This is a genomic window from Zobellia uliginosa, from assembly GCF_018860745.1.
GTDB classification, from domain to species: Bacteria; Bacteroidota; Bacteroidia; order Flavobacteriales; family Flavobacteriaceae; genus Zobellia; species Zobellia uliginosa_B.
Window position 1 is genome coordinate 862,748 of the sequence record NZ_JAHKPY010000003.1, and the last position, 115,343, is coordinate 978,090.

Genomic DNA, 115,343 nt, shown 5'->3' on the forward strand with positions numbered 1-115,343 from the left:
ATATGAAAATTGGTTACCCAAGAAGTTAGGAAATTTTAGAAGGACCAGCTATGAAATCGGTAAAGAACTGGAGCGTTTGCCAACAACTAACAATATAAATATGATTTTTGAAAAAGGACAGAAAACAATAGAACTTACCATTGTAGATTGTGCTGCTGATAAAAAAACTGCAAACATGTTTACTTTAATGGAGGACATGGCAAGTCGTGATTGGAGGGATAAAACAGAAACAGGGTATAAAAGTGCTGCTAAAATCGATGATACACGTGTAATGACCGAGTTTAACGAAAAGGAGACAAAAACAACTTTAAATTATAATGCCAACGACCGTTTTTTGGTGGGGGCAGAAGCTATAGGTAGCACTCCTGAAGAACTCTGGGAATATTTAAAAACACTACAATTAGAAGTGCTATTGGAAGATTAAACTTAGGTTTACTAATTTTCAGTCCATAACCAACTTAAGGATTCAGCAAAAATTGCGCCGCCATGTTCTCCGTTGTGACCGCCATCACCACCAACGAATTTATAGTCATAGTCTCTAAATTTTAAAGAAGATTGCATTTGTAAATTGCTTAACCACCAATTACCTTCATGATTATTCTGGTCATTGGTGCCGCTTTGTAGAAATACCTTAATGTCTCTTTTGGTTGATTTTCGTACCAAACCTGGATACCGGTGCCCACCCCTTAAATCCACAAAACTACCTACGTGGCTCATCACCTTATGAAAATAATCTGGTCGTTCCCAAGCTGCGGTAAAAGCACATATTCCACCAGATGATTGTCCGGCAATGGCTCTCATTTTCCGGTCTTGCGTTAGGTTATAGTCTTTTTCTATGTGAGGTATAAATTCCTCAATTAAAAATGTGGCATACCGGTTGTCCATAACATCATATTCAAAGCTACGATTTCTGTTTTTATAGGGTTGATCAGGAAAATTAGTATCATAATGCCCAGGATTCAAGAACAGTGCGATAATTACCGGTATTTCTTTAACATTGATAAGTGAATCCAAAATAGTAGGGGTTTTATAATAGCCGTCTTCTTTTACATAGGCATGACCATCTTGAAAAATCATTAATGCCGCGGGTTTTTTAGCATCGTATTGAGCAGGAACATATATATAGTACTCACGATGGTTCTGGTAAAAATCACTTTTCCATTCGTGTTTGGTCACTGTTCCTTTTGGTATTTCTTTCTGACTAAAACTTAGATTTACTACAAAAAGGAAAAAAACTGATACTACTATAGTTTGGTGTAATGGCATTGGATACCTGTTTAAATTTCTATTCTTAAATAAACTTACAAGTTATAATTATTTTTAATCTATAGAAATAGGGGAGATGCGTCCTCTTCAGATAAAAGAACAAAACTAGGTTGCTTTTTATCCTTAAACTGCTAATCCAATTATAATAATAGCATTGAATAATGTTTTTTTTAGATGTGGAAGGTTGTCCATTACCAGGTAAGTCCCATTTTTCATTTCATCTGTTTTTAATAAAATAGCAATAGAGCAATTAACGTATAAAATATTAGCAATCATCATTCTAATAGTGCTAGTTAGTGTTTTTTATGTAAAAATTTGAACCAAGTAGCTATCAACCTTAAATTAGTCGCTATCTTAGGATGTAACGAATTTAATTTTACTAGATGGCACTTAAAGTTTCGATCTCACATAAAACAACCTATAAATATGACCGTAGAATTAATCTTTCACCTCATATTTTTAGGCTAAGACCCGCGCCACACAGTCGTACCCCTATTGAAGCTTATTCAATTAAAATTAAACCTGAAAACCATTTTTTCAATTGGCAACAGGATCCTTTTGGTAATTATTTAGCACGTATTGTATTTCCTGAGAAAACGGATTTCCTATCCGTAGACATTGAGATTATTGCCGATTTAAAAACTATAAATCCTTTTGATTTCTTTGTTGAGGAAGCGGTTGAAAAATATCCTTTTTCCTATTCGGAAGAATTAAAAAAGGAACTTTTGCCTTATCTAGAGATTACGGAGAAAGGTCCGTTATTAAAGGAATGGGTAGATAAAATAGATAAGAAAACCCCTAAGAGAAGTATTGATTTTCTAATTGATCTTAACAGTAGCCTGTACAATCATCTTAATTATACGGTACGTATGGAGCCTGGCGTGCAGTCTTGCGAACAGACCTTAGATAAAAAATTGGGATCATGTAGGGATTTCGCGTGGCTTTTAGTGCAGACCTTAAGACATTTAGGCCTTGCGGCACGTTTTGTATCAGGTTATTTGGTGCAATTAAAATCTGATGAAAAATCATTGGACGGTCCTTCTGGCCCAGAAGAAGATTTCACGGATTTACACGCATGGACGGAAGTATATTTACCTGGTGCAGGTTGGATCGGATTGGATTCCACTTCCGGTCTTTTGGCAGGAGAGGGCCATATTCCATTGGCCTGTACACCTTCTTTTGAAAGTGCCGCACCGGTATCTGGATTGACAGATCCTTGTGAAACGGAATTTATATTCAATAATTCAGTTACCCGAATTTTTGAATCACCAAGGGTAACAAAACCATATACGGAAGACCAGTGGAACGCTATATATGACTTAGGTTTTAAAGTGGAGGAGCAGTTACAAGAAGGAGATGTTAGATTAACAATGGGCGGTGAACCTACTTTTGTTTCCATAGATGACATGGAGTCCAAGGAATGGAACACCGCTGCTGACGGAGAGCATAAAAGAAAATTGGCTAGTGAGCTTTCAGTAAGTTTAAAGAATGCATTTGGTAAAGGTGGCCTGTTGCATCACGCACAAGGAAAATGGTATCCTGGAGAGCCCTTACCACGCTGGTTAATAGGAATACATTGGCGGAAAGATGGTGAAAAAGTATGGAATGACCCTAAACTGTTAGCCTCATTTGCCGAAACTTATAAATTACCCGAGGATATAACCAGCAGCTTTTTAAAGAAGTTATCCAAAAAATTAGGTACTACAGATACAAGTATCATTCCCGCTTATGAAGATGGGTATTATTTCATGCGCGAAGAAGGAAAACTACCGGTTGATGTTGACCCTAAAAAATATTCTAAAAGCGATGAGGGCTTAAGACGCAAGCTTGGCGAGATTTTAGAACAGGGTGTTGATAAGATTATTGGTCATGTGTTACCATTAGCAAACAAAGACTCACAGTGGATTACCAATCCATGGGAGTTCCGTTTAAAATATCTATATCTTATTCCAGGTAATTCACCAATTGGTTTACGATTACCGTTGGGTTCATTACCAGAAGATCCAGAAGTACCTTCTGAACCTACTGCAGAACCAGAAATGTTCGAGACTAAACCAAAACTGAAACCTTATGGTTACCAACTGAAACAACGGACAAAATCAACTTCAAAAAAAGCAAGTTTAGAAAAACAGCCTTATGTGCGTACCGCCATTTGTGCAGAGGTAAGAGAAGGTAAGTTATTTCTTTTTCTACCGCCTTTGGATACTGCAGAAGACTTTTTGGATTTAATTGCCAGTATAGAAGCAACCGCCAAGGAATTGGATGTGCCTGTTATTTTAGAGGGTTACGAACCACCAAGAGACAACCGTTTAGAGGTTCTTAAAGTTACTCCTGATCCAGGGGTTATAGAAGTAAATGTACATCCGGCAAAGAACTGGAAAGAGCTTACGGATAACACCTTATTATTGTATGCCGAAGCTAAAAAATGCAGATTAGGAACAGAAAAGTTCATGCTGGACGGGAAACACACGGGTACAGGTGGCGGAAACCACGTTACTTTAGGTGGTGTTACCCCAGCAGATAGTCCGTTGCTCAGAAACCCTCAGTTGCTTCGTAGTTTACTTACGTTTTGGCAACATCACCCTGGTCTATCCTATTTGTTTTCAGGAGCCTTTATTGGTCCCACAAGTCAAGCGCCACGTGTAGATGAAGCTAGACTAGAAAATTTATACGAACTGGAAATCGCTTTTTCTCAAATCCCAGATGATGAAGAGGTGCCGTTTTGGTTAACGGACAGGCTTTTTAGACACCTGTTGACAGACATTACGGGAAACACCCATAGGGCTGAATTTTGTATCGATAAATTATATTCCCCAGATAGCTCATCAGGTCGTTTAGGCATTTTAGAGCTTCGGGCTTTTGATATGCCGCCGCATGCGCAAATGAGTTTAATGCAAATGTTATTGGTGCGTACGCTTGTTGCTTGGTTCTGGAAAAAACCGTACAAACACAATTTAGTGCGTTGGGGTACTGAGCTACATGATAAATTCTTGTTGGAACATTATGTAAAAGAAGATATTAAGGATATTGTAGAGCAACTGAATGACGCGGGTTATCCGTTTCAATTGGATTGGTTTGATCCTTTCTTTGAGTTTAGATTCCCTCTTTATGGTATGGTTGAAATTAATGCCATGCAAATTGAACTTCGTATGGCCATTGAACCTTGGAACGTACTTGGAGAGGAGATGACAGGAGGAGGAACCTCTAGATATGTTGATTCTTCTTTGGAGAGGGTTCAAATTAAGATAAACAACTTTACGGAAGAGCGTTACGTTTTAACCTGTAATGGTATAAAAATACAATTGAACAGCACCGGTGTAAAAGGAGAATATGTAGCCGGTATCCGTTATAAAGCTTGGGAACCTTGGTCTGCCTTACATCCTACATTGGGCGTAGATACACCTTTGGTTTTTGACGTGGTAGATACTTGGAACAATAAATCCATAGGTGGGTGCACCTATTTTGTGGCTCATCCAGGTGGACTCTCCTATGACAATTATCCCGTAAACAGTTATGAGGCGGAATCCAGAAGAATTAATCGCTTTTGGGATTTTGGTCATACGCAAGGAGAAATTGAACCCAAACAAGTAGTCGCTACAACAAATTTTGTGGGTAGAATGGTAGAACGTAAGGGTGCATCAACTACTTTTGACTATTCAGAGATTCCCGTAAATCCAGAATACCCCCATATTCTTGACTTACGGAAAAAGAAATAAAGCAAATTTTCAATGCCGGTGATTAGTACAACGTGGTTAAATAACTATTTTACAGATTATAAGTACGATGAAATGTTTACTCCTAATATGGATGTTAAACCCCATTGGAAAAAGCTTTTTAGTGGTCTGGGAGATTTAGGAGAAGAGGGGTTAAAGACGCGTCAAAGGGATATTGATTGGCTTTTGGCCGAGAACGGTGTTACCTATAATGTCTACAATGATCCCAAGGGCTTACACAGACCTTGGAACTTAAATGTGGTTCCATTCTTATTACATGAAAGCGAATGGAAAGTTGTAGAAGCCGGGTTAAAACAGCGAGCAGAGTTACTTAATTTAGTACTCAAAGATGTATATGGAGAGCGTAATCTTATAAAAAACGGAATCGTTCCTAGTGAAATAATATATGGCCACCGTGGATTTTTACGTCAGTGTGCCGGAATAGAATATTCAACAGAAAAGTTATTATCTATGTACGCCGCGGATATTTCCCGGGGTACGGATGGTCGTTTGTGGGTAGTAAACGATCGCGCAGAAGCTCCTTCTGGAATGGGGTATGCCTTAGAGAACAGGTCTACAACAAGTAGAATGCTTCCAGAGATGTTTTCTAAAATGAATGTAAAGGGGCTTTCTGGTTTCTTTCAAGAGTTTAATCAAATGCTAGTTGATGCTTCTCCTGAGAATAGAGAGAATCCTAATATTGTTATTCTTACTCCCGGTTCACATAACGAAACTTATTTTGAGCATGCCTATCTTGCCTCGTTCTTGGGCTATCCCCTGGTACAGGGTAACGATTTGGTGGTTCGTGACGGGTTTTTATGGATGAAATCCTTAAAGGGGTTGAAGCAGGTAGATGTTGTTCTTAGAAGAGTAGATGATGCTTATGTAGATCCACTTGAACTTAGGGAAGACTCACATCTTGGCGTTGCCGGTCTGTTGGATGTTGTTCGCAGGAATAATGTAGCTATCATTAACCCTGTGGGGAGTGCGGTTTTGGAAAATCCGGGTTTAATTCCATTTATGCCCGCAGTTGCCGAATATTTTTTGAAAGAGGATTTGATTTTGCCGCAAATAGCTTCTTGGTGGTGTGGTCAGGAAAAGGAACGTAATTATGTTTTAGATAACATTTCCAATCTTGTAATAAAAAGGATAGATCGGACCAATAGGGAAAGTATTCATTTTGGGGAATTTCTGAGTTCGGATGAAATAGAAAAACTAAAAACGGAAATAAACCTAAGACCTTATAGGTTTGTAGCTCAAGAGAAAATTAGTTTTTCCACGGCACCGAATCTCTCAAACGGAAAATTTGAACCTCGGAACTTAGTGGCCAGAACATTTTCCATTGCTACAGAAGATGGGTATTCTGTTATGCCAGGCGGTTTGGTGCGTGTAGCTCCAGACAGGGATACTGTTCGTGTTTCCAATCAAAGAGGAGGTACAAGCAAGGATTTTTGGATATTAGAAGATAGTGCCAGCACAGAAACCAAGGCACAGTACTGGCATCCAAAGCCATCTATTGGTGCTACAGGCTTAAATGATTTACCTAGTTTAACTGCAGAAAACTTGTACTGGGCAGGGCGTTATGTGGGTAGAACCTTAGTTAATGCACGCTTTTTACGAATGGTGCTGAAACAAATGGTTTTAGTAAAGAACAATAGTGAAAAACCGGACAATGAGAAGTTAAGAGTGCTTTTTAATGCCGTTACCCATCTAACCGGAACCTTTCCGGGATTCTCCGCGAAGAACAAAGAAGGGGAATATGCTATGGATGACCCGTATAAAGAGATGTTGTCCGTTATTTTGGACAAGGATAGAGCAGGTAGTTTGGCGCACACTATTAGTATGTTCAGTAATTCATATTACGCTATAAGAAATCTTTGGTCTTCTGATATGTGGCGGGTTTTTGAAAATATTCAGAAAATCTGGAGAAATTTTGAAGCGGATTCTGATCGTTCCATAAACAAAATAATCAAGGTACTTAATCAACTAATAACCCGCTTAATTGCTTTCATGGGGTTAATTGAAGAAAGTATTATGGTACAGCAAGGATTGTTGCTCTATTTCATAGGTTTGCAATTAGAACAGAGTATGTTGACCATTACTAAATGTAGGTCATTATTATCCATAAAATACGACGATCAAGTTGAGTATGAACTTCTGGAATACTTATTGGTGAGTCATGAAAGTTTAAATATTTACAGGCATAGCTATCGTTCTTATATTCAAATAGAACATGTTATTGATTTGATTATGCTTGATTTGGAGTATTCAAGGTCGTTGACCTTTATGTTCAATAGAATTCAAAAGGACATATCAAAATTACCTCATTCTAAGTCCATGCATCATTTAATGGATTATCAGAAGTATATATTAGAAGGGTTTTCCAAATTAAGATTGGCAGATTCAATACATCTTGTAGAGTCCAAATCTGTAGACGATGTGGTACGCAAAGATTTGGATAATTTGTTAGAAGAACTATCCAACCTGCTTTATGAAACATCGCAATCCATATCAAAAACTTATTTTGACCATACTACCAAGCAAAATCAATTAGTTAGACAGTCTTTTCCTATTTAGTTATGATATTCAATGTAACCCATATCACCAAATATGAATATAACGCTCCGGTTAGCTATTGTCATAATATTGCTACCCTAAGGCCCAGGGATTCTGAGGGACAGCGCTTGTTATCTTATAAAATCAATGTTGTTCCTGAGCCTGCGGAAATATCGGAACGTACAGACTTTTTTGGAAATTATTTAACTCGGTTTTCTATTCAGACCCAGCATACCGTATTAAAGGTAATCACCCAAAGTAAGGTAGAACGGGATTATACCAAGCGGCATGAATCTTTTTTCTCTGAAGCATGTAAGAGGGTTACTTTAATTGAAGCCTTAAATGCTTTGAGCAGCAATGATTCTGAAATTATAGAAGCAAAACAGTTTATTCTGGAATCTATTTTTATCCGAAGAACGGATAAAGCTATTAAAGACTACGCAGAATTATCTTTTAAAGGGAACAGATCTGTTTTTGAAGCGGCATATGAATTGATGCAACGAATTTATACCGACTTTGATTTCGTTTCTGGTTTTACCAGTATTTCTACGCCTATAGACGAGGTGATGAAAGAAAAGAAGGGGGTTTGTCAAGATTTTGCCCAGATAGCAATTGCTTGTATAAGGTCTATTGGACTGCCTGCACGTTATATTAGCGGTTATATTGAGACCTTGCCTCCAGAGGGGAAAGAGAAGCTTGTTGGGTCTGATGCCTCTCATGCATGGTTCTCTATTTATATTCCAAGTTTTGGCTGGGTAGATTTTGACCCTACGAATAACCAAATACCTTTAAATCAGCATATTGTTGTGGGTTGGGGTAGAGATTATTACGACGTTCCGCCTCTAAAAGGCGTTGTGTTTGGTAGCGGAAAAAGTAAACTTAAAGTAGCAGTTGATATTGCTGCCGCAGGTTAAATGAGAGATTCACATGTGTTTTTGTTTTTAAATTGATTAATGTATTAAGATGATTTTAATTTTAAAAACAGGTTCAACATTTGAATCCATCAAATCAAAATATGGAGATTTTGAAGATTGGATTATCCGGAAAATGAATTTAGAAGCGGGCGAATATTATATTCATCCTACAGAAGATTTTGAATCAACCCCACCTAATTTTGATTATGAGGGCATTGTTATAACCGGTTCTCATAATATGGTGACCGATATTAGTATAAACAACACAGCAATGGGCAAGTGGCTCTTAGAAGCGCACAGAAGAAGAATATCTATATTGGGCATATGTTACGGGCATCAATTATTGGGTGCTATTATTGGTGGAACAGTGCGTTATAATAGTGAGGGTTCAATTTTGGGGTCAAAGCATACCTATCTTACAGCTGCAGGTGAGAAAGACCAACTGCTAGGGAAATTACCACCAAGTTTAGAGGTGTATAAAGCGCATAAACAAAGTGTTGCTAAACTACCGGAATATGTCCAAGTCTTAGCTTCAGGTGCGTCCGGATTAATAGATGCATTTAGGCTGAACGATTATACTTGGGGTCTTCAGTTTCATCCTGAATTTGACCAAAATATCACTAGGTTATATATAGATGAATTATCTCAAGACTTAAGAAATGAAGGACAGGATTTTCAGAAATTGTACGAAAATGTTACTCATATAGACTACGGGTCGCTAATTTTAAACCGTTTTAAACAGATTGCCAATAACACTATACAAAAGGTGCTTTAAACTTAAAATCAAATCGAAAAATTAAAGCACATATTAAATTATATTCTTCCCTTGCAAGATAAGGATTGGATATCCATACAACCTTTTTTGTCGAGTATTGAATTTCAAGAGGAGCAACAGCTATTGACTCCACCGGACCTATGTAACTTCATTGCCTTTATTGATTCTGGCGCCATAAGGTCTTATCACAGAGATGATAACCTAGTTGAAACAAACCTTTTATTGAGGTCTGAAAATGAGTTTATTACGGATTATGAGAGTTTTGTAAGTCAAGAAGCGGCAACTTTGCATATTCAAGCTATAGAAAAAGGTAAAGCTATTCTTTTAGACAGAAATGGACTTTATAATCTTTATGAAACTTCTTTTTATTGGAATAAATTCGGTAGAATTATTAGCGAACAGATTTTTATAAATAGTAAAAGAAGAACGGAACAATTACTGTTTTTAAATCCAAAGGAGCGGTACCTATCGCTAATGAAAAACCATCCTGAGTATTTTCAGCAATATGCCTTAAAGCACATTGCCAGCTATCTGGGAATAACGCCACAATCGTTAAGTAGAATTAGAAATAAGCTATTGAAGCATTAATTACCCAAAGTTAAGTGATGCTTTACATTCATTTTTAGAAATTGGCCTTAATTAAAAAAAAGCTCATTTTTTAAAATCATACTTATGTTATCTATATTGTTAGCTACGATTCTATTTCTAATTTTTATTTTACTTGGCAGTTTCCATTTTTATTGGTTCTTTGGAGGTGGTTGGGGATTAGAAAAGGTTATACCAACAAATGAAAAGAAACTGAACATTCAAACAATTCCTAAAGTAGCAACTTTAATAGTGGCCATAGTTTTAATATCTTTTGGACTCATGTATGTAAATAAAACTGGTCTCATAAATTTAATTATTCCAGATTGGATAACGGTATACGGATATTGGGCTGTTCCGTTTATCTTCATTTTAAGAGCTATAGGAGATTTTAATTATGTTGGCTTTTTTAGGAGAATAAAGCATACGGAATTTGCAAAAGCAGATGCCCAATTGTTCACCCCATTATGTTTATTTATTGGGGTCATAGGCATAGTTATTCAATTAATGAGTTAAAAGCGGTTATATTCAAAATAAAAGCCGGCTCATAGAGCCGGCTTTTATTTGCTATGCCATTATAAATGTTTACAAGTAAGATTTCAAAACTTCATTTTGAGATTTATTTCTAAGCATCCGTATAGCTTTTTCTCTAATTTGTCTTACCCGTTCTCTGGTGATGTCAAAGAGTTCGCCAATCTCGCTTAAACTAATAGGGGTACGTTCACCAATTCCGTAATATAGTTTAATGATTTCACTCTCTCTATTGGGTAACGTACTTAGTACTTGTTCAATATCCGTTCTTAGGGAGTCCATAATCATATTGGCATCCGGGCTAGTTGCGTCATTTGATGCAATTACATCATACAGACTGGAAGATTCACCTTCTTCAAAAGGTGCATCCATAGACAAATGTTTTCCTGAATTTTTTATGGCAACCTTAACCTGTGCTGCGCTCATATCTAATTCCCTTGCAATCTCAATAGCACTAGGTGGTCTTTGGTAAGATTGTTCCAATGTAGAAAATACTTTATTGATTTTGCTGATTTCACCAATTTTATTCAAAGGTATACGTACCATTCTAGAGTGGTTTGAAATAGCCTGTAGAATAGCTTGGCGTATCCACCATACGGCATAAGAGATAAACTTAAAACCACGTGTTTCGTCAAAACGTTTAGCAGCTTTTACCAATCCAATATTTCCTTCATTTATTAAATCCGAAAGTCGTAAACCACTTCCTTGATACTGTTTTGCTGTAGAAACTACAAAGCGTAAATTGGCGTTTACTAATTTATTAAGGGCAATCTGATCTCCATTACGTATTCTTCGGGTCAATTCTACCTCCTCGTCTGCGGTAATCATATCAATTTTAGATATTTCTTGAAAATACTTTTCTAAGGATTTAGTGTCTCTGTTTGTAATTTGTTTGGTGATCTTAAGTTGCCTCATATATTTATTTTATTTTTAAATTGTATCTATATTATACGATTTTATTTATGATAATCCTAACGATATTTCATTTTCTTTAATTATTTAGCAAAGAAATCTATAACTTCGATTTTTAATTTATACATGAGTTGCTACTTGAAAAAAGGATTGGGAAGAGGAGGGTAGTTTAAAAAAACAAGGTCTACTAATGATTATCATTAAAAATAAAAAGGTTGCCTACGTATAGGCAACCTTTTTAAAATATTTGTAGTTATATAACTTATTTTTCTTCCGAAGAAAGAACATCGGCCATTTCCAGCTCTTCTTTCATCTCTAAATTCACGGGAACCGAATCCTTTAAGGCATTAAATTTTTCCAAACGTGCCATATCGTCTTCTTCACCTGAAAAATAAGGAAAAACGTCCATGATAGGAGATTCGGAAATAGCGGGTATAGTATATTCACCCATCGTATCTTTCATAACACTTACTGTATTATCATATGCCTCCTTTACATCGTTGGCCTGTACCAAAAGATACATATTAGTCTTACGCTCTTTACCACTTTCTTCATCAAAAGCAATCAAAGATACCCGAGATTTAAACCATCTATCGGAATTTTCAAAAGGATGTATTTCTGCGTAATTGGCTACTTTTATATTGGTGATTTTAATTTCCTCGGTATCACTTAAATAAACCGACATTTCTTCGGTAATCCTACTTTCGGCCTCGGTATAAGAAATGGCATCCACCAAAAACGGTTCGGTCTTTACCTTTTGCGTGCCCGATGTTTCATCAAGTTTTCTATATTTTACTTTACATTCATACCACGTTGCACTCATATATTTTGTTTTAAGGGTACCAAATATAGGGGTAAGCAATAGCTCAAAATGCCAAAAAAAGGAATAGATATTCACAATTTAGAATTGAGTTTTATATTGCTTTTAGCATGAGGGAGTTAGCTTTTTAACCGTCATCAATTTGTGAGTGGAAATACGATAATGAAAAGATAAACGTTTTTATAATTCTTAACAGTAAGAGAATGTCAAAGTTTAAATAAAAGAGTATTAACTTTGCCGGATAATTGGTTTGTCAATAAAGATATTATCCAATTGACACGAAGTTATACCATGGAAAAAACAGAATTTTTTGAAAAAAATATCTTCCAGAATCTAAAAAACCTTAATGATGGTTTTGATTCCGATAGCATAAATTATTTCTCTGAGGCACATTTTGAAACGGTCTTAGAACGAATAGAGAAGTTTGGGATTGGTGTTTACGAGATCAAACCAAGAGCTAAAGAAGATTTTTTGGATGTTAAGGTAAATGAAGATTATAGAAAAAAAGCTACAGATGCCAAATGGTACAGAAGAGCGTTTATAGATTTCAAAAAACAACAGGCAGACCTAAAATATTCAGCAACCTATAAAGTTTCTGAAAAATTATTGAACAGACAAAGTTCTGAAGACGGTGCAGAACTTAGTGAAAAATAAATGGAAGTAGAATTTTATGGCATTGTGGCTGAATGGCTAGGCAAGACTCCGCAAGAGTCTTTATAATGGTTCGAATCCATTCGATGCCTCAAGGATTTTTTAATACAAAACAGGAATGTCTTATATCTCCTGTTTTTTTTGGTTTTAGAAGTAGATATAAAATTTATCACAAAAAATATGTTGTAAAATATTTTCTAAGATTCATATGTATTTAATAATCAACAATATCACTTCCACACATTAGTATCAGTTGTAAGGATTTTTTCAACCAGTCTATTTACCTGATAAATGTCATCCTTTTTAAAGATTTATAGCTATATTTTTATTGTATAATCAAAAAGATATATATCAAAATAATTAGTTGATAATAAACTAAAACAGTAGAAATAAGAACAAAGAAGAGAAGCTTAGAACCAATTACTTAAACTAAAAACATAAATAATGAAAGTACTATTCAACACAGACAAAACGATAAGCGGTAGTGAAAAAGGACAACATTATTTCACTTCTATGGTGGAAGAAAGACTACGTAATTATGAAGCGGATATTACCCGAGTAGAAGTACACCTATCCGATGAAAATGGAAAAAAAGAAGGACCTAATGACGTACGTTGTTTGTTGGAAACAAGAATAGGCGGAAGACAGCCTTTGGCAGTTTCATCACAAGCCAATACGGTTGAACACGCTTTATCTACAGCTATAGATAAGCTTTCTGCAACATTAGAAACTACGCTAGGCAAAATGCACAGTCATAAAAAACAGGTTAAAATATAGAAGAAAGACTTTTATTTTTCTAAGTATAGAATAATCCTTTCATTGATTTGAAAGGATTATTTTTTTGATTCTACTTGAAGCGTACTGGAACCAATTTAAATGTACGTTTAAGAATAAAATCAAAAAATCTGTATTTTTAAATAACAGAAGGAACTATTAATATTTTTTTATCGTTAAAATTATATGTAAGTTTTAAGCTACAAAATGACCGGTTGTGCCCATGTAATTTATTTTAGGCTTACATAATAGAATTTAAAAACCAACACGCAGATACTATGAGCAAACTTTCAACGCATAAGGAACCGGATAAGGATACGAATTTAATTCAGTTAGAAAAGGATAGAATCATAGAAAGACAACTGCGTTTTCAAAATCTTTTAATCAATATTTCTACCAAGTACATTAATTCCGATTTATCGGATATTGATACATTAACACGTACGTCATTACAGCAGATTGGTGAATTTGTAGAATCTGACAGAAGCTATATTTTTTCTTATGACTTTGTGAATAATACCACTTCCAACACCTATGAATGGTGCTCTAAGGGAATAGAACCAGAAATAGATAATTTGCAAAATGTCCCTCTTGATTTTATTCCCCAATGGATTAATGCTCATAGAGACGGAAAAGCTTTTTATGTTGAAGATGTAAGTCTTTTACCTGAAGATGGAGAACATGGTTTACGAGCTGTTCTAGAGCCTCAAGGCATTAAAAGTCTTATAACCATACCAAAAATCAAAAATGGTGAATTAATAGGGTTTATAGGTTTTGACTCAGTAAAAAAAATCAACAAGTACGATGACAACGAGAAAGAAATTCTTTTTGTTATTGCTAATATGCTGGTAAATGTAGGACAGAGAAAAGAAAACGAGGAACGGTTAAAAGCGCAGGAAAAGAAAAAAGAAGAACTATTAAAAAGTCTATCGATACAAAACGAAGCTTTAAATGAATATGCCCATGTTGTTTCTCATGATTTAAAGGCTCCGTTAATAAATATTCACACGTTGGTTGGCTGGTTTAGGGACGATCATAAAGAAGCTTTGGGAGAAGAGCAAATGGTTCCTTTGGACCATGTATTGTTCAATGTTGAGAAAATGAATTTCTTGATAAAGGGAATACTAGATTACTCCACAAGTGATAGATTAGAGACTCAAGACGCTCTTTTCGATATTAATAAATTGGTTAAAGAGGTTCTAAAAACCATTTTAATTCCTGATAACATCAAAATAAACATTCAAGAAAATCTGCCTATTTTGTATGGTAATGAATGGAGGTTTAAACAGGTATTTCAAAACTTAATTCAGAATGCGATAACCTATAACGATAAAGATAAAGGGTTGGTAGAAGTTGGCGGTACGGATAAAGGCGAATGGTTCGAGTTCTATGTAAAGGATAATGGAAAGGGTATAAAATCCAATTATTTTGAGCGTATATTTAAAGTTTTTACAAAATTGGAAGTCACCAGTTCTGCCTCGGGTATTGGGCTTTCTATCGTTAAAAAAATCATTACATACTACAAGGGTTCTATTTGGTTAGAAAGTGAGGAAGGTATAGGTTCAACTTTTTATTTTACATTGCCCAAGTCCTAAATTATTCAAGTATTGATTCACTTTATAGCGTCTATTGTTTAAGGTAGAGGGTTAGGAAAACAGGGTTTATTCGTAAATCGTTACTTTTAAGATGTTTTCATTTTAAATTCCCCACTATGTCCAAACTTTTTCTTAAGCTTATTCCAATAGTCTTTCTGCTTTTTAATGTGGGCTGTAGCAAAGATAAAAATGAAAATTCAGCGGTAGAACCCGATGCTATAGAAGATATTGTTAATGACACTACAGTAAACAAGGTCAAACTATTTTGGTTGTACCTACACCATGAAGAAATCCCAGATGCATTAATAAAAACGGAAGCTCCCAGAAGAGATTTGATAGTTATGAATGCTTGGTTTCATGAATATATCAAGAAATTTAAATCGGCTAATCCAGAGATAAAAACATTGGTATATAAAGACCTGACTTCTACGAGGAGTTATGCCGTTGAAGAAGGCCTGGATAACGAATATCTTCCTACGGGAGTGGGTTTCAAATATGCAGATGAGAACCATCCCGAGTGGTTTTTAATAGACGAAAATAATAATAGACTGGAATATACAGGCTATCCAGAACATTGGCAAATGGATGTGGGTAATACGGCATACCAACAGTTATGGGCCAAACAGGTAGTGGATGAACTTGTTGCAAATGAGTGGGACGGCGTATTGATGGATAACGCTATTTATATCTTAGATACTTATCATGAAAATGTTTTTCCTAAAGATTACGAAAGCAATGAAGCGTTTCAACAGGCATATGAATCCATTTTAAGCACTATCTACAAAAGGCTTAAGGTAGATAATAAAATAGGTGTTGCTAATGTAACGGATACTCGTTTACATCCCGGAGTTTGGGAAAGCTATATGCAACATCTAGATGGTGGCCTGGATGAATGGTGGCTCGTGTTCAGTAACGGAAACTACCTTTCCGATTATACAGAGGGCTTCATCCCGCAAATAAGTGAAGTGGTTACTAATGAAGCAGAGCATAAAATTACCCTTGTACAGCCCCATAGTTCCTTATCTGACGAACAAGGTTTTTACTATGCCTTTGCCAGCTATTGGCTTGTTAATGATGGGAACACTTATTTTTCAGAACAAGAAATCACAGATGCTTATAATAAACCCTCGCCATGGCGGGAGGAATATACATGGAACTTTGGTAAAGCCGATGCCCCTTATTTCCAAATTGAAAGTGGGGTCTACAGACGAGATTTTTCGCAGGCAATCGTGTTGGTAAATGCCAACGAAACTGGTACTATCTCTTTAAGTCTTGATTCTATCTACTTGAATGAAAAAGGGGAAGAAGTTACATCCATAACTCTAAAAGGCTTGCATGGCAGTGTTTTGAGAAAGCTTAGCGAAGAATAGGGGCAACATCAAAACGTACGTAGTTAATTTGAAAAATATAGATTTTAAGTGATAGTTGTCATAAAATAAAAAGTTGACCTTTACTATCTTTCAAGCAAAGTCAATCCCTTTATAAAACTGCACATGAACATCAATCGTAAAAAGATAGATAGCCTCATTAAAGAAATGGAAGCTATTTTGCGAAAAATCAGAAAAGAGGAAAAAAAAGCAGCACCTATTTTACGGAAAATAAACTCTCATCATAAAAAGAGTGCCATAAACCTGGTGCATTATCATAAGTTCAGAAGAGCGGATTTTAGGGAAAGTCAAAGAAAATTGGGGAATTTGGGAATGACACGTTTTGCCCGGGCTCAAGGTCATGTAGAAGATAGTTTGGTAAAAGTCTTGTATTTATTATATCGTTTGGCAGATGGTGCTCCCCCCAATTTCAAGAAGGCTAAATTATCAACTAAAAAAAGTAAAGTCCTTTTAAAACGTAATACAAAAGCATTATTTGGACCTCCTTCAAAAGGCCGCAGGGTTCGTATAATGGTTACTATGCCTTCCCATGCAGCATACGATTATAGATTGGTTTACAGTATGATTGAAAATGGTATGAACTGTGCCAGAATAAATTGTGCACATGATACACCTAAAATTTGGAAGGCTATTATTGAAAATATCAAAAAGGCTTCAGAGGAACTTGGTACTTCCGTGAAAATTGCAATGGATTTAGCAGGTCCAAAAATTAGAACCGGTATGGTGAAACCAGGGGGGCGGATAGTAAAGTTTAAACCTGATAAAGATGACGAGGGCAGGGTAATGAAACCAGTACACATAGAATTGGTTTCAAGCACAATAGAAAATATACCTTTAAAGGCGGTACCTATAGATGCAGATTGGTTAGGGCAGCTTTTACCAGATGATATAGTAAGCCTAGTAGACGACAAAAATAAATCAAGAAAACTTAAGGTAGTTAGGTCTTCAGAAAATGGAGTTATTGTAAAGTCCAACAAGCGTATACTTTTTAAAAGCAGTATGGTTTTGGAAAGTAAAAAATTGAATAAAAACGGAACTGTGGGTACTTTGCCGGAAATTCAAAAAGCGGTTAGGCTATACAAAGGCGATGTACTCGTAGTAACCAATGAAAGTATCCTAGGAAGTTCAGCTACGCTAAATGAGCAAGGTAAAATTATTGAAAAAGCTCATATTCCTTGCCAGTTTTCCGGAATATTCAAAAAAGTGCATCAAGGGGATTTGGTTTTGTTCGATGATGGTAAGATCGAAGGAACTATACAATCTGTTACTAAAGATAATTTTGAGGTTCTCATAACTAGAGCGGTAGAAAAAGGTGCTAAATTAAAGGCAGAGAAAGGCATGAATTTTCCCAACACCAATTTGGGAATCAGTGGTCTGACTTTAAAAGATAGGGAAGATTTAAAATTTGTTGCCGAGCATGCGGACATCGTTAATTTTTCTTTTGTGAACTCTAAAAAAGATGTGAGCGAACTACTGGTAGAATTAAAAAAACTAGGTGCCTTTAATAAATTAGGGATTATTTTAAAAATAGAAACCAAATTTGCTTTTTACAACTTAGAGGAGATACTTCAAGAAGCCATGCAGGCAAAGGACGTAGGGGTCATGATTGCTCGTGGCGACCTTGCCGTAGAAGCAGGTTGGCAGGATATTGGTCAAGTTCAACAAGAACTTTTATCTATATGCGGAGCAGCACATATACCGGTAATTTGGGCCACTCAAGTTTTAGAAAATCTAGCAAAAAACGGACTGCCATCCCGATCGGAAATTACAGATGTGGTTACCTCTTTAAAGTCGGAATGTGTAATGGTAAATAAAGGACCGTATATGGAAGATGTGCTTTTACTTCTAAACACCATACTTTCTAATATGGAAGACTTTCAGGAAAAGAACGAAACTATGCTACCTAAAATACGTAGACTTTAAAGTACCTTTTTTTAATCTAAATTGCACGGTCAACAGAAAATAAACAACCCCGTTAAAATTTTAAAGGGGTTGTTTATTATATACTGAAGAAATAATATTTTCTAAAACTATCGGTTTTTATTTGAACGTTTAAACGTGTAGGTGATACCGATATTGATTCCAAATGAGGAATAGGGTACTTTTTGGGATAACTTTTTAGAGTCATCTGTATTTGTGTTGGACAGCTTATCAACATATGTTGTTTTTCTAACATTACCATCGGGCAAGTTGTCCAAGGAGTAGAAATTAGCTACGGCAACCGTTCCATCAGGTAAAAACTCATCGGTATTGAACTCTGAGAGTTCGGAATCTTTTCGTTTTAAACTAATCCCATAATACTCAGCTTCAACAAATAGACTTAAATTTGTGTTTAGGTCATATTTATAACCTAGAGCACCCACAAAACCTAAAGGGAAATGTCCGTGGAAATCTTCTTTATAATTGGTTTCGGAGTATGATCCCTCTGGCAAACCAAAAGCTTGTGCTTCAGCTTCTGAAAAGAGTGCTTTTCTATAAACTACTGCTTCAGTTTTCCCGCCCACTTTTAGTAAGGCGCCAAAACGACCATAGATGTTGTTGGTAAACCTATAAACTACAGAAGCAGAAGCTCCAAATGCACGTGCTCTTGCTACAGCATCTACATCTGTACTTGGCACACTAACTTTAGACACGGTTTGATCGGTTCCATTTAGGTAACCAAATGCCAAATCCGCACCAAAAGACTCATTAAAAAAATAAGTGCCTCGTATTTGAACATTGGTACCCGCACCATAACTACCGTAAGTATTTTCGGTTTCGGATACATTTACTTCTTCCCCTAGTTTCATTGTCGCGCTTCCTATGGCATAGCCGGAACTAACTGACACTTGCAGCTGTCCATAAGATATAGTGCTGATTAGAATAGCTGAACATACTGTGATTAAGTGTTTCATAATGTATAAATTATAATTTTCAAATTGAGTAAAATTTGTAGTTTCCAAAGTAAAACAAAGAATAAAGTAACGGATGGTCATTACCTCATTGCATAACCTCAGTGAGTGCTGTATTATGCCTTTATTACTTTTGTTTTAGATGGTATATCAAAGTTACTTTTTTAAGGAAAATCCCTATGTTCAGTTGTGGGTTTTAACACTGTAGCTGAAATTTATTCTAGATTACAGCGTAAAGGCTAAGAATTGAGCATTTTTAGCGTATGAAATAGGAGGGAAGTGTAATTTATTGGGAATTAAAACAACTTAGATCTTTAATCCATAAATGTTAGAATGCCATGCACTCTATAATGGCCGTGGTTGCATATAAATCAAATTATAAGTGGGTAGGAATAGCATACACCAAATAGTTGAACGCTAATCCGGATAATCTATTCTTTCTTTTCACAAAGCTTAAAATCATTAAAAATTGGGCGCCATATGGTATTAGCTAGCTAGGTACCGAACTAGTAGTAATGTTCATGATCATGGCACTCATTATCGTTACTATACCAAATAGAGCCAATTTTTAATTTGTAATTAGCTTTCTTAAGTTGGTAAAGATATAATCTGCACCTCCATTCTTTCTGCCAAATTATAAGGAAAAAATGTAATTATACTAACTTTGTTGCCTAGTCTTGGCAATTACGGCGTATCTATGAATTTGAGTATGCAAATTTGGGAAATGAAGAGGATAAGGTTTAAAGAAATATTTAGTACAACTATTGGCTATACTATTTTTATATGCCTTTTATTACTCAGTTGCACATCAACAAAAACAATAGAACAGAACACCGTTTTAGGTTTAAATAAGGATACTGTTAGGCTGAATGGTAATAGGCTTCAAAAAACAATTGCTGTAAGGGATTATGGTTTTGATGATCATCAGCATATTAGCCTGAAGTCAATTGCAAAAACATCTATTCCATCCCATACTATAGATTCATTAGTTAAGTTAGATAGTATAAAAGAGAACAAGATTTTCTCGGAAGCTCTTCGTATACCGCAGTTCGTAAACCCGAATATTTTAGACATCAAGAGTCCTGTAGCCGATAAGATTGTAGAAAATTATCTAAATAGTACCAATAAGGAGCCAGGAGGTCATTGCTTATCGGTTAGCAAAGGACGCTTTGAGCAAGCTTATAAAGAAGTTCATGGCCATTTACCATATCAAGATTTGCCGGCACGGATGGCTTCCAAATTTTACACTCCTAAACAAGTATTTAATTTACTTTATGTTTCTGCATCGGATACGGATATCGAATGGAAAAGCCTACCGGAGGAATATAGGGGCAAGGGTAATGCCGGTGCTATTGCTTATGCTGGGATGGGCACATTAGTAGATGCATCGGGAATTTGGAGTGGACGATTAAGGCCAGGTGCACTCATGCAGGTCTGGCGTTATAAAAAAGATTATGAAGAGGTGGTGAGAGGAACTGATGTAAAAAAGCTTGATCCTTACGGCCATTCGTTTATTTTTATCAGCTATGTGCGGGATGATAAAAATGAAATTATAGGACTAAGAATTGCCGATCAAGGTTTTCAAAGTTATAGGCCTATAGTCCCTAGAGATTACGAAGTTTGGTGGGCGGTAAATCTTAATATTTAAAGGGAACTAAAACTATAGGGAAAGTTTAACATTATTTATGTAATTTACTGTTGAATAATACGTTACGAAAACAGAACCTTACTACTAATTTTGGTTAAATTTATGTGGATTTTTTCTTTACTTCTTACTTTTGGTTTTTCTAATAATATGGCACCTGGCCTAAGTGTATTTGAGGTTTCTAATACTATCACAGAAAATAGTTCTGTATTATCCGAAAAGAAAAATTTGGAGGAGAGAATCCTTAATGAATTCATAGTAAATACTGATAGTATCACCGTTTCTTACGCTAACTCAATAATAGATGCAGGCCAGCTTAGATTACGATTAAAAGAAGAACTCCGTTTGGGAACTATTACCTTAGATTATATAAAAACAGCTTTTGCCAATCACTTAGTGGATGATATTATACCGCATTGGTACGGTACACCTTGGAGTTTTGGCGGCCACACAGAGCAGCCTAACCAAGGTAAAATAGCATGTGGCTATTTTGTTTCTACAACGTTGCGCGATATGGGCTTACAAATCAACCGATATAAGTTAGCTCAAAAATCTCCTGTTGATGAGGCTAAAATGATCAGTTGTGGTGCGGTAATCAATAATATAGTAAAGGATACAGCGGAAAAAGCTTTTGTAGAAATAGATAGTTTAACATCAGAAGGCCTTTATTTTATAGGTTTTGATGAGGGCCATGTAGGCTATCTTCTAAAACGTAAGGGAGAGCTGTTTTTAATTCATTCCAATTACCTTGCCCCAGTATCTGTTTGTATGGAAACGCTAAAAGAATCAAGGGTTTTTAAACGTTTTTCCAAATTTCATTTGGTATCCATTTCCCATAACGAAACTTTGCTACAGCGTTGGTTGGATGAAGGAATGGTTTTGTAGAAGACCACTAACTTCTTAAGGTACATATACCTTCTTTAAATTTCTGCGGCTAATCTACAAGCCTGATTTATGGCACGTTTAGCATCTAATTCGGCAGCAACATCCGCACCACCAATTACATGTACTTTCATGCCTTTTGCTTGCAATGGTTCTAAAAGTTCTTTAAACGGTAATTGTCCTGCACAAATGATAATATTATCCACTGCAAGTATTTTTTGCTCGTCATTTTGGGTATAATGCAAACCTTCATCATCTATTTTAGTATACTGCACTTCATTGATAAACTGTACTTTTTTCTTTTTCAATGTTGACCTATGAATCCAACCTGTGGTTTTACCCAGATTACCACCAAACTTACCTTTGCTGCGCTTAAACATAAATATTTCTCTAGGCGAGGGATGTATTTCCGGTTGTATGTTCTCAATACCACTACGAGCTTCTAAAGTCTTATCAATTCCCCATTCTTTAAGCCAAGCATCTATATTTAAGGCCGTACTTTCCCCTTCATGGGCTAAATATTCAGATACATCAAAACCAATTCCGCCTGCACCAATAACTGCAACACGCTTGCCAACCGGTTTTTTAAATTTTAAAACGTCAATATAGTTTAGGACTTTGGGGTGGTCAACACCCTCAATTTTAGGAGTTCTTGGTTTTATTCCGGTCGCTACAATTACTTCATCAAAATTGCCATTTTTCAGGTCTTCTGCAGTAACTCTAGTATTCAATTTTACAGTTACATTATGTAGCTCTAGTTGTTTGTTAAAATAGCGGATAGTTTCGTAAAATTCTTCTTTGCCAGGTATTTGCTTTGCTAGGTTAAATTGGCCGCCTATTTCTTTTTCGCCATCAAAAAGTGTAACACCATGTCCACGTTGTGCGGCTACTGTAGATGCTGCCAATCCTGCCGGTCCTGCACCAACAACGGCAATTCCTTTCTTTGTTTCTGTTGGGTTATAATTAAAAACTGTCTCATGACAAGCTCTTGGGTTTACCAAACAACTAGCCACCTTACGCTGAAAAACATGGTCTAAACATGCTTGGTTACAACCAATACAAGTATTTATTTCATCCGCCTTGTTTGCTTCAGCTTTGTTGACCCACTCTGGATCTGCCAAAAAAGGTCGCGCCATTGAAATCATATCTGCATGACCTTCCGCTAAAACTTGCTCAGCAGTTTCAGGCATATTTATTCTATTAGACGTAACTAACGGAATAGATAATTCTTCTTTCATCTTATTGGTCACCCAAGTAAATGCCGCTCTAGGTACCGATGTTGCAATAGTGGGTATACGGGCTTCATGCCAGCCTACTCCTGTATTTATAATGGTGGCACCCGCTTTTTCTATTTCTTTACCCAAGGCTACCACTTCTTGCCAAGTGCTTCCCTTTTCTACCAAATCTAACATTGATAAGCGATAGATAATAATAAAATCTTGACCAACGGCTTCACGTGTTTGCTTCACTAATTCAATTGGTAAACGCATTCGGTTTTCATAGCTGCCACCATAATTATCGGTACGTTTATTAGTTCTTTCTGCAATAAATTGATTAATTAGATATCCTTCGGAACCCATAATTTCTACGCCATCATAACCCGCTAGTTTTGAAAGTTTAGCAGAGTTTACAAAATCACGTATGGTACGGTTAATACCAGATTTATTGAGCTTAAATGGTTTAAAGGGGGAGATGGGAGATTTTATAGCAGATGGAGCCACAGCAAAAGGATGATAGCCGTACCTCCCGGCATGTAGTATTTGCATACAAATTTTACCACCTTCTTTGTGCACGGCATCAGTAATGACCTTGTGATGTTTCGCATGCTTTTTAGAGCTCATGCGAGCAGAGAAAGGACCTGTCCAACCTTGCACATTGGGCGCTATACCGCCGGTTACGATTAATCCGACTCCGCCTTTTGCCCGTTCGGCATAATATGCGGCAATTTTATCTATACCATTTTTTTCCTCTTCCAGTCCGGTATGCATAGAACCCATTAAAATTCGATTCTTCAAGGTGGTAAAACCTAAATCCAAAGGCTCAAATATATGCTTGTACTTCATCTTATTAATTGTTTATTCAATTTACTATGCATGCATAATAGTTGAAGATACGTTTTTATTTTTTTATACCTAGAAATCCAAGCACTTTTTCTAGCAATAAAAGACTGAGTAATGAAATACGTATTCAATTATATCCTTTTCATTATTTGTGTATAAGCTTCTGGAATTTGTATGGAGATAATTGCTTAGCGCTGTATTTTTTACCGTTATCGCTTTATCAAATTTAACTATTACAGAAGAATTCAATATCGAAATCTTCCCAAGAGCGTATTGAATGCAGTAAACTTTATCAGAAGTTTATGACCGCAAGTTTGCCTGTAGTATGAGCAATTATTTAAATTGTATTTGAAATCACGCGGACATACAATTAAGCTATAAAAACTTTAGAATTTAATATATGCAGATGCCTCAAAAATTCTATTATCTAATTATTTTTTCTTTTTTATCATTTGCTTTTTTATCACCCCCAACACCTATGCAGGAATATACCCTAGAGAAAATTAAATCCAAACACCTCACTAATTTTTATAAACTAAACGATAGTGTATATCGCTCAGAACAACCTTCAAAAAAAGGGATGAGAGAGTTAGAGGCTATGGGCATAAAATCAATCTTAAATTTAAGACGAAGAAAAACGGACGAAAAGAAAATCAAAGGTCTTGACCTACAATTAAAACGTATACCGTTAAAAGCGGCTACGGTAGATTTTGATGATTTATTTACGGTTTTAAATAGTATGCAACAAGCCAAAAAACCGGTTCTCATTCACTGCTGGCATGGTTCTGACCGGACAGGCGTTATCATTGCCGCCCATAGAATGGTTTTTGAAAACTGGAGCAAAGATAAAGCGATTGCTGAATTCATCAGTAAACCATTGGGACATCATAGAATTAGGTTTCATAACTTGGTAACCTTACTTGAAACTCTAGATGTTGAATTGCTCAGGAATAAATTAAAGCAAGAATATATGTCTTCCAAGCAATAGCTTAGCAAATCCTGTGATTGTAATTATTCTAACTGTTACTTGACCCCAAAAGTAGGTATTACGCTAAGCATTGGTAGTAAGCTACCTTTTATACAACAGGTTATTTTGTTTAACGATATATAATAATAGTTAAACATTATGTATCTTTGCGTTAACTAATACCAGATACCTTTAATTTAAATACATAAAACTATGTTTGCAATATTTAAAAAAAAGTCAGAGAAAGATAAATTGCGTATTCAATATGAAAAGCTATTAAAAGAGGCACACTTATTATCTACAACAAATAGAAAAATGAGTGATCAAAAAGCTTATGAAGCCGATGAAATAATGAAAAGAATAGAAAAATTAGTTTAATTAATTTAATTGAGGTTTTAATCCTCTAGCACATATTAATATGACTCTTCTAGGGATGGCCATAATTGTTTCAAGTAGTGCTTTCTTATATTATGGTGTAGAATGCTTGTTCTCTCAAAAACTAAAAGATGAGTTTATTAGATTTGGCTTAAAGCAGCAAAGGATTCTCACAGCCTATCTACAACTTTTCGGTGCGATTGGATTAATAATCGGTTATTTTTTTTCGCCTCTACTAACTTTTTTAGCTGCCGCAGGATTAACCCTTTTAATGCTACTGGGATTTGCTGTTAGAATAAAAATTAAAGACAGTTTACTAGACTCATTACCATCTTTGGTATTGGCATTTGTAAATCTATTTATAGCCGTAGGTTGCTATCAAGAAACTATTGCGTTGTAATTCTATACAAAGGCAATAAACAAGCATAATACTAAAAATAGTGCGGCTGGAAAAGATTTAAATAAAGGATCTTTTATTTTAATGTGCATGGCTATTGATCCTAATAAAAAAGTGGCTAGACCCAAGGCTGCCGGTTGTTTTACTATAGGAAACCAAATAGCAACCAACAGTAATATGGCAAGTGTTACCTTAAAAAATCCAACTATATAGCATACCTGCCTAGACAATCCATAAGCTTCAAATTCCTCTATTATGGTTTTTGCCTTTCCGCCACGCCATTTAGTCGCCGTTTTATTTTGTACCAGCCACACATTTAGAATACTTAAACCAACAATAATTTGAAAAGCGATTATTAGATAATTCATGATTGATATAGATTTGTAAACCAATTGCTTACATTAATTACTATCAAAAATACAAATTTTGTTTACATTTATATAAAATTAGTTAAACAAAAATACAGGGTGAATAAAAAAGATTACAGAATACATATAATTGGTGCCGGAATTAGTGGTTTAATAGCGGCAACCGTACTAGAACAGAAGGGATATTCTCCCGTAATATTTGAAACTACCTACAGAGTAGGCGGTAGAGTCAAAACAGATATCATTAGCGGGTATCAGTTAGATCACGGATTTCAAGTATTGTTGACCGCATATCCTGCCGCTAAGAAATATCTTGATTATGAGGCTTTGGAGTTACAAAATTTCCTGCCAGGGGCCTCCATTTTTAAAAATGGAAAACAAGAGGTAATTGGTGATCCTATGAGAGATGTCTCTCTATTATTTTCTACACTTGCAGCTAACATTGGTACTGTTGCGGATAAATTAAAAATTCTGAAACTTAATATTAACCTAAAGAAAAAAACAATAGCTGAAATTTTTTCGGATAAAGAGCAAAGTACATTTTCTTATTTGAAAGAATTGGATTTCTCTTCTGATATAATAAACGATTTCTTTAAACCTTTTTTTAGCGGGATTTTTCTTGAAGACAAACTAGAAACTTCTAGCAGAATGTTCCAATTTGTCTATAAAATGTTTGGTGAAGGTAATGCCGCATTGCCAAAGGCTGGTATTGAAGAGATTCCCAGACAACTGTTGCGTAAATTAAAAAGTACTACTTTCCATTACGATACTTTTGTTTCTTCTATTCTTGATAGTAAAATAGTGCTTGCCGACGGGCAAGAAATAGAGAGCGATTTCACAATTATCGCCACAGACGCCAGTAACTTGGTTCCAAACTTAAAAACAAAACCCATAGCTTGGCAAAGTTGCGATACCTTATGTTTTGAGACGGAAAAAAGAACAATCAATAAACCCTTAATCGGATTAATCCCTTTTCAAGATACGATTATCAATAATATCTTTTATTACACAAGTTTAAAAACCAAGGTAAGCGCTGGTAAAGAATTACTTTCCGTTACAGTGGTGAACAACCAAGGTTTATCGGGAAAGGCCTTAATAGACCGAGTGCAACAGGAGTTAACTAAATTTTGTGGTATTACTACTAGTACTTTTATTAAACACTACAGCATACCTAAGTCGCTACCAAAACTAAGCGAGCTGCATTATGATATTTCCCCATCAGATACACGTTTAACAAAGAATATCTATTTAGCCGGAGATATACAACTTAACGGCTCTTTGAATGCTGCCATTATAGCTGGTGAAAAAGCCGCTCTTGGCGTTATAGAAAATTTATAGGTTTGCTTTGGTCAGAAGTATCAGGAACGGATAATCAACAAGCTAATATCCAGCAAATAGGAGGGAAGTGTAATACCTTTGGAACAGCGTATTACGCAAATACACCAAAAAGAATTCAACAGTTGCAGTAATTTTGTAATTGACGTATTTCAACTAAATTCAGAATATTACTAGAGAAAATTTAACATTTACCTCAAGACCGAATTACAGATCAAGACCAGTTCATTGACTGTTTAGAAGGCATACCTGATATAGAAAACGAAAAGATCACCGAAGCACAACAAAGCTAAAGGCAGTTAGCTATGGAATATGGCATAGCAAGTATTTACAAAACATGTGACACCATAGAAGGTTTAGAAGATAATCTGTAAAACAAAAAAAAACTACTTAATATTGCACTACTGCTTTATATAAAGCAATAATAAACTAAAAACAAGCTCGTTAGATTAATACGGAGAGTAAGTTTACACTTGTTCAGCTATCCCCTAAATCTTAGAGATGACGTTAAGTTTTAAATTATTTAAGAGGATATTTATTATTCTTTTCATTTGTTCTACTATTTTTTCTGCCTGTAAAAAAGATAATGATTTAGAATTATCTGGAAATACGGAAAAAACTGAAATCCTTCCAAAAGATAATGACGGGTTGGTGGATGATCTTGATCCAAATCCGTTTAATTCTGATAGTGATGGTGATGGTATCCCTGATGGTATGGACGTAGACCCAGATGGTGATGGCACCAATGATAATGGCACGGACACTGATGGAGATGGTATTAATGATGCTTCCGATGCAGATCAAACAGGAGGTACAGATTCCGATTCGGATGGTATAGATGACGCCATTTTAGATCCCACCGATAATGATAATGACGATTTACAAGATGATTTAGATCCTGATTCTAACGATTCTGATACCGATGATGACGGTATTAATGATGGATCGGATGTAGATACAAATGGTGATGGTATTGATGATAATGGTATTGATAGTGATAATGATGGTATTAATGATAATTCAGATGATCAAACAAATTTAGGAGGAATGATTGCTTTTAGGCAAGCTGGCCCTATTGGTGGAGGTTATCCAAATGTGGTTACTTGGGATCCTAATGTGCCAGGTAAAATCTATTATGGATCTGATATTGGAGGGACGGGTAGATCTACTAATTATGGAAAAGATTTTGAGTCGGTAGGTCGTGGTCTTGGTTATGAAGAATCACATCAAAAGATAGCTGCCCTTAATGCTGTAAATGTTAATGGTTCTACCGTAATCGTTGGCGGAACAGGTTTTAAAGGTACAGGTGGCGAGGTTATTTCTTCGTCTAACGGTGGTGATACTTGGCATCATGATTCATCGGAAATTTCTTTTTCTGCCCAGAACAGTAATGCTCCTTTACCTACAGGTAGACCCCGTTCTACCGATCCCAGTTTAATTCAGTGGGTAAGTGGGTCCACTTGGGTTGCCGGCACCTATAAAGATGGCGTATGGATTTCTACAAATGATAGAACCAGCTGGAGCAAAATAGATGTATTTACAGGGGATGTATTTGTACGTGCCATGGCCATGTCGCCCGATGATGCTAACACCGTTTATGTTGGCTTATGGGGAGATGATACTTCTATTCAAAATAAAGGACTTTGGAAAATCAGCAATTTAGATGGAAATCCGTCAGCAAGTAAGGTCAACGGTATTCCAGATGTTGTAGAGTCTATCGTGGTTCTAGGCAATAGAATGTACTTGGCATGTGGTGAATACGGAGTACGAAGATATGTCCCTTCAAACAGTAATTTAAACGATATTACAGGTGACATAGGTACCACTGTAATGTCTACCGCCATACACGGTGTTGCGGGAACCTGGAATACAGATAGAATAGTAGTTGGTACTGCAGAAGGCAATGGCGATGTTTGGATGTCTGATGATAGTGGTACTACTTGGACGAATACCACATCATCCGGTGTTGCTATTAATCCGTGGGGCAGTAGTAATGACCTTATTGTTTTTGATAGTCACCCAAGTTGGGCCATAGGAAAATCGAACTGTGACATTGCTACCATACAAGTTTCTCCTCATGATCCAGATGCCTGGGTGGTATGTGCTACTTCCGCTATTTGGACCACGGTAGATGCCGGTGCAACTTGGAAACCTGCAAACGGTTTTCAAATACTGACCTTTCGTGATGTTGAAATTAGTGCTACAGGTGTTATAGCTGCCGGTAATGTGGATCACGATGTGGTCTTGTCTATTGACGGTGGATCGGAATGGAATGCAGTAGGATTAGGAGGTGTCACAACAGGTCACGGACTCAATTTTTCTCCCAATGGTACTGAATTGGCCTTTGGTGATGGTGAACGTGATAATAATATTGAAGCGGGTAAACTAGCGGTTGTTTCTTCTCCAAATACACCAACTTCGCCTGCACTTAATGAAGTGAACAATCCCGCTGCTCCTAAACGTATCGTGGGCTTGGCATGGATTAACTTACCTGATGGTACTGAACGTTTGGTTACCGCTATCGATAATGGAGGTATTAGAACCGTAGATCGTACCAATGGAATTTGGAGTTCATGGAATACAAGGACTACAGCATTTATGGGAGCACAAGATAATGGTCGTTTACGCTGCTCTGTAGTATCTAACGGGGCATCTACTATTTTTATCTATGATCGTAAAACCGGAGTCTGGCGAAGTACCGATTATGGAGAAAGCTGGACACAAATACTAGCAACACCTGCCGGTGAAGATCAAGGCTATTTGGCTTTTGATAGTGCCAATGATCGGTTGTACGTTTCAACACCTACTCAAGTGTTACGTATAGAAGAAGCTTCTATTTCTAGTGCCAATGCTAATCTAATGGTTCCTACCAATAATCCTGGGGCTATTGCTTTAGATTCCTATGGTCGACTTTTGGTTTTTGCAGAACCTGAAAGTGTAAACAAATCAGACACTGCATTATATAGAAATGAACAACCTGAAACCAATACTAATTCTTGGATCGATATTGCAGACGCTACGGTTAAAAGGGTAGTACCCCCTGTAACCGATATTGATGTTTCTAATGAGTTTATTGTTTTGGTAACGGCAGGTAAAGGAATGTTGGTGTCAGAAAATGATGCCCCAAATCCATAAACTATAACGTAAATTAATTTTGAATCCATCAAAGTCAATTCTCCAGCAATGTTGGTGTTCCTAGCTATTTTATTCAAAAAGACCAATAAGAGGCACATCTTATAGTTCAACTCCTGTACAAGCTTCAAAAATAGTTGATGAAATTCTAAACAATGATCTTATAAAATCGATTTTAGATCTTTAAGTTTGTTTGTTAGATGATGTTTTGTTCAAGAATCATCTAAGTTTTTCAAATGGATTGTGCTGATGTTTCATTTCCTAACATCTTCATGAGATTTCACACAATTCATCCCAATTAAATTACAATTCGGTAATTCTCAATTTAATGTTATCTTAATTCCATATAGGTTTGCATCATCAATCAAACGGACAGCATCGAAACATGGAACATACCAAACCCAAAACCAGTAGGAAAAAACAGATTTTCAGAATCATATTATTTGCCAGTACCTTCATTTCTTTATGGTTTGTACCGTGGGTTTTAGTGAAAGCATGGATATTACCCTTGTCGAATACGGTACAAGAGCAAGTAGATCAAACCTTAGGTTACGGATTTGACGGAGTCATTGTATATGTAGATGAAGCCGGAAAACCTCCTGCGTTCTATGGCGCTGGTTATCATAACACTGAAAATAAAATTCCCGTTAACCCAAAAGCACTTTTCAAAATTGCCAGTATCAGTAAATTATATGATGCCGTAGCAATTACCAAATTAGTCCATGACAACCGTTTATCGCTTGATAAAACTCTTGCGGATTACTTTCCTGAGCTTGTTGGACAAATTGAAAATGCAGAAAAGATTACCGTTAGAATGATGGTACAGCATAGAAGCGGAATCCCTAATTTCACCGATACACCAAACTTCTGGAACGAACCGCCAAAATCTAGTGAAGATGCTCTAGCACTTATTTTGGGTAAGCCTGCTGATTTTGCACCGGATGCTGACTATGCCTATTCTAATACCAATTATCTATTGCTTTCCATGCTTGTAGAAAAGGTAACGGGCAAACCTAATTTTCAGTTTATAAAGGAAAACATACTAGTACCCTTAGAACTTCACAATACTTACGGCTCTATGGATGAAATAGACATGGCTGATTTAATGAGCGGCTATTATATTGGTGTTGATAAGGATATTAAAACGACCGATTACAGCTCTATGATTGCTACTGCTGAAGATGTGGGTATATTTCTAAGGGCTTTAAACGATGGCAGTTTACTTAACGAAAAAGAGATGGAAATATATGCATCCATCTATGAATTTAATCATGGCGGATTGATACCCGGTTACCAAAGTATGGCTGAATATCATAAGGATATTGACGCCGTTGTCGTGCAATTTATGAACACGACCGATTTTGAAGGCTATCAATGGAATTTACTACAAATTACACATAACAGAGTGGTTAAAATATTACGTAAAGCAAAACAACCCTAAAAGCTCGTAACTAACTTAAAATTAAATAATTAATCTTTCAGATATGTAACAATTATAGTACTTCATCGTCTTATAGTCAAATCATCAATCAATCAATATGAAAGTTTTAGTTGTCGGCGCCAGTGGTGCCACAGGTAGTCAATTGGTAGCACAACTTCTTTTGCAACAACACTTCGTAAAAGTAATTGTACGTTCTTCCCATAAGCTCCCTGAATCATGGAAGAACAAGGACAATCTTCAAATTATCACTGCGAGTATTTTAGCATTAAGCAATTCTGAAATGGAAAATATAGTCAAAAATTGCGATGCCGTAGCATCGTGCTTAGGGCACAATTTAACTTGGAAAGGTATCTATGGTCAACCCAGAAAATTGGTTGCCGATGCTACAATACGCCTATGCAATGCCATAAAATCTAATAAATTGGAACGCACTACAAAGTTTGTTCTGATGAATACAACCGGAAATCGTAATGGTGATTTGGACGAACGTATTTCTTTCGCCCAAAAATGTGTCATAGGTCTGCTTCGCCTATTACTTCCGCCTCATGTAGATAATGAAAAGGCGGCAGATTATCTACGTACCCAAATTGGTCAAAACAACAAAGCCATTGAATGGGTAATTGTAAGACCAGACGGATTAATAAATGAAGACTACGTAAGTGAGTATGAAATTTTTCCTTCACCTACACGTAGCGCTATATTCAATGCTGGTAAAGTGAGCCGTATTAATGTTGCTCATTTCATGGCTAGTCTCATTGGTGATAATAACCTTTGGAATAAATGGATAGGGCAGATGCCGGTTATCTATAGTTCATCGCAGGACAATTAAATAGGTATATGGTAAAATGGAAAAAATTATAAAACAGTTAGAAAAACAGCATTCTGGCAAGAAGGTTCTAGCCCTTTTTTTACTCACCAATTTCGTTTATGCGTATATGCTTTTAGTTACCATTCCGGCAACGATGGCCTTCTCGAACGGATTACAATTATTGGATATGATGCCCGCAGGATATGAATTAGAGTATGTAAACACTCTTTTCAACACACTAGGAGATACCGGTCGCCAAACGTATCTCACCAAACAAATTCCTGTAGATATGATGTACCCATTACTCTTTGCTATTTCTTATGCTGCCGTACTGGCTTATTTTCTCAAGAAACTACAAAATCTTAACCCTAAATTCCTTTATCTGTGTCTATTACCCATAATTGCGGGTATAGCGGATTATTTAGAAAATATCGGCATTATCTCCATGCTAAATGCCTACCCAACCGTTACAGAGACTTCTGTACATATCACCAGTATGTTTTCAATTATTAAGAGTAGCTCTACCACTATTTATTTTTTAGTTTTAATAGTCGTCTTGATGATACTTGGTTTTCGTAGGTTGAAATCTAGTAGGTAAAATTTTTAGTATCAACATAACCCAAACAACTAGTAATGGGAGGGAGGCACTATCTATTAAAACCCATATTTAAAGCAAAAAGGCTAAAAAGAATAAAACAGTTGCAGTAATTTTGTATTTCATACACCCCAAATAATACAAAAGCTTGTTAGAGAAAAGAAGACAATTACCCCAAGAACGATTAACAGATGAAGACCATTTCATTTACTGTTTAGAAGGTGTTGATGATATAGAAACTGAACAACTTACCGAAGCACAACAAAGCTTGGAACAGCTCGCCATGAAATATGGCATTGCAAGTATCTACAAAACGTGCGATACCATAGAAGGACTAGAAGATAGTCTAAACGCATTGGTGTTGGATGATCATAATTTTAAGGATTATGAAATCATTTATTTAGTAATGCATGGGGAAGCAAATAGTATCTGCTTAAACGACTACTACTATACATTACAGGAAATTGCCGAAATTTTTGAAGGTCGTTTAAAAGGTAAAATCCTGCATTTTTCAAATGCTAAAGTTCTAGACCTAGACGAAGAAGAAGCTCAATACTTTTTAGATATTACAAACGCCAAAGCAGTTTCTGGCTACGGAAATGCTTTTAACGGTGTAAGCAGTGCAAATCTTGATAAAGCATTCTTTAACTTATTTAAAGAAGATGATGATATGTTCGAGGTCGTAGAAGAGCTGCACCAAAGACATTACAATGTCTGTAAATTGCTAGATTTTAGGCTGTATTATTAAATCTAAAAAATTTTACTTACGACATTTTTTAATGCTCAAGAATCAATAAAAAGTTACAACTTACTTAGAGATGTGGCTGTAAATTTTGATGTTGCGGAAAGCTGTCGCGTGCACCATACATAGGTTTAGAGGAAATCATTAGTGAATCATCACTTTCATTTTATTACCTTAATGGTCTTAATTAGAAGTATTAACAGCCAATAATCTAAACTAAAAATACCATCAACCGCGCAACTACCATACAAGAAGTCCTACATCAATTAGATAGTATCATAGAAGATGCTATTGCAAATAACGACCGCATAGGTTTTTTCGCTTACTTGTATAGAAGGGTTACTGCCCAAATCTTGGAAGAAGTCCAACTTAAAAACTTTGAGGACAATGAGCGCATGGAAAAATTTGATGTGGCATTCGCTAATTATTATTTAGATGCTTACTACGCTTATAAAAACAACACCCCAATAAGTAAATCTTGGGCATTTGCTTTTAAAAATAAAAACGAGCCATTAACCATTCTGCAACATATAATGATGGGAATTAATACGCATATTAATCTTGACTTGGGGTTAGCAGTTAGTGCAGAAATGTATGGAAAGGAGATAGCGGAAATTGAAAATGATTTTAATAAAGTCAACGGTATTCTCGGCAGCATTGTTAATGAAATGCAAGACCGACTTAGCAGAGTGTCTAGCTTATTGTTTTTACTTGATCTAGCCGGTCAAAATACAGATGAACAAATCATAAACTTTAGTTTAGGTAAAGCACGAGAATTATCATGGCATAACGCAAATTTACTTTGGGGTCTCGGTATGAATCACCAAAAGGATGCTATTGATAAAATGGACCTCATAGTCTTAAGCTTGGGAGAATTTATAAAAGCGCCCAAATCTAAAATAATCTCCTACATGCTCAACCTTATTGCTAGACTAGAAGAAAAGAACGTGGGAAAGGTTATTTTGAAATTGAGACAAGAATAAATTTCCTTAAAACTATTGTTTATTTAATTGCTAATCTTGCCAATATGTGAAGTAAGGTTTAAATTTTAAATGAGTGTTGACAATTATGTGAAGATTCAAAGTTGATTACGATTTTATTTGTTGATTTTAAATTTTTTAGGATTAGTAAATTTTAATGATATACAATAACTTCTCGCTATTTTATATAACGTCGGATTATAGAACAATTCCGCTCTATAATGTCTTGTGTCTTGCGTTATGAAACATTACTTTGGTACGGTATAAAAGCAATAAGTCTTTGAGACCTATTGTTTTTTGTGCGGGTTAAGGCGTTGGCGTTATTTTCTTCAATCTTCTTTGTTTTTCTCTTTTACAAACTTTTCTAAAAATGTAATGGAATACGCTTTGCCCAAACGACGATTGGAGCGAAGTGATAATGTGTATGAAGTGGGATTCTGCAATAATCACATATTAAAACCTAACCACAAATAGCAATTTGCTTCTACAATTCTACATCCTCTATACACTTTTTATCATACTGTTCTTCTGCGTGTTTATCAATTACAAAATTACCCCAACCCACAATAGAATTTATAAGAGGAATGAGTGTTTTTCCATATTCGGTCAATGAATATTCAACCTTTAACGGTGGCTTTGTATTATAAGCTTTTCGGCTAATCATGCCATCGTCTTCCATACTTTTTAACTGAATACTTAACGTTCGTTCAGTAACTCCGTCCATTTTTTTTCTTAACTCGTTATATCTTAATGGCCCTTTAATCAAGTGAAATAACATTACCACTTTCCATTTACCGCCAATGATTCCCATGGTTACGCTTGCCGGACAAGGGTATTCCTTATTGTTTATTGTGTACATCTTTTTCCTTAAATATTTCTTAAAAGTTAAACTATCCAATTGGATCGTTATTGCGCAGCTCCTATACAACCCATAATTTTGTATACTATAAAAACTATAGTACAAATATAAAAAAATAATTTAATGAAACTATTAGAAACATATCAACTAGGAAATATCACTCTAAAAAACAGGGTGGTAATGGCACCTATGACAAGGTGCAGAGCCATCAATAATATACCCAACGACCTTATGAAAGAATATTATGCGCAAAGAGCTGGCGCGGGTTTAATCATAGCAGAAGGAATAGCTCCATCGCCAAATGCACTTGGTTATGCAAGAATACCTGGAATATTTAATAAAAATCAAATACAAGGCTGGAAGAAAATAGCAGAAGCGGTTCATGAGCAAGGCTCAAGAATATTTGCGCAGTTCATGCATACGGGTAGAGCATCACATCCTGATAATATGCCTGATGACGCAGTGGTATTAGCACCTTCTGCCGTATACCATAAAGGAACCATGTGGACAGACCAAAATGGTAATCAGCCTTTTCCTTTAGCTAAAGAAATGACCGCTCATGATATTCAAAATACAATTGAAGAATTTGTACAAGCCGCCAAAAATGCAATAACCTCTGGGTTTGATGGTGTAGAAATTCATGCGGGCACGGGATTTCTTATAGATGAGTTTATCAATCCGCATACCAACCTTCGTACTGATGAATACGGCGGCTCTTTGGAAGGAAGAATGAAGTTTGCCTTGGAAGTAACACAAAAAATAGCAAACGCTATCGGTAAAGAAAAGGTAGGAATTAGAATTTCCCCTAATGGCATCTACAATGATATGATACCATTTGAAGGAACAGACGAAGCTTTCCTGTATTTGGCATCGTCACTTAAAGATATGGGAATCGCTTACCTACATATGGTAGATCACGAAGCTATGGGAGCTCCTCATGTTTCATCAACTCTTAAAGAAAAAGTAAAAAATGCATTTGGGGGAACCTATATAGCTAGCGGTGGATTCAATGGTGAAACAGCTGAAGATGCCATAAATAATGAACACGGAGATTTAGTAGCATTTGGCAGACCATTTATTGCTAACCCTGATCTTGTGGAAAGAATCAGAGATGGAAAAGATTTTGCGATTTCTGACCCGCAGACGCATTATTCAGCTACTGAAGTGGGATTTACAGATTATCCAACACTTGAAAAAGTAACGGCTTAAAACAAAAGAATTTTTAAAAAGAAATCATGAAAAAAAACAATGACTTAGGATTATTGATTGTCCGCATTTCGGTAGGACTTTTAATGCTATTACACGGAATAGGTAAAATGCAAAGTATAGATTTTGTGCAGCAAAAACTTCTAGAAGGAGGCTTGCCCAACTTTTTATCTTACGGTGTTTATGTTACCCAAGTTATAGCACCCATACTACTACTTATAGGTTACAGAACCCGTATAGGAGCTGCCCTTTTTATTTTCGGAACACTATTCGCCATGTTTCTAGTACACTCAACAGAGATTTTTACAATGACCCAACATGGTGGTTGGAGTGTGGAGTTATTAGGATTGTACACTTTTGGAGCTGTGGCATTACTATTTACAGGTAGTGGAAAATACGCAGTATCATCTATACATCAATGGGATTAATTAAAATCAAAAAAAATATCTAATGAAAAATTATAGAATTAAAAATAAGGGAATCGTATTATGGCTGACATTTTCGCTGTTTTTATACAATAGCGTACAGGTAGCAGCCCAAGAGATAGCAATTGGCACACTTGAAATTGTAGCCGAAATGGATGTAAACCCAGGGAATGTAGCGGTTTCAAAAGAAGGTCGAGTGTTCTCTACCATACACCCCTTAAGACCATACAAATTTCAATTGGTAGAGATTACCGGTAAAACTAGCTATGTTCCTTTTCCTAATAAGGAGCTACAATCTACAGAAGACACCAAATCAGATTCCAAGTTTGATGCACCTCTAGGTGTGTTATTTGATAACAAAAATCGTCTTTGGGTGGTGGATCTGGGCTTCAAAATAGGGTACACCAGACTCTTCGCTTATGATATTAACACCAAGGAAGAATTAATGCGTTTTGATATTCCTAAAGAGTTAGCGCCAAATGACAGTTTTCTCCAAGATTTTGCCGTTGATGAAATAAACGAATTTGTATACCTGGCAGACCCTGTTAAAGCTGTAATTATAGTAATTGACATCAAGAAAAAGAAATACAGAAAAATTGTAGACGTACCCAGTATGCAATCCGAAGATATCGATATTGTTATAGATGGTAAAGTACAAACCTGGATGGGCAATCCTGCCCGAATTTCTGTAGACCCCATAACGCTTTCGGCAGATAGGGAGACCTTGTATTACGGCCCTATGAATGGTTATTCATGGTATCAATTGCCCACCAAAAATATCAGGGAAGGAGAATCGAATGATGAACTCGTAAAACGTGTTTCCCTCGTTGGCGAAAAACCGTTTTCCGATGGTGCCGCTACAGATGATAATGGCAATCATTATTTTACCAATATTCAGAACTATAGCATAGACATGCTTTCTAAAGATGGGCAGCTTACTACATTAATTAAAGACCCTCTTTTAGATTGGCCGGATAGCATAAGAATACATGGAGATTGGATGTTTATTGCTGCCAATCAGATAAATAAATCACCTGCCTTTACTACAGGTGTAGAATTGTCTACCGCACCTTTTCTAGTGTTAAAATTAAAGTACAGATAACACAAATTACAAACATACAAAGCATCAATAGTTCCACTTTACCTAAAATAAATTTAACAAGTCTTTCTTTTCAAATCATTAAAAGCAGGGCATAACATTAAAAACAGATGAAAAATTTTAGTATCCTATTAATAATCACACTTACAGCACTTTCTTGTTACAGCCAAAAGCGTACAGTTAACCATAGTTCAAATCTCGAAATCGTAAAAAGCACGTATGAAGAAAATAGCAATACACTTCAAAAATATTTAGCGGAAGATGCCACTTGGACGGAAGCCAAAGGATTTCCTTATGGAGGCACCTATACAGGTTATGATGAAGTCGTTACCAATATATTTTCCAAAATAGGAACAGAATGGACCGGCTTTAAATTCAATGTAGAAGATTATGTGGCTAGTGATGATAAGGTCATTGCCTTTGGAACCTATTCGGGAACGTATAAAAAAACGAACAAATCATTTACCGCCCGTGTGTCTCACATATGGAAACTTAAGGACGGAAAAATAATAAATTTTGAACAGATTGTGGATAGCAAACCCGTGGTAGATGCCATGCAATAGTTCTGTGAAACGCTATGCACATATTAATTAATCACAAATATAGATTATGAAAAATATAAAATATAAAAGTATAGGTCTCCTATTATCAATCAGCTTTTCACTGTGCTTCTTTATAGGGTCTAGTCAACAAAACAAATTGGCGAAAGCAGAAAAAGATAAACCAATAGGTACACTAGAAATAGTAGCCGAAATGGATATTAACCCAGGTAACGTGGCGGTTTCAAAAGAAGGCAGGGTGTTTTCCACAATTCACCCTATGAGACCCAATACGACCAAATTGGTGGAGATTACCAGCAAGACCACTTATGTTCCTTTTCCAAGTGAAAAATTACAACCTAAAACAGCGTCTGCATCTGATGATACATTTGATACACCACAAGGGTTAATCTTTGATAATCAAAACCGACTTTGGGTTCTTGATGCAGGTTTCAGTATTGGGCGTACTCGATTATATGCTTTTGATATTGACTCTAAAAAAGAACTCATGCGGTTCAATATTCCTAAGGAATTGGCTCCAAGCAACAGTTTTGTTCAAGATTTAGCGGTCGATGATAAAAACGGATTTGTGTATCTGGCCTGTGTAACTAATCCTGGAATTATTGTGGTGGATATCAATAAAAATGAATTCCGTAAAATTATTGACCTACCCACTATGCAATCTGAAGATGCCGATATGGTCATAGATGGTAAAGTGCAATACCTAAATGGTGAACCTGCCAGAATCGCTTTAGACCCCATTACCATTTCTGCGGATAAAGAAACCTTGTATTATGGTGCTATGAATGGTACAAAATGGTATCAACTACCTACTAAAAACATTCGTAATGGAGCAACTGATGCTGTAATAATTAAACAGATTTCCGTCTTGGCAGACAAGCCATTTTCTGATGGTGCCGATACCGATGAGCATGGTAATCATTATTTTACCAATATTCAAAACTATAGTATTGATGTCCTTTCAAAAGATGGCAAATTAAGTGTCTTAAAAAAAGACCCATTACTAGATTGGCCGGATAGCGTTAGAATACAAGGGAATTGGTTATATATCGCAGCTAGTCAAGTGCATAAAACACCGGCTTTTGCTAATGGCAAGGAGTTGTCAGATGGACTTTTTAGAGTTCTGAAATTAAAATTCAAATAATATGAAGAATATATGCCTAAAATTATCCATACTATTTTCATTGTTTTTCTTAAAAAGCATCGCTATAGTAGCGCAAGAAAAAGCAATAGGAACCCTTGAAGTGGTAGCAGAACTAGAAGTTACCCCAGGAAATGTAGCGGTTTCTAAGGAAGGAAGAATATTTTCTAGTATTCATCCATTTAGACCTAGCAACTATCAATTAGTAGAAATTACGGGTAAGTCAACTTATGTACCTTTTCCTAATGAGCAGGTACAATCCACTTCAGATAACAAATCAGACAATAAATTAGATGCTCCCCTATGTATTATTTTTGATAACAAAAACCGACTTTGGGTGCTTGATGTAGGTCTAAATATTGGGCATACTAGATTATTTGCCTATGATATTGATACCAGAAAAGAAGTGCTTCGTTTTAATATTCCTTTAGAATTTGCACCCAGTACTAGTTTTGTACAAGATTTGGTGGTGGATGAAACAAATGGCTTTGTATACTTAGCCGATGTTAGAAACCCAGGAATTATTGTCATTGATATTCGTAAAAATGAATTTTCAAAAATTATTGATATCCCAAGCATGCAACCGGAAGATATTGACATCATCATAGATAATAAGGTGCACTATAGAAAAGGAAAACCTGTGCGTATTGCTTTAGATGCAATTACTATTTCTGTTGACAGGGACACGCTGTATTATGGTCCAATGAATGGCACCAAATGGTATAAAGTACCCACGAAGCAGATAAGGGAAGGTGCACAAAATGAGGAAATCATAAAACATATTGCTGTGGTAGGCAAAAAACCAATTTGTGATGGTGCTGCTACAGATGAAAACTACAATCATTATTTCACCAATATTCAAAATAATAGCATTGATGTGCTTTCAAAAGACGGGACCTTAAGCACACTTAAAAAGAGTCCTTTTTTCGATTGGCCAGATAGTGTAAGAATCCAGGGAGACTGGCTATATATTGCAACCAATCAGATACACAAGTCACCTGCTTTTGGAGAAGGTATTGAAAGGTCCACGGGACTATTTAGAATATTGAAACTAAAATTTAAATAAAAAAGATGAAAGATTTAAAAGGTAAAAAAGCCATAATTACAGGTGGCAGTAGAGGTTTAGGTAGAGCTACCGCCTTAGCACTGGCTAAAGAAGGAGTAGAAATAGCTATTACGGGTAGAAATAAAGAGACCTTGAAACAGACCGTTGCCGAGTTAGAGGCAATCGGCGTTAAAGCGATGTATTCCGTTTTTGATATAAGTAAGTATGAGGAAGTAAAAAATAGTATTAAGGAAATTTTGAATACCCTTGGTGATGTAGATATTTTAATCAACAATGCTGGTATTGCTACTTTGGGATCCTTTAATGATATGGAGGTTGATGTATGGACACAAATGATTGAAACAAATGTGCTGGGCACCTATTTTGTAACCAAAGAAGTGCTACCGTTTTTATTGAAAAAGAATGAAGGAGATATCATAAATGTTGCATCTACTGCAGGATTAAATGGTAATGCAAACGTATCTGCCTATTCCGCATCAAAATTCGCGGTTATTGGTATGTCAGAATCTTTAATGAAAGAAGTTCGTAAAAACAACATTAGGGTGTGTACACTTACACCTAGTACAATCGTAACGGATATGGCTATAGAAGCTGGTATTGTAGATGAAGAAGACAACGATCAGGTTTTAAAACCAGAAGATTTTGCCGCCCTAATAGTTGCTGGCTTGAAGCTTCCGGGAAGAGCCATGTTGGTCAATGCATCTTTATGGTCTACAAATCCTTAAATCAATTAAAAAAATGGTAATTATTAAAACACATATATGAAAGTAAATGCATATGCAGTTTCTGAGCCCAAGGGAAAATTAAAGCCTTACACCTATGAATTAGGTACGTTAGGCTCAGAGGAGGTAGATATAAAAGTGTCCTATTGTGGGGTTTGTCATTCAGATTTAAGTATGATGAACAATGAATGGGGAATGACGCAATATCCCCTTGTGCCAGGGCATGAAATTATTGGTGAAGTAGTAGCGGCAGGTAATGCTGTAAAAAATATTAAAGTTGGAGATAAAGTCGGTTTAGGGTGGCTATCTGCCTCCTGCATGAGTTGCCAACAGTGTATGGAAGGTTCACATCATTTATGTAAAAATTCCCAATCTACCATAGTAGGAAGACATGGAGGTTTTGCAGATTATGTTCGTGGTCATTGGTCATGGGCAATTCCTCTTCCCCAAGCAATAGATTTAAGTAAAGCCGGACCTTTGTTATGTGGTGGCATTACCGTATTCAACCCCATTATACTTGCAGATGTGAAACCTACGGATACGGTAGGTGTCATTGGAATAGGAGGTTTGGGACATATGGCTATTAAATTCTTAAAACACTGGGGCTGCGAGGTTATCGCATTTAGTTCAAACCCTGCTAAAAAAGAAGAGATTTTAGCTATGGGTGCCACCAAAGTGATTAACTCCAGAGACCCTAAGGAATTAGAAACTATTGCAGGAAGTCTAAATTTCATTCTAAACACCACCAATGTAAGTTTAGATTGGAATTCTTACCTAACAACTCTAGCTCCTAAAGGTAGATTGCATACTGTTGGTGCAGTATTGGAACCCATGGCTATTCCAGCATTTGGCTTAATTGGAGGAGAAAAAACAGTAGGAGGGAGCCCTATAGGAAGTCCGGCTCTAACCAAAACAATGTTAGAGTTTTGTGTACGACATACTATCTACCCAACGGTAGAGGAGTTTCCTATGGAAAAAGTTAATGAAGCAATAGAACATCTAGAAAAAGGAAATGCACGATTTAGAATCGTCTTAAAAAATTAGACGAAATTAACTTTAGTGTATAAATCTAATTAGCGCAAGTATAAAGGAAAGAATCTAGTAGACTTTATCGGAACATTTGTGTCAACCATAATTCATTTTTACGCCTAAATTAAGTTCAAATAAAATATAATAATAGAAGCATGATAAAACCGAGACAAAAAGCACCCGAGTTAGCAATTAAATTAGTGAATGATACCACGTGGGAATTGAGTGATCAATCACCTGAAAATTTTACCATGATATTGTTTTACAGGGGTAAACATTGCCCTGTATGTAAAATGCAGTTAGAAGAGCTACAGAAAAAGTTAGATAAGTTTATACAACGTGGCATTTCTGTAATAGCCATTAGTACAGACACTGAAGAAGTTGCCAAAGCCACGTATGGCGAATGGGACATTTCAGATATTCCATTGGGTTATGGTTTACCTATAGAAGAAGCCAGAGAATGGGGTTTATTCATTTCTGAAGGTATTAACAACGAGCCTAAACATTTTACCGAACCTGGATTGTTTTTGTTAACTCCAGAACAAACAGTTTATTGGGAATCTATACAGTCTATGCCATTTGGCAGACCTAGTTTTAACGATGTTTTAGGTGGTATCGACTATATCTTAAAAGCAGATTATCCTGCTAGAGGAGAAGCATAGTTTTCTTAATTAAATAGCTGACAAAATTAAAAGGTTGATGAAACTCATGTTTACATCAACTTTTTAGTTTATAACAAATAGCGATTTAAAATTATGGGCAGTTTGTTACTGTAAGAAAGTGTTTTAAAACATTTCAGTAATCTGTCGATATGAACCTAAAGGCGTCATATCTGATATTATATCAAATGCAAGCATGCGCCTTTTTACAGGATGATCAAATTGTTCTATAATGTTCCGCGTTATGTAACTTGAGCTTTGGTTACGGCAGAAAAATATAGATAAGAATCTTTCTTTTTTGAGCGGGTTGGTGCGCGGGCAAAGTTGTTACAATCTTCCTTGATTTTTTTCTTTCTAAAAACTTTCTTCTTAAAAGGTAATGGAACACTTATTATACGAGCCGACGGTAGGAGGGGAGTGTAATGTGTGTGGAATGAAAATGTATTTTTAATGACTGTGTAAAGTAAATTTATGCTCTTTAACTGGTTGTCTAGTTAATATAATATGCAACAATAAATAACATTTTAAATAAAGAAAAGTATTTTTGCTTTATGGAAGACAAGTTTCAATTATTAAAACAACATTTTGAAGAAATCGTTTCTTTAACTGATGAGGAGTGGAACTTTGTACAATCGCACTTTGAATTTAAGAGTCTTAAAAAACACCAATTTTTAATACAAGTAGGGCAACCTGTAGACTTTGAATATTGGATTATCAAAGGCTTGGTAAAAGCGTATTCCATAGACGAAAAAGGCAAAGAACACATTCTTCAATTTGCTATGGAAAACTATTGGGTGAGCGACCATTGTGCTTTTCAACATCAAGAACCTGGTACTATTTTTGTAGATTGTCTTGAAGATTCTGAGTTTTTTTGTTTGTCTTTAGAGAACAGGGAAAAAATTTGTTTTGAAGTCCCTGCCGTTGCTAATTTTTTCAGAATTAAATCGAACCACGGTTACATCAATCTTCAACAAAGAATCTTGTCTTTACTTACAATGACCGCAGAAAGTAGGTATGAGTACCTATTAAATAAGCTTCCAACATTAATACAACGCGTTCCTAAAAAATTAATCGCTTCCTATTTAGGCGTATCCAGAGAGACTTTAAGTCGTTTTAATAGCTAAAAGTGACCTAAATCACTTTTCCATATTGATATACATCACAAAAAATCCGTGATGTATGTCCTCGCACACCCCTTTGTTTTCATAGAATTTTGTATCGAACAATTAAATACAATGTACTATGAAAACTACAAGAACACTTTTTCTATTATTTACAGTAATTGCCATAGGTTTTAACGCCTATGCGCAAGAAGACAAAAGACCGTTAATGGGTAACTCCTACGGTATTATCAATATTAATGAATACGTAACGCTACTTCCCAAAAGTCATAATGGTATCATCAAAGACATCAGATTAATAGACCGTGAACACGCAGGTGTTAGAATTTTTAGGCTGTATGACGAAGTACCTATGCATTACCACGCAAAATCTGATGCCTACCTCTACATTTTAAATGGCAAAGCAGAATTTTATGTAGCCGATAAAGGTCCTGTTGTTGCAGGAAAAGGCGACTTACTTTTTTGGGGCAAAGGTACATCGCACGGTAACGGAAAAATTTTAGAAGGTCCGTTAGACGTTCTCGTTTTTGATGCCATTGCCAGAGACCCAAGCGATGTTATCTGGGTAGCCCCATCAACCCAAAAGAAATTTTTAGGCAACTAATTAAATCATATTCAATTTTAAAAACAATAACGATGAAAACAGTAACAATTATAAAAACAGTCTTGTTCGCATTTGTAATGAATTTTACACTATTAGCACAAGCACAATTAGAAACTATAGCAACATTTCCAGAATCTAGACCAGGGAATATAACAGTGTCTAACGATGGAAGAATATTTGTAACAATGAGTGCCTTAAGCGCTTCAAAATATATGGTAAAAGAAATTTTACCTAATGGAGAAGCTATTCCTTTTGGAGATAAAGAGTGGATTGTAAAACCAGAAAACGGAAGTATAAAAGGTATCAATTCAACCATCGGAATTCAAGCAGATGCTAATGGAATCCTTTGGGTTTTGGATATGGGTAACATCAAACAAAATCAGGCTCCCAAATTGGTTGGATTTGATTTGGTTACCGGTAACGTCACAAAGGTTTTTCCTATTCCAAATACGGTATTGTCATCAAAACCTTTTTTACAAGATTTTGTAATCGATGTAAAAAACAACACTGCTGTAATTGCAGATATGACCGATGCTTTAAATCCGCCAATTGCGCCAGCTTTTGTAGTGATAAACTTAGAAACAGGTTATATAAGACGAGTTATGGAAGGGAATGCTTCATTTTTGTCTGCTGATGAACCAGTGAAAATTCACGGTAGATTAGTATCCCACAAAAGAAAAGACGGTACTACCATTCAGCCAAGATATCCTTTAAATCCAATTTCCATAGATGACGAAAACAAGTATATCTACTATGGTGCAATGGGAAACACCAAAATTTACCGTATTCCGTCTGCTGTATTAGCGGATGAAAGTAAGCAAGATAGCGACCTTAATAAGTACATCGAGTTTTATGCCAACAAACCAAAATCTGACGGATTTAAAGTGGGTGCAAACGGTAAAGTGTATGTCACCGATGTTGAAAATTCAGCTATTGTAGAAAGTACGCCAGCTGGAATGAAAACCATTGCGCAATCCAAAAAAGACCTGTCTTGGCCAGATGGTGTTGCCATACACGGTAACTACTTATATATCGTAGCAAATCAACTTCACAACCTTCCTTTATTAAATGAAGGAAAAGATGCTAGTAAACCGCCTTACTTGGTTCTAAAAATGAAGATTCAAGATTAAATAAAATTAAAAATAAAGTGATGTATGCGCATTATTAAATGTGATGTACATCACTTTAAAATGGTGATGTACATCCTCGCACACCCCTAGCTTTAATCGGAAATTTGTATAAGAAATTTAAAAACATATTAAAATGAAAACAATAGTAAATACATTAAAAACAATTGCCTTAGCAGCTACACTTTTTACTGCTTTAACTACAAACGCACAACAAGTACCAACGTCACCTTATGGAGCAGACGATGAAATTGGCGCACTAAACCTTTTGAATGAAGAAACAGTTTTAGATGCGGTAAAATTGGTTAAAAAAGGAAAAGTATACCGCTTAGGAATGGTGGTAAATGCTCAAACTGCAGCTTTCCGTCACAGATACTTTCACATTGAAACGTTACAACCAGAAACTGCTGCTGCAGGTTCTAACAAATTCACTTACGTAGATGACCAATTAATTGGTTGGACAGGTGTTGGGTCTCAAATAAACGGATTAGCACATTACGGTAGAGACAATGTGCATTATAACGGACATAAAGTTGAAGATTTTTTAACTGTTTCTGGTGTAAAAAAATTAGGTCTAGAAAAATTACCTCCAATTGTAACTAGAGGTGTTGTATTGAATATGCGCTCATATTACAATCAAGATATTGTAAAAGAAGGCACTGTTTTTACAGTAGAAGACATTGAAAAAGTAGCCAAGAAACAAGGCATTGAAATCCGTAAAGGCGATGTGGTATTGTTCTATACGGGATGGACAAAACTAATGGGTAAAGATGATAAACGCTATTTAGCTGGCGGACCTGGAATTGGTACGGAAGCTGCGCATTATCTAGGTAAAAAAGGAATTGTAGCAGCAGGTGCAGACAACTGGTCTTTTGAAGCAGTACCACACGAAAACAGCGCGCTTTCTTTCCCTGTAAATCAAATGATGGCAACCGAATACGGTGTGCAAGTATTAGAAAATATTCTTGTAGATGAATTGGTTGAGGATAAAGCCTGGGAATTCCTTTTTGTATTAGGTCACCCTTTATATGAAGGCTCTACGCAAGTACAAATAAACCCTGTTGCCATTAAATAACAATAACAAAAAACAATTAGAAATTATGGAAACATCAACAATACATAGAGATACTACGGTAGCCAAAAAGAAGAGTCTACCAGCAGCATTATGGGCATTGACCATAAGTGCATTTGCCATAGGAACAACGGAATTTGTAATTGTAGGTTTATTATCTACCGTTGCAAACGACCTAGGCACATCATTAACATCAGCCGGATTATTAGTAAGTCTGTACGCCATTGGTGTTGCCATTGGTGCACCCATTTTAACTGCCTTAACTGGTAAAATTCCAAGAAAACAATTACTAATGGGAATTATGTTGCTTTTCATCATTGGTAACGGATTAGCAGCTATTTCACCAAGTTTTGAGTTATTGTTATTATCTAGAGTGGTAACAGGTTTCGCACACGGTGTATTTTTTTCTATCGGGTCTACCATTGCAGCTAGTTTGGTGCCAAAAGATAAGCGAGCAACAGCTATTTCTATAATGTTTGCAGGTCTTACTGTGGCTATTGTAACTGGTGTTCCTTTAGGAACATACATTGGTCAGAATTTTGGATGGAGAGCTACTTTTATTGGTGTTGCTTTATTAGGATTAGTAGGTACAATAGCTAGTTTGGCTTTGGTTCCTAAAAACATCAAACAATCGGCTCCATTACGACTTATAGACCAATTAAAAGTGATTAAAAATCCGTCTATTTTATTGGTATTAGCCATTACCGCATTTGGTTATGGTGGTACGTTTGTCACTTTTACGTACTTAACTCCGCTGTTAGAAGAAGTAACTGGTTTCTCTTCAAATATGACTAGTGTATTCCTTTTAATTTATGGTATTGCCATCGCAATTGGGAATATCATAGGTGGTAAAGTCTCTAACAACAAACCAGGAAAAGCATTATTAGTAATGTTTGCTTTACAAGCCATAGTATTGTTTGTGTTATACTTCACTGCTTCTAGTCAGATTTTTGCCATCGTAACCTTGTTTTTTATGGGAATATTAGCGTTTTCAAACGTACCTGCATTGCAATTATACGTGGTGAAGATGGCTGAAAAATATTTACCAGGAACCGAAGATGTAGCATCTGCCTTAAACATTGCAGCTTTTAACGTTGGTATTGCTATTGGCGCTTATGTAGGCGGAATGGTTGTAGAATCGAGCTTGGGTATTGAAGCGACTCCTTGGGTAGGTGGTATTCTAGTGATTGTGGGATTCTTGTTAACCTTAGTTTTATTCAAAAAAGAAAAAATTTAAATAATGACTGCATTAAAATTTAGAAACAACGACGAAATGCCAATTTTAGGTTTAGGAACGTTTCGTTCTGAACCAAATGAAGTGTACAATGCTGTACTTTCGGCTATTAAAATGGGATATAGACATATAGATTGCGCTGCAGCTTACGGAAACGAAAAAGAAGTTGGTAACGCCATTGCCGATGCTATACAACAAGGTTTGGTTACTAGAGAAGATTTATGGGTGACTTCCAAATTATGGAATGCTTCCCACGGTGAAGAGAATGTGATTCCTGCACTGAACCAGACTTTAGAAGATTTACAACTAGAGTATCTAGACCTGTATCTTATCCATTGGCCTGTCGCTCTTAAAAAAGGAACAGAAATGCCAGAAAAAGCATCTGATTTTATTCCGCTTTCAGAAGTACCATTAACCAATACTTGGAAAGGGATGGAAGCTGCTTTAGAGCAAGGACTTGCAAAACATATTGGCGTGAGCAATTTCAATGAAAATCAGTTGAAAGAAATACTAGCGAATGCAGTGCATCAACCAGAGATGAATCAGGTAGAAATGCATCCGTTTTTACAGCAAGAAGCATTACAATCATTCTGCGTAAAAAACGATATTCTGCTAACTGCATACGCACCTTTAGGTTCGCTTGTAGATGAAAATAGCACACTACGTTTGTTAGAAAATGATACGATAAAAAACATTGCCAAAGCAAGACGTATGTCGCCTGCGCAAGTAGCATTGGCATGTACTATGCAACGAGGCATTGCGGTCATTCCTAAATCTATAAATGAAGCGAGATTGCTTCAGAATTTAGAGACGTTAAACCATACGCTTACAGAAGAAGATATGACGTTACTGAAGGATTTAGATAAGGGATACCGCTTTATAGATGGTAAATTTTGGGAAGTTGACAACGGACCATACACTGCAGATAGTATCTGGAATAACTAATCTTGAAAATCATCAGGTGTCCTGAGAGATACCTGATGATTTCAAAAACAAATAACACTATGAATCCATTTGATAAATTATACAAACCAGGTAAAATGACACTTGGTATAGAGTTTCCTTTAGATAACGATTGGTCAACCGAAGGAAATCGCAAACGTTTGGAAGACAATAGACCTTTTGGAGTTCCAGACATTTCAAACCATTTAGCATTGGCACAACAAATTGACGAAGCTGGATTCGCAGCTTTATGGATGCGAGATGTTCCTGTATATGACCCTAATTTTGGGGATGGTGCACAATTGTTCGATACGCTTCCATATTTGGGCTATTTAGCTGCAGCTACCAAAAACATTTTGTTGGGTACAGCTGCCATAGTATTGCCATTACAACAACCTATAAAATTAGCGAAAGCTGCTGCCACCATAGAAAATTTAAGTGATGGCAGACTATTGTTAGGCTTAGGTTTGGGAGACAGACCTGTGGAGTTTCCAATGTATAATATCGACTATAAAAAAAGACCTGAAATCTTTAGACAAAATCTTGATATCATTAAAGAAGCTTGGAAAACAAATAGCAATTTAAAATCTAAATACGATTTTTTAACCAGTGGTATTGAAGTCTATCCTAAACCGAAAAATGACATTCCGCTTGTAGTCGCTGGTCATTCCGGACAAAGTATCAATTGGATTGCAAAAAACGCACAAGCTTGGTTTAATTACCCAAGACCTGTTGCCGAAACTTTGGAGAACCGAAAATACTGGTGTAATGCATTGTATGATGAAGACCAAGCAGCAAAACCTTATATCTCTGCTATACATTTAAACTTAGATCCAAATGATAATGCTGCTTTCAAACCACAGCGTTTTGGAGGTACGGTAGGCATCAACCATCTTACCGAATACTTAAAGTCTTATGAAAATGTAGGAGTCAACCATATGGCTATCAACCTAAGAAAGTCTGAAACTCCCGTAAGTGAGGCTATTGCAAAAATTGAGGAAGTAGTATTACCGGAGTTTTAGTCTGTATTAATATATTACTAAATAATATTTAAGTTATTTTAAATGACCGTCTACATTTATGCGAAAGGGGGTAGCCAAATCAATAATACTAAACGAATAGCTTTTACGTTAGAAAAACATACAAAATAATCACCAGAATGAATTTGAAAACCTTAATACTATCATCTCTTTTAATTTTATTTATTACCGGATGTGGTAAAAATGACGCGGAAAGCATCACTCCAACACAAATTGAAAAAGAGCCAGAAGCTACTATACCTGTGATAAATAACCTTTCTAAAGAATACCTATTCACAGGTGATGAATTAATTATTATTGGAGACAATTTCAATCAAACCGACTTTCAAACAAAAGTCTTTGTCAATGATACTGTGATTGAACCGAGTTCCCTGTCAAGTACAGAAATAAAACTTATTCTAGAAACTGAAAAGACGGGGCCATCTCAAATAGCTGTGGAGGTGGATGGAAAACTAAGCGAAGTCGCCTATTTTTATGCACTTAAAAAAGGTTGGAACCAACTAACACTTGACGGCAATGTAGAGTTAAAAAAAGCTATTGTACTAGATAATGATGATGATATTTACGTTTTAGGTGACCTTCTTTCTGGCGCTAGCTCTTGGTCTAATAGACTATTTAAAATTTCACCATCAGCTGAGAGTTTTATTTCTACCCAAGTAGCTAATGTAATGAATGGTAGTATAAGCAATTTTGAAATTGATAGTATAACAGGAAATGCAGCTGTGACCAATGGATATAATCTTCAACTATTTAAGAATAAATTCGAAACGGAAAAAAATAAATATTTGGCAGCAGCTCTCGAGGACCCCGGAAGTGGTCAAGGTATGAACATAATAATTGATGAAAATCAAGTATTCTATTCCAATAATATGTTTACTTATGGATATTCTTCTGATTTTGGCGGTACCTACGAAAAAAAATATACGGATTGGCTATTAAGACCGGAAGGAGCTGGGGGAGCAAAATATTATGGCTCAATAAGATCTATTAAAAAAGCACCGTCTGATGGTAAAATTTATGGTACCGGAGTATATCGCAAAGGTTGGAAGTATGGTGAACCAGATACAAATTTAATAATGCGGTCTGATGATTATCAAAACTGGGAAGTAATAGATTCTGTGACAGTTAATTCTGAAAGAACCCTTTATCAGGGTAAATTTTTTGACACTGATTTGATTCTTACAATTGATGCTGAAGGCAATTTATTGCGCAGTTCAGATCTTGCAAAAACATGGTCAACCGTATATCCAAATATTAAACGGTTTTACATGCGAACTCAGGATGAGTGGTATGCAATATCTACAGAAAACAAGGTGATTTCGACCATAGATGCAGGACAGACATGGACTACTGAACTGGAATTTGAAGAAACAGATGTAATTAGTTATATCAATTTTTCACAAACTAAAATAGTGGTATCAGGCTACGGTTTTCTATTTATTAAATATGAGTAAGTCCTAAATTATAGGATTCTCAGAAGGTTAAGGGATATTTTACATAATACTACATTATAGCTATCAAATGGACTCCTCTCATAAAATACCAATGATAACATTTGTACTATAATGTCTTGCGTTATGAAACTTTGCTTTGGTAAAAGCGAAGTTATTTACTCCAATCTTCTTTTATTTTTTTCTTTCTAAAAACTTTCTTTTCAAAAGGTAATGGAACACTTATTATGTGAGCCGACGACAGGAGGGGAGTGTAATGTGTGTGGAATAGTATTATTAGGTTAAAAGTTTCAATAACAATAGTACTTATTCAATAATGATAGAATTAAATGTCAATTTCATAGATTTAGAGTAATGAATGGCATATATTTTGATTGTAAATCATTAAATATCAGCAATTAATAAGAGTTTGTATAATTAACTTTTAAGGATATTTAACAAGAAAATAGTGGAGATTGCATATATTTGTATAATAACCCTTTTAATAAAGCGTTTTATAAAGAAGTTTTGAAAGCAACAAAAGACATAACAAAGATTTTTCCAAAACATTTGTTTTGGGACATGGATTATTCTAAATTATCTATTAAAAGAGATAAGGATATTATAATTCCAAGAGCTTTATATGCTACTACTAAAGATACTTTTATAAAAGATATTGCTACATTAGAAAGTTTATATTCCAAACAAGAGATACTTTCTTGTTTGAAGAATACTAAAGAACGTATTAGTAATAAAATGTGTGTTATGGTAGCAGAAGAATACAATGTAACGCCATTCTACCGTTACGCTGTATGAGTGCAGTTTCTAAAGAACTCCTAACTACAATCCAAGAACTATTAAGTTTACCAAGTCTATCTAAGTTTGCTTTAGGTGGTGGTACAAATCTAGCTTATCGCTATAATCACAGGAAGTCGATTGATATTGATTTATTTAGTAATGAGATAATTGGAAAAGAGGGTTATTCTAATGTCGAAAAAGAGATTTGTGATTTTTATGGTGATTCTTTAATGCAACTAAATTATCCTTGTGAAGAAAATAACCAATATATTTTTCTTAGATGTTTTATTATAAAAGGGAAAGAAACTATTAAAGTAGAAATACTTCAAAACATGAAAACAATGTATGACATCGAGATTGTAGATGATATACGTTTTATTTCTAAAAAGGATATAGGTTTATTCAAATTAGTTAGTGCTTCAAGTCGTTCTGCTAAAAAAGATATTTATGATTTAGATTATATAACTGAGGAGATTGATATTATAATACTTTATGAAGAATTACGAGAAAAACAATCCAAATTTAATAAAGAAGAAGATAAAAGTATTTTTGATTTAGATGGTGATACATCTCCAATAGACAATCCATCGCTTTTACTAAGTTTTGATAACACAAATAATAAGTTAAAATCATCGAGACCGATACACTCGGATAATACTATAGACATAGTCAAAGACAGTAAAGGCTGGGCTTTGGCAAGAATAGAATGGCGAACTAAGATGAGAAAACTATACAAGCACTTGGAAATCGATTTTCCTGGACCAAAAAGCATATCTGTGAAATAATATCGAATACGAGAAATTTGAATAAATCTAAAAGGTTAGCTTTTTTTTGGCGCTGGCCAAGCGTTGGCAAATTGTGTTTTAAAATGAACGCCATTTAGCGTTTATTTTAAAAAAGCAATCGAGCGGTTGGCTGTGCGGCAATTTTACATAACGACAAATTATGGAACAAATGAAAATATGCGTCGCAGACACCGCTTAAAAGAAGTTGATGACCCTGTTGTAGATTTTAATCAATTCTCAGAGCGTCAGGGATATTTTACATAATATCATTATAGCTAACAAACGGGAATTCCCCTATAAGATACAATATGTTGGTTTTGTTCTATAATGTTCTGCGTTATGTAACTTTGCTTTGGTAAAGCAAAGTATTTTACTCTTCACTTCCTTTAAATTTTTCTTCTAAAAGCTCTTTTCTGAAAAGGTAATGGAACACTTATTATGCGAGCCGACGCTAGGAGGGGAGCGTAATATGTGTGGAATGGTATTTTACTACAATTATTTAATTTATTACACTTTTCCGTAATTAAGTATTTGTTAAAATTCACTAATTTTATACCTCCCTCCCTTTATGGATTAAGCATTCATGAATACACATTTACCAATATTATTTAATAATCTGTGGCATTCTTTATTGAAAACAAAAAAGACTTTAAATTAGAAGTTGACAAAGGTGAAATTGGATTTAGACAGTGCCAACTAGGAGCGGTTTGGGCGGTCAAAAGCCATTACACTAAAAGTAATAAACCTGCCTTAATAAGTATGCCTACAGGTTCGGGCAAGACAGCATTAATGATTGCAATTTGTTTTGAGCTTAAAATTAAGAAGGTATTAATAATCACTCCTTCAGTGGTAATAAGAAAACAAATTTCAGATGTCTTTAGTGATTTGGAAATATTGAGAACAATAAAAGCTTATAGAGGCGAAAATAATCCAAGAGTAAATAATCACATAGGATACTTAAAAAATGAAACAGCATGGGAAGATGCAACAGAACCCTATGATGTGATTGTTTCCACTCCGCATAGCTGCTCCTCGGAAATGAAAGAAAATATTGCACCACCTAAGGGTCTTTTTGACTTAGTAATTATAGACGAAGCACATCATACGCCTGCTAAGATTTATAGTAGCGTTTTTAAGGATTATCCTGATTCGAAAATAATTTTATTGACCGCTACGCCATTCAGAAGAGACCGAAAAAGAATTCAAGGTCATTTAATATATCATTATCCTATGGCAGAGGCATTAAAGGACAAAATATATAGACCTGTAAGCTTTATAAATGTTGATACTAAAAGTGGAGAAAGTAAAGAAAAAGATAACCTTTTAGCTGATGCAGCTATAGAAAAATTGAGAGCTGAACAAGTTAATAATCCAAATGCTCAATTGTTAATCAAAACTAAAAGAATTAATTCTGCAGAAGAATTAAAAAAAATATATGAAGACAAAGGTATAACAGTTGGTTTGATTCATAGTGGAAATAGTGCATATCTGAATGAAGACTGCTTAAGTAAATGTAAAAAAGGAGAACTCGAAAGTTTAATTGCTGTTGGTATGATTGGGGAAGGGCTAGATATACCAACCTTAAAAATAAGTGTTCTACACGATATACCAAGAACATTGCCAACCACTATACAGTTCATAGGTCGAATTTCTAGAATACATAATGAACAAATTGGAAATGCCACATTAATTGCGGATAGAAACTATGTCAAGGGAGAAGTAAAGAAGTTGTATTATTTTGACAGGTCTTGGGATTTATTAATACCTGAACTGGTAGAAAAAATTGTTTCGAATTCGCCATTGTTTCCAGATTTAGAAACTAGCGAATTAAACCCATTTGGAATAAACCCAAATGATATTAAGCCATTTTTCAGCACAAAAATATTTAAGACGAAAGTTGGATTTGAGTTTTTAAAAGGGTTTCATAATAGGATGCCTTCGGGAGTTGAATTAGCCTTTACTCATCAAGAAAATATTAATTCTCCATTAATTTTAATAACAAAACATAAGAAAACATTGTCTTGGGGTAAAGAATTGGCACTTTTTCAAGATGATTATGATTTACATGTTTTGTATTTAATTGATGATTTTTTATTTGAAAGTACGACCTCTGATTTCATTTTGAATCAAATTAAATCAAAATTGTTTGATACAAAAAAATATGAGGTAGTTCCTGCATCTTATATAAGAAATGGGTTAAATGATTATTCAATTGGACAGTATTTTATGGTTGGGATGTCTAATATTTATGGAAATGGGGCATCTAACCCTTCATACAAGATGTTAATGGGTCTCGAGGTGGAATCTGCTATAAATCATTCAGATGGGGCTGTATTTTCATTTGGACATGCATTATCAAGAATCGATGAAGATGAGACAAGAGGGATTGCTATTAAAAATGGTCGAATTTGGGCTATTAAAAGAAAGACTATTAAAGAATTTTCTTTATGGTGCAATCATATACATTCATTAATTAAACTTGGTAATAACGAGTCTGAAATTCCCAGAATGGCCAGGTTGGCAAAATTTAAGACCGTTGAAAAATTTGAAGACAATCCTATTTCTGTTTTTTTTGAAAATGTAATTTTCCAAATTGAAATTGTAAAAATCACAAAAGGGGATAAAGTCTATGAAGGTTTTATTCCTGAAATTCATTTTGATAGCTTATCCGCTAATAATAAAAGAATTGATTGTACAATTAGTGTTGAAGAGGATCAAATAGCAAAAGCTTTTTTTGACTTTGAAGGTGAAAAAAAATGGATTATTGTATCAGAAAATGATATAAATATTTTTATGGACATTCAATTCAAGGATCCATTAAATATGAATTTTGAAGTCTTTATCAATGAATTTCCGCCTCTAATAATATATCAAAATACAAAGACACAAAAAGGTACAACATTATTTGAGCCAAAAATAGAACAGCAAAAATTTGATGCCGAGCTTTTTAAGGCAATAGAAGGTGGGTGGGATGAAACTGACGTTAAGAAGGAATCTAAGGAGCCTGAAGAAGATGGTAAAATTTATAATGTACAACAAAAGACAATTAGCGTAATTAAAAATAGTGACGATTATTCGGATGAAGAGGATATTATTGTTGTAGATGACGGCGCAGGGGAAATTGCAGATGTAATTTGGTTTTCATTTAAAAGAAAAACGGTTAATTTCTTCCATTGTAAATTTTCTAGTACTGACAATCCAGGGGCAGATATGAGAAATATTACAGAACTTTTTCAACAGGCTATGAGAAATTTTATTTGGATAAGAGCTAGTTCTATAATCAAACAATTGCTCTATAGAGTGACAAATACAGAGAATTCTAAAATTTTAGATGAAAAACAAGATGAGCTCAATAACTTACATGATGAATTCATCGCAACAGATTGGAATTTTAAGGTTTTTTTAGTTCAACCTGGGCTTTCAAAATCTGCTGTATTTAAAGACAATATGACCAATGTAGAAAAATTACTTTTAATAATACGAGATAGACTAAATAGCTCTGGAAGTGAGCTTGAAATTTGGGCTTCTGAATGACATTTTTTTTCTGGCCTAAGAAAACTTTGGCTAAAACAATAGGGGAGAGGAGCGTTAAGAATTTTAGGGGGCTAGTTACGATAATTGTTGACCGCCATATTATTTCATTTACCTTAAAGCGGTCTTAAGAGTTACAATGGATCCTAAAATTTAGCGACCGAGCCGTACATTGTTTCCAAAATTATCTGTAAGCCTTGATTTTTTTATTTCTTTTTTTATCAAGAAAAAAAGAAAAACAAATCAGTTTATTATCTTTAATAGGTTAATAATCAAATACTTCAATTTGGAAACACATCCTTCATCTACTTCAAGAAAAAAAAAGGAACCTTCAGCCCTAATTATGAAAGGAGGAGGGATTAAAGGTCTTGCTTATGTCGGAGCCTTGGAAGAGCTTACGAAACATTACGATTTTTATTGGTTTGCAGGTACCTCTGCTGGAGCTGTCTCGGCCATTTTGCTAGGTTCAGGGTTTGAAATTGAAGAACTAAAAACGATATTGATGAATAAAGAATTCAGCGATTTTAAAGATGCTGGATTTTTCAAAAAAATCTATAATTTATTAACTAAACAAGGACTATATGAAGCCGAAACATTTAATACGTGGTTAACAAATGAATTGTCTACTAAACTCAAATCAGCCGTTGCAGTTAAATTGGAAGATTTACCAAAGAGGGTAACTGTTTATGCTAGTCGTAGAGAGAAAAGAGCATTAGTGTACGATTCGAATGATACTGACACAAAATCCACTCGTGCTGTTTATGCTGCAAGATGTAGCATGTCAATCCCATTATTTTTCACGCCCCAAAAGCAAGAAGGGCTTAATGTATTTGATGGTGGTGCTCAAAATAATTATCCTGTTAAAATCTTATTAGAACATAATCCTGGAACAAAGTTCATAGGACTATACTTAGGTTCAGAGCATTATGAGCATCCCAAAAAGACTTCTTTAATTAAAGAAATGCTTTCAATATGGACTGAAGCGATGGATTATGAAGCTTTGACAGAATTCAAAGATGAAACAATAATAATTGATACTAGACCTATATCCACACTTAAATTTAATCTAAAAAAAAATGAAAAAGAGTTTTTGTTGGAAATTGGAAGATTGGCCGCATTGAAATTCCTTGTTAGGAAAAATAAAATTACTAATAGAGGTTTGAATTTAGTTCAAAAGGAAAAAGAACTACAAAAACAAAAGGCAATTTTGGTGAAAGAAGCGCAAAGGAATAAGAATGTTAATAGAGCCAAAAAAATTACAATCGCGGCATTGGTGATTTTAGCTTTTGTATTAATAAACAAATTTTATTTACCAAGTAAAGAAAAAGTAATTGTTGGTGAATCATTTTCTACCACTGTTCTTGTACACGGTAAAAACGGTAAAGATGATAGAATTTTAAAAAATCAGGGTAAAGTTGTTATTGATTTTGGGAACACCAGAGAAGAAGAACCTATCAATGAAAAGGGTGAAGCTACATTCAAAGAAATACCTGCAAAATTCATGGGTGAGAATGTTCTTTTAAGCGTTACCCACCCTCAACCATACTTGCCAATAAAACGGGATTCTTCTTATATTCTTGAAAGAAATAAATCTATTTATCTAGAAGTTGAACTGAAAGGGCTGGATAAAATATTTGGTAGAGTTATAGATTATCATACCGAACAACCTTTGGAAAACGTAGTTGTTAGTGTACGCGACACGAAGACAGTTACGAATGAAATAGGGTGGTTCGAATTAAAAATTCCATCGGTAAGTCAGGACAAGTTTGTGAAGGTTAGTTTTATAAAAAGCGGTTATATGTTTATCACGCAAGATAGTATTGCTCCGCACACCAAAAAGGAAATCGGTGTTAGTTTAAAGAGAATAAATTAATGAATAGATTAGGTATAATTCTTTGTCTTATTTTCTTTACGAACTTTTTGTTCAGTCAAACGGATATTCATCTTCCTGGAGTAGTGGTTGAACAGAATAGTAAATTTAAAACAGGTAAAATATTATATCTTCCCAATGTTTCAATAAAGGCTAGCGGAGCTATTCCTACTTTAAGTGACTTAGAGGGTAGTTTCGATTTGTTGTTTACAGATAAGCCTCTTGGTAATTCTACCCGATTATATGTTGCAAAAAATGGTTTTGAGATAGTAAATGATAGAGAAATTGAAAGTGCTGCTGTAATTGGAAGAAAAAAACCTTTAAAAATTGTTTTGTGTAAGACAGGACAACTTTATGAAAATCAAATTGCCTACTATAAAATTTTTAAAGAAACAGTTTTAAAAGAACATCAAAACTCTTTAGACATATTAGAAAAAGAGGGGTATGCGAGTACTAGGTTAATAAAGAAATTAAAAGTAGAATATAACAAAAAAATACTCTCCTTGAAATCGGCAAAACGATTATTAGAAGATAATCTAGAAATAGCACTTCAAAGAGCTCAAACACTTTCTGAGCAGTTTACAGTAATAAATCTTGATGACCAAAATACTGTATATCAGAGAGCCTTTGAGAATTTTCTAAGTGGTAATATTGATGATGCACTGAAAATTTTAGACAGTGTTAATTTAGAAGAACGACTAAAAATAAATACAAAAGAAGAAAAAAAGGAAAATGAACTAATTCAAGAACTTAGCGAAAGTGTCTTAAAAAGAAACGAACAAAAAAGACAAGATATAGAACAATGTATTTTTAAAGCCCGTTTACACTCTTTAAATTCTGATTTCCTGCTTGCAAAGAAAATGTATTTGGTAGCCCTGAAATATGATAAGGAAAATATGGTGCTTCGATACGAATATTCTAAATTAATAGCTAATCAAAACGATTTTAAAGAAGCTAAGGAAAGCTATGAAATTATTGTAAAAGAGTACTCGAACCTTGCTGTGAAGTCTAACAAAAATGACTATTATCCTTTATTGGCGCTAACACATAATGCGCTTGGATTATTATTTAAAGATTCTAAGAATTATACTAAGTCAAAAGAAAATTTTAAAAAAGCTTTAGAAATTAGTATGTTTTTATTTCAAGAAAAACCTTCAATTTACTTGGAAAGAATAGCCATAAACTTAGGTAATTTAGGAATGATTGAGTCCCTTTTAAAAGATATTAAAAGCGCAAAAAAATATTATTATGAATCATTAGAAAAATACAGATTATTAAGAGAAAATAATAATATCTATGACAGTGATGGTTATGCCCATGTTCTCTCAAACCTAGGTCTTGATTTGCATGATGAGGGAGAAGAAGAATTAGCAAAAGAATATTTGAAAAAAGCTGAGAAAATTTTCAAAGAGAATGTTAAAAGTGAAACCGTAGAGGACATTTATAATTTAGCTGGTTGTTATCTTAATCTAGGCTTTCTATATAGCACAAGCGAAAACTCAGATATAGCCACAAAATACTTTGAAAACTCCATTCAATTATTTGAAAGATTAGTATCGTTAAATCCTGAAAGGTTTAAACCTAGATTAGCATTCGCCTGTTTAGAATATGGCAAATTCCTTTTTTTTTACTCAAAAAAAATAAAGGAGTCAAAAAAAACTTTTGAAAGAACTATAGGTTTATATAATGAACTTGATTTAGTTAATAAATCCATCTATTCAGAAGAAATGTATTGGTCGTATTTCTATTTAGCAAATTCACTAGAATATTCGGACTACAAACTAGCTCGAGAAACTTATCATTTAGCTATAGATGTTTGCTCTAATTTCAAGGTCAGAACTGAAGATAAATTGTTCTTACAGGCGCAAATATACGAAAGGCTTTCTTTCATTTCCGGAGGAATTGAGGATATTGAGCGTATAAATTATTCTGAAAAAGCATTAGACCTTTATTTACAATTAATCACATATCAATTACCTTATGGTTCACGAAATTCATACCTAAGCAGGGTATTTAATGTTGCTATTGATTTAGCAAATTTTTATCATCAAGGGCAAATATTTGAAAATAATGGAGGTGAGAAGTCTGATTTAGATTTCAAAAAAGCCTCTGAAAGGTTGAAAAAGCGGATTTACAATAACCAAAATGTTGTTGAAGAGCTTATTCCCGACAAACAAAATAAAGAACTATTAACTCTATTAAATGAAATCGAAAAGTTCTAGAAGCTTGCATTAAGTGGACGAAAAGCAAAACATTTAAAAGGGTTTAATAGGTTAAGGGCTAAAACACAAATCTAGCCACATATTTCTCTTTATTATGTCAAATAGAAATCAAAGGAAGGTTTCTAGGAACGCGGAAGGTAGCAAGTGCTCAGAAATTTTATTTTACTCACAAGATTATTTAATTGCTGAATTTAAAGGTGTTCGTGAATCTCCTAAAAAGTCGATTTCAAAATTTTGAGCTGTTGCGGCAAGCTACCGAGAATCTCCTGAAAAATTTACGGGCAGATAGTTTCTCATAAATCGCATATTTAAAAAGAATCTAAAAGTTTTGCTTTTTTTGGCGTTGGCAAGCTATGGCAAATTGTGTTTAAATTTAAAATGCGTTTTTCAGCATTTTATAATTTAAAAAGCAATCGAGCGCTTGGTAGCGGCTATTTTACATAACGGCAAATTATGGAACAAATGAAAATATGCGTCGCAGACACCGCTTAAAAAAGTTTCCTGACCCTGTTGTTCGTTTTAATCAATTCTCAGAGCATCAGGGATATTTTACATAATATCATTATAGCTACTTGGATTAAACTTTGTTGGAATTATGCCTGCGCACTAGCTTTCTTGATTAGTACTTCAGCCACTGGCTAAACTACTAATGCAAAATGTTCTATAATGTACCGCGTTATGTAACTTGAGCTTTGGTTAAAAGCGAAGTTATTTTCTTCAATTTCCTTTTATTTTTTTCTTTCTAGAAACTTTCTCTTCAAAAGGTAATGGAATACTTATTATGTGAGCCGACTTCAGGAGGGGAGCGTAATGTGTGTGGAATGGAAATTATCTAAAAAAGTCCTAGGAAACCGCTAGTTAAATTATAACTTTAGAATCTATTCAAGATATAAAACAATGCTCAATCAAAATATAAAAAATAAAATTCAATCGTTGTGGGACAGACTGTGGGCAGGTGGTTTGTCAAACCCGATTTCGGCAATCGAACAAATTTCATATTTGCTTTTCATGAAAAGACTAGAGTCTTTCAACCCACAATCACCAAAGGAATATTGGTGGAGTTTTTATCATGAATTTGAAGATGAAGAGTTAGCCCTACATCTAAAGAATAAGGTTTTTGAATATATAAAAAATGATTTAGCAGAAGAGGGAGAGCCTTTCGCCAAAGCATTAGCAGATGCTTCATTTTATTTTAATAAAGACAAAGCAAGTTTGCTAAAAGATGCTATCATTCATATTGATGGAATATATGAAGAAATAGACGCTGAAATAAAAAACAAAAATCAGCATTTTCAAGATATACAAGGGGATGTTTATGAATATCTATTAAAACACACCAATGAAGCTGGCAAAAACGGACAATTCCGTACTCCCAGACATATTATCAATATGATGACTGAGATTTTAAAGCCCGATATTGATGGGAAGATATGTGATATAGCTTGTGGTTCAGGAGGATTTTTAGTTGGGGCTTATCAATATATTATAACAAAATACTCAAAAGAAATAACCAAGGATGATGACGGTTTATTTAAAGGCACAGATGCAAAAAAATTGTCTAAATCAAAGAAGGACAAACTTAAAGAGGATATATTTTATGGTTATGATGTAGACCAGACTATGGTTAGAATAGGTGTTATGAATATGATGATGCACGGAATCACGAAACCTAATATTGAGAATGTAGATTCTTTATCAATAAGATATGAAGAAGTAGAAGCTAAACGATTGGATCTACTATTAGACAAAAAAGATAATAAAACAATAACCAACCCGAAGTTACAAGGTCAATATAAATACATTCTAGCGAATCCACCTTTTACGGGTAAAATTAATAGCGTTGGTGTAAGCGAAAATATTGATAGAGTCTATCCTCCTAAATATGATAAGAACAAAAAAAGAATAAAACAAACTGTCCAGTCAGAACTCTTGTTTATTGATAGAATTATATATATGTTGGAAGTTGGAGGCAAAGCCGCGGTTATTGTTCCAGAAGGTGTTTTATTCAATTCGGGCGGTGCTTACAAAAAAACTCGAGAAATTTTGATGACCGACTGCGATTTAGAAGGAGTAATATCGCTACCAAGCGGGGTCTTCGAGCCATATACAGCGGTAAAAACTTCAATCCTAATTATTAAGAAGAGAAAATTTAAGAATGGATTTGACAAACCCCAGGCTATAAAAGTATGGTTTTATGGTATGGAATCCGACGGTTATTCGTTAGATAAGAATAGAAAAAGGCTAAAAAATGAACCTCTTCCTCTAGTAATTGATAGATGGAATAATAAAGAAAAACTTGAACAACACAATACAAAATTAGATTATTTTAATATCCCATATGAGGAAATAAAAGCAAATGGATTTGAATTAAATTTTAATCTATATAAAGAGTTTGTTTATAAAGCTCCAAAATTTAAATCAACTGAAATTATAATCAAAGAGCTTCATAAGCTTGAAAATGAAATTTCTAAAGGATTATCAGAATTAGTCTAATGATGAAGGTTAAACTTAAAAAATTAATAGAATCTACTATCTCTGGGGAATGGGGTGTTGAAGACACAACTGGAGATGGCGTAAATATAATAAGGGGTACGAACTTTGGAAGAGCAGGAAGAATAAATTACTCAAATCTTACAAAAAGGTTAATTCTCAAAAAAGACAAAGAAGGTAATTTCACAATAGACCATGACAAATTAGACTCTAAAAAATTATTAAACGAAGATATTATTATTGAAAAATCAGGAGGTGGGCCAAATACACCAGTCGGCAGGGTTGTATATTTTGAGGAGAAAGAAGATGGTGTCTTTTTAACGAATAACTTTACAACTCTTGTTAGAGCCAATAAAAAACTAGTTAATCCTAAATTCTTATTTTATCAATTTTCATATTTATATCTCATAGGTAAGGTTAAAAAATATCAAAATAAAACAGTTGGACTTTACAACCTTAAAATTAATAAATACTTAAATGAGGAAGTAACTTTACCTGAAGTAACAGAGCAATCAAAAGTTGTTGTGCAATTAAATAGAATTCAACATCTAATAGATTATAGAATTCAATCAATTGATTTATTAAATAGATATTTGGAGTCGTTATTTTTTGAGATGTTTGGAGACCCAGTCTTAAATGAAAAAAAATGGAATAAGGTAAAATTGAATGAAATAGGCGAAATCATAACTGGAAATACACCACCTAAAAAAAAACCTGAATATTACTCAAATAATGAGAAAGGAATTGATTGGATTAAAAGTGATAATATAAAAATCAATAATTTTTATAATACCAAAGCAAAAGAGAGACTCACGACAAAAGGAGAAACCGTTGGTAGGACAGTTCCAAAAAACTCCACTCTTATTATTTCTATTTCTGGTAGTAAAAATAGACTAGGCGATTGTTGTATGACAATTGACAAGGTTGCTTTCAATCAACAAATAAATGCATTTGTTCCATTAAAGAATAGTATATATCATTACTTTCTACTAAAAAATTCCAAGCATTCAATTCAAAATTTAGCTACAAATGCCTTAAAAAAACTAGTTTCCAAAACTACTTTAGAAAAAATGACCATAATTGATACGGATGATGAACTACAAATCAAATTTGAAGAGATTTTCTCATTTGTACAAACCCAAAAGAATAGATATCAAAAATCATTAGAACTGTTAGAAACTTTATTTCATTCTTTATTACATAAAACCTTCAGTAATGATTCAAAAATTGATGAAGATAAAATATTTGAAGATTTATTAAGAGGTTTTACCAACGAACAATTAAAAGAGAATGACAGACTCATATATATGATTAATTGGTTGAACAAGAATCAGTTTTCAAGTTTAGAAAATTATAATGTTGCAATAAAAAAGTTGTTCGATTTACTGGAACAAGGGGAAATCAAGCAATATTTGAGTAAAAACACTAAAATTAAAATCAAAAAGAGTTAATGAAATTATTAAGTCTTAAAATTAATGACTCCTTTAGTAGTCTTTTCGATGGTTTCGAATTAAATTTTCGAAATAATTTTGAGAATGTTGATTCCGAAGATTGGTCGCAATTTCATCCTTTTTGTTTTGTAGGACTGAATGGTAGTGGGAAATCCAATGTGCTTGAAGCATTAGCTAATATATTTTATCATATAGAAGGTTGTGTCAATGTAAATCAACCTGACAACTTCAAAGAATTTTTTTCAGTTAAAGAATCTTCACCAAATGCCTATGAATTAAAGTATTACATAACTCCCAAAACAGTTGATATTTATAGTATTGAAAAAATGGTTAAGGTTTCTATTTATAAACAAATTAATCAGGCACCCACAATGGAAATTGCTGAATATCCTTTTGATGGTGCTAGCTCTACTCAGATAATACCAATAATTGCAGATAAGGAAAAAAAAATCCCAGCTGGGGCAAAAATTTATCTACCTGATTTAATAATCGGATATTCTTCTGGGGAAAATGAAGTTCTCAGCATTCCATTCTTAAAAACGCGTCTTTTACACTTTGATGAATATGTAGAGGACTTAAAAAGAAATATTAAATATAACGAGCCGGAAAGTAATCTACTTTATATTGATTATGAGATGAGTCAGGCTGTTTTACTTTCCAATTTCATTTTTCAAGATGCAGATGTTTTAGAACCGCTTGACACAGAACTAGGTATTAAGGAAATAAAAAGATTCAGAATGAATCTAAATCATCATTTGATAGGGGAGCATCAAATACTAGCTCAATACAATGACAAAATTTCGGCTTTTAAAAATTGTGCTACTACTTATTTTGAAGATGAGGAAAACTTAACATTGGATTTTTGGATTACGGAAGTTTCAAAAAAGGCTTTCAAAAAAAACTTTAAGTCTATAATAGACCTATTTCAAGCTTTTCAAATATTATATACTTTAAATTATCGATCTGTAAATAATGATATTAAGTCAGAAGTTTATCAATCTAAAGGCTATTATACAGATGGAAAAATGGCAACTCCATCTCCACGCGAAAAGGTTTTCTATTTTTTAGATTTTTACATTGAAAAACAAATCAATGATAAAGGTGAAATCAAAAAATTATTACTCAAAAATTTATCAGATGGAGAACAACAATTTCTTCATACAATTGGAATTTGCCTAATGCTAAAAGGTAAAAGTGCTCTTTTATTATTGGACGAGCCAGAGACACATTTTAATCCTGATTGGAGATCTAAATTTATAAGTACACTTAAAACAAGTTTAGAAAAAAGTGGTAGTAATAATTTAAGAAGAGATATTTTGATAACCTCTCATTCTCCTTTTATTATATCTGATTGTTATCCAAATAAAGTAATAATTTTTGAAAGGGATAAAGAACCTAAAAAGGCAGAAGAATTACCAATTAATACTTATGGAACTTCGGTAAATCTATTAACTACAAGGATTTTTGGCAAGAAAGAAACTATTGGTAAATTCTCACTTGATAAGATTGATAAATTTAGAAAAGAATTTTATTCAGGTGGAAATCCGGATGAGATTAAAGCTAGACTAAATGAAGAGCTTGGAGATTCAATAGAAAAATTAATTTTTATAAAAGAAATGTTCTCAAAGCAATAGAAAATAATGGTTAGACCTTTCTTATATAAAAATCACGAAATTCATAAAGCTCAATCTTTTGTTAATTATGTATTTATGGAGGTGATTTTAAAGGCTCCAAAACTAGCCGATTCAATATTCTCATCAAATTTAGTTCTGGATAAGTATAAAAATTTGATAGATGGAGTAAATGTAAATTACATTAAAAATCCTTTAATTGAAATTTATTCAATTTGCAAAAAACTTGATAAGTCCTCTATAAAAACTTTAAAAAAAGCAGTTATAAATAATAATAGAATTAGAGAGCTTTGCAAAGGAGAAGTTGAACCTGTTTTGTATTCTGAAATTGAAATAATTGATAATACTCTTGCTCAACAAATAAAATATTTCTGTGATAACCTTTATGATGAAAGCATAAAGAAAGCTGCTTTTTATAATCAATTTGACAGCATCGATAATTACTATAATTTTCTTGTTGGTAAATCAGTTACTTGTAGATCATGTGGTAGGTCAACGGTATTAACAAAGTTTAATTCGCATAGGAGTGGTTTAGACCATTATTTACCAAGAAAGCACTATCCTTTTTCAGCAATTAATTTTAAAAACCTAATACCAATATGCGATATCTGTAATGAAAGTTATAAAAATCAAAAAGATCCCTTAATAATAGTTTTAAATAAAGGTAAATCCAATGAGCAAAAAATAAAAACTAAAGCATATTATCCTTTCAGCCGCTTTACTTTAGAAATAGTTATCAAATTAAACTTTCTAAAAAATTATGACTCTAATATCTGTCCTGAGGATATGGAAGTTTCATTTGAATGTGTAAATCATCAAGAAGAAGTTGATAATTGGGATAGATTATTTGGTATTGAAGAAAATTATAAAGCTGAATTCTGTTCGGATGAAATGTATAGCTATTACGAGGAAGTTCTAATGGCGACATCACGGGGTCTTGACTATCTAGATTTATTAAAACATCAAGAAAAATGGGCAGACAAAAGATTTCTTAAAATCCCTTTTCTTACTACGCTAAGTGCTTAATTTACATTAAAAAGGGTTTATACGGACCTAAGAGAATTTTGGTAAAACAATAGGCGAGGGGTGCGGCCATATTCTAGAGGGCTCACAATACGGTTTGTTGACCAATATAATGTTAAAGGCGGTTCAAAGGGGTCTTAAGAGTTGGACTGCTTTCTAGAATATAGCAACTGAGCCGTATATTGTTTCCGAAATTATCTGTCAGCCTTGATTTTTTTGTTTCTTTTTTTATCAAGAAAAAAAGAAAAGAACTCCTCTAGTATCAGCCTTTTAAGAAATAAAGGTTGAAGATAAAAGATGAATTCTAATAAATATTTGGATTTAAGTACAATATTACGTACATTTACACGTACATAGACTAATATAATGTCAAGGTTAAAACAAAAGCTAGCATCTAGCAGTTAAAACAATAAGGCAAAGGACATGGAAACAACGAATTATACAGAATTAAGGAAACAACTCAAGCACAAGCTAGATATAGTTTCCGAGGACAAGGAGACCGTTCTTATTCATCGGTCAGGACAAGAAGATGTTGTTATGATTTCTCTGTCGGAGTATAACAGTTGGATGGAAACCGAATATCTCCTTTCAACCGATGCCAACAAGGAAAGTTTAACTCGTTCATTGTCTGAAGCTGAGAATGGGAAGGTCGTTAAGAAAACGACTAAGAACTTATGGAAATAGTTTTAACGAGGGAAGCTGAAAAAGATTTAAAATACTGGAAAGAAACCAGTAATAGGGCTATTCAAAAAAGGATAACAAAGCTTTTGGAATCCGTTGTGGCAACCCCGTTTAGTGGGATAGGGAAACCAGAGGCCTTAAAACACAACCTATCTGGTTGCTACAGTAGGCGAATAAATATCGAACATCGCTTGGTATACAAGGTTGAGAAAGATAAAATAGTGGTCATTTCATTAAGATTTCACTATTAGATTTGAAGGCCACAGATGGAAACACAAAACAATAGGTTTTAAATTTCTATTTGACATAATGTTAGAAGCACCTAAAGAAAAACTTCAAACAAGACGAGAGGTTAGCAAGGGCTAAGAAATTTATTTTTCTTAAATTTTTAGCTGTTGCGGCAAGCTGACGAGACTGCTGTAGAAAAAAATCTTGCACACATTCCTCGAATACAAGAATTTTGAATATATCTAAAAGGCTAGCTTTTAAATGGCGTTGGCTATGCGGCTGGAGATTGTGTTTAAAATAAATTGCTAGAGCAATTTGATTTTAAAAAGCAATGAGCGCATAGGCAGCGGCTATTTTACATAACGGCAAATTATGGTACAAATGAAAATATGCGTCGCAGACACCGCTTAAAAAAGTTTGATGACCCTGTTGTGAGTTTTAATCAATTCTCAGAGGTTCAGGGATATTTTACATAATATAGAATTATAGCTTACAAACGTGAATTCCCCTATAATCTAGAATGTGTTCTTTTTGTACTATAATTTATATTATGTAAAATAGAATATTTAAGATCCCCTCTATTTAGATATAATTTCTTATCGGTCTGTTTCATTAGAATCACCCACAGCACAATTAAATAACTTCTGACCGATTTAAGAGAAACAAAAAAACCGCTCATTGCTGAACGGTTTCAATTTTCAAACTTTTAGTGATTTTTAGAACAGGCCTTTTGCCTTGTCCAGTAAACTACCAGCATCTCCGCCAACTAATCCGCTAAGGCTTTCTAAGTTAAAAGCAGAATCGCCCGCTTCTTTAGACAAAAACTTTTCTTTAAGACTGTCCACTAAATCTGGAGCTACATTACTTGCTTCAGTTTGAGCTTCTGCAGAACTCATACCTTTGCTTTCCAATATTTCGGCTAGCTTACCTTTTAAATTTTGAACAAGCCCACTGTCTTCAGTAGCATTTCCGTCATTAGAAAATAAACTGGTTACAGCACTTAAATCACCGGAGCTTACTTTTTCCAAAAGCCCGTCCATAAGTGATGATGCGCCTTCTTGAGCGGCTCCACTGGTTGCTTCTGCGTTTAAAGAGTTACCCCCCATTTTTTCTTGTAATTTCTGAATGGCTAATTCTTTTAGTTGATCTAACATAGTATTTAGTATTTATAGTTAATAATGGTGTTTCTTAGTTGTGAACCAGGGGTACTATTTCATATATTTTCCTGATTAGGCTCAAAAAAAAGCCCTTCATTGCTGAAGGGCGTTATCATTGATTTATTCTATAACTCTTACGTCTACTGCGTTTAGTCCTTTTTTACCTTGGGTTAGTTCGAATTCTACTTCATCGCCTTCGCGAATCTCATCTACTAATCCTGAAATGTGAACGAAATGTTCTTCGTTTGAACCTTCTTCTGTAATAAAACCGTAGCCTTTACTGTCATTGAAGAATTTTACTGTTCCTGTACTCATAATGTAATTGTAATTTTAATAATTACTTGAATAGTTGCAATTATAATGCCAGAAGTAGATAAGTTCTCTAATTTTAAAACCTCAAATATACGCTGGTTGAAATGAAATACTTTATACCTTTGAAATATAGCTATTTACATCGCTAACAAAATCATGGAACCTTTTTAAATAATCTAATGACAGTTTAAAACAGCTTTCCGCTGGGTCGGATTTTGTTCTTAATATTAAGCTTATCCTCTTGTTTTTTTCTAGTAATTGTTGAGCTACCGCTTTCAATTTGCCTAAATATACAAATTGCTGGTAGGTTTTAGGCTCGTAGCTATAAGAATTCAATTTAATGTACAGCTGTGTCAAATCCGTTAGGTTGCGTTCCAGTCTTTGTAGCTGTATTTCGCTTGTAAGAAATTTGTTTTCCTCCCTTACTACTGTTGTAACTAATGTAAGTTCCATAATAACCTATGCCTGCAGTGTTCTTTGATTTTCGGCGGCAAAGATACGCTACAGGCATAAAGTTAGATACTATAGTAAGTAGATTTAACCTAAGATTTACATTAGGCGTTTATTAAGGTTGACTACATCGTTGGAGATTGCCGTGCGGTACAAATATTTAGATACTCTTCTACCCCATCGTTCAATCTTCTGAACTCATTAAGGTGCCTTTTTGCGCGCTCTAAATGCGTGTGGACGGTTTTACGCGTGTCTTTTAACGAAGAAATAATTTCGCTATTAGAATGGCTCAAAGAGTCCATTTTACTACGTAAGGATTCTATTCTTTCATAAAGTGAATAGGTTTTAGGTTCAAAACGGTACGAATTGAGCTTCGTTCGCATTTGGACCAAATCTTTTTGATTTCGTTGAAGTCTTACAACAATGGCATTCTTGTCGGTTTCTTCTAAAGTTGATGAGTGGAGTTGAGTTGTTGTCATACGTACAGGATTTAGGGTTGTTGAGATACTCTAAGTTATATAAAAAATCTTACAAATATGCGCTTAACACTCATATAATCAGACTTTAACATTAAATTGATGATGTTTGCTATACTATGTCACAAGGGGTTTAGAGCAATTTTATACACAAGTTATTAACAGCTAATGACCTGATTGTAAATACCTAACGTAGGAATTTTCTTAAAAATTTATTTTGTTTTGATTCTAATCAACTGAAAATAAACTTTTTATAATTTCAGGGGGGCTTGATGAGATTCCAACGAAATTGGACTAGATAAATTGAAAAAAATAGGTGAAAGTGTTAATTTAATCGTCAAACGGCATGTTAGATATAATAATATCGCAAAAAAATACCCTCAAAAAAGCAAAATGCTCAATGAGGGTACTTTTAGTTTAGGTGGTCTGTTTATTATTCCTCGTCCTGGAATTCTATTTCCGCCATCGTTCTAGATAAGCGGTTAGAGAAAGGCTCTGTTATTAAATCTTCTAGTAAACGTTGTCTTTTTCTTTCTGAAATATCTAATGTATCCAATATTTCTCTTCTCCTTTTAATTTCGGCCAAATGCTCTTCTCTTAATTTGGTCCTATTTTCAAAAGTGGATATCTCTTCGGAATCAAAACGTTCCATTACCGTATACTTGGTAACTTCGGTTTGTTTTTCTTTAATTTCCTGAGCGGATAATCCGCATGTACCTACAAAAATGCAAGCAGCGATCATAAAAAGGGGGTTTTTCATAACTACTTCATATTAGTTCTGTTGCAAAGATACTACTTTAACAAAAGTGGTATCAATTTACATATCAGATTGCTATTAGAACGATAAATCCGTACCGATTATCGGCACTTTAAAAAAACTTATCTTTATAAAGATACAATTAGATCTTTATGAAATCAACTATTGCTTTATTTATAACTGTTATATTCTCCTGTGTTTCAACCTATGCCCAAGAAGAATCTACGATTACATCTGCCGAAATTACTTTCAATTTTGAATCAAAAGATGTAAATGGTAGTATTGCCGGATTCAATTCCGAATCAAAAATTAACCTTAATAATATAACGCAATCCAAATTTAAAGGTTCCGTATCCGCTGAAACACTTAAGACGGGTAACTTCCTTAGGGATTGGCATTTAAAGGGTAACAAGTATTTTAACGTAGATAAGTACCCAAAAATTGCCTTCGAAAGTACACAGGTTGTTGAAGGTAAAGATGGTTTCACTGTTATTGGAACGCTTACTTTAAAGGGCGTTTCCAAAACTATGTCCATTGATTTCATGAAAAAAGAATCTACCTTGGTAGGTGCCGCTACCCTATTTTCTTCTGATTTTGGCATTACTATTAAAGATGAAAAGGCTGACAATGAGGTGAGTATCACCATGACTCTAAAGCTCTCCCCATAAAAAGATTACATGCTCTAACCTTCTATTGAGCTGTTACATCTTGTGATTACAATGCTATACTAACGATTCAAATGAATCAAATCCTTTTGTAAATGCGTCTGAATCAACTCTAAAAATGGAGTATCTTTGCTGCCGTAAAATCGACTAATTATGTGGGTCTGGGTACTTTTTATTGCGCTGATTATTGTTTTTTTGGCTTTGGATTTAGGAGTGTTCAACAAAGATGAACATGTCATAAAAAGTAAGGAAGCTGCCATTTGGACCGGCATTTGGGTTACCGTGGCCCTATCTTTTAGTGGTGTTATTTATTGGCTTTTTTCCCAAGGCCTTGTAGAAAACCCAACAGGCCTGACACCTAACAACGCAGTACTCAAATATATTACAGGGTACCTTATAGAACTATCGCTTAGTATAGATAACGTTTTTGTCATTGCAGTTATATTCTCCGCTTTTAAGATTCCGGCACTTTACCAGCACCGAGTTTTATTTTGGGGTATTCTAGGTGCTATTGTTTTTCGTGGATTAATGATTTTCTTCGGCGTAGCGTTAATTACCAAGTTTGAGTGGATAATCTATGTCTTTGGTGTTTTTCTGCTCTGGACCGCTTTTAAAATGCTAAAAGGCGAGGACGAAGACTTTAATCCAAAAGACTCTTGGGTGTTTAAACAGATAAGAAAGGTTTATCCTATAACATCCAACATGCATGGTCATGATTTTTTTATAAAGAGACAGGGGCTTAACGCGGCCACTCCCCTCTTTGTGGCTCTGGTAATCATAGAACTTACGGACGTTTTATTTGCTTTGGACAGTATTCCTGCAATTCTTGCCATTACGGCAGACCCTTTTATTGTATTTAGCTCTAATATTCTGGCTATTTTAGGGTTGCGTTCAATGTACTTTCTTATCTCTAGAATGTTGCAGAAATTCCGCTTTATCAATTATAGCCTTGTAATTATATTGGCCTTTGTAGGGCTTAAAATGTTATTCTCGCATCAAGTGGAACTACCGGAATGGTTATCCCTTGTAGTAATATCATTGGCCTTGATTTCCGGTATTGCAGCCTCTTTGTTGATTCCTGAGAAAGAAACAAAAGAAAATTCAAATCAAGAAGACTAATTTTTTAATGCTGTGCAGGTGATGAAAAGCTTGTATCAATGAAAGCTGCCATTTGATAATAGTTTAAACTTTAAGAACGGTATAGCATGGTAAGTTAGTAGTTTAGCTTTTTTGTTTTATTTAGACTCAAGTTTGGCGTCTATAATGGCTAATGCATCCTTCACCGTTTGCATTTTATCCATATCCGCGTTCTCTAGCATGATGTCAAATTCATCTTCTACATCTAGGATGATGTCTACTAAATTTGCGGAATTAATATTAAGTTCACTTATAAAATTACTATCCTGTGTTATAGCATCAACAGAAACATCTTCGGGTAAGTATACCTTTATAATATCCTTTAACTTGTTGTACTTAGTCTCTTTATTCATAGTTCTTTAAGTCGATTATTTTCTGGTCGGCTAGAGCGAATCAATCTTTATACCGTTTAAAAATAGCACAAGCATTTACATCCCCAAAACCAAAGCTTGCTTTTGCAATGATTTCAGGTTGATGTGATATGGTTTTTTGTGGTATTCGCTCATCATTTATAATTTTTGTGATTTCCGGGTCAAGGTCTTCACAATTTATATTTCCAAACACCTGTAATTCTTTAAATTGAAGTACCGCAGCCACACATTCTATACTTCCCGCAGCGGACAAACAATGCCCAAAAAGACTTTTAAACGAATTGATATAGGGAAAATCGATTCCAGAGCGCTTCAGGGCAGTACTCCAGTTTCTAATTTCCAGCGCATCCTTTGCCGTGGCCGTTAAATGTCCGTTTATGACATCAATAGCATCATTGTCAATACCTGAATTTTGGACTGCCTGTGAAATACAGCGTTGTACCGCCTCACTATTTGGGGCGGTCATTGTACCTTCTCCACGTTGACCCCCGCTATTGATGGCCCCCCCCAAGACTTCCGCATATATACGAGCTCCACGTGCCATGGCACTTTGTAAGGATTCCAAAACCAAGGCCCCTGCCCCACTTCCCGGAACAAAACCTGAAGCAGATGCACTCATTGGTCTACTGGCCACTTCAGGATTATCATTATAATATCTAGGAAGAATGCGCATGGCATCAAAACCGGCCCAAACGTATGGTCCGCTATCGCTGCAACTACCAACAAGCATTCGTTCTGCATTTCCGTAAGCAATGCGTTCATAACCCATTAAAACCCCTTCCGTACCTGTGGTACAAGCAGAAGAATTAGTTGTAACCTGATTACCACATCCAAGAATGCCACCTAAATAAGCGCTAACCCCACTGGCCATAGTTTGAATAACCGTTGTACTTCCCAAGCGACGGACCTTCTTTTCATCCACTAAATGAATAGCCTCATGAAATTTATCTACTCCCAAAGTTCCAGAGCCAAAGAGAATGCCACTATCCCAATCCGGCTTATCCTTTTCTGCAATTGGTAATTGGGCATCTTTCCAAGCATCTATTCCTGCCATGACGCCATACATGATTCCGGTAGCAGAAAGCCCCCGCAGTTGTAAAGGTGTAAAATACCGGGCCAAAAGTTCATCTGTCAATTCAGGTTTTCCGGCAATCTGACAAACAAATTCAAGCGCTTTCAATTCGGACTGAAAACGAACGCCGCTTTTGCCGCTTTTCATGGCCAAGGTGAATGCATCAAGGCCAATTGCATTAGGTGCACAAACACCCATTCCTGTTATAACCACACGCCTACGCATTCGCATTTGTTTTAAACATCCCCGATATCTCTCCTTTACAAACCAATCCTCCAGCTGAATTATGCATTTTAACCTTACATTTCAATTTATTGAACCTAAAATAGACTTTCTCGGAGCTAACCGTCACCTTTTCATTCGGTTTTACTGGAAGCAAGAACTCCATATGCGTACTACTCATGCCAATCTGCATACCCTTTGATGTAAAATTTGCTGTTTCACCTAACAATTGCATACCCAAACACACCACGCCAATCTGCGCACAGCATTCAGTCAAAAGTACCCCTGGCGTTACAGGCAAGTCTTTAAAATGCCCTTTATAGAATGTAGCATCTTCCTTAAATAAATACGTACCTACTACCCCATCCGCATTGATTTCCTGTATTTCATCAACGAACAAAAATGGCTCATCGTAAGGTAATGCATCTATAATATCTGATTTCGTCATTCTTTTAAGCTATAACATGTTACTATTTAGAAAATCACCTAATACAATAAACACAAAGCATTGTAAGAGAAAATCCGAAGGCAAAGTCCTTATAAAACAACCCACAAAATCAGATTCATTCCCCATCCATTCTCTGAGCATAGCCTTTTCCAGTGTCCATCTGGAGCACAGCCCTTTTCCAGCACTCTACCTGAGAGCAGCCCTTTTCCGTACCCTTCCTGAGTGCAGAATTTTCCAGAACCCTCCCTGAGCGCATCATTTTCCAGAACCCTCCCTGAGCGCAGCATTTGCCAGAACCCTCCATGAGCGCAGTCGAAGGGAGGGTTAGCGCAAGCTCTCCCCGCCATCCACTTTAACAATGGTACCGGTAATCCACTTAGCCTCCTCCATACTCAATACATAAACGGCATTGGCCACATCTTCGGGTATGGTCAACCGATTATTTGGATTTCGTTCTAAAGCCCTTTGCTTTAGAACAGCACTATTGGGTATCATTGTAAATGCTTTGGTCTCGGTAGTCCCTGCTTGAATACAATTCGCTTTCAAACCTTTTGAAGCATATTCCAAGGCAATACTACGTGTTAATGCTTCCAAAGTAGCTTTGGCTGCCGATACAGCTGCATAGCCCTTCCATGCCTTATTGCTACCTTCACTAGTAAATGCTACTATACGACTATCATTTACAAATAAGTCCGCTTCGAACAATTCTTTTGTCCAATCGTAAAGGCTTAAAGCCATGGCGTTTAGAGTTATTTTTATGTCGTTTTGGTTTAAGGTGTTTTCTTTTTCCGAAACCATAGGTTTTAAACTTCCTTTAGCGATACTATGCACCAACATTTTGATTTTACCGGAATTGGATAAAGTCGATTTCAATCTATCGACCGTATCTTTTCTTTTGCTGGGATTTGTTGCATCAATATTATAGTTGACCAGCTTAACCCCTTTGGAAGTAATCTCTTTAAAATGGGAATTGATAGCTTCCAAATCAACCCTTCTATCTCTATGGACGATAGCAATATGATATCCGTGATGGGCCATTTTTTTAGCAGTGGCCAATCCTAGTCCGCTACTTCCACCAAGAATAAGTATCCATTGATTTTTCATATATCTTCACTCTTGTTAATCCCGTTTACCATTCCAACAATACCCGCTGAGCAGAGAAACCAGGGCCAAAACTTAAAATAAGTCCTTGTTCGCCCTCTTTTATATCTTTTTCTAAAAAGCGCTCCAAAACATATAGCACTGTTGCGCTGCTCATATTCCCGTATTGGCGTAATACTTCGCGCGTATCATCTATATTCTTACCCATTTTTCCAAAAAGGGCTTCAACTGTCTGAACTATTTTCTTGCCACCAGGATGAAAAATCAAGTGGTTTACGGACTCAATGGAAGTCCCATATTTTTCTAAAAACGGATGTACGATATCCGGAAAATGTTCAGCTATCGTTTCGGGCACGGTAATATCCAATATCATCTTAAGCCCGTGGTTAGTTAAATCAAAACCCATCATATGGGTAGCATCAGTAAAGTGATACATTTCACCACCCACAACCTTGGGGCCTACTGCATTTTCCTCAGAGGATAAGAGTACGCAAGCGGCGCCATCACCAAAAATAGCGGCACTTACCATATTGGCCATAGAAAAATCATGCAACTGAAACGTAGCCGTAGGGCTTTCAACCGCAATAACGGCAGCACGCTTTCCTGGATTTGATCTTAAGAAATTATGTGCATAGATCAAACCGGATACACCTGCCGCACAGCCCATTTCAGTAACCGGAAGCCGAACTACATCTTGCCGTAACCCCAAGTCATTTATCAAAAAAGCATCTAAAGAAGGAATCATGATGCCGGTGCAGCTTACCGTAATAATATAATCTAAAGAATCTGCCTGCCAATTGGTCTGATTTAAGGCTTTTTCTAAAACCTTTTTTCCTAGCTTTTTAACCTCACGTACATAAATCGTATTCTTATCCTGAAATGAAGTAGCAATAAAAACCTCTTCGGGTTTCATAATGCTATAGCGTTTATCTACAGCAGCACCTTCAAAAATCTTTATAACCTTGCGCCGGTAACGGTCTTCTTGGCCAGAGAGCCATAGATTTACAAACGGCAAAATTTCTTCGGTTGGTTTACAGTAGTCGGGCAATTGCTTGACCGTTTTCACTATTCTAACTTCATTCATATATTTAAATCGGTCGTTTTTGTTGGGCAACCCATACATATCTAAAGGCCCATTTCCAGGCAATATTATGTTCCATCTCCGGAATTTTTTCTGAAAAGCTTTTCAGTTCTTCCTTTTTAAATCCGCTTTGTATGGATGTAAGACCGTCCTTTTTAGCAATATCGGTCCGCATAAAAATAGCACTAAAGACTTTAAAAAGTTGGTAAGCCAGTGGACTTCTATGCAAATCGTTAATAATAAACCCGATACGGCTCAATTTTGAAAACTGCTTCAAGAACTGCGGAATCTGTTCATTATTAAAATGGTGCACGGTAAGGGTACACAGTAAAATATCGCATGGCAATTCATCTGGTTGCAATTCTAAGATATCTTGTTTTATATAACGGATTTCAGGAAAATCAGAAGATTCTTCACGCGCAATAGCCAAGCTTTTTTCATTTAGATCCACTCCAGTACATTCAAATAAAATAGAATGCTTTCTTGCCCACAAAACTATAGATCTAAGCATACTTCCATTACCACAACCCATATCTAAAATCGTATATGATTTTTGATTCAGCCCTTTAATTAGTTCATGTATAGCCTGTATTGTAAGATTATTTCCGTTCAAGAAACGGTTTGCACTATCAATATCAAATAAAATTTGTTTGAGGTGTGATTTATTGAGCGATAAATCATCCATTAGCTCGGTATCGGCACATCGTTTGTTGAAATCGATCATTATTGTATAGGTTGCCCGTGTGTATTTTTAATTAATTGTTTTAAAAGCCATGGTTGTTTGGCAACCAAGGTGATTCCCCAATGGGATACCGTAGGATTTAAAAGTAATTTTTGCAACTGTCTTCCAAGCCATAAGCGTTTTTTAAAAGTTCGGCTCCATTCCTCACGATACTCCCGTTCCAGCTTATTTCGATTCGGTTCTTTTTCTTTCAAAAAAAAATCTATCCGCTCCGAGGCTATTTTAGCACTATGTATGGCCATGGCCATACCATTACCGCAAAGTGGATGTATTAGTCCTGCAGTGTCACCACACATTAAAACGTGACCTTCAACAGGTTTCTTGGGATGAAAAGAGATTTGAGCAATGGTTAGAGGTAATTCAAACAAAGGTTTCGCTAGGTTTAAAAAATTTTTTAAAATGGCATTTTTACTAACCACACGTGTATTGAAGCGCTCAATATCTTTTTCTCTTTGAAAACTTTTATATGAAGTTAGATAACAGAAATTAATAGCCCCAGACTCTGTTTTGGATAGACCTGCATACCCACCGTTAAAATTATGAAGACCAACCTGGTTTTCTGGAAAGCTATCCAATTTGTAGTGACTTTTTACTGCTAGCCAAGATGATTTTCGGTTAATGAAATTACGTTTCAAGTGTTTGTCCAGCGAACTTCTTTTACCATAAGCCCCTATTGTAATTCTTGAAGTGAATTGTTTATTATTAACCGTAACTACTTTAAAAACAAAGGTTTTAAAATTTATAGAACTCACACCTTCAAAAATAAAGCTAACTCCGGAGGCTACTGCTCTTTTGTAGAGCAGATCATCAAAAACATAACGACTAATGCCAGTTCCGCCTAGAGGTAATTTAGTCTCTAAAACTATACCCTTGACGGATGAAAATTTTAAAGTGTCAATTGAAACGGCTTTATGGTCTTTTAAATTTATCCCTAAGCTTTTAAGATACGGTAGTACTTCATTGGAAACATACTCGCCACATACCTTGTGATGTGGATATGGCTCTTTTTCAAAAACCAAAATACCGTGACCTGCGTTTGCCAAATGAATTGCCGCTGTTAATCCGGCCAAACCTCCCCCAATAATGATTATATCATAATGCTTCACTAAGGAAAGATAGTGAATTTGGACAAAAAAAATACCGACAATTATTTGTCGGTATTTTCATTAATAGGATTGGCTCATCAAAGAACCATTATCCTTTTACTTGTTGTTTCGCTTCTTGTTTAAGGGCTTCGCTAGCAACAATAGCTAGTTCTACTCTTCTGTTTTTAGCTTTACCTTCCGTGGTAGTATTGTCGCCAACTGGCTGATTTTCACCATACCACTTAGTTTCCAATCGGCTTTTATCAATACCTTGTGAAATTAAGTAATTGGTAACAGAAGTTGCTCTTTGTTTGGATAACGTCATGTTATACTCATCTGGCCCAGCACTATCGGTATGTCCTTCTACTAAAACATTGGATTTTGGATAATCCTTTAAGATTTGAGCCATACTGTTCAGTGTAGTTTGAGAAGTACCTTTTACATCAGATTTGTTCGTGTCAAAATAAACACCGGCATCTTCATTAAAGGTTACGTTGATTCCTTCCCCAACACGACTAACTTCCGCGCCAGGAATTTCTTGTTCAATACGTTCTGCTTGACGGTCCATACGATCACCGATAAATCCGCCCGCAACACCACCAATAGCAGCACCAAGAATAGCGCCTAGAACAGTATTGTTTCCGCTTCCAACATTGTTGCCTATTACACCACCAATGGCCGCGCCACTACCTGCACCTATAACAGCACCTTTTTGTTTACTATTTGAATTTTGAATCGTTTTACAACCTACAACCATGCTCATGGCCATAATGATGTATATTGATTTAAAAGCTATTTTTTTCATGTGACTATAATTTTATTGTTTTGAAAATTTATAAACTACAGATACGGGACTACCATCAACATTTACATCTGATTTTAAAGTCATTTGAGATGGCGTTAAGGAAACGATGTCTAGACGATAACCGGTTCTACCATAAATATCCTTTTTCTTTTCGTCTATGTATTTAAATTGAAGTTTATCATTACCGCTTTCGTTTTCGAGAACGGACCATCTTATATTCCTAACACCACCAGAACACACACTATTGGTAGTAGGTATAGTGTAACTTCCCGTACTATTATTCTCTAAAAAGTACCATGTGCTCCCTTCAAAGCAGAATCCATTGGCATCATCAAAAAGCATGGATTTAAAAGTACCTTCGCTGCCTTCATATCCTACATGTTCCAACACCCAATTACCATTTATTGTTTTACGTTCATTACGCACTTCTTTTGATATGGAACATGATCCCAATATCACAGCCAGTGCTAGCATTACTACACTGTTTTTGATCATAGTTTTGATTTAAGGTTTGCATATATACGGTATGGACAATAGCATTGTTGTCCTTCAACCGTTAAACAATTATTAATACCACAAAAATACCGATTTCATTTCCTTAATGACGCTTCTATAAGCCAAGATATTTGCTCAATAACCTAGTACACTAATAATTCTTTTAAGGCTTTGAGAAACCTGTTTTTAGGTAAGTAGTTGTCCTCTAGATTTTTAGCGAAGGGAATAGGAGTTTCAATACTTGCCACACGCTTTATAGGCCCATCTAAATATTGAAATTTGTTTTCCATTACCAAGGCTGAAATATCACTGGCAATGCCACCAAACAAACTGTCTTCCTGTAATATGATAAGTTTACCTGTTTTCTCCACGGATGCGTAGATAGAATCCATATCCAAAGGAGCCAACGTGCGCAAATCAATTAAGTCTGCAGAAATATCCTGATTTTTTTCTAAAACCCCTAATGCCCAGTGCACTCCTGCTCCATAAGACACAATGGTGATATCCTCACCTTCCTTCAATAGAGCAGCTTCCCCAAAAGGAAGGGTGTAGTAATCTGCAGGTACATTTTGATAAATACTACGGTACAGCGCTTTGTGTTCAAAAAAGAGAACAGGATTAGGGTCATTTATAGCAGTAGCCATCAATCCTTTGGCGTCGTAAGGGAAAGCTGGGTAAACCACTTTTAAACCCGGTGTCTTGGTAAACCAAGCTTCATTGGTTTGAGAGTGAAACGGCCCTGCCCCCACATCGCCGCCGCAAGGCATGCGAATGACAACATCTGCTTTTTCGTTCCAACGGTAATGGGATTTGGCCAAATAGTTCACTACCGGATTGAACCCGCTGCTCACGAAATCTGCAAATTGCATTTCCACAACTGCTTTCATCCCTTTTATGGAGAGTCCCATTGCGGTGGAAACAATTCCGCTTTCGCAAATGGGCGTATTCCGCACCCGTTCTTTTCCAAAAGCTTCAACAAAGCCCTCCGTAATTTTAAAAACCCCACCATAGTCCGCCACATCTTGCCCCATAATTACAAGATCGGTATGTTTTTCCATAGATTGTCTTAGTCCTTTGGAAATAGCATCGACCAATCTAATATGTTCAACAATATTTCCCGGCTTAGTTTCATTATACTCAAAAGGAGCGTACACATCAAAAAGTTCCTGTTCAGGCTCTGATTCAACTTCGGGCTCGTCAAAAGCAAGTTTTAAGTTATCATTGATTTCGGTTTCAATTTCAACTTTTAGTTCTTTTATTGTTTCTTGGCTGAGCGCCCCTTCTTGTAAAAGAAACCTTTCATAGTTAGATATAGGATCTTTCTTTTCCCATTCCTTCATTAGTTCTTCAGGAACATATTTGGTGCCGCTAGCTTCTTCATGTCCACGCATTCTGAAGGTTTTAAATTCAATTAAAACCGGCCGTGGATTTGCACGAAGATCTTTAGCAATAGCAGTAATACGCGTATAAACCTCTAAAACATTATTCCCGTCAATCGTATACGATTCTATTCCATAACCCAGACCTCTATCCGCTAAATCCTTACAGTTATATTGCTCTTTTGTAGGAGTTGATAGTCCGTAACCATTATTCTCTATGCAAAAGATGACCGGTAAATCCCATACGGAAGCTATATTTACAGCTTCATGAAAATCACCTTCACTAGTGCCCCCTTCTCCAGTAAATACAGCCGTAACCGCTTGGTTATTTTTGAGTTTTTCAGCCAATGCTATACCATCGGCAACACCTAGTTGAGGACCAAGGTGACTAATCATCCCTATAATCTTGTACGCTTGTGTACCAAAATGAAAACTGCGATCCCTACCCTTTGTAAATCCATTCATTTTACCTTGCCACTGAGAAAAAAGACGATGCAATGGAATACCACGCGTAGTAAAAACCGCTAGGTTTCTATGCATTGGAAGGATATACTCGTCTTTAAGAAGTGCATTGGTGACTCCAACGGAAATTGCTTCTTGCCCTATGCCGCTAAACCACTTGGAAATTTTGCCCTGTCGTAAGAGAATTAGCATTTTCTCTTCAATCATACGGGGTCTTTGTAAGTCTTTATAGAGTTTAAATAAGGTTTGTTCGTTTAATTTCCTTTTATCGTATTGCATAAAATTATTGGGGTGTAATTTCCTCTTTGGTAGATAAAAGTAGCAAAAATACCACATCTAGCGTCTGGATTGTTATATATAATAGTTGGTCATTATTTATTAACTTTGATAAAATTTATAAAGCAACGGCATGAGTGCAATACCCAGTGTAGATTTACAAGATTTTGTTTCCGATAACCCTGAAAGAAAAGAGAAGTTCATAAAAGAAATAGGTTCTGCTTTTGAGAACATTGGTTTCGTAGCCTTGAGTGGGCATTTTTTATCGGATGACTTGGTAAAGAATCTGTATGATGAGATAAAAAAATTCTTTGACCTTCCGCAAGATGTTAAGGACGATTATGAGATTGAAGGAATTGGCGGCCAGAGAGGTTATACCTCATTTGGCAAGGAACACGCTAAGGGAAAAAAAGAAGGCGACCTAAAAGAGTTCTGGCATTTTGGACAGTATGTGCATGACAATCCCAAGTTAGAAGCTGAATATCCGGATAATGTTATAGTGAAAGAGTTGCCTGCGTTTAATGCCGTAGGAAAGGAAACGTACCAAATGTTGGAGAAAACAGCTAAATATGTACTTAGGGCTTTGGCTATACACCTAGATTTAGAAGAAACTTACTTTGATGATTATATTAAGAACGGGAATTCTATATTGCGCCCTATTCATTACCCTCCTATTACATCAGAACCTAAGAACGCCGTACGCGCGGCTGCCCACGGAGATATTAATCTTATAACCCTGCTTATGGGTGCTCACGGACGTGGACTTCAAGTAATGAATCATGAAGGAGAATGGGTAGATGCAATTGCGAGGCCGGATCAACTAATGATTAATGTGGGCGATATGTTGTCTAGACTAACAAATAATAAATTGAAGTCTACCATTCATCAAGTAGTGAACCCACCAAAAGAACTTTGGGGTACTTCTCGCTACTCTATACCCTTTTTTATGCACCCCATAAGCGAAATGCCGCTTAATTGTTTAGATAATTGTGTAGATGATGCGCATCCAAAACAATTTGAGGACATTACCGCTGGATCGTTTTTACATGAGCGTTTGATTGATTTAGGACTTATAAAGGCATAAGGATGGATTTACAAGATCAACTTAAAAACCTTTTTCCAGAGCACGAACCGGAGGAAACAGGAATACCTTTGGAAGAAAAAAGCGATATCTGGTTGCAGGATGAGCCTATCATTTGTAAATATGAGAAGCGAAAGGGCAAACCTATCACGATATTAGAAGGGTATAATGGTGCGGAAAGTGACTTTAAGAAGTTGGCTAAGGAGCTAAAAACCAAATTAAGTGTAGGAGGGTCATTTAAAAACGGACAAATCATAATTCAGGGCGACTATCGAGATAAAATAATGGTAATGCTAAAAGAAAAAGGCTTTTCTGTGAAGCGAGTCGGCGGATGAGCCCTTTAAATACGGGTGCTCACAATAGATTTAGAATTGTTTCGTTATTGTGTTAATTATTTTTGCTTTTTTTCCATTAAGTATTACTTTTATTCTCTAGAACCTAATTCAGACCCTAAATGAGTTCCCTTTTACACATCACCAACGGAGATAGTTTTACAGATAAATTAAAATCATTAAAACTTAAGGGGGACATCATCACATGGCGTGAGATGCTCTGCGAAGGTAAAACGCTCACCAATGTAGGTAGTGAGTCCTTCTGGAAAGCCCGTTTTGAATTTTTGAATAAGAACTACAAGGTATCCAAATCATGGTTTATTGAAAAAACCTTAAAAGAATACCGTTCCCTTTGTAATCATAAACAACAAGATGAGATCGTACTCTGGTTTGAGTACGATCTTTTTTGTCAAATAAATATGATTGCCGTGCTCAGTTGGTTAAAAACCAATCGTAAATACGCCCAAGTTTCATTAGTCTGTAGCGGTAAAGAAGACAATACGGATAAGATGTACAGCCTTAATGAGTTAAGCAATGAGCAACTTCAGAAACTTTACGATAATAAAATTGAGTTGACACAAGATGATATTGAGTATGCAGATTATGTCTGGCAATTGTATTGTAGTGACAATCCTATTCGATTAGAAAATTTATCTGATTTTGGGCAATTCCAGTTCAATTATTTAGGGGATGCCGTTCGCACGCATTTACATCGTTTTCCAAGTATTAAAAACGGACTTAACGAGATGGAGAATACTATTCTTAAGCTGGCCATTGATAAGAAGCCTGCCTCCAAAGGAGCCTTTATGAAACAGATTCTTCAGAATCAAGGGTTGTTGGGTTTTGCCGATACGCAATATGACCGAGCTTTAGGAAGATTAAAACCGTTGTTCTCTTCATTTAACCCGGTAAAACTTACTAAGAAAGGAAAAGAGATTCTTGAAAATAAAACAAGCTACTATTCTTGTATTCAGGATAATGATGTGTACCTAGGCGGTGCATTGAAATACAATTTTCTGTACAACACTGAAGCTAACAGAATTTTAAAGTTGTAACTACATGCAATTAAGCCCCTCTGAGCTTATCCTAAATGCTGATAAGAGCATTTACCACTTAAATTTATTACCGGAAGACATTGCGCAAACTATAATTACGGTTGGTGATCCGGACCGCGTTGGCACGGTTTCCAAGTTTTTTGATTCCATTGAATTAAAAAAAGGCAAACGCGAGTTTCATACTCATACGGGTATGCTAAACGGTAAGCGAATTTCAGTGGTGTCTACAGGAATTGGTACGGATAATATTGATATCGTTTTCAATGAACTGGACGCATTGGTCAATATTGATTTTGATACCAGAACCCTCAAACCCAATAGAACCGTTTTAGATATCGTAAGAATCGGTACCTCGGGATCTATTCGTTCGGATATTCCCATCGATTCATTTTTGATGAGTGAGTTTGCTATGGGTCTTGACGGTTTATTACATTTTTATGATAGTGAAGCAATTCAAGAGTTAGAGGTGTCCAAAGCATTTGTGGCCCATACTGCCTGGGCTCCTTCCAAATCGGTACCATATGTGGTAAAGTATTCTGAAACATTAGGAAAAAGGTTGCTTTCCAATCGTATACGATTAGGTACTACAGTTACTAATATTGGGTTTTACGGCCCACAGAGCAGAGTTTTGAGATTGAAACTAAGTGATAACGATCTTCAAGAAAAATTAGCATCTTTCGAATATGGAAATGTCAAGATTACTAATCTAGAAATGGAGACATCCGGCATTTATGGTCTTGCAAAACTACTTGGTCACCGTGCGGTTTCCATGAATTGTATTTTAGCCAACAGAGCTAGTGGAGAATTCAGTACTAAACCTACAGAATCAACAGAAGAACTTATAAAATACACTTTGCAAAAGCTCACCACTTCATAAATGAGTTAACACTAATTTTAGATTCAGGAGCTTACGATTGGTTATTTTTGTAGGCTATGGATAGAGAGTTATATAAACATCGTGATGTTAATTGGTTGTTTTTTAATGAAAGGGTACTACTGGAAGCTGCCAACCCCTCTACCCCTCTTTTGGAACGGCTAAAATTTTTGGCCATCTTCTCTTCTAATTTGGATGAATTCTTTCAAGTTCGTGTTTCGCAACTACGCCAATTAAAGTCTGTAGATAAATCAATTCGAAAAAAGTTGGTTGTCCGCTCAAACAAAACCTTGAAAAAAATTCTAAGTATCGTTGATGAGCAACAGCAACGATTTGGAAACATCATGGAGGAAATCTTTCAGGAGCTTGCAAAGGAGGACATCCATTTTTCAACAGGTACAGACTTAAATGCTTACCAAAAAGAGTTTCTAGATGCATATTTCAATGAAATTTCGGGGGATTGCGATGTTATAAACGCGGCAGTACAGCCAAAACTGGAAGACGGAGGCCTTTATTTTTTTGTAGTCCAAGTAAATGGTGACTGTAAATTTGTTCGTATTCCATCAAACAAACATGACCGTTTTATACAGCTTCCTGGTGATAGTCACTTAATTATGTTTTTAGATGATATTGTTAAACTGTATTTAGAGAAGCTTTTGCCTGCCGGGACCATCAAAGCTAGTTTTTCAATAAAACTCTCCAGAGACGCTGAACTTTACTTAGAAGACGATTATGGAGATACACCCCTAGCGGATCAAATTTATCATGCTTTAGATCAACGCAAATCTGGACAGCCTACGCGTTTGCTCTTTGATGCGGATATGCCCGACTCCTATAGGTTGATTATTAAAAAATTATTGAACATAAGTACCATAGACCTTTTTCCTGGAGGACGTTATCACAATCTTTCGGATTTCTTTAGCTTGAACAACCCAACTAATAATCCTAGTTTAAGTTACAAAACACAGCGGCCTCTAGCACACCCGGTTTTATCATATACCAGCGACATCTTTTCCTGCATACGCAAGAAAGATCAATTGGTGCATTTTCCCTACCAAAGTTTTGACGTGGTAGAACAGTTTATTTCTGCAGCGGCAAAGGATGATTCTGTGACTCATATCAAAATTTCATTATATAGAATAGCAAAAGCCTCAGTGTTAACGGATGCCTTACTTTTAGCACTTGAAAATGGGAAGCAAGTAACCATGTTCGTTGAGGCGAAAGCCCGTTTTGATGAAAAGAACAATATTGAATGGGGTAAGACATTTAAAGATAAAGGTGCAAAGGTTTATTTTAGTGTGCCCAATATTAAAGTGCATTCTAAGATTGCTTTAGTAGAACGGACAGAAAAGAATTCCATTCGTAAATACGCATATATTGGTACAGGGAATTTCAATTCCAAAACTTCAAAAATTTATTGCGATCACGGACTCTTCACGGCTGACAATCAAATTACTGAAGATTTGAATCAGGTGTTTATGACGTTGGAACGTCACTTGATTATTCCTAAACTAAAACGCCTCCTCGTTTCACCTTTCAACACTAGAAACGTATTCTTAAAGTCTATTGAAGCTGAGATTAAAAACAGTAAAGCAGGGCTGCCAGCGCGTATTACTGCAAAAATGAACAGCTTGGAAGACCAAACTATGATAGATGCTCTTTACCGTGCTAGTGAAGCAGGTGTGCAAGTACGCCTTATAGTTCGTGGATTTTGTTGTTTGATTCCTAAAACTGCAGAAGAATTACCAAAAGGTGGCGAGCCCATCATCATAACTAGTATTGTAGATCGTTATTTGGAACATGGGCGTATATATGTCTTTCATAACAACGGAGATGAGAAAATGTACATTGGCTCAGCCGATTGGATGACCAGAAACCTAGACCGACGAATTGAAGTGCTGACACCTATTTTAGATACTGATATTTTTAATGAGCTAAAAGATATTCTAGATTTTCAGTTAAATGATACGGTGAAAGCTCGGATTCAGGATGCTGAAAATAGCAATGCATTGGTTTTAACCGGTAAAAATGACTCCATTCGCTCCCAATACGTCATTTATGAATATTTAAAACACAAGTTGGATAAACCCCGGAAAAGGATTGTTTAGGCTTGCTATTGCTATTATAATAATCACTATCACTAGTCATTTTTCCTTAATTTTACCGACCAGAATATACCCAAACATGAAAAAAGTTAGAATTATAGGCGTACCAGAACATTTTAACCTGCCTTGGCATATGGCCATAGAGGAAGGTGCTTTTGAAGAGAGAGGAATAGATTTACAATGGGCGGAGGTTCCTGAAGGTACCGGTAGAATGTGTCAGATGCTACGGTCCGAAGAAACTGATTTGGCTATTATCTTAACAGAGGGGTTAGTAAAAAGTATTACTGAGGGAAATCCTTCAAAAATCGTACAGGAATATATTTCTACTCCGTTGCAATGGGGTATTCATGTTGGAGCAAAGAGTAATTATCAGACCATTGCCGACTTAAAAGGTACCAAAGCTGCCATTAGCCGATTGGGTAGCGGAAGTCACTTAATGGCCTTTGTAAACGCTCAAAACGAAGGATGGTCAACAGACACCCTAAAGTTCGAAATCATAAACAACCTAGATGGGGCGGTTGATGCCTTAACAGAAAGTACAGCTGATTATTTTATGTGGGAACATTTTACGACCAAGCCATTAGTGGATAACGGTATTTTTAGACGTCTTGGAGATTGTCCAACACCTTGGCCATGTTTTGTTGTTGCGGCCACGCAAAAGTTCATAACTACGGAACAAGATACTCTAAAGCATATACTGGAAGTCATAAACAACTACACCTTGGAATTCAAGCAAATTCCAAGCATAGATAGGACCTTAGCAAATAGATACCAACAGCAGCTACAAGATATTCAAGAATGGTTAAAAATAACTCGTTGGGGACAGCAACAAATGAGTTTTCAAGTAATTGATAGGGTGCAAGATACACTCATCAACTTAAAGTTGATTAACAAAAAGTTAAAGTCAGAGGAAATTTTACAAAGTTTTTAGCATTTCCCCCTTGCAGTTTATTCCATCTGCTTTTAATTTTATAGAGAAATAGGAAACGGAAGTTTAATTAATTCTGTATAAAATGAAGGCTAAACTTTTGAACAAATCTCGGTTTGTAGCTTTTATATTGTTTTTATTCAGTGTTTCGTTCAGTCAAGCGCAAACCTTTTATGCCCTGAAAATAGATAGAAATATTCGCAAGGAAGCAAAAGATATAACAGCAGAATATCAGCAAAGATTGGTAATGCGGGCAGAACAGGTATTAGAATTCCAAAATACGGTTGCCAAGTACATGGTAAAAAGAAAGTCTGTTGAAAAAAACGCCCAACTGTCGGGAAGCAGAAAACACTACCTCCTTAAAATAATATCTAGTCATGAAAGCTCTGAAATGGCAGATGTGCTCTACCCCTACCAATGGCAGGAGTATTTACATCTTAAACCGAAGATTCAACCGGTGACCTATTAAAATAAATTGAAATTCTTAAATCGCAGTTAGATTAAAATTATTTTGAATCAATTGTTTAAAGGTTTCATCAGATAATGGTTTTTGAGAAAAATCGTCTACAAATTCATTGATCATAGCTTTATCTCTATCTTCTTGGTCATCACTTGTAGTAACTAGAACAATAGTAATCTGATCTTTCAACTCTTTTGGAACCAAATCTTCATAGGCTTTCATAAATTCCCATCCATTCATAACGGGCATTTTCAAATCAAGCATCACCATACAGGGTAGCACTAATTCATCTTCCTTCTCAGACAATATAAAATCAATAGCCTCTTGGCCATTTACTACTGTATTCACTTCTATGTCTAAATCCAACTTATTGATAAAGACTGAATGTAAAATGTTGTTTATCTCATCATCATCCACTAATAATATGGAGTTCAATTTTTCTAAATTTTTCATGCTTTTTTTTTGGTATTAGTTTAAGGTTTTTTTGATGTTAAAACTTTTTTTATAAAATTAAGGAAATTTTAACTAAATAGGTTAACTAATAAAAGATTTATTGCATAATCCAAAATAGGTACTTATCTATTCGTAACATACATATTTTCAGTATAATAGATGTGTCAGAAATATAATTTATTAGGATAAAATATAATTTATTGCACGAAAAGATTTAAAATAAGAGAAAATATAGGATTACAATCAACACATATTTGTAGTAGTATTTATCTTACTCAAATAATGAGTATTCGCCCATTATCTCTGTAATTTAGACCCTTCTATAGAGCGTATGTAATTCTAAATAATTATGAAATTACCAATCGATTGGCTTTAGACTTTTGCTATTTAATATATCATTGGTTTTGCTAAAATGTCTGTTTCCAAACCAATAACCACGGTTGGCACTCAATGGAGAAGGGTGACCAGAAGTTAAAATATGATGTTTTTTTTGATTGATCAGCTTAGCTTTCTTTTTGGCGAATCCACCCCAAAGAAGAAAAACTATACCTTTTTTTTCATCAGATAATTTCTTGATTACTGCATCCGTAAAAGTTTCCCACCCTTTTTTTTGATGGCTTCCGGGTTCATGAGCGCGTACTGTAAGCGTAGCGTTTATCAACAGAACGCCTTGATCGGCCCAACGTTCCAAGTTTCCGCTTTCGGGATACGGTTTTCCTAAATCCTTTTCAATCTCTTTAAAAATGTTTCGCAAAGAAGGTGGGTGTGGAATTCCATCTTTTACGGAAAAACAGAGTCCGTTTGCTTGATTAGGACCATGATAGGGATCTTGCCCTATGATTACCACTTTTGTCTTATCAAAAGGACTATGGTCAAAAGCAGCAAATATGTCCTTGCCTTTAGGATAACAAGCGTGTTCCGTATAATCTTTTTTGACAAACCGAATCAATTCTGTAAAGTAGGGCTCTTCAAATTCTTGAGAAAGTGCGTTTAACCAACTATCATGTATTTGTACTGTCATTTATTATTATCATTTTTGTATAGCAAGGATAAGTGTTTGAAATAGATGTTACCTTTAGATAAAATCTTTTAAAAGTACCCGTGTTTGTTCATCAATTTCAAAATTACCTAAAATTTATAGTGCATTGACTAAGAAAGGTCTGCTTTAAATACCGTAGAAAATGAAAAACTGTGTTTTATCCCTATTGATGGTGAGTTTACTTTTTAGCTGTATTCCGAAAAAAAAAGAAATAAGCTCCATTAATCCTGAAAATTGGTCAAAACGTAAGATTGATATCTCGGACAAAGATTCATTGGAGTATGGCAAAACCTATCTATCCATTTACTCCCAGATATACAGTATATCTGAGCATAAGACCCATAATCTTACGGCTATGGCTAGTTTAAGAAATACAAGTGATAAAGACACGGTTTATTTAACAAAGGCCGAATATTTTGATACACATGGTAAAGCGGTCCGCACTTATTTTGAACACCCCATTTATTTGGCTCCAATGGAAACTACCGAAATTATTATAGATGAGATTGATATTGAGGGCGGTACAGGTTCTAATTTTCTTATAGAATGGAAGGTGCCCAAGGGTACTCCAGAACCCCTTTTTGAGGGTGTAATGAATTCTACCATGTCCCAGCAGGGCCTTTCATTTACTACACAAGGAAGGCGAATTGAGTAAGAGTTGCTTTTGCTGTAAGCTCCACGAATTTCACATCTCGCTACCATTGCCTACCTTTGCCGTCGCAATTACTTAATAATGGCAAATATTCACTCCAAAACAGTACAAGACTTAGAATTTCCTACGGTATTGAAGCAGGTTTCGGCCCGCTGTTCAACGGAACTAGGGAAAGAGCGTGCGTTGGAAATCGCTCCGATTGCCGATAAAGAGACTACGGTTGATATTTTGGGTCAAACCGCAGAGTATTTGTCGTCTTTCGTTAGCGAAAATCGTATTCCCACGCACGGGTTTGACGCCATAAACAAAGAACTTCAGCTACTTAGAATAGAAAACACAACTCTTGAAGTCTCTAGTTTCAAAAAAATAGGTACAATTTGTACTACCATAACTTCCCTTAAAAAGTTCTTGAAAAAATTCAGGGAATATTACCCTCTACTTTTTGAAGTTTCAGATAAGGTTGAATTGAATACCGAAATACCAAAACAAATCGATGTGGTCATAGACCGTTTTGGAGAGGTGAAGGATAGGGCTTCTAACAAGCTTTTTGATATTCGTCGCCAAATGAACCATGTAAAAGGCAAAATAGGCCAAAGCTTTGCTTCGGCATTGAACACCTATCATGGTTCGGATTATTTAGACGATATAAGAGAGTCTGTTGTAGAAAACCGTAGGGTTTTGGCAGTAAAGGCCATGTACCGTAGAAAAGTAAAAGGTACGGTAATGGGCACCTCCAAAACAGGAAGCATCGTTTACATAGAACCGGAGGCCACCTTGAAGTACAGCCGAGAGTTGAATAATTTAGAATATGATGAAAAGGAAGAAATCCAACGTATTCTGAACGAGCTTACAAATCAAATAAGGCCTTATGCATGGTTATTGGCAGAATATCAAGATTTCCTCGCGCACATGGATATTACGGCCGCTAAAGCTTCGTATGCAAGGGATACCAATTCACTCTTACCAAAAATCAATGATGAAAAACGACTCTATCTACGAGATGCTTTTCATCCTTTACTTTACTTGAGCAATAAATTGGAACGTGCCAAAACGTACCCGCAGACTATAGAATTGCAATCGGATAATCGCATTATTGTTATCAGTGGGCCAAATGCAGGAGGAAAAAGTATTACCCTAAAAACTATTGGACTACTTCAAGTAATGCTTCAATCTGGACTTCTAATTCCCGTTCATGAAAGAAGTTCTGTGTGTTTTTTTGATACGATTTTAACGGATATTGGTGATAATCAATCCATAGAAAACCATCTTAGTACGTATAGCTACCGTTTAAAGAACATGAAAAACTTTCTACGGATATGTGACGATGAGACCCTCTTTCTCATTGATGAATTCGGTACTGGTAGTGACCCAGAATTGGGAGGTGCTCTCGCCGAAGCTTTTTTAGAAGTCTTCTACGAGCGTGGTGCGTATGGAGTCATAACAACGCATTATGCGAACCTTAAGGCCTTGGCGGATGAGTTGCCGCATACCACTAATGCCAATATGGTTTTCAATAGCAAAACTTTAGAGCCAACTTTTCAATTGGTATTGGGGGAAGCCGGTAGTTCGTTCACTTTTGAGGTGGCCCAAAAGAACGGAATCCCCTATAGTTTAATCAACAAGGCAAAGAAGAAGATAGAGCGCGGCAAGGTCCGTTTTGACGCTACCATAGCCAAACTTCAAAAGGAACGCAGTAAAATGGCGCAGACTGGCTCTAGGCTTCAAGAAGAGGAGGCTAAAGCACGAGAGGAGGCTACTCGATTAGAAAAGTTGAATGCTAAAGTAAAGAGCAAATTAGAAAATTATCAGGAATTATATGACCATGACCAGCGTATGGTACAGTTGGGAAATAAAATTGATAAGGCTGCGGACCGCTATTTTATCGATAAAAAGAAACGGCCGTTGGTTTCCGAACTATTGCGCATTGTTGAAACTGAGAATAGTAAACGAAAAAAGAAAACGGCCAAAGAGGCTAAAGTGGAGCGCACTAAAAAGGCACAAGTTACTCAGGAGGTCCAAAAGGAGGTCAAGGTTATTAGAAAGAAAAAGATAGTAGAAAAGAAAAAGGCGATTATTAAAGAAAAGAATAAACCGCGTCCTGTTTTTAAGGTGGGTGATCGTGTACGTATGCAAGATGGTAAAGCTGTGGGGTCTATTGACAACCTTGAAAAAAATAAAGCCATTGTGAACTACGGTATTTTTACGACTAATGTAAGTGTAGACCAATTAGAACTTGTGGAGCGCGTGAAGTAGTGAATGATTTTAATTTAATTACCTTATTCAAGCTGGCAAAATATGCTATATTAACTTTATACAGTGGAAAATTCGAAACAAATAGTGCTTTTTGATGGTGTTTGTAACTTATGCAATGGTGCTGTTCAGTTTATCATTAAACGGGATGAACAAGATGTTTTCCGTTTTGCCGCACTAGAAAGTGAAATTGGCAAACAATTAGTTGCCGAGAGAAATATTGATGATTCTAATATTGATTCCATAATTTTAATTGATCCGGGAGTTGCTTTCTACATCAAATCCGATGCAGCACTTGAAATTGGAAAAAAGTTGAAAGGTTATAAGGGTATCTCAGCTATATTACAATGGATTCCCAGTAGTCTACGAGATATCGTATACGATTTTATTGCTCGCAATCGCTATAAATGGTATGGTAAAAAGCAGGAATGTATGATTCCCTCCCCAGAATTAAACTCAAAATTTCTCTAAAATCCCTCAGTAAGATTAAATAAAGTAGCTTTCTTCTCTTCCTCTTCTTAACCGGTCTTTATTATTATACTACATCACAACCCTTTATGAGCTAGTGTTTTATGTAAATGGAATACTCAACGTGGTTGGAATACCCGAGTTTTGTAATTAATCACTGGACTATGAAGGGTAAAAATAAAAGAGGTTTTAAGAAAAAGAGATATATAATTCCAATAAGCATAATTGCTTTACTTATTGCCTTGCGACTGCTAATGCCGGTTTTAGTAAAGAAATACGTAAACGATGTGCTAGCGGATATTCCCGGGTATTACGGTCATGTTGATGATATTGATATTGCTCTGTACCGCGGCGCCTATGTAATTGACAACTTAGAGTTAAGCAAAGTCGAGGCTGGCTCTAAAGTTCCGTTTCTTGATTTTAAGCAAACGGATATTTCTATAGAATGGAACGCGCTCCTAAACGGGAAAATAGTGAGTGAGTTAGAAATGCATCAACCAAAGATAATATATGTTTTTGAAGACCAGCAAAGTGGAGGCACCGAACCTGAAGTAGAGGATTGGACCAAGGCCTTAACCGATTTGGTTCCAATCGAAATCAATAATCTGACGATTACGGATGGTACCGTTGCTTTTGTTCAATTACAAGCAGACCCCAATATTGATTTAAACCTTCATAATATCAACCTTACAGCTACCAACCTTAGGAATGTAGTTCAAAAGAAGCGCACACTTCCCTCTCAGCTTAATGCTACGGCTACTTCCATAGGAAAAGGTAAAATGGTAATGGACGGAAAGATGAACCTAGTTAAAGAAGTTCCTGATATGGATATAGCGTTTTCCATCACGGATGCCGATGTAAAAGCATTGAATGATTTCACTAAATACTATGCGGAAATAGATTTTGATAGTGGGTTATTCGAAATTTACGGAGAATTGGCTATTGCTGATGGTTACCTTAAGGGTTCTATGAAACCCATTATCAAGAATAGCAAGCTTGTGGGAAAAGAAGATGGATTTATAGAGACTCTATGGGAGGGGTTCGTAGGTTTCTTCAAGTTTGTGCTAAAAAATCAGAAAAATGATACTCTCGCTACCAAAATTCCTATTGAGGGAGATTTGAACAACGTGGGCACCAAAATTTGGCCAACGATAACCAACATTTTTAAAAATGCATGGATACAAGCCTTTAAAGGGGTGGTTGATAATGATATTAGTTTTGAAGATGCCGAGAAGGCTGCTGATAACGAACAGACCAAGGAGGAGCGCAAGCAAGACCGTAAAGATGAACGACAAAATCGTAGGGAAGCTAAAAAACAAGAAAGACAAAAGGACAATTAAGAATAATTGTCCTTTGTGAAATTTTATGGTAAGATTGAACTTGTTTTACTGAATTTCTAGGAGACTTCATCTAGATGGTCATCCCAATTTTGAGCTTTAGGGTCATCATGTAGTTTATCTACTGATTTTGCAACAATCGTAGCAACTGTGGCGTCACCTGTTATATTTACTACTGTTCTAAGCATATCCAAAGGTCTGTCTACCGCAAATATCAAAGCCAAGCCTATAGCATATTTCTCAGGAGGAAAACCAACCGACTCCAACACAATTACTAACATTACCATTCCAGCTCCAGGAACGGCCGCAGTACCAATAGAAGCAAGAAGGGCTGTTAGGACAATGGTTAGCTGAGCTGTTAAAGGCAAGTCAAAACTTAATGCCTGTGCAATGAACACCGCAGCGATTCCCTGATAGAGACTTGTTCCGTCCATATTTACGGTAGCCCCTACGGGAAGCACAAAACTTGATACTTCTTTGTCTACACCAATATGCTCCTCAACCCGTTCCATAGTTACGGGCAATGTTGCAGCACTAGAACTTGTGGAAAAAGCGAGCAACTGGGCAGGACTTAATTGTTTTATAAACCAAAAAGGGTTTTTCTTGGCAAATACCGATACGAGAATACAGTAAAATACAATCATTAACAGAAGACCAAGAACCACTACGCCTGCGTATTTTAGAAGGGCTAGTAAAATTTCAGGGTCACTTGATGAAACAACTACATTTGCCAGTAGCGCAAAAACTGCGTAGGGTGCTGAAAGCATAATTAAATCCACCATTTTCAAGACCACATCGTTTAGTGAATCAAAAAAGTTTTTTAATGGCTCAGCTTTTTTCTCGCCTACGAGCAACATGGATATTCCCATAAAAATAGTGAAGAAAATTACCTGTAGCATCAACTGGTTGTTCCCTAGCGCACTAACGGCGTTGTCAGGGACCATATCTTCTAAGAATTTTAGAGGACCACTTTCCTTTTGTCGCGATGCTTCTTCAAGTTTTGCCGTAATACTACTATCAGTGGCATAAGTAGACGTAAGTCTATCTATAGTCTCTTCGGAAATACCATTTCCTGGCTGCATAATATTTACTAAAACGAGCCCTAGAATAATGGCTACGGTGGTTGTACCCATGTAAATCCCGATAGTACGCAGACCAATATTCTTAAATTTTGATATATCCTTTAAATCGGAAATTCCTTTTATGAGCGAAGCTAAAATTAGAGGAACAGCTATAAGCTTTAAGAGCTTAATGAAGATGGTTCCCAATGGGTTTATCCAGTCTAGCACAAAATCCTTGCCCCATTCCACGTAAGTCATTCCAAAACCAAAGAGAATACCTAAGATCATCCCGATCAGTATCCTCCAGTGTAATTCCAATTTTTGCATGCATCAAAGGTTTAAGCAAGTAATATACCGCTTTTGATTTGAAAGCAGAAAAACAACCTACAAATCACCTTTGGATTTAATGAATTGCCAATAAATTGATTACGAATTTGCCTTAATTGTACGATTTAGCAAGCTAAAATCCGCCATTACCAATGCAGCCATAGCCTCAACTATGGGTACGGCACGTGGTACGACACATGGGTCATGGCGACCTTTACCTTTTGTCTGCACAAAATTACCTTCCTTGTCAATAGTCTGGTAGGGTTGAATTATAGTAGCTACTGGTTTAAAAGCAACGTTAAAATAGATATCCATTCCGTTACTGATACCGCCTTGAATACCACCACTGTTATTGGTGGTTGTAGTCCCATCTTGGTTAAATTGATCGTTATGCTCACTGCCTTTCATAGCAACTCCATTAAAGCCGCTTCCATATTCAAATCCTTTTACCGCGTTTATAGAAAGCATAGCCTTGCCTAATTCTGCATGAAGCTTGTCAAAAGCAGGTTCGCCAAGTCCAATTGGTACATTTTGTATCACGCAAGTGATAATACCACCAATGGTATCTCCTTCCTTACGTATTTCTTTAATATATCCTTCCATTTTTGCTGCCATCTCTAGGTCCGGGCAGCGCACAGGGTTGGATTCTATTAACGAAAAGTCCAATTCCTGATAAGGAGTTTCCATTTTCATATGGCCTACTTGAGATACGTAGGCATTGATATTCATATCGGAAACAAATTGTTTGGCCAAAGCTCCAGCCACTACCCTACTTGCTGTTTCCCTAGCGGAACTACGACCGCCACCACGATAATCCCTAAAACCATATTTTTGGTCATAAACATAATCTGCATGAGATGGTCTGTAAGAATCCTTAATATGTGTGTAATCGTGAGATTTCTGATTAGTATTGTGAATAGCAAAACCAATTGGCGTGCCTGTAGTCTTCCCTTCGAATATTCCCGAAAAAAATTCAACCGTATCCGGTTCTTTTCTTTGGGTAACGATAGCAGATTGACCAGGTTTCCTACGATTAAGCTCATGCTGAACGGCCTCAAAATCTATTTCAATTCCTGAGGGACAACCATCTAAGACACCACCTATTGCTACACCATGAGATTCTCCAAAAGTAGAGAGTTTAAATAGGGTTCCAAAAGAATTTCCTGCCATTCTAAAAAGTTAAAAATTAGTGATTGGCAAACCGAATTTATCCTGGTTTAAAAAACCCCAAATAAATCATTGTTTAAGTGGTTCTCAAGAACTTGGTTTACCGTTTATGCTAGCGGTAAAGATAAATCTTAAATCAGTTACCACAAAATTAGCCCAACGGTATTCCCTACTTCGTTTTATATGACACTTAATGATAATTTAATGTTTTCAATATCAATTGGTATCATCCAATTCACGTTCGTTTTACATGTGTTTAATTTATTTGTATATCCCCACAAGAGTTTTAGAGAGGAAGTGGCTCCGCCCCATTTCCATTTGTTTTTTAAGAGAATTAAAATTCCTTATACAATAGAACGCACCTATAGATTATGAAAAAACGAAAAATAGACATAGCTGTAATTTCCGATGTGCATTTGGGTAGCTATGAATGTCATGCAGATGAGTTACTTACCTATTTAAGCAGTATACAACCTAAAACGCTTATTCTAAATGGTGACATTTTGGATATAAAGCGGTTCGGCAAAAATTACTTCCCTACGGTTCATATGAAAGTACTGCGTAAAATCATAACACTTTCCATGAAAGGTGTAGAGGTTTATTATATTACCGGAAACCATGACGATATGATGCGCAGATTCGCAGGGATTTCATTAGGTAATTTACACGTTATGAATAAGTTGGTATTGGAATTACATGGTAAAAAAGCCTTGTTTTTTCATGGGGATATATTTGATTTTTCAATACGACATGCAAAGTGGTTCATTAAGTTTGGAGGCTATGGCTATGCGCTACTCTTTATGGCCAACCGTACTTTGAATTGGTTGTTGAAAAAAAGAGGTAAAGACAAATATTCATTTTCAAAGAAGATAAAAAAGAACAGCAAAAAGAGTCTGGATTATATTGCTCATTTTGAAAAATCTGTTGTTGACATTGCTCTTGAGAACACCTACGATTATGTGATTTGCGGTCATATTCACCAACCTAAGAAAAATCGACATGAAACGGACAAAGGTTCTTGTATGTATTTGAATTCGGGGGATTGGGTAGAAAACCTAACAGCACTTGAATATTCTTTAAAACGATGGAAAGTTTACCGCTATAACCATGATAAACTCTCCCCTTTTTTTATGGATGAGGAACTAAAGAACATGAACATGCAGGACCTCATAAATTCTATAGCCATAGCCAAATCAAAACCTCAAAAGGAGGACCAAAGACCTTTTGACAATTAATTTTAAGTTCTAAATAAGTGCATTTTTTAAAATTGTCACAGGATGTAAGGCTTCCCTTTTTGTACCATCATAAATTTGATGCCTACAACTGGTTCCGTTAGCTGAAATAATAGTATCCTCAGGAGATTTTCTGACAGAAGGAAAAAGTTTCAGCTCTCCAACTTTCATACTCACCTCATAATGTTCTTTTTCATATCCAAAAGAACCGGCCATGCCACAACAACCTGAGCTAATAATCGAAACTTTATAGTTTTCAGGAAGATTCAAAACATCAAAAGTAACTTTTTGATTACTTAATGCTTTTTGATGGCAGTGTGCGTGAATCTTTACGGTTCTGGCTTCCTTTGTAAATAACTCTGATGATATCTCATTTTTCTGTATCTCCAAGGCTAGAAATTCTTCTAGTAAAAATGTATTCAACGCAATGGAACTTGTTGTTTCCGCATCCTGATAAAAACGTTTGTACTCATCACGAAAAGTCAATACGGCCGAAGGTTCCAAACCAATTACCGGAAGACCCTCGTCAGCAAACTTCTTTAACTTTGGAATATTTGCCAAGGCTAATTTTTTAGCTTGTTTTAAAAACCCTTTTGAAAGGTACGTTCTACCGCTTTCTCCATAAAATAGTTGTATGTCATACCCAAGTTTGGTCAGTACTTCAATTGCATCTTTACCTAAGTCAACATCTAAATAACGGCTGAATTCATCAATATAAAGAATTACTTTTTGTTTTGTGCTAGTACATTTATTTTTAATGGATTGAAGGTGTTCATTAAAATTAAAACTTGAAAGCTTAGGTAAACTTCTTTCTGGTGCTACACCGGCTGTTTTTTTCAATAGACCACCAAAGAATTTAGAATCGTACACCGCATTGGTCAACCCGGGCATTTTACTTCCTAATTTATTCAATGTGGTATTGTAGGCGAACAGTTTACCCCGCATGGGATAGCCGTTCGCTTCTTGATATTGGTATAAAAATTCAGCTTTTAATGTGGCGACATCAACATTACTAGGGCACTCCGTAGCACAAGCTTTACAACTTAAACAAAGGTCAAAAACCGCTTTAAGTTCCTTTTGGTCAAAATTGTTCTTCTTTTGCCCTGTAGTTAAATATTCCCGAAGCGCATTTGCCCTGCCCCTTGTTGTATGTTGTTCGTCTCGAGTGGCATGAAAACTAGGGCACATGGCCCCAGCAGCTTGTTCTGTTTTTCTACAGTCTCCCCCGCCGTTACATTTTTCAGTCGCTTTTAGAATTCCTTCACTATCCGAAAAGTCTAGTAAGGTTTTGATTTCCGGTTCTTTACGGCCTACTTCATAACGAAGCGATTCATCCATTGGATAGGCATCTACAATTTTTCCGGGATTAAAAATACCATCAGGGTCAAAATAGGATTTTATTCGTCTTAATAATTGGTAGTTCTCTTCACCTATCATAATAGGAATGAACTCTGCTCTAACAATGCCATCGCCATGTTCGCCGCTAAATGAGCCCTTGTACTTTTTGGTCAAATGGGCAACATCTGTAGTAATGTCTCTAAACATCACCACATCATCAGAATCTTTAAGGTTCAAAATAGGACGTAAATGCAATTCACCGGCTCCAGCATGCGCATAATAAACAGCAGATTGCTTATAACCGTCCATGATTTTAGTGAACTCCCCTATAAAATCCTTAAGATCGGCCACGGCTACCGCTGTATCTTCAATACAGGCCACCGCTTTACGGTCACCTACCATATTTCCGAGCAGTCCTAATCCCGCTTTACGCAGAATCACGGCTTTATTTACATCATCGCCTCTTAATATGGCTTCGGAATAACTAAGCCCCGACAATTTTACCGTTGCAAGCACCTCATTTATTTGACGCTCTAAATCCTCTTGGGTATGTGCTTTAACCTCCAACATTAATAACGCCGCTGGGTCGCCCTCAACAAAAAACCGATTTTTAAGCTGTTCCCTGTTGTTTTTGGTGCAATCCAGAATTACCCGATCCATCATTTCACACAAATGCAAATCGTGTTGCATAACCGGCGCAACATCGGTAAGGCAGTCCTCTAAAGTGTAATAGTGCGTCACCACCATTGCTGAAAGCTTCGGCGGAATCTCATCCAATTGAAAAGTAATTTCGGTAGTAAAAGCCAAAGTCCCTTCACTACCGCTCAATAACTTACAAACGTTTATTTTTTCATCGGTTCCGCCAAGTACATTCGTGTTTAGTAGCTCATCTACGGCGTAACCTGTACTTCTTCTGTGTATCTCCGGTTTTGGAAACTCTTCAAAAATACGCTGCTGTACTTCTTTGGAAGATAATTCTCTGTAAATCTCCCTATAAATTGTCCCTTCTAAAGTGTTTAAACTCTTCTTTTCTTGAAATTCCCTTACCGTAAGCGCCTTAAATTCTACCTCATTACCATCGGACAAAACGGTTTTTAGCGAAACTATTTTTTCGCGGGTAATACCATATTTAATGGATGTGGTCCCTGATGAATTATTACCCACCATACCTCCTACCATACACCTATTCGCTGTTGATGTATTAGGTCCGAAAAACAAACCATAAGGCTTAAGGTATTGGTTTAGCTCATCTCTTATTACCCCAGGTTGTACGGTTACCTGTTTGTTCTTTTCATCTACACTAACGATTTTCGTGAAGTGCTTAGATGTATCTACAACTATTCCGTCTCCAACCACTTGTCCTGCCAAAGAGGTGCCTGCTGTTCTGGGAATAAGACCTACTTTATGTTTAGTTGCAAAATGAACTAGGGTTTTTAAATCTTGAATGGTCTCAGGGAAAGTAACAGCTGTAGGAATTTTTCTATACACCGAAGCATCCGTGGCATATAGTGTTTTTGTTAAACTATCCGATAAAACGCGCCCTTGTAGAGAATTAGCAAGTTCTTGAAGTAAAATTTTATTCAACTGTAAACAATTTAGATCGCTAAATTAAGTTTTTATGGTTGAAAGGCGAACGTTAAACCCCTTTTTAGAACCAAAAATCACAAGAATATGAAAAAATGGAAATTTTTATTTTTTATTTGCTTTTGCTTCACAGCACTTTCAATGCAAGCCCAAGAGATAGCAGACAATGCATTAGGATTGCGTCTTGGTGACAGTGATGGTTTTGGAGCTGAAATATCCTATCAAAGGTCTATTGGACGATACACGCGAGCTGAATTGGACCTAGGATACCGGGACAGCCGTGAATTTGACGCTATTAAACTAACAGGTGTCTACCAATGGGTATATGAAATAGACCAAGGATTTAATTGGTTCTATGGGGCAGGTGCTGGTTTTGGAAGTGTAGATTTTTCACCAATACCCAATAAAAACAATCCAACTATTGCCGAAGACCCAGACGGTGGACTATTTGTTTTTGTTGCAGGAGATGTAGGCGTAGAATATAATCCGGACTTGCCTATTGTAGTTTCCTTGGATTTCCGACCCGAACTAGGACTTATAGGTTTTAAAAATTTTGATAATAAACTAAACTTTGACATAGCCTTGGGTATCCGTTACCAGTTCTAAATAAAATAAGTGAAAAACGTACTTCTAAGCTCTTGACACATAATGTTAAGGGCTTTTTTTTGTACCGATATATACCTACATTTGCCCAATCTAAATAAATAGAATGAAAAAAGTAGTATTATCTATCTGTATTTTAATAGGTCTTGTAGCCTGTAATTCAAAGCCAGAAGGCTATAACTTTAAAGGTAATATTACCGGAGAAGTCGAAAACGGAACAAAAGTATTTCTAAGAGCTATGGGCGAAAATGGACAGCCTGTAGATATTGATACAACCACTATTGAGAATGGTGCCTTTGCATTTACCGGTGTTGCCGATATGCCTGAAATGCATTATGTTTTTGTAGATAAATTAATGGGATATACAGCTGTTATCCTAGAAAATGGAGATATTGAACTTAAAGCACAGAAGGATAGCTTAGGTTTTGCAACTGTTAAGGGGTCGAAACAAAATGAAGTGTTCATGGATTATATGGACAAGTCTAAAAAAATAACTGCCCAGGCACAGTCTATTCAGCAGGATATGCAAAGAGCGGATCAAGCTACCGCAAACTCTCTTAAGGATGAAATGCTGGAGCTACAGGAAGAATATAAGAATTTTGAACTTACTTATATTAAAGAACATCCAGATGCACTTATTTCTGTTCTTTTGATTGATAGGGCTATTGGTGCGCGTGCTGTTACGGGAGAAGAAGCCCAAGCAATGTACGACGGACTTTCTCCTGAAATTCAGAAGACCAAAGCTGCTGTTTCTATTCTTGAAAAATTAGATGCCCAGAAAAAAGTAGAAGAAAGTCAAAAAAGTTCTGCAATAGGTGCTAAAGCCCCTGCTTTTACCGCTCCTACTCCAGATGGAAAAGAATTAGCTCTTGCCGATGCCTTGGGCAAAGTTACATTAATTGATTTTTGGGCTGCGTGGTGCAAGCCTTGTCGTGCTGAGAATCCTAACGTAGTTAACGTTTATAAGAAATATCATGACAAAGGTTTGAACATTGTTGGGGTTTCTTTGGATAAAACCGAAGAGGCTTGGAAAAAAGCTATTTCTGATGATGGCTTGACTTGGAACCAAGTTTCTAACCTAGCTTATTTTAATGACCCAATTGCTAAGTTATACAATGTAGATGCTATTCCTGCAGCATTTTTATTAGATGAAAATGGTGTTATCATCGCAAAAAACCTTAGAGGTCCCGCTTTAGAACAAAAAATTGCTGAGCTTCTTAACTAATTAAATAAGGTAATGAAATGAAAAGCCCCGAACGGAAATCCGTTCGGGGCTTTTTTTTATAATTTAATAAGTTTTTAGAACTTGTTTCTTACGTCTCTAAAATCACCTATTACTTTAGCGTCCCCTAATTTTTTTACACTACCAAAAACATTGGCCACAGAACTATCTCCTATGAATTCTAGGGTTGCACCATCGTTAAGGATAATATCTCCATAAACGGTCAAGTTGCCCTCTATCCTTAAAGTAGCATCTTTATTTACGGTAATATTTTTGCGATTATTGTTTCGTCCAATATAAAGTGATCCGTTCATTTCGAACAAACCATCGCTATTGATATAACTACTTTTACTTACGGCCCATGTACCACAAAGTAATAATGCCCCGTTTACATTAATTGAACTAAAATATTTAGAACCGGTAAAAGCCTTGGTTTCGCCTTGATTTACGGATAAATTAGCACTCCCAGCATAATATAATAAATCAGAACAGCGCGTTTCTAAACTTTCATCTGGCCTGTTTAACTTAACAATCTGAAGCCCTGCTTTACCAGAAGCGGCAAAGATATAATCGCCTTTGGAAGCAACATAGTTTATAGAACCATCTAGATCAACAACACCTATTATGTTTGTTTGACCATCTTTCTCTTCTGAAAGACATAAACCAGCACCACCATTGGCCATAAGCAAAACATCTTCGTTAATTGCTACGGCATTGGTTACAATATTTTCTGTTTCTGTTCCTTCAGGATTTAAAAGAATTGGAATGTATTCTACTAAATCACCACTAGTCATATTATATACCCCAGCGCCTTTTGACCCTTCGGAAACATATAATTTGTCACCTGAAAAATCAATCGTTCTCTTACTGTTGTCCCCAAAATTCGAGTTAATAGCTATTTCTTTACTAACCGTAAAGTTTTTATCCATTATGCTAACACCTTGGCTAGCATCCAATACCGCTATGGTACCACTATTGTGAGCTACAGAACGTAAATCAGAAAAAGAGATATCATTCTGAATAGAGAGATCAGCGCTATTGTAAGACGTCAATAAACCGTCTTTACCACTGGTTACCAAAACTCCGCTACCCGATACTTTTATATCGTTAGCCGTAAAGCCTTCTTGAAAACCATAAACAAGTTCACCGCTTACATCCAGTCTTCCATTTGAAGCAGGTATTCTTACCACAAAAGAGTTTGCCGTAGCTTTAACTGATTTTTCTGCATCAACGCCACCGGCGGCATAAACGTATCCATTGTCATAAGCAATGGAATTGATATCAGCATTGGAATAGTATAACCTAGAGGTAACCATAGGATTATTTGGATCACTAACGTCTATAATATCTACACCTCCAGCGTAACCGTCTTCTACGGTATTGTAGGATACATAGGCATAATCCCCATCAAGATCAATATGGGATGCAGTAAGATTTTCAGCTCCGCTAAACGATGGTGGATCTACACGTGCAATTAAAGTAAGTGGATAATCACCGGCCATCTCCTCACCGGTTTTTGAGGTTTTGCTGAAAGTTCCTTCTGTAGTGTTTATTTCTAAAACACCTGCATCATCATAAATAATACTATTCTCTAGAACAGATTCCTTTCCTTCCATTGAAATATTGTCTTCAGTATCACTAAAAACAGTGGTTTCGTCGCTACAAGATGTAGCTAGTGCAATAGCCGCTAAGGCGACAAATGAAAATCGTTTCATTATAAGTAGGTTTTAAAGCTATTAGATTTGGGTTCTAACAGAACGTAAATCTACGTTGAACTGTATGCCTATCTTATATTTTTTCGATGAAATACCTTTATTAGTATATTTTCTTGTCTTTTTAACAGAAATAAAGTTGTTAACTAGGAGTTTTACTAAGAAATATCGATGAACGGTAATCTATATCTTTCCCATTTTTGCCATTATAAATAAAATGATAATGGGTAATGCCAACAACCCTACCATTACAGGTTGGTTGACCAATAATTGAGGCATGAACAAAAGTGTACTCAAGTAGCCTCCAATAGCACCCCCAAAATGGGCTGTGTGACCAATATTACCTAGGCGGCTCTTCATACCATAAATAGAATATAATAAATAGCCAATACCAAAAACATAGGCGGGTACAGGTAAAGGAATGAACATAATACCCAATTGCATATTTGGTTGCAGTAAAATGGCGGCATATAGTACCCCTGTAACGGCACCACTTGCCCCTACAGCACTATAATGAGGTTCGTCTTTATGAAAAAACATAGCCAAAAGGCTACCCGCAAGTAAGCTTATGAAATAGATAGCGATGAATTTACCCGAACCAAACCAGTTTACGACAACGGGCGCAAAAAAGTAAAGAGTAAACATATTGAAAAAAAGATGGGCAATATCTACATGCAAAAATCCAGAGGTAAGCATGCGGTCTTTTTGACCCGCTTGAATCTGACCTATGCCAAATTTATAACGTTCAAAGAACGAGGTGTCATTAAATCCTTTTAAGGACACTAAAACATTTGCAGCAATTACCACTATGGTGGCAATATCTAGGTTGTTCATATGGAGCAGTTAATTTCGGTTCAAATATAGTTATATTTGCCTACTTAAAAGGTTTTCATGCAGTTGCTTGTTTTTATTTTGGCGTATCCGTTGTTGTGGATCATATCCATACTTCCATACCGGCTTTTCTACGGATTTTCCGATTTTGTTTTCTTTCTTGTCTTTCATGTTTTTGGCTATAGAAAAAAGATAGTTAAGGCGAATTTAGAATTGGCATTCCCTGATAAAAAAGAAAAGGAAATACTAGAGATTCAAAAAAAATTCTATCACCATATGTGTGATGCTTTTTTGGAAATGGTAAAAACAATGAACCTTACCAAAAAAGACGTTGAGAAGCGTTATGATGTAAAAAATATTGAAGTTATTCAAGAAATTGAAAAAGAAAAGACCATTCTGGTGGTGTGTTCTCATTATGCCAATTGGGAATGGAACGTTAGTATTAATAACTACGTAGAATCTAAGGGTTATGCGGTATATCAAAAAGTAAGCAATCGTTACTTTGATAATTGGGTCAAAAAGGTAAGAGCGCGCTGGAATACAACCTTAATTACCAAAGAAGAAACTGCCAAAACGGTTCTGGTAAACTGGAAGAACAATGTAAAAGGAATTTTTGGTATGGTAAGCGACCAAACTCCGCATTGGCACCGCGCGCAGTACTGGACTGAGTTTATGGGCGTCAAGGTTCCGGTAATTAACGGAGCTGAAAGTTTAGCCCGAAAAATGGACCTTGCCGTAGTTTTTCTTAAAGTCTCAAAAGTAAAAAGAGGCTATTATAAAGCTGAGTTCATTCCAATAACCACTGCTGGAGCATCTACGGATAAGAACGAAATTACCGATACCTTTCTGCGTCTAGCTGAACAACAAATAAGAGAACGACCTGAGTACTATTTATGGACGCATAGACGCTGGAAGCATAGAGATAAGGTTCCGGTGGAGTTTCAATGATAAACACCTCCCTTCGATTGCGCTCAGGGAGGTATTCTTAAAGATTTTAACAAAGGCTAACTAAGCCTGCTCAGTGAGGTACTCTTGAGTATTTTGACAAAAGCTAACTAGTACTGTGCAAGGGGTTATTGTTTACTTCTTACAATGTAATCAGTATTGAAGTCACAGGAAGAAATTCGGTTTTTGTTGCTTTAAATCAAAAAAACGCTTGAAATTAAAATGAGAATTATCCCATATATTCCAAGCGTTGCATCATTTGTAACACCCTAAGCACGTTCGCGGGATTGGATTCATTAAAATTTAGCTTATAAACCTGCTACGGTTTTAATTTCTCCAATAATTCGGTCTGCTAGCGTATCTGCTTCAGATTGACTTTTAGCTTCGGTATAAATACGGATTATCGGTTCTGTATTGGATTTTCTTAAGTGGACCCAATTTTCGGCAAAATCTATTTTAACTCCGTCAATAGTAGATATTTCTTCGTCTTTATATTTATCTGCCATAGCCTTAAGAATCCCATCTACATCCAAACTTGGAGTTAACTGTATTTTCTTTTTACTCATAAAATAAGAAGGATAGCTTGCCCGTAATTCTGCAACAGTACCTCCTTTTTCTGCCATCAACATTAAAAACAAAGCAGAACCTACCAGTGAATCACGACCATAATGACTATCAGGATAAATAATTCCTCCATTACCTTCGCCACCAATAATTGCGTTGTTCGATTTCATTTTCGTAACCACATTTACTTCACCAACGGCAGCAGCTTCATAAGTACCACCGTGTTTTTGGGTAATATCCCGCAGAGCACGAGAAGAAGATAAGTTAGAAACCGTATTTCCTTTGGTCTTGCCTAAAACATAATCCGCACAAGCCACCAAAGTGTACTCCTCTCCAAACATTTCGCCTGTATTGTCAATAAATGCCAAACGATCTACATCTGGATCAACAACAATTCCGAAATCTGCTTTTTCTTTGATCACTAAGTCGCATATATCAGCCAAATGCTCCTTTAAAGGCTCTGGATTATGCGGAAAATGTCCTGTTGGATCACAGTATAATTTTACGACTTCAACACCTAGTTCTTCCAACAATTTTGGAATAGCAATGCCTCCGGTTGAATTCACACCATCTACCACCACCTTAAATTTAGCCTTGCGAATCGTATCCGCATCCACTAAAGGAAGCTCTAGTACCTCGTCAATATGGATGTCTATATAAGAATCGTTTCTGATAATGTTTCCTAAATCATCAACATCTGAAAAATCAAAATCCTCTTTTTCTGCAATATCAAGAATTTTAGCACCTTGTGCAGCATCTAAAAATTCTCCTTTTTCATTTAAAAGCTTAAGTGCGTTCCATTGTTTTGGATTGTGGCTAGCGGTTAAAATAATACCACCGTCCGCTTTCTCCATTGGAACAGCAATCTCTACCGTGGGCGTTGTAGAAAGATCAAGATCAACTATGTCAATACCCAAACCAACTAAAGTAGAAACTACAAGGTTCTGAATCATCTCGCCAGAAAGACGAGCGTCACGACCAATAACCACTTTTAATTTATCCTTTTTGGAATATTCTTTTAGCCATACTCCGTAGGCTGCAGCGAATTTTACTGCATCAATTGGGGTTAGATTATCACCAGAACGTCCGCCAATGGTACCACGTATTCCTGAAATCGATTTTATTAAAGTCATTTTTTTCTAAATTCTTAATAGTTTATACAAATATACGGGTCTAAGACAAATACTATGTTTGCAATTTGTAAATTCGGACCTATGAATTTTCTTGCACACATTTATCTTTCTTTTGGCGACCAGGAAATTACCTTGGGAAACTTTATAGCAGATAGCATTCGCGCCAATAAATATGAACATCTGCCGCAACGAATCCAGCAAGGAATTATGCTACATCGTGAAATCGATACGTTTACGGACACCCATTATATTCCTAAAATCAGCAGCAAACGCTTACACAAAAATTATAGCCATTATAGTAGAGTAATCGTAGATATTTTCTATGACCACTATCTAGCTAAAAACTGGAGTTCCTATTGCGATATCCCATTAGATATTTATGTTGAAAATTTTTATGATCTGTTGGAAGATAATTATACTATCCTGCCCTTAGGCGTGCAACGAATGATGCCCTATATGATTTCCGATAATTGGATATACAATTATTCTAAGATGGATGGCATTGCGAAGGTTTTGAACGGTATGAACCGCAGAACGAACAATAAATCTAAAATGAATTTTGCCATTTTAGACCTTGAAGAACATTACGAAAAGTTTGAAGAAGAGTTTACAGCTTTCTTTTCCGAGCTCGTGGTGTTTTCCAAACAAAAATTTATATCACTCTAATTTGTTACGTAAAAAAGAACCACTTTCAAAATATTATAACTTCAAACCAGACCGCGTATGAAACCAACACGCTTAATTCTGCTCAAGTCCCTTTTACTCCTTCTTTTCGTAAACTGCAAAACTGCACCTCTTAAACCAGCAAGACCTACTGGGGTTGTGGCTGAGAAGGCCATGGTGGTTTCTGCTCGCGAAGAAGCTTCCACTATTGGTGCAACTATATTAAAACAAGGAGGTAATGCTTTTGATGCTATGGTTGCTACAGAAATGGCCTTGGTTGTCGCTTACCCCTTTGCAGGAAATGTTGGCGGTGGTGGATTTATGGTATACCGAAAGGCAGATGGGTCTACGGGAGCTTTGGATTATAGGGAAAAGGCACCTTTATCCGCTACTAAGGACATGTATTTAGATTCGCTTGGCAACGTAATTCCGGATATGAGTACAAAAGGCGCAACAGCAGTTGGTGTTCCCGGTACCGTAGCTGGAATCATTGAAGTTCACAAAAAGTTTGGTTCATTGCCTTTGGTGGATATACTTGAACCCGTAATTGCTTTAGCGGATAGTGGGGTTATTATTAGCGAAAAACAGGCAGCTCGCTTTGAAAAAGTACGAGATGTTATTTTAGAGGTAAATGACAGTGTCACTACCTTTCCTATAAGTTGTAAAGCTGGTGATTTAGTGAAGTACCCTGCTCTGGCCAATACCCTAAGACGTATTGCCAAAGATGGTCGCGATGGCTTTTATAAAGGTGAAACGGCAAAAGTATTAGCAGCCTTCATTCAAGAAAACGGAGGTTTCGTTACCGAAGAAGATTTAGAGCAGTACGAAGCCCAGTGGAGAGAACCTATTTCTTTCAACTACAAAGACCTTCATATTATTTCTATGAGTCCGCCCAGTAGCGGCGGGGTCACTATCAATCAGATTTTAAAGATGATGGAACCTTATGATATAGCGGACTTTGGACATAATTCTGAAAAGACGATTCAAGTGTTTACCGAGGCTGCTCGCCGTGCATATGCCGATCGTAATTATTGGTTGGGAGATCCGGATTTTGTAAGTATTCCTATGAAAGAACTTTTAAGTGCAACGTACTTGGAAGAACGAATGGATGATTTTTCTTTTGATAAAGCTACAAAGTCGGAAGATATGAAGGAGGGAACCATACAAATGTCCGAGAGTATGGAAACCACCCACTACTCTATTGTAGATGCAGAAGGTAATGCTATATCGGTAACCACCACGCTAAACGGAGCTTACGGTTCCAAACTCTATTGTGATGAACTTGGTTTCTTCTTAAATAATGAAATGGATGATTTTAGTGCCAAAGCAGGTGTTCCAAACATGTTTGGCCTTGTTGGTGCTGAAGCTAACAGCATTGCACCAGGAAAACGTATGTTAAGTAGTATGACACCCACTATTGTAGAAAAAGATGGCAAATTGTGGATGGTAGTTGGTACTCCTGGTGGCTCTACCATTATTACCGCGGTAGCACAAACCATTTTAAACGGGTATGAGTTTAATATGAGCATGCAAGAAGCCGTAGATGCTCCACGTTTTCATCACCAATGGTTGCCGGATATGATTATTTTTGAACCGGACGGTTTTTCTGAACAATTAAAGAAAAAATTAAAGTCCAAAGGATATATTATAAATGAGGACCGCACGCCTATTATTGGTAAAGTAGATGCCATTCGTGTATTGCCTGACGGAACTTTAGAAGGGGGAGCCGATCACCGTGGCGATGATACTGCTGTAGGGTTTTAATATTTAAGATTGTTTGCTAGATGGTAAAGAAGATATTGAGAATTGTTGGTAAAAGTATTTTAATCCTTGCCGCTATACTTCTAATTGGTTTTGGAATCCTTTATATGCTATATGATGAGCCTTTACCAACGGGAACCCCTGGTGCTGAAGCTGATGCCCTTGCAGAAAAAATGCTTGAAGCCATCAATAATAAAGCGTATACGGAAACTCACTACTTAGAATGGAGTTTTGCCAATGGCGCACATTCGTATAAGTGGGATAAGGAAAATGGCGAGGTTGATGTGGAATGGGATGCCTACCGGATACTTCTCAACTTAAAGAATACTTCTAAAAGTAAGGTGTTTGAAAATGAAGCTGAAGTTATAGGCGATAACCGAAAAGAGCTCATTGCAAAGGCGGAAGGTTTCTTTAATAATGACTCTTTTTGGCTAGTGGCTCCTTTTAAGGTTTTTGATAGCGGAACACAGCGCAGTTTGGTGATGTTAGAAGACGGTTCTAGCGCTTTAATGATTACGTATTCTTCTGGCGGTAGTACGCCCGGAGATTCGTACCTATGGCATTTAGGACCTAACGGATTACCCGAAAGTTACCAAATGTGGGTTAGCATAATTCCCATAGGCGGTCTAAAAGCGACATGGGATAATTGGAAGATTATGGAAAGTGGTGCTTTCTTACCGACCTCCCACAAGCTAGGACCAATGACTTTGGATATGGGTGAGGTTAGAGGATATAATTAATACTCATCAAAGATTTTTCCACCAACTGGTATAGGTGCTAACGGAATCCATAACTATAATTTCTTGTCCTATTTGAGGTGCAATTACCTTTAGGTCCAACTCTAAGGCTTTTGCCTCAACACGTTTTATGGGGTCTTTCCAATCGTGGAGTGCCAATTTGAAACCTGCCCAATGGATGGGCATCATTTTTTTTGCTTTTATATCCAATCCTGCTTGTGCAGTTTCCTCGGGCATCATATGTATATCTGGCCACATTTTATTGTATTGTCCGCATTCCATTAACGCCAAATCAAACGGACCATATTTCTCACCTATTTCCTTAAAGTGCGATGCATAACCACTATCTCCACTAAAATAAATGTTTTCGTCTTTAGATTGTACGACCCATGAACTCCAAAGCGTACTTTGGCCGTTATCTAATTTTCTTCCAGAAAAATGCTGGGCTGGCGTGCAGACCAATGTTATGTTATGCAACTGTTTTTCCTCCCACCAATCCATCTCTGTAATCTTGTCCGCAGGAATTCCCCAAGCTTCTAAATGCACTCCTAGCCCTAGCGGCACAAAATAATGGTTGGTCTTGCCCTTTAGTTTTAAAATGGTTTCGTAGTCCAAATGGTCATAATGATCATGAGAAAAAATGACCGCATCAATACGAGGTAATTTTTCAACTTCTAATGGCATTTCTTTATTAAACCGGTCATCGCCCAGCCACGGGTGAGGTGCAGGAACCATACCGAACATAGGGTCTAACAAGATATTCAACCCATTCATTTGGAGCAAAAATGAAGAATGCCCATACCATACCAATCTTGTTTTACTATTATAATTAGCTACATGAGCAGAATCTAACTTTATTACTTTTAAATCTTCTTTGGGGCGTCCGTTGGGGACTTTGGTCGTGAAAAATTTATAGGCCAGGTCCAGTGATTTTGAAAAACTCAACTCTTTGGGAACGGCCTTTTTATTAATAAATATGCCCTCTTTGAACTGTTGTGATTGCTTATAAACCTGCTGGCGTTCTTTAGTGACATCACCACCAAGACTTGGGTAGAAATTATTGAACAAGATGTATGCTATTACCAGCATTCCAATCAGCAAAACAACGGCCAACAACACTTTTTTTAAAATTCTTCTTAGCATAGTTAGTTGAGAACTTTTTCGCTTAAAAATTTACCTACCTTTTTGATATTCAATGATTTTCTGAATTTTATCTCAAAAACGCCAACACCACTCACCCATATTTTAAAATCACTATCTCCATCAAAAGTACCAGCGGTTTCAATTGAGAATGAGCTTATTTTGGAATATGGAAAAGACTTGAATTCCTTTTTGCTGCCAGTAAGTCCCTGAACATCCATAGCTATGATTCTTTTAGAAGTAAACCATACCTTGTCCCTTACGTGAGAATAAGCCAAGTTTATTTCCTCTCCGTCAATAAGAATATCTTCAATTTTTGCTCTACTTGCTTCTTGATTTTCTTCTTTTGTAACGCTAAAGGTTATTAGTAAATCAATTTTCATAAACTATCTAATTCAATTTCTTATACACCTCAATATTCTGGAAAACCGTATCATTACGACTATACGTATTCACCTGCTTGTAACTGTTTTTGCTGCGCTCTATGGGAATTACGTAGGTATTTACATCACTCTGCATAGATTTAGACATTGAGGTCAGGGTTTCTGTAATGGTATCATTTTTAAAAGTGTAGGTGCCATAACCGTGCCATTCGGAACCATCTGCAGCTGGGTCCGTATTCCAGATAACGTGCCCATCTAGATAGATTTTA

General features: G+C 35.9%; 106 protein-coding genes and 1 tRNA gene (2 of these 107 running past the window's edge). 74 read left to right on the top strand and 33 right to left on the bottom strand.

Annotation, left to right across the window (positions count from 1 at the left end):
- Positions 1-424: the end of a hypothetical protein gene (locus KO521_RS07485; protein ID WP_215939272.1), read on the top strand. Its footprint begins 737 nt before the window's first position; only the last 424 of its 1,161 coding nucleotides appear in the window; its start codon lies beyond the left edge, outside the window; it ends in the stop codon at positions 422-424.
- Positions 425-435: 11 nt separating this feature from the next.
- Here KO521_RS07485 and KO521_RS07490 read toward each other — a convergent pair whose 3' ends face one another.
- Positions 436-1,266, bottom strand: a complete 831-nt coding sequence (locus KO521_RS07490; RefSeq protein WP_215939273.1) for an alpha/beta hydrolase — start codon at positions 1,264-1,266, stop codon at positions 436-438.
- Between the two features lie 383 nt (positions 1,267-1,649).
- Between KO521_RS07490 and KO521_RS07495 the strand changes: the two genes are divergently transcribed.
- The 6 genes from KO521_RS07495 to KO521_RS07520 all read left to right on the top strand — a co-directional run bounded on the left by KO521_RS07495 (position 1,650) and on the right by KO521_RS07520 (position 10,325).
- Positions 1,650-4,982, top strand: coding sequence for a DUF2126 domain-containing protein (locus KO521_RS07495; protein ID WP_215939274.1), 3,333 nt, complete (start codon positions 1,650-1,652; stop codon positions 4,980-4,982).
- A 12-nt stretch (positions 4,983-4,994) separates the two neighbouring features.
- Positions 4,995-7,556, top strand: a complete 2,562-nt coding sequence (locus tag KO521_RS07500) for a circularly permuted type 2 ATP-grasp protein (protein WP_215939275.1) — start codon at positions 4,995-4,997, stop codon at positions 7,554-7,556.
- A 2-nt stretch (positions 7,557-7,558) separates the two neighbouring features.
- Positions 7,559-8,449 carry a transglutaminase family protein gene (locus tag KO521_RS07505; RefSeq protein WP_215939276.1) on the top strand — a complete coding sequence of 297 codons (891 nt, stop codon included), beginning with the start codon at positions 7,559-7,561 and terminating at the stop codon, positions 8,447-8,449.
- A gap of 49 nt (positions 8,450-8,498) precedes the next feature.
- Positions 8,499-9,224 carry a glutamine amidotransferase-related protein gene (locus KO521_RS07510; RefSeq protein ID WP_215939277.1) on the top strand — a complete coding sequence of 242 codons (726 nt, stop codon included), beginning with the start codon at positions 8,499-8,501 and terminating at the stop codon, positions 9,222-9,224.
- Between the two features lie 51 nt (positions 9,225-9,275).
- The gene (locus tag KO521_RS07515; RefSeq protein ID WP_215939278.1) at positions 9,276-9,812 is read left to right on the top strand and encodes a Crp/Fnr family transcriptional regulator; all 537 of its coding nucleotides are present in this window, start codon (positions 9,276-9,278) and stop codon (positions 9,810-9,812) included.
- Positions 9,813-9,896: 84 nt separating this feature from the next.
- Positions 9,897-10,325 carry a DUF3995 domain-containing protein gene (locus KO521_RS07520; protein WP_215939279.1) on the top strand — a complete coding sequence of 143 codons (429 nt, stop codon included), beginning with the start codon at positions 9,897-9,899 and terminating at the stop codon, positions 10,323-10,325.
- A gap of 69 nt (positions 10,326-10,394) precedes the next feature.
- On the opposite strand, the gene KO521_RS07525 is transcribed toward KO521_RS07520, so the two are convergent.
- Complete coding sequence (locus tag KO521_RS07525; protein ID WP_215939280.1) at positions 10,395-11,255, bottom strand: sigma-70 family RNA polymerase sigma factor; 861 nt, start codon at positions 11,253-11,255, stop codon at positions 10,395-10,397.
- A gap of 259 nt (positions 11,256-11,514) precedes the next feature.
- Positions 11,515-12,075: a DUF4494 domain-containing protein gene (locus tag KO521_RS07530; RefSeq protein WP_215939281.1), complete on the bottom strand. Its 561-nt coding sequence runs from the start codon at positions 12,073-12,075 to the stop codon at positions 11,515-11,517.
- Between the two features lie 288 nt (positions 12,076-12,363).
- Between KO521_RS07530 and KO521_RS07535 the strand changes: the two genes are divergently transcribed.
- The 6 genes from KO521_RS07535 to KO521_RS07560 all read left to right on the top strand — a co-directional run bounded on the left by KO521_RS07535 (position 12,364) and on the right by KO521_RS07560 (position 18,403).
- Positions 12,364-12,726 (top strand): hypothetical protein, encoded by a 363-nt coding sequence (locus KO521_RS07535; protein ID WP_215939282.1) that lies wholly within the window; start codon positions 12,364-12,366, stop codon positions 12,724-12,726.
- 18 nt (positions 12,727-12,744) lie between these two features.
- Positions 12,745-12,815: transfer RNA gene (locus KO521_RS07540), tRNA-Cys, on the top strand.
- Between the two features lie 352 nt (positions 12,816-13,167).
- The gene (locus KO521_RS07545) at positions 13,168-13,500 is read left to right on the top strand and encodes an HPF/RaiA family ribosome-associated protein (RefSeq protein WP_215939283.1); all 333 of its coding nucleotides are present in this window, start codon (positions 13,168-13,170) and stop codon (positions 13,498-13,500) included.
- A 275-nt stretch (positions 13,501-13,775) separates the two neighbouring features.
- Positions 13,776-15,092, top strand: coding sequence for a sensor histidine kinase (locus KO521_RS07550; RefSeq protein ID WP_215939284.1), 1,317 nt, complete (start codon positions 13,776-13,778; stop codon positions 15,090-15,092).
- Between the two features lie 116 nt (positions 15,093-15,208).
- Positions 15,209-16,462: a putative glycoside hydrolase gene (locus KO521_RS07555; protein ID WP_215939285.1), complete on the top strand. Its 1,254-nt coding sequence runs from the start codon at positions 15,209-15,211 to the stop codon at positions 16,460-16,462.
- Between the two features lie 123 nt (positions 16,463-16,585).
- Positions 16,586-18,403, top strand: a complete 1,818-nt coding sequence (locus KO521_RS07560) for a pyruvate kinase (protein ID WP_215939286.1) — start codon at positions 16,586-16,588, stop codon at positions 18,401-18,403.
- A gap of 107 nt (positions 18,404-18,510) precedes the next feature.
- Here KO521_RS07560 and KO521_RS07565 read toward each other — a convergent pair whose 3' ends face one another.
- Positions 18,511-19,374, bottom strand: coding sequence for an outer membrane beta-barrel protein (locus KO521_RS07565; RefSeq protein WP_215939287.1), 864 nt, complete (start codon positions 19,372-19,374; stop codon positions 18,511-18,513).
- 721 nt (positions 19,375-20,095) lie between these two features.
- Between KO521_RS07565 and KO521_RS07570 the strand changes: the two genes are divergently transcribed.
- Both KO521_RS07570 and KO521_RS07575 read left to right on the top strand, forming a co-directional pair.
- Positions 20,096-21,019 carry a hypothetical protein gene (locus KO521_RS07570; protein ID WP_215939288.1) on the top strand — a complete coding sequence of 308 codons (924 nt, stop codon included), beginning with the start codon at positions 20,096-20,098 and terminating at the stop codon, positions 21,017-21,019.
- 102 nt (positions 21,020-21,121) lie between these two features.
- Entirely contained in the window at positions 21,122-21,901 is a 780-nt protein-coding gene (locus KO521_RS07575; protein WP_215939289.1) for a hypothetical protein, read from the top strand.
- Positions 21,902-21,936: 35 nt separating this feature from the next.
- Here the strand turns inward: KO521_RS07575 and KO521_RS07580 are convergent, their stop codons facing one another.
- Positions 21,937-23,961, bottom strand: a complete 2,025-nt coding sequence (locus KO521_RS07580; RefSeq protein ID WP_215939290.1) for an NADPH-dependent 2,4-dienoyl-CoA reductase — start codon at positions 23,959-23,961, stop codon at positions 21,937-21,939.
- A 475-nt stretch (positions 23,962-24,436) separates the two neighbouring features.
- On the opposite strand from KO521_RS07580, the gene KO521_RS07585 reads away from it, so the two are divergent.
- The 3 genes from KO521_RS07585 (at position 24,437) to KO521_RS07595 (ending at position 25,700) form a co-directional block, all read left to right on the top strand.
- Positions 24,437-24,946 carry a dual specificity protein phosphatase family protein gene (locus tag KO521_RS07585; protein ID WP_215939291.1) on the top strand — a complete coding sequence of 170 codons (510 nt, stop codon included), beginning with the start codon at positions 24,437-24,439 and terminating at the stop codon, positions 24,944-24,946.
- 192 nt (positions 24,947-25,138) lie between these two features.
- On the top strand, positions 25,139-25,303 hold the full coding sequence (locus tag KO521_RS07590; RefSeq protein ID WP_215939292.1) for a Lacal_2735 family protein: 165 nt from the start codon (positions 25,139-25,141) through the stop codon (positions 25,301-25,303).
- 55 nt (positions 25,304-25,358) lie between these two features.
- Positions 25,359-25,700 carry a DoxX family protein gene (locus KO521_RS07595; RefSeq protein ID WP_252729922.1) on the top strand — a complete coding sequence of 114 codons (342 nt, stop codon included), beginning with the start codon at positions 25,359-25,361 and terminating at the stop codon, positions 25,698-25,700.
- Between the two features lie 2 nt (positions 25,701-25,702).
- Here the strand turns inward: KO521_RS07595 and KO521_RS07600 are convergent, their stop codons facing one another.
- On the bottom strand, positions 25,703-26,065 hold the full coding sequence (locus KO521_RS07600) for a DoxX family protein (RefSeq protein ID WP_252729923.1): 363 nt from the start codon (positions 26,063-26,065) through the stop codon (positions 25,703-25,705).
- Positions 26,066-26,164: 99 nt separating this feature from the next.
- Between KO521_RS07600 and KO521_RS07605 the strand changes: the two genes are divergently transcribed.
- From KO521_RS07605 to KO521_RS07635, 8 genes are all read left to right on the top strand, one after another.
- The gene (locus tag KO521_RS07605) at positions 26,165-27,403 is read left to right on the top strand and encodes an NAD(P)/FAD-dependent oxidoreductase (protein ID WP_215939294.1); all 1,239 of its coding nucleotides are present in this window, start codon (positions 26,165-26,167) and stop codon (positions 27,401-27,403) included.
- 302 nt (positions 27,404-27,705) lie between these two features.
- Positions 27,706-27,774 carry a hypothetical protein gene (locus KO521_RS20665; protein ID WP_436801485.1) on the top strand — a complete coding sequence of 23 codons (69 nt, stop codon included), beginning with the start codon at positions 27,706-27,708 and terminating at the stop codon, positions 27,772-27,774.
- A gap of 127 nt (positions 27,775-27,901) precedes the next feature.
- Positions 27,902-30,535, top strand: a complete 2,634-nt coding sequence (locus tag KO521_RS07610) for a hypothetical protein (RefSeq protein ID WP_215939295.1) — start codon at positions 27,902-27,904, stop codon at positions 30,533-30,535.
- Positions 30,536-30,917: 382 nt separating this feature from the next.
- A complete protein-coding gene (locus KO521_RS07615) occupies positions 30,918-31,973 on the top strand; it encodes a serine hydrolase domain-containing protein (RefSeq protein ID WP_215939296.1) in 1,056 nt (351 codons plus the stop codon).
- Positions 31,974-32,070: 97 nt separating this feature from the next.
- On the top strand, positions 32,071-32,802 hold the full coding sequence (locus tag KO521_RS07620) for an NAD(P)-dependent oxidoreductase (protein ID WP_215939297.1): 732 nt from the start codon (positions 32,071-32,073) through the stop codon (positions 32,800-32,802).
- Positions 32,803-32,818: 16 nt separating this feature from the next.
- The gene (locus KO521_RS07625; protein ID WP_215939298.1) at positions 32,819-33,379 is read left to right on the top strand and encodes a hypothetical protein; all 561 of its coding nucleotides are present in this window, start codon (positions 32,819-32,821) and stop codon (positions 33,377-33,379) included.
- 145 nt (positions 33,380-33,524) lie between these two features.
- Positions 33,525-34,124, top strand: coding sequence for a DUF6642 family protein (locus KO521_RS07630; RefSeq protein WP_215939299.1), 600 nt, complete (start codon positions 33,525-33,527; stop codon positions 34,122-34,124).
- A gap of 239 nt (positions 34,125-34,363) precedes the next feature.
- On the top strand, positions 34,364-35,101 hold the full coding sequence (locus KO521_RS07635; RefSeq protein ID WP_354668197.1) for a DUF5995 family protein: 738 nt from the start codon (positions 34,364-34,366) through the stop codon (positions 35,099-35,101).
- Between the two features lie 481 nt (positions 35,102-35,582).
- On the opposite strand, the gene KO521_RS07640 is transcribed toward KO521_RS07635, so the two are convergent.
- Positions 35,583-35,957 (bottom strand): winged helix-turn-helix transcriptional regulator, encoded by a 375-nt coding sequence (locus tag KO521_RS07640; protein WP_194535016.1) that lies wholly within the window; start codon positions 35,955-35,957, stop codon positions 35,583-35,585.
- A gap of 123 nt (positions 35,958-36,080) precedes the next feature.
- On the opposite strand from KO521_RS07640, the gene KO521_RS07645 reads away from it, so the two are divergent.
- The 28 genes from KO521_RS07645 to KO521_RS07780 all read left to right on the top strand — a co-directional run bounded on the left by KO521_RS07645 (position 36,081) and on the right by KO521_RS07780 (position 69,167).
- Positions 36,081-37,166 carry an alkene reductase gene (locus KO521_RS07645; protein ID WP_215939301.1) on the top strand — a complete coding sequence of 362 codons (1,086 nt, stop codon included), beginning with the start codon at positions 36,081-36,083 and terminating at the stop codon, positions 37,164-37,166.
- A 26-nt stretch (positions 37,167-37,192) separates the two neighbouring features.
- Positions 37,193-37,591, top strand: coding sequence for a DoxX family protein (locus KO521_RS07650; RefSeq protein WP_215939302.1), 399 nt, complete (start codon positions 37,193-37,195; stop codon positions 37,589-37,591).
- Between the two features lie 22 nt (positions 37,592-37,613).
- Positions 37,614-38,690 carry an L-dopachrome tautomerase-related protein gene (locus tag KO521_RS07655; RefSeq protein WP_215939303.1) on the top strand — a complete coding sequence of 359 codons (1,077 nt, stop codon included), beginning with the start codon at positions 37,614-37,616 and terminating at the stop codon, positions 38,688-38,690.
- 107 nt (positions 38,691-38,797) lie between these two features.
- Positions 38,798-39,250 carry a nuclear transport factor 2 family protein gene (locus KO521_RS07660; RefSeq protein ID WP_215939304.1) on the top strand — a complete coding sequence of 151 codons (453 nt, stop codon included), beginning with the start codon at positions 38,798-38,800 and terminating at the stop codon, positions 39,248-39,250.
- Between the two features lie 46 nt (positions 39,251-39,296).
- Positions 39,297-40,391 carry an L-dopachrome tautomerase-related protein gene (locus KO521_RS07665; RefSeq protein WP_215939305.1) on the top strand — a complete coding sequence of 365 codons (1,095 nt, stop codon included), beginning with the start codon at positions 39,297-39,299 and terminating at the stop codon, positions 40,389-40,391.
- Between the two features lies 1 nt (position 40,392).
- Positions 40,393-41,454, top strand: coding sequence for an L-dopachrome tautomerase-related protein (locus KO521_RS07670; RefSeq protein ID WP_215939306.1), 1,062 nt, complete (start codon positions 40,393-40,395; stop codon positions 41,452-41,454).
- 5 nt (positions 41,455-41,459) lie between these two features.
- Positions 41,460-42,179, top strand: coding sequence for a 3-ketoacyl-ACP reductase (locus tag KO521_RS07675; RefSeq protein WP_215939307.1), 720 nt, complete (start codon positions 41,460-41,462; stop codon positions 42,177-42,179).
- A 36-nt stretch (positions 42,180-42,215) separates the two neighbouring features.
- Positions 42,216-43,220 (top strand): NADPH-dependent aldehyde reductase Ahr, encoded by a 1,005-nt coding sequence (ahr, locus tag KO521_RS07680; RefSeq protein WP_215939308.1) that lies wholly within the window; start codon positions 42,216-42,218, stop codon positions 43,218-43,220.
- A gap of 140 nt (positions 43,221-43,360) precedes the next feature.
- Complete coding sequence (locus tag KO521_RS07685) at positions 43,361-43,867, top strand: peroxiredoxin-like family protein (protein ID WP_215939309.1); 507 nt, start codon at positions 43,361-43,363, stop codon at positions 43,865-43,867.
- Positions 43,868-44,415: 548 nt separating this feature from the next.
- Positions 44,416-44,988: a Crp/Fnr family transcriptional regulator gene (locus KO521_RS07690; protein ID WP_215939310.1), complete on the top strand. Its 573-nt coding sequence runs from the start codon at positions 44,416-44,418 to the stop codon at positions 44,986-44,988.
- A 118-nt stretch (positions 44,989-45,106) separates the two neighbouring features.
- Positions 45,107-45,589, top strand: coding sequence for a cupin domain-containing protein (locus tag KO521_RS07695; RefSeq protein WP_215939311.1), 483 nt, complete (start codon positions 45,107-45,109; stop codon positions 45,587-45,589).
- A gap of 32 nt (positions 45,590-45,621) precedes the next feature.
- Complete coding sequence (locus KO521_RS07700) at positions 45,622-46,719, top strand: L-dopachrome tautomerase-related protein (RefSeq protein ID WP_215939312.1); 1,098 nt, start codon at positions 45,622-45,624, stop codon at positions 46,717-46,719.
- Positions 46,720-46,852: 133 nt separating this feature from the next.
- Positions 46,853-47,791, top strand: a complete 939-nt coding sequence (locus KO521_RS07705) for a cyclase family protein (RefSeq protein WP_215939313.1) — start codon at positions 46,853-46,855, stop codon at positions 47,789-47,791.
- 25 nt (positions 47,792-47,816) lie between these two features.
- On the top strand, positions 47,817-49,025 hold the full coding sequence (locus tag KO521_RS07710; RefSeq protein ID WP_215939314.1) for an MFS transporter: 1,209 nt from the start codon (positions 47,817-47,819) through the stop codon (positions 49,023-49,025).
- A 3-nt stretch (positions 49,026-49,028) separates the two neighbouring features.
- Positions 49,029-49,967 carry an aldo/keto reductase gene (locus KO521_RS07715; protein ID WP_215939315.1) on the top strand — a complete coding sequence of 313 codons (939 nt, stop codon included), beginning with the start codon at positions 49,029-49,031 and terminating at the stop codon, positions 49,965-49,967.
- 59 nt (positions 49,968-50,026) lie between these two features.
- Positions 50,027-50,986 (top strand): TIGR03571 family LLM class oxidoreductase, encoded by a 960-nt coding sequence (locus KO521_RS07720; protein WP_215939316.1) that lies wholly within the window; start codon positions 50,027-50,029, stop codon positions 50,984-50,986.
- A 137-nt stretch (positions 50,987-51,123) separates the two neighbouring features.
- Positions 51,124-52,458 (top strand): IPT/TIG domain-containing protein, encoded by a 1,335-nt coding sequence (locus tag KO521_RS07725; RefSeq protein ID WP_215939317.1) that lies wholly within the window; start codon positions 51,124-51,126, stop codon positions 52,456-52,458.
- 504 nt (positions 52,459-52,962) lie between these two features.
- Entirely contained in the window at positions 52,963-53,250 is a 288-nt protein-coding gene (locus KO521_RS07730) for a DUF6922 domain-containing protein (RefSeq protein ID WP_215939318.1), read from the top strand.
- The gene (locus tag KO521_RS07735) at positions 53,247-54,017 is read left to right on the top strand and encodes a nucleotidyl transferase AbiEii/AbiGii toxin family protein (RefSeq protein ID WP_215939319.1); all 771 of its coding nucleotides are present in this window, start codon (positions 53,247-53,249) and stop codon (positions 54,015-54,017) included. Before KO521_RS07730 ends, KO521_RS07735 begins: the two co-directional genes overlap by 4 nt.
- 618 nt (positions 54,018-54,635) lie before the next feature.
- Entirely contained in the window at positions 54,636-57,551 is a 2,916-nt protein-coding gene (locus tag KO521_RS07740) for a DEAD/DEAH box helicase (RefSeq protein ID WP_215939320.1), read from the top strand.
- A gap of 283 nt (positions 57,552-57,834) precedes the next feature.
- Entirely contained in the window at positions 57,835-59,421 is a 1,587-nt protein-coding gene (locus KO521_RS07745) for a patatin-like phospholipase family protein (protein ID WP_215939321.1), read from the top strand.
- Complete coding sequence (locus tag KO521_RS07750; protein ID WP_215939322.1) at positions 59,421-61,640, top strand: tetratricopeptide repeat protein; 2,220 nt, start codon at positions 59,421-59,423, stop codon at positions 61,638-61,640. Before KO521_RS07745 ends, KO521_RS07750 begins: the two co-directional genes overlap by 1 nt.
- A gap of 897 nt (positions 61,641-62,537) precedes the next feature.
- Complete coding sequence (locus tag KO521_RS07755; protein WP_215939323.1) at positions 62,538-64,133, top strand: N-6 DNA methylase; 1,596 nt, start codon at positions 62,538-62,540, stop codon at positions 64,131-64,133.
- Positions 64,133-65,581 carry a hypothetical protein gene (locus KO521_RS07760; protein WP_215939324.1) on the top strand — a complete coding sequence of 483 codons (1,449 nt, stop codon included), beginning with the start codon at positions 64,133-64,135 and terminating at the stop codon, positions 65,579-65,581. The genes KO521_RS07755 and KO521_RS07760 overlap by 1 nt, the downstream gene beginning before the upstream one ends.
- The gene (locus KO521_RS07765; protein ID WP_215939325.1) at positions 65,581-67,215 is read left to right on the top strand and encodes a restriction system-associated AAA family ATPase; all 1,635 of its coding nucleotides are present in this window, start codon (positions 65,581-65,583) and stop codon (positions 67,213-67,215) included. The genes KO521_RS07760 and KO521_RS07765 overlap by 1 nt, the downstream gene beginning before the upstream one ends.
- 75 nt (positions 67,216-67,290) lie before the next feature.
- Entirely contained in the window at positions 67,291-68,238 is a 948-nt protein-coding gene (locus KO521_RS07770) for a hypothetical protein (protein ID WP_215939326.1), read from the top strand.
- A gap of 420 nt (positions 68,239-68,658) precedes the next feature.
- Positions 68,659-68,919 carry a type II toxin-antitoxin system Phd/YefM family antitoxin gene (locus KO521_RS07775; protein ID WP_215939327.1) on the top strand — a complete coding sequence of 87 codons (261 nt, stop codon included), beginning with the start codon at positions 68,659-68,661 and terminating at the stop codon, positions 68,917-68,919.
- The gene (locus KO521_RS07780; RefSeq protein ID WP_215939328.1) at positions 68,910-69,167 is read left to right on the top strand and encodes a Txe/YoeB family addiction module toxin; all 258 of its coding nucleotides are present in this window, start codon (positions 68,910-68,912) and stop codon (positions 69,165-69,167) included. Before KO521_RS07775 ends, KO521_RS07780 begins: the two co-directional genes overlap by 10 nt.
- Positions 69,168-69,860: 693 nt before the next feature.
- Here the strand turns inward: KO521_RS07780 and KO521_RS07785 are convergent.
- The 5 genes from KO521_RS07785 to KO521_RS07805 form a co-directional block, all read right to left on the bottom strand.
- On the bottom strand, positions 69,861-70,298 hold the full coding sequence (locus KO521_RS07785) for a hypothetical protein (protein ID WP_215939329.1): 438 nt from the start codon (positions 70,296-70,298) through the stop codon (positions 69,861-69,863).
- Between the two features lie 123 nt (positions 70,299-70,421).
- Entirely contained in the window at positions 70,422-70,616 is a 195-nt protein-coding gene (locus tag KO521_RS07790) for a cold-shock protein (RefSeq protein ID WP_215939330.1), read from the bottom strand.
- Positions 70,617-70,727: 111 nt separating this feature from the next.
- Positions 70,728-71,066 (bottom strand): hypothetical protein, encoded by a 339-nt coding sequence (locus tag KO521_RS07795; protein ID WP_215939331.1) that lies wholly within the window; start codon positions 71,064-71,066, stop codon positions 70,728-70,730.
- Between the two features lie 122 nt (positions 71,067-71,188).
- Positions 71,189-71,542 (bottom strand): hypothetical protein, encoded by a 354-nt coding sequence (locus tag KO521_RS07800; protein ID WP_215939332.1) that lies wholly within the window; start codon positions 71,540-71,542, stop codon positions 71,189-71,191.
- Positions 71,543-71,972: 430 nt separating this feature from the next.
- A complete protein-coding gene (locus KO521_RS07805) occupies positions 71,973-72,299 on the bottom strand; it encodes a hypothetical protein (RefSeq protein ID WP_215939333.1) in 327 nt (108 codons plus the stop codon).
- Positions 72,300-72,448: 149 nt separating this feature from the next.
- Between KO521_RS07805 and KO521_RS07810 the strand changes: the two genes are divergently transcribed.
- Positions 72,449-72,964 (top strand): YceI family protein, encoded by a 516-nt coding sequence (locus KO521_RS07810; protein ID WP_215939334.1) that lies wholly within the window; start codon positions 72,449-72,451, stop codon positions 72,962-72,964.
- A 150-nt stretch (positions 72,965-73,114) separates the two neighbouring features.
- Complete coding sequence (locus tag KO521_RS07815; RefSeq protein WP_215939335.1) at positions 73,115-74,080, top strand: TerC family protein; 966 nt, start codon at positions 73,115-73,117, stop codon at positions 74,078-74,080.
- 116 nt (positions 74,081-74,196) lie between these two features.
- On the opposite strand, the gene KO521_RS07820 is transcribed toward KO521_RS07815, so the two are convergent.
- The 10 genes from KO521_RS07820 to KO521_RS07865 all read right to left on the bottom strand — a co-directional run bounded on the left by KO521_RS07820 (position 74,197) and on the right by KO521_RS07865 (position 83,640).
- Positions 74,197-74,451 carry a phosphopantetheine-binding protein gene (locus KO521_RS07820; RefSeq protein WP_215939336.1) on the bottom strand — a complete coding sequence of 85 codons (255 nt, stop codon included), beginning with the start codon at positions 74,449-74,451 and terminating at the stop codon, positions 74,197-74,199.
- A gap of 40 nt (positions 74,452-74,491) precedes the next feature.
- Positions 74,492-75,766 carry a beta-ketoacyl-[acyl-carrier-protein] synthase family protein gene (locus KO521_RS07825; RefSeq protein ID WP_215939337.1) on the bottom strand — a complete coding sequence of 425 codons (1,275 nt, stop codon included), beginning with the start codon at positions 75,764-75,766 and terminating at the stop codon, positions 74,492-74,494.
- Positions 75,759-76,211, bottom strand: a complete 453-nt coding sequence (locus KO521_RS07830; RefSeq protein WP_215939338.1) for a 3-hydroxyacyl-ACP dehydratase FabZ family protein — start codon at positions 76,209-76,211, stop codon at positions 75,759-75,761. Before KO521_RS07830 ends, KO521_RS07825 begins: the two co-directional genes overlap by 8 nt.
- 324 nt (positions 76,212-76,535) lie before the next feature.
- Positions 76,536-77,315, bottom strand: a complete 780-nt coding sequence (locus tag KO521_RS07835; RefSeq protein ID WP_215939339.1) for an SDR family oxidoreductase — start codon at positions 77,313-77,315, stop codon at positions 76,536-76,538.
- 25 nt (positions 77,316-77,340) lie between these two features.
- Positions 77,341-78,396, bottom strand: coding sequence for a type III polyketide synthase (locus tag KO521_RS07840; protein WP_215939340.1), 1,056 nt, complete (start codon positions 78,394-78,396; stop codon positions 77,341-77,343).
- Positions 78,397-78,400: 4 nt separating this feature from the next.
- Positions 78,401-79,117 carry a methyltransferase domain-containing protein gene (locus KO521_RS07845; RefSeq protein ID WP_215939341.1) on the bottom strand — a complete coding sequence of 239 codons (717 nt, stop codon included), beginning with the start codon at positions 79,115-79,117 and terminating at the stop codon, positions 78,401-78,403.
- Positions 79,117-80,241 (bottom strand): NAD(P)/FAD-dependent oxidoreductase, encoded by a 1,125-nt coding sequence (locus KO521_RS07850; protein WP_215939342.1) that lies wholly within the window; start codon positions 80,239-80,241, stop codon positions 79,117-79,119. Before KO521_RS07850 ends, KO521_RS07845 begins: the two co-directional genes overlap by 1 nt.
- Before the next feature lie 88 nt (positions 80,242-80,329).
- Positions 80,330-81,025 carry an OmpA family protein gene (locus tag KO521_RS07855; RefSeq protein WP_252729930.1) on the bottom strand — a complete coding sequence of 232 codons (696 nt, stop codon included), beginning with the start codon at positions 81,023-81,025 and terminating at the stop codon, positions 80,330-80,332.
- A gap of 12 nt (positions 81,026-81,037) precedes the next feature.
- Positions 81,038-81,520, bottom strand: a complete 483-nt coding sequence (locus tag KO521_RS07860) for a lipocalin family protein (protein ID WP_215939343.1) — start codon at positions 81,518-81,520, stop codon at positions 81,038-81,040.
- 143 nt (positions 81,521-81,663) lie between these two features.
- A complete protein-coding gene (locus KO521_RS07865; protein ID WP_215939344.1) occupies positions 81,664-83,640 on the bottom strand; it encodes an alpha-ketoacid dehydrogenase subunit alpha/beta in 1,977 nt (658 codons plus the stop codon).
- Positions 83,641-83,770: 130 nt separating this feature from the next.
- Here KO521_RS07865 and KO521_RS07870 point away from each other — a divergent pair, with 130 nt between their 5' ends.
- The 7 genes from KO521_RS07870 (at position 83,771) to KO521_RS07900 (ending at position 90,481) form a co-directional block, all read left to right on the top strand.
- A complete protein-coding gene (locus KO521_RS07870) occupies positions 83,771-84,721 on the top strand; it encodes an isopenicillin N synthase family dioxygenase (protein ID WP_215939345.1) in 951 nt (316 codons plus the stop codon).
- A 2-nt stretch (positions 84,722-84,723) separates the two neighbouring features.
- Positions 84,724-85,053 (top strand): translation initiation factor, encoded by a 330-nt coding sequence (locus KO521_RS07875; RefSeq protein ID WP_215939346.1) that lies wholly within the window; start codon positions 84,724-84,726, stop codon positions 85,051-85,053.
- A 119-nt stretch (positions 85,054-85,172) separates the two neighbouring features.
- A complete protein-coding gene (locus tag KO521_RS07880) occupies positions 85,173-86,105 on the top strand; it encodes a DUF1835 domain-containing protein (RefSeq protein ID WP_215939347.1) in 933 nt (310 codons plus the stop codon).
- Between the two features lie 4 nt (positions 86,106-86,109).
- Positions 86,110-86,982: a nucleoside phosphorylase gene (locus tag KO521_RS07885; RefSeq protein ID WP_215939348.1), complete on the top strand. Its 873-nt coding sequence runs from the start codon at positions 86,110-86,112 to the stop codon at positions 86,980-86,982.
- Positions 86,983-87,038: 56 nt separating this feature from the next.
- Positions 87,039-89,087, top strand: coding sequence for a polyphosphate kinase 1 (gene ppk1 / locus KO521_RS07890; protein WP_215939349.1), 2,049 nt, complete (start codon positions 87,039-87,041; stop codon positions 89,085-89,087).
- Positions 89,088-89,163: 76 nt separating this feature from the next.
- A complete protein-coding gene (locus KO521_RS07895; protein ID WP_215939350.1) occupies positions 89,164-90,015 on the top strand; it encodes a substrate-binding domain-containing protein in 852 nt (283 codons plus the stop codon).
- An 82-nt stretch (positions 90,016-90,097) separates the two neighbouring features.
- A complete protein-coding gene (locus KO521_RS07900) occupies positions 90,098-90,481 on the top strand; it encodes a hypothetical protein (RefSeq protein WP_215939351.1) in 384 nt (127 codons plus the stop codon).
- 15 nt (positions 90,482-90,496) lie between these two features.
- On the opposite strand, the gene KO521_RS07905 is transcribed toward KO521_RS07900, so the two are convergent.
- The gene (locus tag KO521_RS07905; RefSeq protein WP_215939352.1) at positions 90,497-90,907 is read right to left on the bottom strand and encodes a response regulator; all 411 of its coding nucleotides are present in this window, start codon (positions 90,905-90,907) and stop codon (positions 90,497-90,499) included.
- A 373-nt stretch (positions 90,908-91,280) separates the two neighbouring features.
- On the bottom strand, positions 91,281-91,946 hold the full coding sequence (locus KO521_RS07910) for a uracil-DNA glycosylase (protein WP_215939353.1): 666 nt from the start codon (positions 91,944-91,946) through the stop codon (positions 91,281-91,283).
- A gap of 160 nt (positions 91,947-92,106) precedes the next feature.
- Here KO521_RS07910 and KO521_RS07915 point away from each other — a divergent pair, with 160 nt between their 5' ends.
- From KO521_RS07915 to KO521_RS07930, 4 genes are all read left to right on the top strand, one after another.
- Positions 92,107-92,619, top strand: coding sequence for a DUF3124 domain-containing protein (locus KO521_RS07915; protein WP_215939354.1), 513 nt, complete (start codon positions 92,107-92,109; stop codon positions 92,617-92,619).
- Positions 92,620-92,697: 78 nt separating this feature from the next.
- Complete coding sequence (locus tag KO521_RS07920) at positions 92,698-94,869, top strand: endonuclease MutS2 (protein ID WP_215939355.1); 2,172 nt, start codon at positions 92,698-92,700, stop codon at positions 94,867-94,869.
- Between the two features lie 63 nt (positions 94,870-94,932).
- On the top strand, positions 94,933-95,337 hold the full coding sequence (locus KO521_RS07925) for a thiol-disulfide oxidoreductase DCC family protein (RefSeq protein ID WP_215939356.1): 405 nt from the start codon (positions 94,933-94,935) through the stop codon (positions 95,335-95,337).
- Between the two features lie 161 nt (positions 95,338-95,498).
- Complete coding sequence (locus tag KO521_RS07930) at positions 95,499-96,674, top strand: DUF748 domain-containing protein (protein ID WP_215939357.1); 1,176 nt, start codon at positions 95,499-95,501, stop codon at positions 96,672-96,674.
- Between the two features lie 56 nt (positions 96,675-96,730).
- On the opposite strand, the gene KO521_RS07935 is transcribed toward KO521_RS07930, so the two are convergent.
- Positions 96,731-98,059: a dicarboxylate/amino acid:cation symporter gene (locus tag KO521_RS07935; RefSeq protein ID WP_215939358.1), complete on the bottom strand. Its 1,329-nt coding sequence runs from the start codon at positions 98,057-98,059 to the stop codon at positions 96,731-96,733.
- 99 nt (positions 98,060-98,158) lie between these two features.
- Positions 98,159-99,229 carry a chorismate synthase gene (aroC, locus tag KO521_RS07940; protein WP_215939359.1) on the bottom strand — a complete coding sequence of 357 codons (1,071 nt, stop codon included), beginning with the start codon at positions 99,227-99,229 and terminating at the stop codon, positions 98,159-98,161.
- 368 nt (positions 99,230-99,597) lie between these two features.
- Here aroC and KO521_RS07945 point away from each other — a divergent pair, with 368 nt between their 5' ends.
- Positions 99,598-100,461 carry a UDP-2,3-diacylglucosamine diphosphatase gene (locus tag KO521_RS07945; protein WP_215939360.1) on the top strand — a complete coding sequence of 288 codons (864 nt, stop codon included), beginning with the start codon at positions 99,598-99,600 and terminating at the stop codon, positions 100,459-100,461.
- Between the two features lie 9 nt (positions 100,462-100,470).
- Here KO521_RS07945 and KO521_RS07950 read toward each other — a convergent pair whose 3' ends face one another.
- Positions 100,471-103,380: an FAD-binding and (Fe-S)-binding domain-containing protein gene (locus KO521_RS07950; protein WP_215939361.1), complete on the bottom strand. Its 2,910-nt coding sequence runs from the start codon at positions 103,378-103,380 to the stop codon at positions 100,471-100,473.
- Between the two features lie 87 nt (positions 103,381-103,467).
- On the opposite strand from KO521_RS07950, the gene KO521_RS07955 reads away from it, so the two are divergent.
- Together KO521_RS07955 and KO521_RS07960 are read left to right on the top strand one after the other, a co-directional pair.
- The gene (locus KO521_RS07955; protein ID WP_215939362.1) at positions 103,468-103,986 is read left to right on the top strand and encodes a hypothetical protein; all 519 of its coding nucleotides are present in this window, start codon (positions 103,468-103,470) and stop codon (positions 103,984-103,986) included.
- A gap of 103 nt (positions 103,987-104,089) precedes the next feature.
- The gene (locus KO521_RS07960; protein ID WP_215939363.1) at positions 104,090-105,208 is read left to right on the top strand and encodes a TlpA disulfide reductase family protein; all 1,119 of its coding nucleotides are present in this window, start codon (positions 104,090-104,092) and stop codon (positions 105,206-105,208) included.
- A 74-nt stretch (positions 105,209-105,282) separates the two neighbouring features.
- Here the strand turns inward: KO521_RS07960 and KO521_RS07965 are convergent, their stop codons facing one another.
- Positions 105,283-106,920: a hypothetical protein gene (locus KO521_RS07965; RefSeq protein ID WP_215939364.1), complete on the bottom strand. Its 1,638-nt coding sequence runs from the start codon at positions 106,918-106,920 to the stop codon at positions 105,283-105,285.
- A 180-nt stretch (positions 106,921-107,100) separates the two neighbouring features.
- Positions 107,101-107,751 carry a rhomboid family intramembrane serine protease gene (locus KO521_RS07970; protein ID WP_215939365.1) on the bottom strand — a complete coding sequence of 217 codons (651 nt, stop codon included), beginning with the start codon at positions 107,749-107,751 and terminating at the stop codon, positions 107,101-107,103.
- 57 nt (positions 107,752-107,808) lie between these two features.
- On the opposite strand from KO521_RS07970, the gene KO521_RS07975 reads away from it, so the two are divergent.
- The gene (locus KO521_RS07975; protein ID WP_215939366.1) at positions 107,809-108,696 is read left to right on the top strand and encodes a lysophospholipid acyltransferase family protein; all 888 of its coding nucleotides are present in this window, start codon (positions 107,809-107,811) and stop codon (positions 108,694-108,696) included.
- Between the two features lie 305 nt (positions 108,697-109,001).
- Here KO521_RS07975 and glmM read toward each other — a convergent pair whose 3' ends face one another.
- Complete coding sequence (gene glmM / locus KO521_RS07980; protein WP_215939367.1) at positions 109,002-110,390, bottom strand: phosphoglucosamine mutase; 1,389 nt, start codon at positions 110,388-110,390, stop codon at positions 109,002-109,004.
- 81 nt (positions 110,391-110,471) lie between these two features.
- Between glmM and KO521_RS07985 the strand changes: the two genes are divergently transcribed.
- From KO521_RS07985 to KO521_RS07995, 3 genes are read left to right on the top strand one after another with little or no spacing between them, the layout of a single operon-like run.
- Complete coding sequence (locus tag KO521_RS07985; protein ID WP_215939368.1) at positions 110,472-111,056, top strand: ACP phosphodiesterase; 585 nt, start codon at positions 110,472-110,474, stop codon at positions 111,054-111,056.
- A 57-nt stretch (positions 111,057-111,113) separates the two neighbouring features.
- Complete coding sequence (gene ggt, locus KO521_RS07990) at positions 111,114-112,817, top strand: gamma-glutamyltransferase (protein ID WP_215939369.1); 1,704 nt, start codon at positions 111,114-111,116, stop codon at positions 112,815-112,817.
- Positions 112,818-112,837: 20 nt separating this feature from the next.
- A complete protein-coding gene (locus KO521_RS07995; protein ID WP_215939370.1) occupies positions 112,838-113,554 on the top strand; it encodes a hypothetical protein in 717 nt (238 codons plus the stop codon).
- 6 nt (positions 113,555-113,560) lie between these two features.
- Here the strand turns inward: KO521_RS07995 and KO521_RS08000 are convergent, their stop codons facing one another.
- The 3 genes in view from KO521_RS08000 to KO521_RS08010 are tightly spaced (at most 7 nt apart) and all read right to left on the bottom strand, a layout consistent with a single transcriptional unit that may run on beyond the window.
- Entirely contained in the window at positions 113,561-114,694 is a 1,134-nt protein-coding gene (locus KO521_RS08000; protein WP_215939371.1) for an MBL fold metallo-hydrolase, read from the bottom strand.
- Positions 114,695-114,696: 2 nt separating this feature from the next.
- A complete protein-coding gene (locus tag KO521_RS08005) occupies positions 114,697-115,074 on the bottom strand; it encodes a PH domain-containing protein (RefSeq protein WP_215939372.1) in 378 nt (125 codons plus the stop codon).
- A 7-nt stretch (positions 115,075-115,081) separates the two neighbouring features.
- Positions 115,082-115,343: the 3' portion of a hypothetical protein gene (locus KO521_RS08010; protein ID WP_215939373.1), read on the bottom strand. Its footprint extends 200 nt past the window's final position; only the last 262 of its 462 coding nucleotides appear in the window; its start codon lies off the right edge, out of view; the stop codon is at positions 115,082-115,084.

Excerpts from the sequence above, each read along its gene's own strand:
- KO521_RS07875 (WP_215939346.1), top strand. The coding sequence starts at position 84,724 with ATGGATTTACAAGATCAACTTAAAAACCTTTTTCCAGAGCACGAACCG.
- KO521_RS07720 (WP_215939316.1), top strand. The coding sequence starts at position 50,027 with ATGAATCCATTTGATAAATTATACAAACCAGGTAAAATGACACTTGGT.
- KO521_RS07710 (WP_215939314.1), top strand. The coding sequence starts at position 47,817 with ATGGAAACATCAACAATACATAGAGATACTACGGTAGCCAAAAAGAAG.
- KO521_RS07780 (WP_215939328.1), top strand. The coding sequence starts at position 68,910 with ATGGAAATAGTTTTAACGAGGGAAGCTGAAAAAGATTTAAAATACTGG.
- KO521_RS07585 (WP_215939291.1), top strand. The coding sequence starts at position 24,437 with ATGCAGGAATATACCCTAGAGAAAATTAAATCCAAACACCTCACTAAT.
- KO521_RS07550 (WP_215939284.1), top strand. The coding sequence starts at position 13,776 with ATGAGCAAACTTTCAACGCATAAGGAACCGGATAAGGATACGAATTTA.
- KO521_RS07840 (WP_215939340.1), bottom strand. The coding sequence starts at position 78,396 with ATGAATGAAGTTAGAATAGTGAAAACGGTCAAGCAATTGCCCGACTAC.
- KO521_RS07865 (WP_215939344.1), bottom strand. The coding sequence starts at position 83,640 with ATGCAATACGATAAAAGGAAATTAAACGAACAAACCTTATTTAAACTC.
- KO521_RS07785 (WP_215939329.1), bottom strand. The coding sequence starts at position 70,298 with ATGTTAGATCAACTAAAAGAATTAGCCATTCAGAAATTACAAGAAAAA.
- KO521_RS07935 (WP_215939358.1), bottom strand. The coding sequence starts at position 98,059 with ATGCAAAAATTGGAATTACACTGGAGGATACTGATCGGGATGATCTTA.
- KO521_RS07610 (WP_215939295.1), top strand. The coding sequence starts at position 27,902 with ATGACGTTAAGTTTTAAATTATTTAAGAGGATATTTATTATTCTTTTC.
- KO521_RS07590 (WP_215939292.1), top strand. The coding sequence starts at position 25,139 with ATGTTTGCAATATTTAAAAAAAAGTCAGAGAAAGATAAATTGCGTATT.
- KO521_RS07615 (WP_215939296.1), top strand. The coding sequence starts at position 30,918 with ATGGAACATACCAAACCCAAAACCAGTAGGAAAAAACAGATTTTCAGA.
- KO521_RS07965 (WP_215939364.1), bottom strand. The coding sequence starts at position 106,920 with ATGAAACGATTTTCATTTGTCGCCTTAGCGGCTATTGCACTAGCTACA.
- ahr (WP_215939308.1), top strand. The coding sequence starts at position 42,216 with ATGAAAGTAAATGCATATGCAGTTTCTGAGCCCAAGGGAAAATTAAAG.
- KO521_RS07525 (WP_215939280.1), bottom strand. The coding sequence starts at position 11,255 with ATGAGGCAACTTAAGATCACCAAACAAATTACAAACAGAGACACTAAA.
- KO521_RS07560 (WP_215939286.1), top strand. The coding sequence starts at position 16,586 with ATGAACATCAATCGTAAAAAGATAGATAGCCTCATTAAAGAAATGGAA.
- KO521_RS07530 (WP_215939281.1), bottom strand. The coding sequence starts at position 12,075 with ATGAGTGCAACGTGGTATGAATGTAAAGTAAAATATAGAAAACTTGAT.
- KO521_RS07705 (WP_215939313.1), top strand. The coding sequence starts at position 46,853 with ATGAAAACAATAGTAAATACATTAAAAACAATTGCCTTAGCAGCTACA.
- KO521_RS07970 (WP_215939365.1), bottom strand. The coding sequence starts at position 107,751 with ATGAACAACCTAGATATTGCCACCATAGTGGTAATTGCTGCAAATGTT.
- KO521_RS07885 (WP_215939348.1), top strand. The coding sequence starts at position 86,110 with ATGCAATTAAGCCCCTCTGAGCTTATCCTAAATGCTGATAAGAGCATT.
- KO521_RS07575 (WP_215939289.1), top strand. The coding sequence starts at position 21,122 with ATGTGGATTTTTTCTTTACTTCTTACTTTTGGTTTTTCTAATAATATG.
- KO521_RS07955 (WP_215939362.1), top strand. The coding sequence starts at position 103,468 with ATGAAAAAATGGAAATTTTTATTTTTTATTTGCTTTTGCTTCACAGCA.
- KO521_RS07900 (WP_215939351.1), top strand. The coding sequence starts at position 90,098 with ATGAAGGCTAAACTTTTGAACAAATCTCGGTTTGTAGCTTTTATATTG.
- KO521_RS07665 (WP_215939305.1), top strand. The coding sequence starts at position 39,297 with ATGAAAAATATAAAATATAAAAGTATAGGTCTCCTATTATCAATCAGC.
- KO521_RS07715 (WP_215939315.1), top strand. The coding sequence starts at position 49,029 with ATGACTGCATTAAAATTTAGAAACAACGACGAAATGCCAATTTTAGGT.
- KO521_RS07725 (WP_215939317.1), top strand. The coding sequence starts at position 51,124 with ATGAATTTGAAAACCTTAATACTATCATCTCTTTTAATTTTATTTATT.
- KO521_RS07580 (WP_215939290.1), bottom strand. The coding sequence starts at position 23,961 with ATGAAGTACAAGCATATATTTGAGCCTTTGGATTTAGGTTTTACCACC.
- KO521_RS07495 (WP_215939274.1), top strand. The coding sequence starts at position 1,650 with ATGGCACTTAAAGTTTCGATCTCACATAAAACAACCTATAAATATGAC.
- KO521_RS07735 (WP_215939319.1), top strand. The coding sequence starts at position 53,247 with ATGAGTGCAGTTTCTAAAGAACTCCTAACTACAATCCAAGAACTATTA.
- KO521_RS07625 (WP_215939298.1), top strand. The coding sequence starts at position 32,819 with ATGGAAAAAATTATAAAACAGTTAGAAAAACAGCATTCTGGCAAGAAG.
- KO521_RS07505 (WP_215939276.1), top strand. The coding sequence starts at position 7,559 with ATGATATTCAATGTAACCCATATCACCAAATATGAATATAACGCTCCG.
- KO521_RS07490 (WP_215939273.1), bottom strand. The coding sequence starts at position 1,266 with ATGCCATTACACCAAACTATAGTAGTATCAGTTTTTTTCCTTTTTGTA.
- KO521_RS07800 (WP_215939332.1), bottom strand. The coding sequence starts at position 71,542 with ATGACAACAACTCAACTCCACTCATCAACTTTAGAAGAAACCGACAAG.
- KO521_RS07790 (WP_215939330.1), bottom strand. The coding sequence starts at position 70,616 with ATGAGTACAGGAACAGTAAAATTCTTCAATGACAGTAAAGGCTACGGT.
- KO521_RS07945 (WP_215939360.1), top strand. The coding sequence starts at position 99,598 with ATGAAAAAACGAAAAATAGACATAGCTGTAATTTCCGATGTGCATTTG.
- KO521_RS07760 (WP_215939324.1), top strand. The coding sequence starts at position 64,133 with ATGATGAAGGTTAAACTTAAAAAATTAATAGAATCTACTATCTCTGGG.
- KO521_RS07655 (WP_215939303.1), top strand. The coding sequence starts at position 37,614 with ATGAAAAATTATAGAATTAAAAATAAGGGAATCGTATTATGGCTGACA.
- KO521_RS07805 (WP_215939333.1), bottom strand. The coding sequence starts at position 72,299 with ATGAAAAACCCCCTTTTTATGATCGCTGCTTGCATTTTTGTAGGTACA.
- KO521_RS07915 (WP_215939354.1), top strand. The coding sequence starts at position 92,107 with ATGAAAAACTGTGTTTTATCCCTATTGATGGTGAGTTTACTTTTTAGC.
- KO521_RS07930 (WP_215939357.1), top strand. The coding sequence starts at position 95,499 with ATGAAGGGTAAAAATAAAAGAGGTTTTAAGAAAAAGAGATATATAATT.
- KO521_RS07645 (WP_215939301.1), top strand. The coding sequence starts at position 36,081 with ATGAAACTATTAGAAACATATCAACTAGGAAATATCACTCTAAAAAAC.
- KO521_RS07985 (WP_215939368.1), top strand. The coding sequence starts at position 110,472 with ATGAATTTTCTTGCACACATTTATCTTTCTTTTGGCGACCAGGAAATT.
- KO521_RS07650 (WP_215939302.1), top strand. The coding sequence starts at position 37,193 with ATGAAAAAAAACAATGACTTAGGATTATTGATTGTCCGCATTTCGGTA.
- KO521_RS08000 (WP_215939371.1), bottom strand. The coding sequence starts at position 114,694 with ATGCTAAGAAGAATTTTAAAAAAAGTGTTGTTGGCCGTTGTTTTGCTG.
- KO521_RS07675 (WP_215939307.1), top strand. The coding sequence starts at position 41,460 with ATGAAAGATTTAAAAGGTAAAAAAGCCATAATTACAGGTGGCAGTAGA.
- KO521_RS07620 (WP_215939297.1), top strand. The coding sequence starts at position 32,071 with ATGAAAGTTTTAGTTGTCGGCGCCAGTGGTGCCACAGGTAGTCAATTG.
- KO521_RS07545 (WP_215939283.1), top strand. The coding sequence starts at position 13,168 with ATGAAAGTACTATTCAACACAGACAAAACGATAAGCGGTAGTGAAAAA.
- KO521_RS07510 (WP_215939277.1), top strand. The coding sequence starts at position 8,499 with ATGATTTTAATTTTAAAAACAGGTTCAACATTTGAATCCATCAAATCA.
- KO521_RS07640 (WP_194535016.1), bottom strand. The coding sequence starts at position 35,957 with ATGTACACAATAAACAATAAGGAATACCCTTGTCCGGCAAGCGTAACC.
- KO521_RS07835 (WP_215939339.1), bottom strand. The coding sequence starts at position 77,315 with ATGAAAAATCAATGGATACTTATTCTTGGTGGAAGTAGCGGACTAGGA.
- KO521_RS07870 (WP_215939345.1), top strand. The coding sequence starts at position 83,771 with ATGAGTGCAATACCCAGTGTAGATTTACAAGATTTTGTTTCCGATAAC.
- KO521_RS07570 (WP_215939288.1), top strand. The coding sequence starts at position 20,096 with ATGAAGAGGATAAGGTTTAAAGAAATATTTAGTACAACTATTGGCTAT.
- KO521_RS07500 (WP_215939275.1), top strand. The coding sequence starts at position 4,995 with ATGCCGGTGATTAGTACAACGTGGTTAAATAACTATTTTACAGATTAT.
- KO521_RS07860 (WP_215939343.1), bottom strand. The coding sequence starts at position 81,520 with ATGATCAAAAACAGTGTAGTAATGCTAGCACTGGCTGTGATATTGGGA.
- KO521_RS07750 (WP_215939322.1), top strand. The coding sequence starts at position 59,421 with ATGAATAGATTAGGTATAATTCTTTGTCTTATTTTCTTTACGAACTTT.
- KO521_RS07755 (WP_215939323.1), top strand. The coding sequence starts at position 62,538 with ATGCTCAATCAAAATATAAAAAATAAAATTCAATCGTTGTGGGACAGA.
- KO521_RS07855 (WP_252729930.1), bottom strand. The coding sequence starts at position 81,025 with ATGAAAAAAATAGCTTTTAAATCAATATACATCATTATGGCCATGAGC.
- KO521_RS07895 (WP_215939350.1), top strand. The coding sequence starts at position 89,164 with ATGAAAAAAGTTAGAATTATAGGCGTACCAGAACATTTTAACCTGCCT.
- KO521_RS07660 (WP_215939304.1), top strand. The coding sequence starts at position 38,798 with ATGAAAAATTTTAGTATCCTATTAATAATCACACTTACAGCACTTTCT.
- KO521_RS07795 (WP_215939331.1), bottom strand. The coding sequence starts at position 71,066 with ATGGAACTTACATTAGTTACAACAGTAGTAAGGGAGGAAAACAAATTT.
- KO521_RS07880 (WP_215939347.1), top strand. The coding sequence starts at position 85,173 with ATGAGTTCCCTTTTACACATCACCAACGGAGATAGTTTTACAGATAAA.
- KO521_RS07820 (WP_215939336.1), bottom strand. The coding sequence starts at position 74,451 with ATGAATAAAGAGACTAAGTACAACAAGTTAAAGGATATTATAAAGGTA.
- KO521_RS07920 (WP_215939355.1), top strand. The coding sequence starts at position 92,698 with ATGGCAAATATTCACTCCAAAACAGTACAAGACTTAGAATTTCCTACG.
- KO521_RS07535 (WP_215939282.1), top strand. The coding sequence starts at position 12,364 with ATGGAAAAAACAGAATTTTTTGAAAAAAATATCTTCCAGAATCTAAAA.
- KO521_RS07600 (WP_252729923.1), bottom strand. The coding sequence starts at position 26,065 with ATGAATTATCTAATAATCGCTTTTCAAATTATTGTTGGTTTAAGTATT.
- ggt (WP_215939369.1), top strand. The coding sequence starts at position 111,114 with ATGAAACCAACACGCTTAATTCTGCTCAAGTCCCTTTTACTCCTTCTT.
- KO521_RS07670 (WP_215939306.1), top strand. The coding sequence starts at position 40,393 with ATGAAGAATATATGCCTAAAATTATCCATACTATTTTCATTGTTTTTC.
- KO521_RS07815 (WP_215939335.1), top strand. The coding sequence starts at position 73,115 with ATGTGGGTCTGGGTACTTTTTATTGCGCTGATTATTGTTTTTTTGGCT.
- KO521_RS07555 (WP_215939285.1), top strand. The coding sequence starts at position 15,209 with ATGTCCAAACTTTTTCTTAAGCTTATTCCAATAGTCTTTCTGCTTTTT.
- glmM (WP_215939367.1), bottom strand. The coding sequence starts at position 110,390 with ATGACTTTAATAAAATCGATTTCAGGAATACGTGGTACCATTGGCGGA.
- KO521_RS07770 (WP_215939326.1), top strand. The coding sequence starts at position 67,291 with ATGGAGGTGATTTTAAAGGCTCCAAAACTAGCCGATTCAATATTCTCA.
- KO521_RS07830 (WP_215939338.1), bottom strand. The coding sequence starts at position 76,211 with ATGACGAAATCAGATATTATAGATGCATTACCTTACGATGAGCCATTT.
- ppk1 (WP_215939349.1), top strand. The coding sequence starts at position 87,039 with ATGGATAGAGAGTTATATAAACATCGTGATGTTAATTGGTTGTTTTTT.
- aroC (WP_215939359.1), bottom strand. The coding sequence starts at position 99,229 with ATGGCAGGAAATTCTTTTGGAACCCTATTTAAACTCTCTACTTTTGGA.
- KO521_RS07995 (WP_215939370.1), top strand. The coding sequence starts at position 112,838 with ATGGTAAAGAAGATATTGAGAATTGTTGGTAAAAGTATTTTAATCCTT.
- KO521_RS07825 (WP_215939337.1), bottom strand. The coding sequence starts at position 75,766 with ATGCGTAGGCGTGTGGTTATAACAGGAATGGGTGTTTGTGCACCTAAT.
- KO521_RS07685 (WP_215939309.1), top strand. The coding sequence starts at position 43,361 with ATGATAAAACCGAGACAAAAAGCACCCGAGTTAGCAATTAAATTAGTG.
- KO521_RS07700 (WP_215939312.1), top strand. The coding sequence starts at position 45,622 with ATGAAAACAGTAACAATTATAAAAACAGTCTTGTTCGCATTTGTAATG.
- KO521_RS07910 (WP_215939353.1), bottom strand. The coding sequence starts at position 91,946 with ATGACAGTACAAATACATGATAGTTGGTTAAACGCACTTTCTCAAGAA.
- KO521_RS07765 (WP_215939325.1), top strand. The coding sequence starts at position 65,581 with ATGAAATTATTAAGTCTTAAAATTAATGACTCCTTTAGTAGTCTTTTC.
- KO521_RS07810 (WP_215939334.1), top strand. The coding sequence starts at position 72,449 with ATGAAATCAACTATTGCTTTATTTATAACTGTTATATTCTCCTGTGTT.
- KO521_RS07775 (WP_215939327.1), top strand. The coding sequence starts at position 68,659 with ATGGAAACAACGAATTATACAGAATTAAGGAAACAACTCAAGCACAAG.
- KO521_RS07520 (WP_215939279.1), top strand. The coding sequence starts at position 9,897 with ATGTTATCTATATTGTTAGCTACGATTCTATTTCTAATTTTTATTTTA.
- KO521_RS07690 (WP_215939310.1), top strand. The coding sequence starts at position 44,416 with ATGGAAGACAAGTTTCAATTATTAAAACAACATTTTGAAGAAATCGTT.
- KO521_RS07565 (WP_215939287.1), bottom strand. The coding sequence starts at position 19,374 with ATGAAACACTTAATCACAGTATGTTCAGCTATTCTAATCAGCACTATA.
- KO521_RS07595 (WP_252729922.1), top strand. The coding sequence starts at position 25,359 with ATGGCCATAATTGTTTCAAGTAGTGCTTTCTTATATTATGGTGTAGAA.
- KO521_RS07960 (WP_215939363.1), top strand. The coding sequence starts at position 104,090 with ATGAAAAAAGTAGTATTATCTATCTGTATTTTAATAGGTCTTGTAGCC.
- KO521_RS07975 (WP_215939366.1), top strand. The coding sequence starts at position 107,809 with ATGCAGTTGCTTGTTTTTATTTTGGCGTATCCGTTGTTGTGGATCATA.
- KO521_RS07845 (WP_215939341.1), bottom strand. The coding sequence starts at position 79,117 with ATGATCGATTTCAACAAACGATGTGCCGATACCGAGCTAATGGATGAT.
- KO521_RS08005 (WP_215939372.1), bottom strand. The coding sequence starts at position 115,074 with ATGAAAATTGATTTACTAATAACCTTTAGCGTTACAAAAGAAGAAAAT.
- KO521_RS07695 (WP_215939311.1), top strand. The coding sequence starts at position 45,107 with ATGAAAACTACAAGAACACTTTTTCTATTATTTACAGTAATTGCCATA.